We start from the raw sequence: 115,343 nt of genomic DNA, 5'->3' as shown, positions 1-115,343 counted from the left end.
GGTTCTCGGCACGGTTTTCTGTGCAACATGTGTGTGGACACCTCGCCCGCACGGGCTCCAGATGACGATCTCAAAGGTCTGCGAATGTGCACTGAACCCGAGATGGCGGGCCGACCCAGCTTGGTGGTCTCCGGCAATCGCGCAGGCGTCACGGCTGCCGCCGGGCTGAGTAGCTTCGGAAAGTCTTCTGCCCGCCAACTGCAGCGACGTGTGCAGGGAAGGGCAGGGGCGACTCGAGCCGTCTATCCGGCGAGACGAGGATTTGTCCCAGTCGGATGGCGACGCGAGCCGCAAGCGAGCCCTATCGTGAATAGTCCGGCGATGACAAATTACGAAATGTAAAGGCCTTCGTCAGAAAGTGATCCGAAGGAACCAACCCGCCGGTCCTGCCCGGTGACACGGGCCCGGCCGACCACGGCCTGGCAGTTTCCCCGCTTTGCCGCCTAATGCCGGACTAATCCGAGTGGCAATAACAGCCGTCCATCCGAAGGTGAGCTCTTGGTTTTGCTAGCCAATCTCACTCGACGGGAATCGCTTGGCTGGTTAAGACAGCCACGCAGCAATCATTATGAAAGGAACGAAAAAGATGGCGACTGGAACCGTGAAGTGGTTCAACGGTACCAAGGGGTTCGGATTTATCCAACCTGATGGCGGCGGCCATGACGTGTTTGTCCACATTTCCGCTGTCGAACGCGCCGGCCTAAAGAGCCTCGTTGATGGCCAGAAGATCAACTTTGAGATCGAGCAGGACCGCCGCACTGGCAAATCTTGTGCTGGCAGTCTCAGGACAGCAGGCTGACCTTTGTGAGTGTCAAGCCAGGAGTAGCTGGGCAAGAAAGGCGGGAACCATGACGCGGCGCAAGAACGGGACAAAATCGCTGCGGTTTGAAGCGCGCTGAGCAGCCCAGACTTTTGCGCTGAAGGGGGGCTTTCCTTTATTGCAGACACGCCCTCAAACTCACCGTCCACGACATTCCTTAGTCGGAGCAGGACTGCGGTAGTAGGGCCGACCCAACACGGAAACCGGCGCGAGATCCTGCCGGAAACCCGCCGGAAATGTGCCAGGTCCGAAGCGGACAGAAAACGGGCGAGATGCCGAGAACCCGCATGGGATAGCGGCGCTCGCTGGGCGAATATACTTTCGACTTTTTTGTGGGAGTGACGGGACGCTGCTGGCGGTTCCTCAATGGACCTATGTCTCCACTGGCTCGGTCTGAGGGTCGCCGAACTGGACCCTGGTGGCAGGTGTGGCCCTGCAGGCGGGCTATTTCGTGGTCGTGTTGTGGCTCCGGCACGCTGAAACCCCGACGGCCGGGGAAGTACCTGTCGATCCGACACTCGCAGCGTTCATCTACGATGGCGATAAGTCCGTTAGGCGGAGAGCCGACAACGGCGGAAGGGTCATTCGTCCTATAGATTTCCAGTATCCCGAAACCAGCAAACCCATCAGTCTTGATCAAGCCGTCGCAAAAACGCCTGCGTCGTCACGCCAGCGGGAATAGCCGCGAAATGAGCGGGGTTGGCGCGCCGTCGCGCCGAATAGGCATGGCAGTTTGGCGCGTTGCATCCTTGCACTTGCTGGTCTCATTCGACGCTCTTGCACTGGCGGCGGACGACCTTTGTCTGTGGTTTTTATGAAGATAGGTGGTGAGAACCAGTGAAGAGGCACAGGCTGCGTCATTCATGGAGATCGAAGATGATGAATGCGCCGAGGAATATCGCCTCGAAGACAATGACTTCGGTTAACTGGTCGTCCGTATCGCGTAGGTGACCGGCAAGTTCGCGAACAGCCGTGATCGTAGCCTTAATGGAGATCGTCTCGCCCGGCTGCGCGGTCCGGAGCGCAAGCTGGACGAGTTCTCTGGCGGTTCCAATGCCCTTGCGGTCCAACTCCAACAGTTCCACTTCCAGGCCAGAATCGAAGCAACCAAGCTTCAGCAGTGTCAAAAAAAACGGGGTCAATCCAACTGCGTAGGCCGTGGAATGGACCCGAAAACCGCGCCGATGACAGGTATGCAGTTAACTAAGCCGGAAACGGATGCAGCTGACCAGATTCTCCAGCACACTAAGCTCAGACCTAACCCCGGCGATGCGTCCCCGCGAAAGCGACCGCCTGGACTTAGGCCGCGGAGCTTCCCCCGTTAGCTTTCGCTACATTCGCCAAATCCTGCCACCTCAAGCGTTTCATCGGCTGCAACGAACAGCCGCAACCAGCCTCTCGGCAAGTCTTGTCTGGCGAGCGATTATCTCTGATCCTCCATAGGAAAGGTGGCTGCTGCCCGGTAAAGGAATTTGCCGCGATCTCCGATAGACGGCGAGGCGATTGACCGGCTGCGTGAAAATAAGCGCGCTGAACTTGTTCCGCACGGCGTGCGGTAGTTCCGACCGAGCGAGGCGCTCAGCCCGAGTCACCTTCTCAAAAAGCTGAATTCTATTCTTCGCGGAATGCGCGATTGATCTGGTCAGACAGGGGCTTGAGAAAATAGGAAAGCGCTGTCCGCTGGCCCGCCTGGATCATCGCTTCGGCCGGCATGCCTGGGATCAGTGTCAGATCCTTGATCTTCTCCCGTTCAACACGCGGAACCGATAGGCGCACAAGGTAGTTGGAAGTGCCGTTTTTTTCATTCGTCGTACGATCGGCCGCTATCCAGCTTACATATCCGTTCAACTCCGGTGTGGTTCTCAAGTTGAAGGCCGACATCCGCAGCACGGCTTCTTGACCAAGCCGTATCTGGTCGATGTCCTTCGGAGAGATCTGGACTTCCAGCAGAAGATCGTCGCCATCAGGCACAATCAGCATGATCGGGTCGGCGGGTCTGATCACACCACCAACCGTATGAACAGCAAGCTCTTGGATGATTCCTGAGTGCGGCGCGACGATATCGATTCGCCGAAGCTCATCCTCAGCAGCTACCTTGCGTTCTAGGAGTTCCTCCACTTGGGCCTGGACGTCTGCGAGTTCCTTGCCGACTTCCGTCTTGAGATCTTGGTCAACCTGCAGGATTTGCAGACGAGTTTCGGCAATGCGGCCAGCCGTCTGTGCCTGGTTCGCGACCGTTTCACCGCGTTGACCGTTTAAGGTTGCAACCTGTGACTTGAGGCTGTTTAAGCGTTGGTCCGAGACAATGCCTTGTTCGCGCAGCCTGCTCAAAGCAGCAATTTCATGTCCGAGAATGTCAATAGTCTTCTCAGATGCAATCTGCCGCGCCTTGAGGCCCTCGAGCTCATGCTTGTACTGCGTGATCCGCTCGGCCAGCTGCGCCTTTTTTCCTTCGCGGGATTGTCTACGAAATTCGAATAACTTCCTCTCACCGAGTATTGCGGAGGCCGCCGACGGAATATCTCGGCGCTTGAGCAGCCATTCCGGCAAGACGATCTCTGCCAGATCGTCACGCTCGGCTTCGAGCCGTGTCAGTCGGGACGCCAACTCATCGAGGCGCCCAATGATGATGGCTAGATTGGCACGTGGCTGAGTGGCATCAAGTCGCATGATAATGTCGCCGGTCTTGACCCTATCGCCCTCACGCACGAGGATCTCTTTCACCACCCCACCGGTCGGGTGCTGCACTTTTTTAACGTATGAATCGACGACAAAGTGCCCGGGCGCGACAACCGCACCAGACAGATTCGTCACCGAAGCCCAGGCTCCCGCCCCTCCCAGAATGGCCACGCTCAAAAAAAGTGCGGTCAGTAAGTTTCGGCGAATAGAACGGGAAGCGTCGGCTTTCGTATCAATTTCGGACATCGCAATCCTCGGAACAGGGCAGCCCTAGGTCTTTTATGTGGACACAGCGCCCTTGGACGCAGACTGGGCAATCCCCCGAGCAGACGTCTTCCCAAGATCGATCGCAGACACATCCTTGGATCCAGCTCCTGACGTCGTCGCAGCTCTCTGCAAGACAGTGGAAAGCACTTCATCACGCGGACCGAAGGCTCTCTGTCGCCCACCTTCGAGCATCAATATGCAATCGACAGCCGCGATGGCGCTGGGGCGATGTGCGACGACAACGGCAATGCCGTTGCGCTCACGAACGGAATTGATCGCCTTGGCCACGGCGACCTCGCCTTCCGCATCAAGGTTGGCATTGGGTTCATCAAACACGACTAGGAAGGGATCGCGATAAAGAGCACGGGCAAGTCCGATACGCTGACGCTGCCCGGCGGAAAGTGCCGAGCCAGCTTCACCGATCTGAGTTTCATAGCCACGTTCAAATCTGAGAATCAGTTCGTGTGCGCCCGCTGCTTTTGCCGCAGCCACAATAGCCTCAGAATCAGGATTGTCGTCAAAACGAGAGATGTTTTCGCCGATGGTTCCGTCAAACAATTCAACGTCCTGAGGCAAATAACCGAGATGGCGGCCCAGTGCTTCTCGGTTCCATTGATCGAGGCTCGCGCCGTCGATGCAAACCTTTCCGGCGGACGGCACCCAGGTGCCGACAATGGCGCGCGCGAGGGTTGACTTGCCAGAACCCGATGGACCGATGACACCGAGAGCGCTTCCCGCTCGAACGGCAAAAGCAAGGCCTGCCACAGTGGGTTTCTTCTCGCCGGGTGGAACGATCATCACGCCTTCGATGCGCAGTTCGCGTTCAGGTGCGGGCAATGGCATGACTGGAGCGGTTTGAGGCATCTTGGCTATGAGATCCTTGAGCCGCGCCCAACTCTGGTGCGCCAGAAGCAAGGGTTTCCAGCTTGAAATCGCCAAATCGACCGGAGCCAAGGCACGACCCATCATAATAGAGCTGGCAATCATCACCCCAGCGGTAGCTTCACGTGTGATCACGAGGTAGGCGGCAACGGCGAGGATCGCCGATTGCAGTATCATGCGTAGCGACTTTGAAATTCCGCCGAGCCCAGCTGCCACATCTCCGGCTTTACGATTGGCAGCAAGATAGTTGGCATTCACCTTATGCCATCGGGCAGCGATCTGGCTCCTGAGCCCGAGAGCCTCTATGATTTCGGCATTGCGGCGCGCTGCTTCCAGGAGGCCGTTGCGGACCATGTTGTGCTTGACTGCATCGCGTATGGCCCGTCGGGAGCATGCGTTGGTTAGAGCCGTTAGCGAAACAAGAACGACCGCCCCGACAAGCGCCGTCATGCCAATCCAAAAGTGAAAAAGGAAGCAAATGCCGAGATAAAGTGGCATCCATGGGAGATCGAAGAACGCCGTGGGACCGTTTCCGGCCAGAAACCCGCGAATATTGTCGAGGTCGCGAAGCGGCTGCAAGCCGTCGCCAAGTCTGCGTGTTAAAAGGGGCAGGCGAACAATTGCCTCATGAACGCGTCCGGAAAACTCCCCGTCGAAACGCTCGCCGATCCGCAGCAATACGCGCGCGCGCAGAATGTCGAGAAGGGATTGGAACGCGTAAAGTCCCACAGTAAGCACGACAAGCCCTAGCAGCGTCGGTACGCTGCCGCTCGCCAGAACGCGGTCATATACCTGCAGCATGAACAGTGGCGAAGTCAGCGCAAGCAAGTTGATCACGCCGCTGATTGAGAAAATTGCCCAAATGGTTGCCGCTAGGGCGAAAGGCTTCGAGGGGGACTGCTCTTGGTTTGCTGAAATTTTCAAGAAGGGACCACTAGGAAAGGCCTTCGTTCATAGGCAGCGCCGGGGCTGGGATCTGCCACTTTATGGGCCCGCAGAACCGGCCTACGACACCGGCGACACTAACTCCTGACACACGGGGACTGCTCAGCGCGGGAATGCTAGTCAGATGCAGCGCCTCAATGTCTGCAACACTGTTAACAGCGCTCAGTCGTCACCCTCCATGTGAGGTTTATTTCGATCGTTGCCGGAAAGATAATTAAGCCCTCTCCGCGGATGATTTTGTCGTTGTCCGCGCCGCCCAAGGCTCGGTCGGCGCCCCCGCCGGCCGAGATGGAGTCGTTGCCAGCACGGCCGTCGATCCGAGCATTACCTTGGAGAAATCCAGGATTAAATCGTCACCGCTACTGCCGTACGGGGTATTGGCTGCGGGCCCAGCTTCGATCGGCTTTGCCACCGCAAAGGCTCCTCATGATTGATTTCATAGCATTCTTGTGTCGCTGGTCGAATTTGTAAAATCGATTGATTGGATAGAATGCATTCACTCGCTGGATGTCTTACCGGAAGCGTGCCGCGGCTGCCAGGCATGCAGGCGCGCGGCGATGGGGCGATCGTGATCGTCGGGGGTCTTACAGCGGCAATGCCGATGCCGGGGCTGAGCGGCGTTGGGCCGGCGATGGCCGCAGCACGCAACTATATCTTCTCGGTGAACGCCGAGGTGATGCCGAAGGGCATCTATGCGGGCACGATCAACATCGGCGGCATCATCGACCGCTCGACCGGACTTCGAGCCATGACATCGGCTGGCGCCGAACTCGACTCGAGATATCCCATCCTTGATCCCGATCACATCGCCGAGGAGCTCTGGTCGCTCGTCACCAAGCGTGACTGGGTTGAAGCGTTCCTCCCGAAGATGCCGAAGAGCTGATCGGGAGGGCGTTGTGCTGCAAATTGACCTACACCGAGATCACTTGCCCTTGGTGCCTGATCGGGCAACATCGGCTCGACAAGGTGCTGACCGAACGTTTGTCGATCTTTCCGTGGACATTCTCCATCACCCGGTAGTCCTGCAACCCGACGCGCTTCCCCGCGGGACTCTATATTCCGGACCTGCTTCGCTTGCGCTACGGCGTAACTGACCCGAAGGCGATGTTCGCGCGGCCCGAAGCCGAGGCCCGGGCTTCTGGACTGGACCTTGATCTCGGACGGCAGCTATGGGCCTATCCCACTCAGGCTGCCCATGCCCTGATCCTGGCTGCGCGCGAACGCGGCACGCAACATCGGCTCGCCGTCGCAATCAGCAAGGCCTATTTTCCTCGATGTGCCGACGTCGACGTGCTGACCGAGATCGCGACATACCGCGGATTCGATCAAGCCGAGGCCCGCGCGATCGCTCTTGATCCCGCGCAACACAAGGGGTCGCGCAGGAGGCGGCCCGCTCCGCACAGGCGGACGTACGCTCTGTTCCCCACTTCGTGTTCGATGGGCGCATTGCCATCAACGGCGGGCGGAGCGAAGACGAGATCGCTTTGTCCATACGAGAAACTATGCGTAACGCAGCGTAAGCTGAACGGCGAAGCGGCAGGAAATTACGCCCGATATAGAAGTAGGAAAAGAACAAGAGAGCCGGGCGGCGGCTTTTGGGACGCTACGGAATGGCAGCTTCTGATGAGCTTGCCCCGAAAGCAGCCCGCCCGCTTTCAGACCTATAGAGGCCGCTAACCGCGATTGTGCGATGCGCCGACGAAGGGCCGCGGCAAAATGGCTACGCTCGTTTATCGATACCGCGCAAGAAATCGGCCGGGCATCCATGCGGACACCCGACCGAGTTGCCTGAGCTGATAAGCCCATTCGCAAACCAGGAAGCGCGAAGCAAGTTTCCGGATCTGCTCTCAAGGGCTATTTCTTGACCGCTGCCGCGAGTTCGTACTTTGCTCCAAGATCATGGGCGGGGTCGACCCACTTCACGATTGACCGCAACCCATATCGTCACGGATCCAAACAATCACGCTGCCTTGATGGCCAACACCGCATTGGTGCCACCGAAAGCAAAACTATTGGAAAGCGTCACCTTGACTTTCCGCTCCCGCGCCACGTTGGGGGTAACGTCTAGATCGCAATCTGGATCTGGTTCCGCATAGTTGGCTGTAGGCGGTACGATTCCATGTCGAATTGCCATCACGCAGGCGATCAGCTCCAATGCACCCGAGGCCCCGAGGCAGTGGGCATGCATCGATTTGGTCGAGGATACCGACAATCGATAGGCGTGATCGCCGAATGCTCGTTTGATTGCTGCGGTCTCGATTCGATCGTTCGACTTAGTGCCGGTGCCGTGAGCGTTCAGGTAATCGACCTCCTCTGGGGCCAGACCCGCGTCGGCGAGACAAGCCCGGATTGCCGCCTCGGGACCCTCAATGGTCTGTGCAGCGATGTCGAAAGAGTCGGCCGAAAGGCCTGCACCGGCGAATTCCGCCAATATTTCAGCGCCTCTGGCGCTGGCATGGTCGTAACTTTCCAGGACTGCCATGCCTGCGCCTTCGCCGAGAACAGCGCCTTGCCTGTTCGCGGAAAAAGGCCGGCAAGTGTCAGGCGACAGCACTCGCATGGCCTCCCACGATTTCACTACTCCCCAAACCAATGGCGCATCGGCGCCACCTGCCACCATCACATCGGCGCGTCCCCATCTGATCTGGTCGACGGCGGAAGCAATGGCATGGTTAGAGGACGAACAAGCCGAAGTGACGCCGTAGACGGGACCGCGCAGTCCAAGATCCATGCTGACATGTCCAGCAGCTGCGCCCGGCATGACCTTGGGCGCGGTGAAGGCCCCAGTCCTCTTTCTGCTGTGGAGCAGCATAGCCCGGTAATCTTGCTCAATCGCCTCCCATCCGCAGACGCCCACGCCGATCGTCGCGCCTAGGCGATAGCGGTTTTTTTCAGTCGCGGTCAGTCCTGCCTGCTGGACTGCTTCGCGAGCGGCAAGCACTGCAAGCACGCTGAACCGATCCATCGAAAGAATTTGCTTACGCTCGATCTCATGCTGAGGAAGATTTCGAATCGCGCACCCGGTGCGCGCGGTGATGTCGTGCAGCGAGGGACTGCTCAACATGCCGATTGCTGAACGGCCTTCGCACATGGCGGCCCAAATGTCGGCAGCACAGTTGCCGAGCCCACAAATCCCGCCTATGCCGGTGATAACAACGCGCTTGTTCATCGTCAGTGCTCAACAAGCGCACGGACGGCTTCGACCACGCTGCCCACGTTCTGCAAATTGCTCCAGGCGTCGGTAGTGTCCGTTTCGATCTGAATCCCGTATTTCGTCTCAAGATCAAACAGGATGTCTGCCATTTCCAGCGAATGGATGCCCAAATCAGTCAGCTTCGTCTCAAGAGTGACCGGATTCGCATCCGGTTGAGCGTGCTTGCAGATCTCCGCGAGGATTTCGAACGTAAGCTGGTCAGTCATTCAATTCTTTACCTCCCGTCTGGCGGCCGACCATGAATCTCTCGGTGACGCGGAAGATTCACCGATCAGCATTGTTCTGATGCAAAATTTCGCGCCATTGGGGAAATTGATAGTTTGGATAAAAATCATCCAAGCAATGGATGGAGGCGGTGAGCCGCCTTCTTTCAAGATGTTGAATCTAGGGCTATTCGAGCACGTCTACATTGCCTCGTGAACGGCAATCGCTCGAAGGGCAGTGTTCGTAAGATCTCCGGCAATGCCAGACTTGTGACAAAGCAGGAGCAGCGCATGCCAGTGGATTCGGGAGGTGCCACCAGACAAGAACGCAAGGCGTGACAACGTCGTTGAGCGTCCCAGTGCCCCCTTGCAACGCAAACTCCGAAGGGGTCTAAGACGCGATTGCCATTCAACGTCTTTCGACGAGCTAATCCGGCCGACGTTGCGCAATTGGCTAGCTCCGGGTGCCGCATAGCGTATCGCGACAAGTTCCGCATTATTCACTCGCGACATGAACAGGGAGCGGCCTGTGGCTCGGCCACGCGCTGGCGAGCGACTTGCCGACTGTCTTCAACGTTGTCCTGGCCCAGGCCTCCTCAAAGCCACGGCAGCAAATGCCGACGGCGTATGCCACTCGCCGCAAAGCACACCGCCGAAACGGTGAACAGATCCAAAGTTGCGCAAGTCATGCGGTAGCCTTCGTCGATGGCGCCAGGCGAGATGCCTCCTCCAGCAAAATCTTCCGCATCCAGATGCTTGCCGGGTCGCCATTGTGAAGCGCAGGCCACTGCATCGCCAGGGTGAACGCTGGCAACGAGAGCGGAAGTTCGACGACGCGCAGCGGTAGCGTTTTTGCGAAATGCTCAACCAGTCTGAAGGGCATGGTCCCAATGCGACTGGTGCCCGGTAGCATCGGGGGGATTAGGCTGAACCCCTGCACGACCACCTCGGCACGCCTCTTGAGGCCATGCTCAAGCAAAAACCACTCATCAATGGATGGCCTGAGCGAACGTCCGAATCTGGCCATTACGTGGCCCATCGACATATATTTCTCGAATGAGAGCTTTCTCGACAGTTCCTTGTTTGTCCGACAGCCTGCACAGGCGAGTGTATCTTCGAAAAGCTTCGCTTTTGGATGATCGTTAGACAAGAACAATTCGGGGAGTATTAGAAAATCGGCGCCGTCGCGTCGGAAAAGCTCTTGCACATCGTCAGATAGAGGCAGGAGTTCGAAGCTCACGAACGGAGCTTCGCGCGCAACACGATCAATGATCTTCTGAAAGAAAATGATCGTCATGTAATCCGAAAGCATAACCCTGAAACAGCGTTCGGATTTTCTTGGATCAAATTCGTCCCAGGAAATAACCGAAACCTGAATGTGCAGCAGTGCATCGCGAACCGGCGAGGCGAGCGCCTCGGCTCGCGGTGTCGGGACGAGTTCACGGCCTCTCATTGTAAAAAGCTCATCGCCAAAATAGCCGCGTAGCCGGGCCACAGCCGCGCTCATGGCTGGTTGGCTGAGGTTGATACTGCGAGCCGCCGCTGTCAGGTTACGCTCAGTCATCAGAGCGTCGAGAGCGACGAGGAGATTCAGATCGAGACCCTTAAACCGCATTCCTATTCCAATTTAGCGCATGGATGCACACCGCCCAACCAATAGATTTTACCAATGTCACGAGACGCTGGATTTGCAAATCAAATAGGGGCGGCAAAAAGAAGCAGGCGACGGCCCGGAGCTCATTAGCTCCGGCCCGAGATCCGCTCCGAGGTCCCGCGTACGAGCGACCAGCATCATATAGGGATGACACGTCTTTGAGGGCCATTGCCTCGACTACAATGCGGGCTTCGGCAAACTGCGACGGAGGGAAGTCTTTGCGGCGCTCTCAGGTTGGAGGAGGCCGAGCATCGAGTGGGCCTGCGTCGTTTCACCAAACTTGGCATGGTCGATCTCCTGGTGGCGCCGCCAGCGCTGTATGGGGCGTGCCCAGGGTTTGAGGTCTCGGGGGAGGCTATTCGATACGTACCTAGGACGATTGTGTGCCATTGCCTTCGGTTCGGTTCGGCATGCGATGCACAGACCGTTGCGAGGTTCACTCGCCAGTTCCTGGCGACCTCTCTGTCGCGCACTCGCCTGCGCTCCCCCTTTCCTCAGCGCCGGCGACGCAACAGGCGCGCCGCGGAAGGCGGCCCGAACGCCCCGACTAAGGTGTATGACGAAAGTCATCGCTGCGTGAAAACCCCGTCGCGAATGCTCTGGCGTAGATCGCAGCGGTCAAAGCGCGGAGTCAGCCAGCGGTACGTTTCAATCAAAATGAGGAAGCGAGCGGATTTGATATCCGCGCTCAAGTAAAGCAGGGATGAGACGGGAGACCGCCGTGACCGTCTGATCGCGCAGACCTGCACCGGATACGCCTATCAACTCGTCGGGAGGACACCCGTCGTGCAAGCGTACGATTGCGCCGGGCTTCGCCGATTCCAGGACCGCATCGACGATCGTGTCCACCCCGGGGCGAGACCAGTCGCTCGGATCAACCGACCATTTGATGGCCGCCAGTTCAGCGATGGCCGACGCGGCAAAGACCTCTTCGGTCCAGCTCCCGTATGGCGCGCGCACGTGCCGAACTGACGCTTGAGGGCAAGCCATCATAATAGCCGCATTTGCGTCAAATATTTCACGCTGCACTTCATCAAACCCGCATCTAGACAGGTCCGGATGAGTCATCGTGTGGTTGCCTACCTCGTGCCCTTCCTCGACCATTCTTTGAATTAGCTCCGGCTGGCCAAAGGCATAGGCGCCAATGACGAAGAACGTCGCCGGTACCCGATGTTCGGCGAGCAGATCCAAGATCTGCGGTGTACAAAGCGGGTGAGGACCGTCGTCAAAAGTCAAATAAATACTGCGGTGGCCGATGCAGTCGTCGCACTCCCTGCGCACGTCCCATAACCAGTCAGAATGCATCATTGGTTCTGGTCCGTTCCGATCGATTGCTGCTCCGGCCGGCCAATCGGACGTTGAACATTCAACCGGTGTAACGGCGACAGTGCGGCTTCGCTGCGCTTTGGGGCAAATCGGGTCGCGCATTTTGAAGGGTCGACCCGACTCGAATTGGGCGCCACGTTGTTCCAGGTCTACCAGCATTGGGTACAATTATACTTCGGTCATGGGTGGGTCGACGGCGCCTAGCTTAGTAAAACGGTAAAGGAATATCGTGTGCGTAAGATGTTGGCACGATTGTTGGCAATAACTCTTCAGAGCCGATTCTCAACGGCAGCCGATTGTGCATCACTCTCAATTTGCCGTGGACGTCCGATCACCTGAATGCAGGATTCAGAGAAATCAGTAAAATGAATTGATTGGATAAATCCCATACGCGCTGTGGATCGATATTGCGACGCGTGGGTACACCTTACCTTGCACGACCGTCGGCAGTTACCCGAGAAGCATTCCGGCGCTACGGCGGCTCACCACTCGTACGCGCTCCCGGGCTTGCGCGATAGGGTCGACGCGATGCCTCTCACAGCAGAGTCCGCACCGGTAGAGAAGTCTAGTTTCCGCCCATAAATCACACAGTGCTCGGCCACCCCGGCAAGACGCCGGTCACGGCGCGTCACGGAGAGCAGGAACTCATGTTCTGCCTGCTGATGGGACCGCGATGGGCGCTGCTGAAGCCCCGGCAGTGCAAGCCTCCTTTTGACGGCGCGGCATGAATTCGCACAACGTCCGGCCTCTGCACCGTGGCCACGCCCTCAGTGGCGGGAATGAGCGTGTCGGTTTCCATCGCCGGTTCAGGGCGGTCGCGATCAAATCCGCTCGTCGCGCACAATGCTCCGTTGGCCGCGCAGAACCTCACGGCGGCGGCGTCAGGACCCTTGAATCGCACGGACGCACATATCCACGAGATGAATATTTGCCATCCAAACAATCGATTTTACCAATCGACGGCGATGCTGCATTAGGAACTCGAAATGAAGGGTAGGGCTCAGGAAGGACGGCGAGTTTTGAGAGAGCCCATCAGCGCTGGAATCCCGTCGTGCGAGGTTCTGCCAGTCCAATTGGCTGGTATCGCGATCGCCGACGACAGCATCTGAACTCGCACCAAATCACGCGGCTTCGAACGCGTAATGCGTGCCCTCGGGAAGCATCAGAAATGGAGTCTTTGTATGCGCTCTCAGGTGCGGTGGAAGCTGTGCTGGGAAAACGAGTTGACACTTTCCGATCATGTCGAACTCGCCAAGTTCTTTCGAACGACCTACGGACCGACCGGGGTCTTCAATGCCAAGCCGTTCGAAGGCAGCCAAAGCTGGGCCGGAGCTAGACCTGAGTTCCGTGCGATCGCTTATGACTCGAGCGGTATTGCGGCACACATGGGCTTGCTGCGCCGTTTCATTAAAATCGATGGGGCCGATCTGTTAGTGGCTGAACTCGGATTGTACGGGATACGTCGGGATCTCGAAGGCCTCGGTATCAGCAGTTCATTTCGCGCCGTGCTCCCCGTGCTGCAGGAACTCGGGGTTCCATTCGGCTTCGGCACGGTTCGGCCAGCGTTGCAAAAGCACGTTGCAAGATTGGGGCGAGGCGGTCTGCTGGTCGTCAAGTCGGGCATTCGCGTGCGCTCCACCCTTCGAACCGCGCTTCTCGACAAACCGCCCACTCGCATAGACGACGCACTCGTCATCGTCGTGCCGGTAGGACGTCCGATTTCCGATTGGCCGGCCGGCGCGATGATCGATCGGAACGGAGCAGAGCTTTGAGCCACCTCGACTGCTTGTCCGAAGTGAACAGCGAGTGCGCTAACGGTGCCGGCCAACCTAGCGTTTATTTAACGTTTGACGACGGCCCTCATCCGTTTTGCACACCGAAGGTGCTCGACGTGCTGGCGCAACATCGTGTGTCGGCGACGTTCTTCGTCATTGGCGCGCACGCGGCAGACCAGCCAGCACTAATCCAACGAATGATTACGGAAGGGCACGAGGTAGCTAACCATACGATGACCCATCCTGATCTTTCCGAATGCGAACCCGGCGCGGTGCAGCGTGAGATCTTCGACGCGAACAGAGCCATCAAAGCGGCCTGCCCTCGAGCCTCAGTGCGGTACATGCGCGCTCCTTATGGCATCTGGACCGAACAAGTGATCGCCTCTGCGGCCAGCATTGGGTTGTCGGCTGTCCACTGGTCGGCAGATCCGCGAGACTGGTTTAGACCCGGTGTCGATGCAATCGTCGATGCAGTGCTGGCCTCCGTCCGGCCTGGCGCGATCGTGCTCTTGCACGACGGGTGTCCTCCTAGTGAGATGAAGCCGGGCACTGACGCCGGCTTGCGAAGCCAAACCATCATGGCGCTGTCGCGTATAATTCCAGCACTGCACGACCGCGGCTTCGCAGTGCGCTCGCTTCCCCAACAACACTGAACGAACCAAAGATCTCATGGACCTTCTTGGCACAGCCAGCACTGTCACCATCTCGTGTTATGCGCTGCTCTCGACCACATACAAGGGCATGCAGGCCACTTATGCCCGGCCGGCAAACGGATCATCGGTCTCGGACAACCTAGCCAGTCCCGACCTTTGGCCGAGCGTGGACGTCATCATTCCTTGCTACAACGAGGACCCGCGCACACTCTTCGAGTGCCTCACGTCGATTGCAAACCAGGACTACGCCGGAAGACTGCAAATCTATGTAGTTGATGACGGTTCTGGAAATCGGGAAGCTGTTACGCCCGTTCACCAGAGCTTCGCGCGCGACCCGAATTTCAACTTCATTCTGCTTCACAAAAATGCCGGGAAGCGTAAGGCACAGATCGCCGCGATACGCCGCTCATCAGGGGATTTGGTGCTCAATGTCGACTCGGACACAACGCTAGCGCCCAATGTCGTCACAAAGCTTGCGCTGAAGATGCAAGATCCAGGGATCGGCGCAGCCATGGGTCAGTTGACAGCCAGCAACCGAAGCGACAGCTGGCTGACCCGATTGATCGATATGGAGTACTGGCTGGCTTGCAACGAGGAACGCGCAGCGCAGGCTCGCTTCGGCGCCGTAATGTGCTGCTGCGGCCCGTGTGCCATGTACCGTCGATCCGCACTCCTTTTGCTGCTGGATCAGTATGAGACCCAAACATTTCGAGGGAAGCCGAGCGACTTTGGTGAAGATCGCCATCTTACGATTCTCATGCTGAAAGCAGGCCTTCGAACTGAGTACGTCCCGGACGCCATCGCGGCAACAGTCGTTCCAGATAGCCTGGGGCCATATCTGCGCCAACAACTCCGCTGGGCACGCAGCACTTTCCGGGACACTTGGCTGGCACTGAATCTACTACCGGGCCTCGACCGCTTTCTAACATTGGACGTCGTGGGACAGAATCTCGGGCCGCTACTACTCGCCCTATCGGTGCTAACAGGCCTCGCTCAGTTCGCACTGATGGGCACAGCGCCATGGGGGACAGTCCTGATGATTGTATTCATGACCATCGTTCGCTGCGGCGTGGTGGCGCTTCGTGCTCGCCAACTTCGATTTTTAGGTTTCTCTGTCCACACATTCATCAACGTCTTTCTCTTACTCCCCCTGAAAGCCTATGCGTTGTGTACGTTGAGCAACAGCGATTGGCTGTCGCGCAACTTCGCTGCCACCGTGGCAGTTAAAGATGGCAAACAGGGCCCTGTCCCAAACCTTACCACTGAATCAAGCACTACAATATTGTCGGGAGATGCGGTGCAGAATCGTATGCGCCATCTTGCACGGGATTGTTCGGTGCTGGTGACTTCCGACGAATGATGGTTGCGTTATCGAGGTAGACGAATCTTGAAGCTGGACAATAATCATCGATTGTTGGATCGGGAATTGGCCGCAGACGATCCGTGGCTGCTCGATGCCAATCCGTTCGAGCGGGAGCGTCACACGCAAATGCTCCGGCTGTCGCTTTTGCAAGGATCCATCACAAATGCACTTGAAGTCGGGTGTGCGGCAGGCGCGTTCACGGAAAGACTAGCGCCCCATTGCCAACGACTCACAGTAATCGATATCGTGCCGCGCGCGATTGATCGAACGCGCAGCAGGATGAAGGAGCTACCGCACATCAGCTGGGTAGTCTCCGATGTCCAACAGTTCTCGACTGAGGAACCGTTCGATCTGATCGTCGTGGCGGAGGTTTTGTATTACCTCAACGGTATAGCCGAGATGCGCGCTGCCATCCGCAACCTTGCGCGGATGCTTGCGCCAGGGGGGCACCTGGTATTCGGATCGGCTCGTGATGCCGCTTGTCGGCGCTGGGGTCACGCCGCTGGTGCCGAGACTGTCATGGCAATGCTGAACGAGACGTTGATCGCTGTCGATCATCTGCAGTGCCAGGGCGATACCCCCAACCAAGACTGCTTGCTCGCCCGTTTTCGGAGTCCGGTTCGGCCTCCGGATCTGTCGAATTGCCTCCGTTAGACGAGGAAGTATTATGCGCATTTGTGGTATCAAGCTGACGCATGACGGGGCGGTTGCACTTGTCGAGGACGGAAAACTCGTCTTTTGCATTGAACAGGAGAAGCGGGACAATAACCGACGATATCAAGCCATCGACCATCTGGAGTCAGTTGTCTCCGCCTTGGCGGAGCACGGTCTGGATCCGCGGGACGTAGATCAGTTCGTTATCGACGGCTGGGACGGCGACGTGGAGTCGCAGTTCCAGGTCCTTAGCGGGATGGGTCCCATCACTCTCAAAGGGGCGCCCTACGTCGAACGCCATGCCGAGGGCCTCCTCACGTCGCTCGACGGCTCCGGCCTGATGCTCGATGGCCGGCTTTTCTCTTATAGAAGCTACCCGCATGTTACCGGCCATGTGACTTCGGCATACTGCACCAGCCCTTTCGCCAAAACCGGACAACCCGCATTCTGCTTGGTCTGGGACGGGTGCATCTTTCCACGCCTCTATTATGTAGAACGCCGCGGCGCCCGGTTCCTGGAATGCCTGTTCCCGGTAATAGGCCATCTTTACGCAGCTGCTGGCCATCACTTCGGCCCTTATAAGCGGGCGGGTCGCGACTGGGACCTAGGTATTGCCGGCAAGCTGATGGCCTACATTGCACTCGGGTCGGTCCATGAGGACATCATGGCAGTGTTTCAGGAACTGTACCAGAAGCGCTTTGCGGGCGACACAGAGTTAGCCAGTCGTTACAGCGCGGATATCAACGGCGCGGAGCTTTCGCTTGCGGCCGTGCATGACTTCTTCGAAGCCAGTGCGCTCCGATTGCTGGATCAGGCACCCGAAGATGTGCTTGCATCCTTTCATGTTTTTCTCGAGCGTCTCCTTGTCAGCGAAATGGCGGCCGCTGTGGAGCGGCACGCACATCTTTCGGGTGCGCGAAATTTGTGTATCGCCGGCGGCTGCGGTCTCAATATTAAATGGAACAGTGCCCTACGCGAGACGGGGTTGTTCGATGCTGTCTGGGTGCCCCCCTTTCCGAATGACAGCGGCTCGGCAATCGGTGCCGCTTGCAGCGCAATGGTTGCGCAAGATGGCTTCGTTCCTCTGGAATGGTCGGTTTACAGCGGCCCGGCCCTGCTAGATGGCCAACTCCCTTCCGGATGGGACTCCGCACCGTGCAGCATGCGAGAACTCGCTTCCATTCTCGCCAGCAACAAACCCGTTATTTTCCTCACCGGGCGCGCTGAGCTCGGACCGCGGGCACTGGGTGGCAGAAGCATTCTCGCGGCCGCGACTTCGCCGGAAATGAAGGACTATCTCAACGACGTCAAACTTCGCGAACACTTCCGCCCCGTGGCACCGATCTGCCTTGAGGACCGCGCGCCGGAAATATTCAGCCCCGGAACGCCGGATCCTTACATGTTGTTCGACCACCAGACACGGGCGGAATGGCGGGACCAAGTCCCCGCTGTCGTGCATCTCGACGGTTCTGCGCGATTGCAGACAGTTTCCAGAACCTCTGAGCACAAGGTGGCCGAGCTACTCATCGAATATGAAAAACTCACGGGCATTCCGCTGCTTTGCAATACGAGTGCCAACCACCATGGACGTGGGTTCTTTCCGGATGCCGCCGCAGCCTGCCACTGGGGACGAATTGAACACATATGGTCCGACGGTGTGCTATTGACCAAAACTCCCGCAACTGAACCCTCGCCAGTCGACGGCGCCCTTACGCTGGTTTGAGTGCGCGACCATGGTAGCAATCGACTTTGTCGGCGTGACAAAATCATATGGCAAAAGGGTCGTTGTCGACGGCATGTCGTTCACCGTTGCACCGGGAGAGTGCTTGGGGTTGCTGGGACCGAACGGCGCGGGCAAAAGCACGATCACACGGCTGCTCCTCGGCATTGCAACGCCTGACGCAGGCAAGATCACGGTGTTCGGCGTGCCAGTGCCGGCACGCGCCCGTTTGGCACGTGGACGCATCGGCGTGGTCCCGCAGTTCGACAACCTTGATCACAGGTTCACGGTACGTGAAAACTTGCTGGTGTTCGGGCGATACTTTGGCATGAGCAAACGCGAGGTCGAAGCGGCGACCCCATCGCTGCTCGAGTTCGCCCGCCTCGAACACAAGGCGGATGCGCGCGTCGCCGAACTGTCCGGTGGCATGAAGCGACGCCTGACGCTGGCCCGTGCGCTGATTAATGACCCGCAGCTCCTGGTCATGGACGAGCCGACCACTGGCCTCGATCCACAGGCGCGCCACCTGATCTGGGAACGCCTGCGTTCGTTGTTGGCGCAGGGCAAAACGATACTTTTGACTACTCACTTCATGGAGGAGGCTGAGCGGTTGTGCGACCGGCTGTGCGTACTCGAGCAGGGGCGCAAGATCGCCGAAGGGCGACCACACACGTTGATCGACGAGCAGATCGGCTGCCAGGTGGTCGAGGTCTATGGCGGCAATCCGCATGAACTGAGATCGTTGGTTAATCCATACGCGAGGCGCATCGAGCTGAGCGGCGAAACCCTCTTTTGCTATGCGCCCGATCCCGAGCAGGTGCTCATGCAGCTGCGTGGGGTTGCTGGTCTGCGCCTTTTGCAGCGTCCGCCGAATCTCGAGGATGTCTTCTTGCGGCTCACCGGGCGCGAGATGAAGGACTGAACGATGACCGAAGGTTATATGGCCGCGATGCCCGCCAACGCGTGGAATTGGGTTGCAGTATGGCGCCGCAATTATTTGGCTTGGAAGAAGATTGCACTTGCGGCGATTCTCGGGAACCTCGCCGAGCCGATGATCTCGTTGTTCGCTCTCGGCTTTGGTCTAGGGATAATGATAGGTCGTGTTGAAGGCACTTCGTACGTGGCTTTTCTGGCGGCTGGCATGGCCGCGGTAAGCGCGATGACTTCTGCGACCTACGAAACGATCTACTCGACTTTCGCTCGCATGAGAGGCGAACACACGTGGGAAGCGATGCTGTGCACTCAGCTCACGCTCGGCGATATCGTACTCGGTGAATTAGCTTGGGCTGGGACCAAGTCCCTTCTGGCCGGTACGGCAATTACGCTGGTTGCGGTCACGCTCGGCTATGCAGAGTGGTCATCCATTCTCTATTCACTGCCAATCATCGCCCTGACTGGCCTTGCTTTCGCAAGTCTAGCTATGATCGTTACGGCGCTTGCGCCCAATTACGACTTTCTCGTGTTTTACCAGACGCTTGTTCTCACGCCGATGTTGTTCCTGTCCGGAGCCGTCTTTCCGGTTAGCCAGATGCCAGGCGCTTTTCAGCGGATAGCGTCCTTCCTGCCTCTGGCTCACTCGGTCGACCTGATCCGCTCAGTGATGCTTGGCCGCCCTGCTGAAAGCCTCGGCCTGCATACTGTGACACTTTGCGTCTACGCGGTTTTGCCGTTCTTTTTATCGGCGGCGCTGCTTCGCCGGCGTCTGATGAGCTGACGCTACTGCGTCGGTGCCGTAGTTTTGAGTATCGGTCTTTTGGCAAAGATTATCTCGCTGTCCCAGGAACGGATTTGAATGCTGCCGCATCCTCAACCCGGCTCGAGGCGTTGCACTCGCCCCCGTCAGCGCAGCCCGCAGCGCTATCCCTCCTTCGATTGCAAGGCTTGCTTAAATGCGAACCGATCGGTCGCGAACATCCTCGAGCGAAGCGGTGCCGAGGACGGCGCTCAAGCATCTCGTCCTAAGCGCCATTCGAACCGCCGCGACTAATGATGGTTAGGAACACACGCAATGACTGACAGCCACATACCGTCGCCTGCGCCATTTGTGATCCTAGCCATGCCGAGAACTGGGACGCACTACCTGGAAGAATTGCTGAACGCGCATCCGAATGTGTTGAGCAACGGTGAGCTGCTCAATCCATATGCCACGACTTGGCCTGATAAACATCGTCTGCTTCGCAGCGATCGAGAGCTTCTTGAGCTTGCCTACTTGCGCTATCCCACGCAGAGCGACAAAAAGGTGACGCACGTCGGCTGCAAGGTCAATGAACCTCAATTCCATGATCGTCCGGGTTTTTTCGCCGAACTGACACGCTGGCCGGCCCTCAAAGTCATTCTCGTGGTTCGGGAAAACACGTTGCAATCGCTCCGGTCGCTGGTACAGGCGAGGCAAACGCGCCAATGGCTGAAGTTCAGGTCGGACAATGATGCTCCGCCGCCGCGAGTTAGATTATCGACCGCCGACTGCGAGGCATACTTCAAGGCTGCTGACGATTTCCACGCTCGGGTCGCACACTCCTTCGCGAAGAGCAATATGCTTGAAATCGAGTACGAGTGCCTTCTGGGCGAACCTGACACATGCTTGGCAGCGATTTGGGATTTCCTGGGCGTTCCGGCGCTTCCACTTTCCGGTACGGCGGCCCTTCAGCGTCAGGAAACGCGACCGCTAGAGCAAACGATCGAGAATTTTCATGAGTTGCGCCGCCACTTCGCGCACGGACCTTACGCGAGATTCTTTGACGTCGGCGAGGGGGAAGGGCAGTGGGCGATCAGCTGACAACCGAGATTATCGAAAAGACAAAAGCTCGCGCGGACACCGAGAACGAAATTACTGTCGCGACCCAGCTCGGAGATCTTGGCATCTATTCGCTCGAATTATCCGAGATCATGTTAGATATCGAGGAGGCCTACGATAGCGAAATCGTGCTGGACACAGCCGAGGCTCGGAACAAGCCCAGCAATGTCGACGACATCGTCGAGGCGACGCGCCCGTTGATCGCAGCTAACGAGTAATGATCTCTCAAGCACGCCCGGTTGCGCATCGTTATCACCATGGGCGATATCTGCCCGTGCCTTCATTCATGACCGGGCTGGCGAAAGCCTATGCCATCGAGGCTTCCCTTCAGTACTGCGCCTGTCTCCTAGTCGTTCCTTTTCAGTGAAGCGAGAGACCTGAATCAATGTGTGGGATCGTTGGAATAATTGGGCAAGCTCCAGTTGCGCCGCTTATCGCAGATGCTTTGAAGAGACTGGAATACCGCGGCTATGACTCGGCCGGCCTGGCCACGATCGAATCTGGCGTGCTGGTGCGCCGCCGAGCGGAAGGCAAGCTCGTTAATCTGGAGAGGCGCCTCCAGGCGGAGCCGTTGGACGGCAAGATAGGAATCGGCCACACACGCTGGGCAACGCATGGAGCGCCGAACGAAACCAACGCCCATCCGCATTTTTCAGACGATGTCGCCATCGTCCACAACGGCATCATCGAGAATTTCGCCGAACTGCGTAACGAACTCATTCGCGACGGCTACGAATTTTGCTCGGAAACCGATACGGAGGTGGTCGCACATTTGGTGTCGCGTGAGATAAAGCGCGGTGCTGCCCCACCCGAGGCGGCCCACAGGGCGATCAAGCGGCTCGAAGGCGCCTTCGCACTCGCCATTATGTTCCGCTGTGACGAGGACCTCATCGTTGGCGCGCGCAGCGGTCCGCCGCTCGCCGTCGGCCATGGTCAAGGGGAAATGTTCCTCGGGTCGGACGCGATCGCCCTGGCAACATTCACCGATTCGATTACCTATCTCGAGGATGGCGATTGGGCCATCCTGCGCCGGAATCAGGCGCAGATCTTCGATCTCGATGGCAACCCGGTCGAACGGCAACGGCAGGAGTCGATCGGCACGAGTCTTCTCGTCGATAAGGGTAACCATCGGCACTTCATGGAGAAGGAGATCCATGAGCAACCGGAGGTCATCTCCCATACACTCGCGCACTATCTTGACTTTGCCGGTGGGAGTTGGCGGCCGCTCGACATGCCGTTCGACTTCGCCAAGCTCGACCGCTTGACTATTTCCGCTTGTGGCACTGCCTATCTCGCAGGCTTGATTGGCAAATACTGGTTCGAGCGGCTCGCGCGGCTACCGGTCGACATCGATATCGCTTCCGAATTCCGCTACCGCGACATCCCCCTCGCGAAGGGCGCCGCCGCACTCTTCGTTTCGCAGTCCGGCGAAACGGCCGACACGCTCGCTTCCCTACGCTACTGCCGCAAGGCGGGCATTTCGGTCGCCTCCGTCGTCAATGTGCGGGAATCGACGATGGCACGAGAGTCGGACGTCGTCTTTCCAACGTTTGCCGGCCCGGAGATCGGCGTTGCCTCGACCAAAGCTTTTACCTGCCAGCTCGCGGTTATCGCTTCGCTCGCCGCTCGTGCTGCTGCCGCTCGCGGCACCATCACGCGCGAGGAAGAAAAAGCACTGATAAGGCAGCTGTGCGATGCGCCGCGCCTCGCAGGCCAGGCGTTGGAGCTTCAGCGCCACATCGAAAAAGTGGCGCACGAGCTCGCCCAGGTCCGCCATGTCCTTTATCTCGGGCGCGACACCAACTATCCGCTCGCAATGGAAGGTGCGCTGAAGCTGAAGGAAGTTTCCTATATCCACGCTGAGGGTTATGCGGCGGGTGAATTGAAGCACGGTCCGATCGCGCTAATCGACGAGACAATGCCAGTAATCGTAGTCGCCCCGCATAACCGGGTGTTCGAGAAGACGGTGTCGAATATGCAGGAAGTCGCGGCCCGTGGCGGCAAGATTATCCTGATCACAGACGGAAAGGGTGCAGCACAGGCTTCTGTGAAGGCTTTCGAAACGATTGTGCTACCCGACACGCCCGACCTCATCGCGCCAATAGTTTACGCGCTGCCACTTCAAATGCTCGCTTACTTCACGGCCGTCTTCATGGGTACCGACGTCGATCAACCGCGCAATCTCGCGAAGTCCGTGACCGTAGAGTGAGCGTCGGTTGTCCGCTTGCTTGCCCTCAGCAAGACCCTGGCGGAACTTGGACGGCACCGTGCGCTTCGGCTTCCAGCCCGGCTGGGGAACGTGCAAGGTGCAATGGCGCGCGCTCGCCGTGCTCGACGATGGGCTCATGGAGCGCTCCCCTTTGAGGAGATCTATGGCTTTGCACAACAACCGGGGCTGCCCGGCGGGCGCTTCAGACTGCGCCGGGGTGGCTACGCCGCCAAATGACAACTTTGGGGTCTTCCCTAAAAGGTATGTCGCCCCCTGCGCGACAGGGCCCGACCGACATCGGCGTCCGTTTCGGACGAGTCCTCGACGCACTTCCTCGCTTGCCGCCTTCCCGGCGCTGATCCTCGAAAAGTGGCTGCGGTGTGCGCCCGAAATCTTTTGATCCGCTATTGACCGCCTCTGGCGTCATTGCTTACAGGCAGACGCACTGGCTCGGCCATCCAGTCGCGGTCCAACCAGCTGAGCTTGGGAACCCCTAGCCCAAGACTTCCTGCGATGCTGACGGCGAAATCAGGTATGAGCGGGTAGGCCGCGACACAGAGTCCGACAAGCGCGAAGGTCACCGCGCGGGCCGCGGTCCGGTCAAGCGCCTCGTTTTCCTTCGCCGCGGCTGGAACGTGCAGCACTGAACATGAATAGCGGTCGATTGCGTCGACGAACGCCTCGATTGCACGTGTCAGCTGGCGTACGTCCGGGTAATCCGTTTCAAAACGCGCTCGCACTTCTGCGTTGAAGCGTCTGCACTCCGCCAGGAACGCAATGTCGGTGGCTGACCACTGGCCAGGACACGGGAGCTCGTCAGTTGCGACCCGCCCGATGACCTGGTTAGCCTTCCAGGTCGATCTTAACAGCCGTCCGTCCCAGAAATTCCGTTTCCAGCTTTCATAAGAACTCAGGGAGAAGTCCTCGACAGAACCGTCCGGGCGTCGGCGACACAAGTAGAAGCGAAGCGGCTCGCCGGCTTCTTTTGCAGTGATATCGTTCACCCAGATTGCGTGATTTCGTGATGTTGAGAACTTCTTCCCATCGAGCGTGAGCATCTGATTTACGAAGATCCGTCGAGGGAGCATCTCATGCAGGTCGAGCGCCGAAAGTACACCGGGAATGACCAACAGACGTCCGAAGGCGTTGTCCGCCCCGAAAAGAATGTTCACCTCCGGCATCTCGTCCCGCGGAATTTGGTACCACAACGCAGGGCATCCGCTCTTTTCCCTTATCATTTCTAAGGCAAGCAAGTGCCGAGGCACGTGTTCGATGGTGATGTTGAACCGCTGACACTCAAATCCCGGGATTGGAATCCGGATTCCCTCTCGGTTGGGATTGGAGATGCAGACTTCCGGAAGCCCCCGGCTCAGCCAGGATTCGATGTAGTGCTTGGCGTAAATGGGCAGGAAGGACCGCGAGGCGAAGGATTCGAGCGCGCCATGCATTGGAGCGAGGTTCAGGAAAAGGCGCTTCAGGGGGCGACGTTCCAGGGAACGCCCGTCGAGATCAACCGCATCCTGAAGTTCGGCATCGAGGACCAGCGCGCCGCAATCCTCGCATTCGTGGCCGGAGGCATAGCCGCCGCAATAGGGACATTTGCCGTGGACGCAGGCGTCGACCCTGAAGCGCCCGCTTTCGACGTCATATGGGACCAAATGCTCTCTTTCAGCGATCAGGCCCTTGCTACAAAGTCGCTTGAAGACCTCGAGAACGACAGCCTTGCCGCGGCGGTCTGGCTCTGTCCCAAGGAAAATATCCGGGACTGCATTGAGCCGTTCCAGAGCCTCCTGGAAAGAAGCCGTATTTTTCTCGGCGAGCTGGTAGTATTCCAATCCTGCAGCGTCGGCCGCAATTGCAATGTGCTCAAGATGACCGTGCGTGCCCTGCAGCACGAAGACCTCTCGGCCGCCTGACTCAGCAATTCGGCGCAACACATCCGCGTGGAGGAACGGTCCTGAGGCATGACCTATGTGCATGTGCCCATTCGGAGTAAGCATCGCGGGGACCAGCAACAACGGTCTGTCTTTTGCTGTCGCTTCTTTCGTGGAAATCGCCTCTTCGAACGACGCGCGGCTGTGCCACCACACCGTCTGCATGACGGCACCGCTGTCCAAAGCCTCAATCCTGTGCCTGCGCAGCGGATCAATCCTAATGCTCTCTCCGCCAAGCAGCAGGAAGGTCTTCTCGTCCAGGTGAATTCGAACGCCGCCAGAGATCACTGTCCAAAATTCGACTTCCCCGTGGTTGTGACGGCAAGTGGTCGCGCCTGGACTGAACTTCAACAGACGTACAGAAACGTTACCCCCTTCTGGGAAGGGATCATGCCTGACGATGCCGCCATCAATCGAGATAGGGACCGCACGTGCTTCATTTTTGAGATCTATTATTTGCGGATAGATCATTTCGTTCCACTCTCGAATTTCGGGGGGCATTCAGCTGGCAACATATCTGGGCGGTCCGGAGGGGTTGAAAGCAAGCGCCCGTTTTGCAGCGCCTTCGCCACGACCGCCGCCCGCTCGGCCAGACCGCCGAGCGTGTGCTCCGTTAGGCCCCGAAGGCCAAAAGAGTGGTTCATGAGGAAAATGCGAGGTCTCGGACCGGAGCGCCGCAACTCTGCCGTCTGACCGAGTCCCACTTCGAAGGATTCGTCGATAACGAGGCCGGCGTCTTCGGTTCGCGGTTGCAGCGGTTGGAGGAAGGATAAATGGCGACGGTTTGAAAAGCCCGTCGCGCAAACCAGAAGATCGACCTCAAGCGTTGTCAGGTCTTGCCGACTTCCGATTCCGCGAAGGTGAAGACGAAGGCTATTCTCAACGCGCTTGGCCGCCGTGATTTCCGTATACGGGAACAGCCTGAGCCTATCGCGTCCACACACTTGGTCTTCGAAGCGAAGGTCATAGATGCTTTTGAGGACGTCCTTGGTGACGGTGGAGAAGTTCGTGTTCCTCGTGTCGGTAAGGAACCTATTGCGATCTTCGGGTGGCAGCTTCGCGAACTTTAGCGAGTGCGGATAGGTGTAGAAGTCATTTACAAACGGGTTGTCATCGGTCTGTTCAAAGAGGTGCCGCCGGCACACGACGACAACTTCCGATACTTCCCGATGCTGAAGCAGGAATCTGACTATCTCGCCGGCGCTTTGCCCGGACCCGACGACTGCAACGCGAGCGTTCGCGTTGATCATTCCCTCGTTCGCATGGGACAGGAAGAAGTTTGAATGCACCACGCGGCCGGGATCGACGGCCAGTTCTTCGGGAAGGTACGGTTCATGCCCAAGGCTCACGACCACGTCGTCAGCTTCGGTTTCCGAAACGTCTCCGCTCGACACATCCCGGACCGTGATGACAAGGGTTTGGGTTCCCGACGGCTTCTCGCGGAACCTGATCTCCACTGCCTCCTTGCCGAAACGAATCTTGTTCGCAAAAAACCGGCTTACCCAGACCAGATAGTCGGAGAACAGCTTCCTTGAAGGATATAGATCCTTCGTATGAATAAAGTGATAGAGAAGCTGCCTGTCATGCAAGAACGAGAAAAAAGTGAATGGGCTTGCGGGATTCCTCAGGAACGCTAGGTCCTTGAACAGGGACACTTGGAGCTTTGAATCCTCGAAAGCAATGCCTGGGTGCCATTCTGCACTGTCGCGGCGCTCAAGGACTTCCAGCGAACCCAGAACTGATGAACCCCATTCTTTCAGGCACGTCAGCAGTGCAAGGTTTGCTGGTCCGCTGCCCACGAGCAGTGTTTTCCGCCTTTGCATGATCGGCTCCAAAAATCGTGCTTGTTTCCAACAGCCCAGTTGCGCGCTCGGCTAAGACAGCCATCCGGCTTCCCCTCATCTGCTCGAGGGCCGTCGAGGCGACTTCTGCGAGAGGGGCTTCACCGGGGTGTATGGCGCCCCGCAACTGTTTGCGCGTGACGCATTCCACGGCTGCGGCCACTGGAACCGCGGTCGCGATAGCCATGCTTGAGAAGCCTCGTTCCTGAAGTGCGGAACGAAGGATGCACGTCCAGCGGCCAAGTTTGCGATGGCGATCCTCAATGGCCACATCAAGGATGACCTGGTCGCCATGTTCGCTTGGGTCCCGGCGAGTTAAAAGCGCTTCCGTAACGTCCTTGACCCGCAGGCGCGCGCTCCCGATCTCGATTTCCTCGTCGGACAGCAGCCCGAGCCGATGCAACATCCGAACGCCATCCGCAAAGCCCGGCCATCGCACAGTCAATTGTCGGAGGGTCGGAATGCTGAGATGAGTGCTTGCGGCAGTCGACGAAACCATTGCGTCATCGTATGCCTCAAGAAGTCCGACACCCTCCACGAACAGCGAAGACACGCTTTCGAATCGATTTCGTGTTACGGCTCGGCCATTGAGCCGTGCCAACGCAGGTCTCTGCTCTATGGGCAGCCTGCGTCCAAAAGCGAGAGCATAGTTCGGCGGAGGTTCCGGAATTCTGGGAATCCCTCCGCAATGAGTTACGATGCTCTCTAGGCCGTCTAGTTCAGCTGCTGTCAGTGAGATTAACGATTCAACCAGTCCTGGTTCGAGCCCCGCTCCTAAGACCACCGGCGGACCGTTAGGCGGCACCCGGGCAATGTCTGGATCCTCGGGGCCCGGCCTGCCGACGCAAATAATAGGGGTATGTAGACCTGCCTCGTGCATTTGGTGCACAAGTGTGCCGACCAGATTTCGGCAGTCATTCCAAGACGTTGCCATGATCAGCGATCGTGCTGAGAGCGCGCATGGAGCCAATGAAACGCCGAAGCGGACGTTTTTGATCTCGCCCAGAAGCCCCTGCGCCGCGGAAAGCACAGAATGGCTCCTGTCAATCACCACAACCAACGAGTCCGGCTGGCCCGCAAGTTGCAGGGCCACCGCTCGGCCGACTGGCCCGGCTCCGATGACGACGTGGGACCTCCCGCACATCGTGCTTCAGCCTTTGTTGCCGGCCACCGTCGAAGCCGGCTTGCGCCGGGTCGCGCGATAGCCAAGCAGAGCAATAGCCGTTTGCAGTAGGGCTAGGCCGGCAATTAACAACGTCAGTGTATTGTATCCTAGGTGAACTGAGACGATGCCGGCGGCGAAAGGGAAGAGATACAGGCCAAGGAAATAGGAAAGACTGAAGATGATCTGCACCAAAGTTCGTGACTGCGGCGCAGTCACGCGGACAGCTTCTGCCTGCATCAGGGGATACGATAGCCCATAGGTTATGCCGGTCGCCAGTGATCCCACCGCGTAAATAACAGGATGGCCCGGAGAGTAGTGGAAACCGAGAAGCGAAATGACCATCCCGCCCAGGAGTAGCGGCAAGATCCGGTCGGCCGCACCACGGCTCACGCGCGGACCAATTGCAAACCTGGAGCTGACTACTCCTATCGCCCAAGAGCCAAAGAATATTTCATACCGGAGACCGAATTTGTTCGCAAATGGCGCTTGGAAGTTTATCAACGTGGTGTAAATGCTTGCCGACAGCAGTACGAGTACAAAAAACATTGCAGAATTGCTGAAGAGGAGAGTGAAGAGATCGCGTGCGAGCGAGGCGTTATCGGGGATATCGGCGTCGCGGATATTTGCCGCACGCTGCGCTGCCCACGATGAAAATGCGGAGCCAGCCGTCGCCGCAAGCATCGCCAGAATGAACATGTCCAGCGTGTCCAAACCGGCGAAGCGGGTAAGGACGCTGCTTAGCAGAGGTCCGCAGGTTACCCCTAGGGTTGAGAATGCAGAGTAGGCCATGAAGCTCGATGACCGGTCTGCATCGGTTGAGAGGGCGGCAATGCAGATCGAGCCCACGGTGAAGTGCAGCGCCCATCCGCCCGATTGCAGCATGTAGCTCAGGAAGTAGGGGAGTGTCGCGCGCACGCCCGAAAACTCGTTTACGAGGATGGTCGCGCAGCCTGCTGCATAGAGAAGCCCGCCGATAGGTGCAAGCCTACGCACGCTAAATTGCCGGGCGAGCGAGGGACTGATCAAGACTATTAAGATGGCGGTCGCCATGCCTGCTGCTGAGATCGAGCCAAAAAAGATCTCGTCTCGTCCAATCGACAACAGGTAAACTGGAAGCAGTGCAAAGATGCCCATTGCGAAGGAAATCAGGCATCTCTCAGCGACGAACATGCGCCTATATCGCGCAAGACGTGTACCGACGACTGAAATAGTGGAAGCGTCCATTTCTCATCCCATGAAGTTTGTACGCTGCTTCCGCGTGGGCGATGTTGCATTTCGAAGACTATTCGGCCGTTCCGTGCGCACACACCTTGCTAGGAGGAGCGCGTGCGCGACCGCAGAGCATCGCTTTGCTTCAATCTATCGTGGCTACCCGCGACATGAATCACGACCGTCTGCTGCTGCCCGCTTGGCAACGGAGATGCTCAAGATTCGTGCCAATTTGAACGATCGAGCCGAAGAACGAATTTTGTCGGTTCTTTTCAGTCGATTAGCCTGAGGCAAAGCAAGAGATCGGCTGAAAGTGGCTTCTATCGTGAACTCGACAAACCCGACAGAAGATTGTTGGGGGGCAACGTTGAGACCGCTATGCCCTGGCTTCGCCGGTGAGTCACAACTGTCGTACAGGAGTGAGGGGGTAGCGCCTCTGGCTGGCCTGGCCGCAAGATGCGGGACCGCATGATGCCGTTGCTGCAGCGCGGAACGTGCCTGTGAACACGCCTCTATGCCGGTGAGGGCGCAACAGCGGTAGTACCTCCAAAGGCTATAAGCGGTCGGACGACACGCACGCCTCGACTGCCGATCCGGAAGCGGGTCTCCACCGCAAAGCCGCTAACGCGCCGAGACTAAGGGATGCCGCATTTGGGATGAGTGGTGGGCTCGATGCCGACCCGGATCTGGCCGGGGCTCCTGTCGCCCAGTGGCGATGCCTTATATTACCCAATAGAGCAGCGCCCTATGTATTGGCAGGCGATCACGCCCGGGCCCGAAGAGTCATGGATGAAACGCACTCCGGTGCATATGACACATCGCTGACCCGCTAACGAAATCGCCCTGCATTGCGGTTATCTCGGCCGCGATGTTCGGCCGTTTCATCTTCATCGGGATCGGCAACAAAGGCGGCCGTCGCATTCTGCGGCCGCCTCCGCTGCGGGCCAACGTTCGTTACTGCCTCAGTCGAAGCCTAGGATGAAGCGCCGATTAGGGGAACGGATCGGCCGTGCGTTCTGGGGGTAGAGCGAGACAAATCGGGCAATATCCGCAGCGTCGACCTCTACCGGTTCTTTTACCAACATCCATTGGACGTTCTCGGTGCAGGGCGGCGTCGTCAATGATCCCTCATAGGTCCAGTAGCTCAGCGAGGCCGGGAGAAGCCCGGTGGGATCGATATCGACGGCCATTGACGCGCCTGGCCACGCAGGCAAGACCGCTGCCACGCTTGCGAAGCTAGCATTTGTCGCGCCTGGTATCAGAAAGACGCCCATGACACCAAAGCTGTCGCTCTTTGTGTCCTTGTGGACGAAATGCGTTTCCATCGGGAAACTCTTGCCGGCTACGCGATGCTCGCTTGGCGCATGAAAATGGAATTGGATCAGTTCGAAAGTGCGATCCCCACGGGTCAGCGTGCTGCCTTCCGGCATATTGATTTGAATGGTATGGCCGTTATTCACCATCTTGCGCCGGCCCTTCTGCCAATCTACGGCGATACGCGGCATGTCGGCCTTGACGGCGTCGGTAATATCGATGGGTGATTGCTGCGTACCCGCCGAACAAGCGAAATTCTTCCTGTCCAGATCGGCCCAGTGCTCGGGCCCCTCCTGACCCGTATATCCCCAATGGGCCCCATCCGCGCGCGCGGCCGCGGCACAGATGAGGCAAGCGCCCTTTGCAACGACCCCTTTGATCAGGTGACGACGATGCATATTGCTTTTCCTTCCTTACGCAGACTGATGCTCTTCCAATTGAAAAAAGGGGGCCGTGCATTATCTCTGATCCTTCATAGGAAAGGTGGCTGCTGTCCCGGTAAAGGAATTTGTCGCCGATCTCGGTTTTGCATATCGTGCCGTCGCACAGAAAGTCGTGATAAGAAACGACCTCTCCGCCAGCCTTCAAGGCCACCTGATTCAAGAGATCGAAAGTTGCGAATGGCTTCGGCGGTATTGGCCGACTGTCATTTCCACGCATTCGAGGACCATTTGCTTACGTGTGCTCGATGTGCTTTGAACCAGTCAGATCGAGATTTGCCCCATTTCGAAAATTTCGAAAAATCAATTGTTTCGATAAAACTCATCCACACGGTGGATTGTATGGCGGCTGCATAACGATTGAACGGCGACTTTCTGTGTCACCTATTGCAGAAGCGATCGCTGGCAGTTCGAAGGCTGTTGCACATCCAATCGTCATTCTTCCAGGCATTCGATCTCGCCCGCCGAACCGCGCCTTGAGTGCGGCTTTCTGATTTCGCGACGATCAAATGGCCGCGGTGCGGCTTTGTGGGCAAGCTCCTCACATCAGCCTTGGTGATGGTTTGGTTGCGCAGTTATGCGGCTCTCCGGTTTCATCTCGCGGAGAGGGCCGAACGAGAGGAATACGGGAGCAGGGTCGATGAACGTTCGATGAGGATATGGCGGAGTTCTGTCGTTATGCTCTGTCGTAGCGAGGCGCTCAAAAGAGCGAGTTTGCCTCAAATGTTTTCCGGCAGATAAATCTCGAACGGCAAGAACGTCTGCCATGGCGTCTCTGCGGTGCCTGTCTCGATTGCCTTGGCCATCAGCGTTATCAACTCCTGGCAAAGTAGGCGCAGGGGGGTGGAAACCGCCATCGTAATGATGTCGTCCGCGAGTGCTGCCCGCGACTCTGGCGTGATCTCGTTGACGATTGCGAGGAGATTCCGACCTTCGCCCTCTTCCCGGAGCGCAGCGATGGCGCCCTCCGTGCCCCCGCCGGCGACATACAAGCCGACAAGTTCGGATTCGCGCTGTATGACATCGAGTGTGGCCTCGTAGGTGGTTTGCCGTGTATCGAGGTTCACGCGCGTGTCCAGCACCTCGAACATCGGCGCTTTCTCACGAAAGTATGAGCGAAAGCCGGTTTCTCGCAATTCGGGGCCCTGAAAACGATGGCTGACGACCAAGACCGCCACCTTGCCCGGCCTTGTTGCAACTTTGGAAAACATCCAGGCGGCCGTCCGTCCAACCTTGCGATTGTTGAGGCCCAGGTAGCCCTCGCGCACGCCGGCGGCAAAATCGGAAAGTAGCGAAAAAACCGGGGTTCCGTTCGACTTGAGTTCTTCGACAGCTGCCGTGACGGTTGGATGATCCGGTGCCATCATTGCGATCGCGTGGCAGCGAGCACCCATGTCCTCGAGCAACTCGACCAGCTCGCCAGGCCTATGCGATGGCGCGAATTCAACGACTGGAATGCCCCGGAAGGACTGTGCCGCGCTGACAGCAGCTTTGATCTCTCGCGCGAAATCCTGATAGAAATGCTCGGCCGGCATTCTGAGAATAAAGCCTAATCGGTACTCCGGCAAAATCCGCTGCGTGCGCTGCTGGATCAGACCAGCTGCGTTGTAGCCGATGGCCCGGGCCGCCTCGCAGACCCGTCGTGCGGTCTGTTCCCTCACCAATCGACGACCGTTCAAAACCCGATCGACGGTCGCTACGCTAACCCCGGCTTCGCGGGCGAGATCTGCAATTGTGGGGCGCTTAGTCATGATTCGAGTCTAGCAGGAAGTCATGAGGAACATAGAGGACGGGTCACGGAATTTGACAGATTGTGTCAGTCTGCGTTGATGGCGCCGATGTCGCAGCAGATCCTTTTTTTGCCGAATTCGGCGACTACAGCGCGTGCTCGTTGGCAGTTCGCCGCAACTGCATGAGCACGCATCGACCGAAAAAGCAGATATGCGGCCAAGACCGCGCCCCTCACTTATCCGCACGGATCAAGTGTATATTGGGCGCAAGCAGCTTTCATTTTCCCGGTCCCCATGAGCCCACTGCAGCCTTTCCGCGACGGGCCAGTTCAAGAAGATTTCGAACAATCGGGGCTGCTTCGATACACGCCTGGAATTATTCCGTGGCGTTTCAGCTTGTCGTAGAAGGTTTTGCGGGGCACCTGCAGAAACGCGGTCGTCCGCCTCACGTCGCCATCGCATTCCCGCAATGCGTTGCGGATGACGGTCGCCTCATAAAGACTAACCTTTTCGGAAAGAGAGAGGCTTAATTCGGCGTCTCTTTTTCCAGGCAGCGAATTCGGCACCCCTTCAAGTCCCAATGCAACCCGATCCGCGAAATGCGCAAGTTCGCGGACATTGCCGGGCCAATCATGGCCCAGGAGATGATTACGCACGGCCGCGGTTATCTCCCACACTGGCTTGCCGAAGCGTTTGCACGCGCGTTCCAAAAAATGCGCAAAGAGGATCGGGATGTCTTCGCGTCGCTCGCGAAGAGGCGGGATATGGACCGTCACGACGTTCAGGCGGAAATATAGATCTTCCCTGAAGTCACCGCGGGCGGCTGGATCGCTCAGATCGACCTTCGTCGCCGCCACGACACGAACATTGATGCTGCGGATTTCGTTGGTTCCGAGTGGCGTGACCTGACGGGTCTCGAGTACCCTTAGCAGTTTAATCTGGAGCGCAGGCGGCATGGACTCGATTTCGTCGAGGAATAGCGTGCCGCCATTCGCGTATTCGAGGCGACCGATCCTGCGCCTGTGCGCGCCGGTAAACGCGCCTGCTTCATGGCCGAAAAGTTCGCTTTCGATAACACTTTCGGGCAGCGCGCCGCAATTCAAGGCCACGAACGGCTTCGTGCTTCGTCTGCTCCAGCGGTGAAGCAGATCCGCGACCACCTCCTTACCCGTGCCGGTTTCACCCTCTACAAGGACGTCCACATCCGTATCGGCGATCTGGCGGATCGTTTCTCGCAGCCAGGTCATACTCGGCGCGTTCCCTAGGAGAGGCATCTCGCCCGCCGATCGGACGACCGCATCCCTGAGGCGCCTATTTTCCAGGACTAAGTGCCGGGTTTCGGAAGCGCGGTCTAGCGTCACCAAAAGCCGGTCGGTCTCATATGGCTTGGAGATGAAATCGTAAGCGCCGTCCTTGATGGCGGCAACGGCGAGCTCGATGTCGCCGTGCCCAGTGATAAGAACAACAGGGATGTCCGGATCGATTGCTTTCACCCGGTCAAAGAGCTGAAGCCCGTTCATTTTGGGCATGCGGATGTCGCTGACGACGGGACCATTGAAGTTCTCGTCGATTCTGGCGAGTGCGGCTTCGGCGGAATTGACGACGATAGGGCTAAAGCCGGCAAGTTCCAGCATCTGCCCTGCAGCGGGCAGCAGATCCTCGTCGTCGTCAACGAAGATGACAGGCCCTTTTTCGCCACTCATTCGGCACGCCTCAATTCGATGGTGAAGGAAGTCATCCCTTGCTCGTGGCTGGCATCGAGTCGCAGCGAGCCGCCGAGCTCGCGGGCGATTTCCTCTGAAATAAGCAGGCCAAGACCGAGCCCCTTTTCCTTGCTTGTGCTAAATGGCATAAAGAGGCTCTCGCGAATTTCAGGGGCGAGGCCGGCACCGTTGTCTCGAACCGAAATGCTGACTGTTTCCTTGTTCTGAGCAAGTGCAATCTCAATCCGCGGCTCCGGCAGGCCCTTCAGGGCATCTAGCGAGTTCTGCAGGAGATTGACCAGAATTTGCTCCAGCCGAACGCAACTTGCCATCACCATCGGAGGCGGATCTGTCCGTTGCCGTTCGATCGTCACGCCAGATTCGCGGATTCGGCCCGAAAGGAGCGAAAGCGCCCCGTCGATCGCCTCCTCCACCGATATTGGCCCTATGGAACCGGTTGCGCGGCGGGAGAACGACCGCAAGGTTTCGGTGATCGCGCCGATACGTCTCGTTATAGCGATGATCGATTTCAAATTCCCAGCGGTTTCGTGCGGCCTGTCGCCTTGGAGAAGACGTGAAGCATTTTCGGCATAGGTGCGAATTGCTGTGACCGGCTGGTTAATCTCGTGAGCAACTCCGGCTGCGATCTGTCCGAGAATTGAGAGGCGATTCGCTTGGGAGAGTTCATCACGTAATCGGCGCACCCTTGCCTCGGCATTCTCGCGCTCGGCTATCTGAGCTGCGAGCGCTTCGTTCGAGCGGCGGAGCTCTGCCGTACGCAAGTTGACGCGATGTTCCAGTTCCGCGTTCATACGCGCAAGCGCGTCCTGCCGTTGTCGGATCGCTCGGCGCCGTCGCACAATAACGGAAACGGCAAATGCAACGAGCACGACGGCAAGCAGTGCTGTCGCGCGGGCTGTCATCATCGCCGCGGAAATCTCTGCATCGGCAGGAATAAGCAGTGACAGCCGCCAACCTGGGATCACTTTGCCGAGATCCTGCGAAACCGTGACAAAGCCGGCTGCCTTGTCGGCGGTACTTGCGGTGACCAGGTTGCCGCCGCGGTGCGAAAGCGGAACGGGCTCGAACGTTGCGCCAGGCAGCTGCAGATGATCGCGGGCGATTTTTGCCTCTTTCTCGGAAAGAGAGGAAAGAGCGCCAAAACGCCATTGAGGCACGCTGGTCGAAAGGACGACGCCGCGCTCATCGCTCGTGAAGACCACGAAACCGCTCTCGCGCCAGCTCGACTCCACACGGTCGAGCTCGACCTTCACCACGACGACGCCGAGTGGCCCCTCCGGTCCATCGATCCGGCTCGACAAGAAGAGGCCGGGGCGCTTGCTGACGGTACCAAGCGCGTATTGCGTGGCCATGCCACTCGCCATCGCTTCAACGAAGTAGTGACGGAAACGGTAATCGCGGCCGACAAAACTGGTGGGCTCGCCGGCGTTGCTCGCAGCAACCGTCGTTCCCTTACTGTTGATGACGTAGATGACTGAAGAGGCGGCGTCACGCGCGATGGCTCGAAGCTTGTCATCCAGCGCAGCTTCCCCACCGGTGCCCGGACTGCGAAGCATCTCCTGGACCGCACCATCACGAGCCAAGACGCGAGGAATCAGTCGCTGCTTCTCGACGTCTCCTTTCAACGTGTCGGCTGCAAGCGGGCGCGCGGCAAGAGCACGGTCGCGCAGGTCTGACTCAGCTTTGGTGCCGGCAATACGGCCGGCTGCAAAAACAAATAAACTGAGGCCCGGACCGAGGAGTGCAAACAAAACCGCAAGCCAGAGAAATCTGCCGGTGCCCGATCTGCCAAGGAAACTGAACGGGGCCTTATGCAAGCCACCCTCGCTGATGCCGTCGTCTGCTAGCGCGTTCTCCAGACCCTAGTGCTGGATTTCGCCAGATGAAACTACAAAGTGCGGAAATTCACACACAGCGTGGTCGAAAAGATCCGAAATTGCGCGATCCGCTCGGCCTCTCGGTTTGGCACAGGGCTTGCGGCGAATAGCACAGCAGCGTTCGACCGGAGCGCAGCGATCGGGAAAAACCCGGAAGGAGAGGCGGTGCCGAGATCCGGTCTGGGAGAGAGATTGATGTTGAACCCACAGGTCCCCAACGCGAATGTCGCGCCCCGCAAGCCCTTCTATGCACGGCTTTACGTGCAGGTGATTGCCGCCATCGCCCTGGGAGTCGCGCTCGGCCATTTCTACCCCGAAGCCGGCGAAAACATGAAGCCGCTTGGCGACGCCTTCATCAAACTCGTCAAGATGATCATAGCACCGGTGATCTTTTTGACAGTCGCGACCGGCATCTCCGGCATGCACAACCTTCAAAAGGTCGGCCGGGTTGCCAGCAAGGCGATGGTCTATTTCCTCACCTTCTCGACGCTGGCACTGATCGTCGGCCTCATCGTGTCCAATGTCGTTCAACCGGGCGCCGGCCTCAACATTGATCCGGCCTCTCTCGATATCCAAGCCGTCAATCCCTATGCCGCAAAGGCCCACGAGCAATCCGTGACGGGCTTTCTGATGAACATCATTCCGACCACGATTTTGGCCGCCTTCGCTGATGGCGACATCCTTCAGGTCCTTTTCTTCTCGGTCCTGTTTGGCATTGCCCTTGCGATGGTCGGAGAACTGGGTAAGCCGATCAGTTCCTTCCTCCAGGCACTAACCGTGCCGGTCTTTGCGCTCGTTGGCATCCTGATGAAGGCGGCCCCGATCGGCGCGTTCGGCGCCATGGCCTTCACAATCGGCAAGTACGGCATCGGCTCCGTCGTCAATCTCGCAATGCTGGTCGGGACGTTCTACGTCACGGCCTTTCTCTTCGTGTTCATCGTTCTCGGCGCGGTCTGCCGTTACAATGGCTTCTCGATCGTTTCTCTCATCCGATACATCAAGGAAGAGCTGCTATTGGTGCTTGGAACGTCCTCCTCGGAGGCCGCGCTGCCCACTCTCATGGAGAAGATGGAGAAGGCTGGCGCCAAGCGTTCAGTCGTGGGCCTCGTCATTCCGACCGGATATTCCTTCAATCTGGACGGCACCAACATCTATATGACGCTTGCGGCCCTCTTTATCGCCCAGGCAACGAATACGGATCTCTCGATCGGCGATCAGATCCTATTGCTGCTCGTTGCGATGCTTTCCTCCAAGGGAGCGGCGGGGGTGACCGGCGCCGGCTTCGTCACATTGGCCGCTACGCTATCTGTGGTGCCGTCCGTTCCCGTGGCTGGTATGGCTTTGATCCTCGGTATTGACCGTTTCATGTCCGAGTGCCGGGCCCTGACGAACATCATCGGCAATGCCGTGGCAACGCTCGTGGTCGCCCGTTGGGAAGGCGAATTGGACCAGGCGCAGCTGAAAGCCGCGTTTGCAGGGCATCATCTTACCGAGACACTGGCCGGCCAGCCACCCGTCGCGCAGCCGCCGGGTGAGGTCGCCTCGCTGCGAATCGTCTCTTCGCCTGATCGGTCACCAGCACAGCACGGGCGAGCCGCAGACAATAAGCGAGGACTCGCGGATTGATAAAAACAAAGGCGCTAAAAGCAGCCCAATCGCGCTTGACCAAACAACGTACATTAATATGCGCCGGGTTTTCACCTGAAGCCCTGTTCACCGGCACAGTGTCGACCATGGAGATTCAAACGAGTCGACCCCGGGAAAACCAGCACGGGGACCGGGAGGTCCTGGCCGGCTATCGACGCGAGGGGTAGCAATACAGTGGCGCCTCATTAGCCGTGGCCGAAAAGCAATCTGGCACAGATCAACGCCGGTTCGCAACCAATCTCCAATACGTCTATGAACAAACGGCCAGCGGCTGCCGTGAGAGAAGTATAGCTCGAGAAATATATAGTATACTCGCGTGCCACTCAAAAAAATCGCAAGATGGGTTATTCGTACAAATACGTTTAGTGCAGCGAAATTGGCGGGCGGGGTGAATTCGAGCAAGTTGAGGGTCGATAATTGCGCCCTCAAGTCAACTGGAGAGGATATGTCGGGAACAAAACTAAAAAGCGTGCTTTCGTCGTTTTCGCAGGTGCCAAGGGAACTGGAGCCTTTGCCGTCCGATCGCCATTCGCTGGACGATAGCTGCGTCAGGCTAAATACGAACGAGAATCCATTTCCGATGCCGGAAGTCGTAATGCAAAGTGCAATTGCTGCCCTTGAGCAGCAGTATCTATATCCAGAGCACGACAACATCAGCTTGAGGGAAGCGGCGGCTGATGCCTATGGCCTCACCAAAGATCAGGTGATTGCCGGAAACGGATCCTCCGAACTCCTGGGACTCATCTACAGAGCCTTCCTAGCCCCTGGCGACAGCGTGGCGATGCTATCGCCAGGCTTTTCGTTCAATCGCAAACTCGCCATGTTGCAGGGAGCTCAATTTCTTGAAATCGAATGCGGTCAATCTGATGTTCTGCCGGTAGAAGAATTGCTCTCTGGTCCCGCAGAAGGCGCCAAATTCATTCTTCTAGCTAATCCGAACAATCCAAGTGGAACATTCGTTCCTGTGGCCGAGATCGAACGCCTAGCGGCCCAATCGGATCGCCTGATCGTTCTGGATGAGGCCTATGTCGACTTCGCCCCGGATAATGGCCTGCGCCTTATCCATCATTATCCCAATATTCTGCTCCTACGGACATTTTCAAAAAGCTACGCCGCCGCCGGTATTCGTATCGGTTTTGGATTGGGTCATCCCGAAATCATTGGAAGGCTGCGCAACATCCAAAATGTTTTCAACATGAACGTGATCGGCCATGCGGTTGGCGTCAGCATCCTTGCGCATCGCGACGCCTATGAAGAGAACCATAGACACATCAAGCGGGAGCGGGAGCGTGTGTCCTTCGCGCTCTCCCAACTGGGATTTTGCGTAACGCCTTCGCATGCGAATTTCTTGCTAGCCCGCGTGCCGGCAGGACGAAACGGTAGATGGTGGCAGCAAGCTTTGGAACGGCGTAAGGTACTCGTCGCCGTCTTTTCCGAGCCATGCTTGAATGAACACATAAGAATAAGCATAGGCACAAGCGCGCAAATGGACATACTGCTGTCTGAGATCTTTAAAGTAGTAAATGATCCAGAGCAGTAGGTAGGATTCCAGCCACCTGTATAACCAATAATTACAGTTCCGCGGAAAGCGGTTGCTTGGCAAAAATCTGTCCGGCTCTGATCGCGTCGGTCTTCGTCCGAAGCAAGTACCTTCCGCGCCAAAATCCGGAGACAATAGAGTGAAAGACGTCTTTCCTTCGAAGCCAACATTCGGAATCTTCGATCACTTGGATGAGGACGGTCGCGACATCGGCCTACAATACGCCGATCGCCTGCAGCTGGCGGAGGCGTGCGATGACCTCGGCTTTTATGCATATCATCTCGCGGAGCACCACTGCACCCCGCATGGGAGAGGTGCGTCGCCAAATCTCTTCCTATCGAGCGTTGCGCAGCGCACCCAGCAGCTGCGTGTGGGTCCGCTGGTGATGCTCCTTACGCTTTACCATCCGCTTCGGGCTTTCGAAGAGATCTGTATGCTCGACCAGTTGAGTGGTGGGAGAGTGGAGCTCGGTATGGGGCGAGGCTCTCTCCCAGCCGAATTGAGTTATTTTGGGATTGGCGCGGACGCGGTGCCAGGCCGTTATTCGGAAGCCAGCGAAATCGTAATCGCCGCCATGAAAGGCGGGAAGTTATCCTATCGAGGCCGCCACTTTGAGCTGAATAGCGTTCCTTTGACGCTTAGACCCCATCAGCGCCCATATCCGCCGATATGGGTCGCCACCAATCGACCCGAATCGGCAAGTTGGGCCGCCGCGAACGGCGCAAACCTCGCGTGCGTAGGACATAGCTCCTCCGTCCGCAAAGTCACCGACGCCTTCCGCGCCAAGCGGAAGGAAAGCACTGACAAAGCTAATCCATCGTCGTTACTGGGATTGCTGCGCATGATCGTGATTGGGCGTTCTGACACGCATGCTTATTCGATCGCGGTACCTGCTTATGAAACATGGCTCAAGAGCTTCAAGTTTCTTTACGACCTCAATGGCATCCCGACTCCACCAAACCTGCCGCTGACCTTCGAAGCGGCGGTAGATAGTGAACTGTGTGTAGCGGGAACGGCAGCTTTTGTGCGGGACGCTCTTCTTGGTCAGTTGGAGATGGCTGGGGCCAACTATCTTCTTTGCCAGCTCGCCTTTGGGGATTTGCCACTGGAAGCGTCTCTTTACACGGCAATGACGATTCATTCTGAAATCATGACCCGATTTGGCTGAGGATGAATCCGTGGCGTAGGGCGGCTCGAAGGAGTCGCCCACGGCGTCTACCAGCGACCACCCCGCTGGCAGACCATAGCCTGGCAGCGCGTGGCCGCATGGCGACCCCATCATCGCTACGCCTGCCTATTTAGCTCGGACGCCGTTTACAGACGACGATGAGAACTGGTTTCTGGTGCGCGATACTTCACGGGACCACATTGTCCCAGGTTCCCCAGCCAGCCCTCGCTCAACTGTCGCTGTTCACACCACTGCCCGTCTTGCAGGCAGCAATCCATTGCATCGCTGAGGTTGGATCTTCCAATATGGCGGCCCGCTTCGCAAAGCCGTAAAAGGCAGCGCGGGCCGCACTTAAGGGCTTGTGACCATCATAGGCATCACAACACGCTTTAAGGGCAGTCTCGTGGATCAGGTCCCTGCGATCATCGGGCCAGTCATCGAGAAAATCGATGGCGTCCTCGAGGTTCGCAATCTCTTGCACGACATAAGCGGCACGCTTCACGAAAATAGGGCTGCCAAAGGCCTGCGCCTTCATTTCGTTTCCTCCCGACATGCTGAACAGCCGACTTGTGAGGCGGGCCTCATCGATACGTGCCGACCATTGCAGAATGTGTTGTCAGCCCGATGACGTTTCAAGAGGAAAAACCATCATCCTCGGGAGGAACCATATCGGTCACCAGTTTGCTGCCGCAAATGGCCACGTCGGTGACAATGTTCAACGTTCTAGTCGCCGCCTATGAAGGGTAATGCCCAACCGGTCGGTCGCCGCAGAGCAGCAAGGACGGAACGGCTTAGCCTGGCAGCGTGCCGATATACGAAGCCTCGAGCTCAGGCTGGACTAATTCAGCCCAAGCCTTTTCTTCAGTTCCGCGTTTTCCTTGCGCAGACGATCCGCAAGCAGGCTCCTCAGCCGCTTGTTTTCTTCCTCGAGCGCAACGAGATCCTTCAGCTCGTCGCTGTCCGCTGCAGGCGCCGTCGCTTTCTTCCAAAGATAATAAGTCTGTTCCGAGATGCCGGCCTGCTTCACCGCGCTCTTGAGAGTGGCGCCGCCGCCGATCAACGTCTCGATTTGAGCGAGCTTCTGGCCGCGCTCCTTTGCAGAGTAGACCTTGCGGCCTGTCCGTGCCGATGGCGCTGCTTCAGTGGTCGCGGATATCTGTCTTGCGCCGTTCTTCCGGTTAGGCGCGCTCGGCTCGGCCTTTGGCTTCCTCGATCGCGGCGTTCTCACCTTCGGTTTCGGTGTCTCAGCTTCGGCTGCGGGTTCCCTATGAATTGCTGCTGTTTCGGTTTCCAGGCGATTTGCCACGAAATTCTCCATTTGCGGTTTATGCAAAGGTTCAGCATCAAGGACCACGACAGTAGAGTCAACAAGCTGACGAGTTGGCAATTGGATCTTCTGGAGTTCCTCTGTTGTTTCGGCCATCGCCGCGGCGATGTCGAAATCGCCCCAGATGGAACGGGCAGTTTTTTGATAACGGCGCTTCTGTTTGACTTCCACGGTGAATGGTCGCGTTTGCCGCCTCATAGTTCCTTCCCGATAAGAACGAATAGAAGAATGAAGTCGCCGCTCGGAGCTCGTGGCGCTTGCTGATTCGCGCGGAGCTTTATCGTAAAACTCCCTCGATGAGCAAGTGACACCGATCATGCCAGTGCTCGCAAGTAGGCTGAGCGCAGGCCACCGCGCGAGGAAAATGGCTGCAACGTGAGCGAAACTGCAAACCCTAACTTGGCTCAAGATAAGGCGGCGTCGACCGGAAGCCCCGTTTGCAAAACGATAGGTCTTGGGCCAGCTATGCGCCAAGCGCGTAGCGTTTGCGACTTCGTCCATGAGGCTAATGCCACGTCAGATTTCGGCGATCTACGCCAGGAACAACCTACCCTCGTCGGGCTTGTCAGTCAGTGCATGACGCGTGCTCTGGGAGACGCCGCGAGGCATGACCAAAAAGTCACGGGTCCGATCGCCAAGCCTTTTTCGGGAAAACCAAATGCCCGTCATGGGTGGTGCCCATCGCGGGGCATCGCGCAGGCGCTGGATCTGCTTGTGCAAAGCCGGCGACGCGTCGACTATCACCGCTCGGCAAAGCGCTTGCACGAATGCGCAGTCTCCCCGGAGCTTCGCGCCTCAGATCTGTAGCCGGCCGCTTCGGAGGTGTTGAGTTGCTCATCGGGCGTGTCGTCGAACGACGCGTGGTTGAGCCTGTAAAGTCTGGAATAGAGACCACCCATTTCGATCAACTGTTCGTGCTTGCCGGATTCGGCGACTTTGCCATTCTGGAGAACGACAATACGGTCGGCGCCTCGAACCGTGGCAAGCCGATGGGCGATGACGAGGCCAGTGCGGCCTTCAAGGAGCCTGACCAGCGCCTTCTGGATCAGCATTTCCGTATAGCTATCGATATTGGCGGTTGCCTCGTCGAGTACCAGGATCTTGGTGTTTGCGACAAGCGCACGCGCAAAGCTGATAAGCTGGCGCTGGCCGAGCGAGAGATTGCTGCCGCCTTCACATAGAGCGGCATCGTATCCACCAGGAAGGCGCACGATGAAGCTGTGCGCGCCGACCGCCATGGCGGCCTCGATAACCTCTTCCCGCGTGGCTTCAGCCTTGTGGTAGCGGATGTTCTCGAAAACCGTGCCGGTAAAAAGGAACGGCTCTTGGAGCACCATGGCGATCTGACGGCCAAGCGATTTTTGGGTGAGATCACGCACATCATAGCCGCCGACCAGCACCTGGCCCTTCTGGACATCATAGAAGCGGTGGACGAGTGCCATTGCACTGGATTTACCTGAACCGGTCGGCCCGACCAGGGCGACGGTTTCGCCGGGATTGACCCGGAACGACACGTTCTTCAATACCGGATGTTGGGGATCATAGCCGAAAGTAACGTTCCTGAACTCGATCGAGCCGTCCATCTCGGGCGTAAGCACCGTGGCATTCGCTTTGTCCTGGACCTCAAGCTTGACGTCAAGCACGTCGGTCAGTCGCTTTCCCGACGCCATCGCCCTTTGCATGATCGAATATTGCAAGGTGAGGGAGCGGATCGGATCGAAGAAGCGCTGGATGTAGAAGAGGAACGCGACCATCACTCCCACATCGATGCGGTCGCTCATGACCATTGAGCCGCCGACCACAATGACGACAGCCATGGCAACGCCCGTCAGGCTATCGACGATCGGGACCATCATCTGGGCGTATTTGGCGGCGGTCAGATGTGTCTTGAGATTGGCGCGGGCTTTGTCGTCATAAAGCATTAAGTTGACCTGCTGCCGATCCATTGACTGCACTGCCCTTACGCCATGAATGGCTTCGGCCAGCGCGCCGTTGGAAAGCGAATTGGTCTCATTGGCAGCCATGAAGGCGCCGCGGGCGCGCGGCAGCCAGAAGAGGCGCACGATGAGGAGAACAGGCAGCACTGAGAACGTAAGGAGCCCCAAGCGAACATCGAGCCACAGCATGACGAAGACGATGCCAAAGAGAAGGGTTATGTCGCCCAGACAAAACACCGAGGTTTCGAGGAGTTCCTGCATGGAATTGACGTCGCCTTGCAGACGCGACATCAATCGTCCCACCTCTGTCTTGTCCATAAAGGAAAGCGCCACGTCCTGCAGATGGCCGAACGTGGCGCGGCGAATATCGAACAGAACTTTCTCCGCCATTTTGTAAATCACGATCTCTTGCGTATAGCTGGCGCCAAAATTGACCGATATGGCGAACAGGAAGGCGCAGGCGGCTGCGAGCAGGGCCGAACGATCGCCACTTCCCGGCTGCATGCCGTGGTCGATAGCAAAGCGGATGATCAGGGGGACGAGAAGCTGCGTGCCGGTGAGGATCAACATCGCGGCAACCGAGACTATCAAGTTGGTGCGGTAGGGCCGCACGAACGCCCAAATGCGTCGGACAATATTCTTGTCAAACGCCTGCCCGAATATCGCCTCTTCGATGCGATGCGAACCGACGACCGCATGGGGCGGACGCCGGTCGTCGTGGGCATCGTCGCGCTCCGTCTCGACTTCGCCACCCTGGAGCATCAGCCCACCCCCTCTTGGTTAGGCAGCATGTCATCAAATGCGCGCACTTGGAGATCGTAGAGGGCCTTGTAGCGTCCGCCCTTCGCCAGAAGGTCTTCATGAGTGCCATGCTCGACAATCTCGCCGTTCTCGATAAACAGGATTGCGTTGGCGTGCATGAGCGAACTCAGCCGGTGGCCGATGATGATGGTCACGCGGTCCTTGGCAAAGAGTTGCATCGCCGAGCGAATGCGCCGTTCTGTGGCGGCATCGATCGCGGCAGTCGAGTCGTCGAATATGATAACCGACGGGCGCAGCATCATCGTGCGAGCGATCGCCAGGCGCTGACGCTGGCCGCCCGACAGGGATAGGCCGCGCTCACGCACCACCGTTTTGTAACCGGCCGGCAGCCGGAGAATGTAGTCGTGAAGCTGAGCCGACTCGCTCGCGCGCTCGATGCGCTGTGCGTTGGCCCAGGGATCGCCATAGGCGATGTTGTTTTCGATCGTCGTGGTGAAAACGAATGCATCCTGCTGCACGACCGCGACGGCTCTGCGAAGCGTGGCCAGGGTGACCTCGCGGATATCCTGGCCGTCAAGCGTAATGACGCCGCTGGCGACGTCGTAAAAACGAGGGATCAGATGAGCTATCGTCGACTTGCCCGAGCCGGGTGGGCCGACAATTGCGATCGTTTCGCTCTTGCGGACCTCAAAACTGATATTCTTCAGAATTGGGCGGTTCTCGGCGGCCGGATAGGCGAATGAAACATCGTCGAAGCGCAAGGTGCCGTCGCTGATTTCGAGCGGTTTGGCGTCTGCTGCGTCCTTGATCGCAATATCCAGGTCGAGTAACCCGAACAGGCGCGAACCGCATGTCGAGGCTCGGGCAAAGCCATCGACTATCAAGCCTATTTGGCGAACCGGCATCTGGAGGATGGTCATAAAGGTGAGGAACGTGGCAAGTTTCCCGACGCTGATTTCGCCTGCGATGACTTTGTTGCCGCCGATCGACAGAACTAGGCCCATGGCGAAAAGGAACGAGAAATTCATCGCGGAAATATTGCGCACGTAAATCTCGGCTCGTTCGTGCATGAGGCCAAGCGCACTCTTCGATGCGCGGTCAAACTTCAGCATCTCGTAGGCCTGCGCTGCAAACGCGCGGACAACCCGGATGCCGGTGAGATTTTCTTCCATTACACGGCTAAGGACGCAAAGCCGCTCCTGCAGGTCAAGCCAGGTGGCGCGCAGCTTGAGCTGCGTGATTGATGAGCGCAGCGCGACAAAGGGCACGAAGCTCAGTGCGAGGAGACCAAGGACCAGATTCATGGAAATCAGCATGTGGGCACCGACCCCGACAAGCATGACGAGCAGCACCGTGCGAACCAGAGCTGCAGAGAAGTACATACGCACGCCTTCTAGATCGAGCATGCCAATGGTGATCAGGTCGGCTGAATGCGCCTGGTCATGAAAAGAAAAGCTGAGGCTCTGGATTTTCTCATAGAACGCGACCCGCAGTTCATATGCGACGTGATGGCCGACCGCTTCGGCAAGATAGTTCTGAGCCAGTGTGAAGAGGCCGCGCAGCACACTGACGGCAAGCAGAACGAGGGCCGAGTTCCGCAGCCCCTCTTGCGTTGCCGCTGCGCTGACACCTGCGCCCATGGCCAACTGGGTCTGGTCGATGGCCTTGCCGAGCAGCGCCGGGATAAGCAGTTGGAGCGATGCCGCAACCAGTGTCGATCCGATAGCCATGGTGACCAGCCACGGCTGCCGCAAATTCATCCGGGTAATGCGCGCTATCGTGCTGAACCCTCGCGGCGAACCGGCCACTTCTCCATTCGCGAACGAATTGCCAGGTTTCGTCATGCCGCGAATGACCTGGCTGTTCGAGGGCACAGGCCAGTGATCGTGCGCCGTTGGGGGGGCCAAGAGCCGCATGACGCCCTCGCCAAATCCACCTGACATGCAAAACTGGCAACCATCTTCTAAACGCCTGTCCCAACCAGTTGAGCTGCGGCGTCGGCTGCCGGCATGTCTATGACCGCGATTGCGCTTGCTGCAAGGAAGCGGCGTTCGTTCTTGGTAAGCTTTGCCGAATCCATAACCGCGAAGTGCGGGCCGCTTGAGCGCTTGATGACTTGGCGGGCGTAGGTTCGCAGCATCTGATCGTCGAACCGGCAGCCGAAGAAGAAGAAACCACGCTTGGTGCGCCGTTCCTTCACGGCTGGAGGGATCGGCGTCTGGATATCGATTTCGGTCAGGGCTTCGACGTAATCCGAATCCGCGATGAGGAAGTTTGCCGCCGGCTTGATGCTGCCGTGGGGCGTATAAAGGACCGTTGTCGCCGTCGAGCCTGGCTGGAGTTCCGCTCCAGACAAGTCGTAGGTTTTCGTCCATATGTCGCCCATTGTGTCCACCCGCGCGACGCCTTGAACCTCGACGACGTCCGTTCGGCCGGTCTCTGCAAGGGCCGCGCGCATGGCGCCATCGTACCAGCTATCGACAATCAAGGAGAGCGGAAGCGTCGCGAGCCAGGCATGGAAGACGGTCGGCGCAGCCGGTCCTGCGAATATCTCGGCCATCCAGGCTTGGAGCGTCCGTCGATGCCGGCGTTGCTCGATGTATTGAGCAACCGACCACATATTCTTACGGATCTTGGAAGGAGCTGGCGCCCGCGCGTTGAATGCCGCAGCAACGGCGTGCGGCGTGTGCGGTACCGGCGGTTGCCCAGGCTTGAGCCGAAGCAGGTCTGGACCGAGATACGGGACTATTTCATCGGCGCATAATGCCTTCTTCAGCAGTCTAAGCTGCTTTGCGGCATGACTGTCGCGATTGATCATGAGATGGCCAGAGGCCGGGATCGTGTACATGCTCGTTTCCCATCGAGGCTCTCGGGCGACCGACCCGCGGCATCACTCCTCGTCGGAGATCTTCCTTGCCTCGACGGTGATCGGCAAAGATGTATCTCGCGGAAGGTCGGGCAGGGCGAGCCGCCAGCCATTCCTGAGCGTTATGGATCCGCCCCATAGCGCTTCATTCTCGATACTGATGATCGGCTCTTCGAGATCCTTTTTGGCCACATATGCGGACAGGCCGGCCTCGGTCCTGCGGATCATTACCTTCATTGGGCTGTCCCCTTGTTAGTGACCACCAGCGGCTTCGGCACTGCAAGGATCGCCGGATCTGTCGAGGCTGGTCAGTTCATGGGCGCGCATGCCAACGACGGTCCCGCGATCGAGCCATTCGACCGCATAGATGTAGAACTGCTGGAGAAAGGTGCCGATGTCGCGGACATACCCTTCATCGCCCTTCCGCACGAGATTTGCGCCTATCTCGCTACCGGGATGGGTGCCGTCATTTTTTACGCAGCGTGTGGCGCGGACCCGCTCGCCCGGCATAAATCGTGGGGGCTTGCGGATCTCGACCTCCCGTTCGCGTCCAAGGCCCATTTCCTTCCTTTCTCGCGGCTGCAGTTCGTCGACAAGGCAGGTCATGGCGTCCTTCGCAAGCGGCCCCACCGTGCCGTTAACCTAAACAGGCTAGGCGGGAACGCAGGTCTTCGGCACCGGGCATACCGATGCGCACTGCTGGGTCTCGAAGGCCCCCTCGCATTCGGTGCAGTGCGCCGGATCGATCACGTAGTTCTCACCCTTGAACTTGATCGCACTCGAGGGACATTCGAACTCGCAAGCACCGCATTGCGTGCATTGGGAGACGACGATCTTGAAGGCCATTCCTCAACTCCTGATTAGGTTACGACGAGACGATTAGGCTTTCGCCGCCACTGGTTCGCTCCCAAACTCGGCAGCGTAAAGCGCGCTGATAGCGGCCTCAATGTAGTCGTAGCCATAAACATCCATCGCCCGGATTCCGGCTCCGGCGAGCTGATCCTTGGGGCAGTCTCCGATTTTGGCGCACAGAACGATGTCGACGCCTTTGAGCGCAGCGATGACCTCGTCGAGGGCGGCGTCCGCGGCTCGGCCGCCGAGGCAGTATTGCTCGACCTTGCGGTGCCCAATGAAGCTGATACCCGTCTGAGAGGCTTCATAAACCTGGAATTCCTTCGAATGGCCGAAATGTTCGTTGATCCGGCCGCCGCCCTTGGTCGCCACCGCGACGAGGAGCGATTTTGTGGAACCCGCTGCCTTGACTGTCGCGACCGCTTGGCTCTTGGCCCTCACGTGATCGCCGCGCTCGCGCGCAACCACTTCCCGATAGGCCTTGCGTCTGCTGGCGTCATAGGAGACATCGTGCGAAATCTGGTCTTTCATGAACTCCTGGCCACGATCCTCGCCAAGCAGGCCGACAGCGTCGGCCCGGCACTGTCGGCAATGTCGCATGAGCTTGGCGCCACCTGCTAGACGATCCTGAAGCGTCTTCAGTTCCAAGGCCGTCGGGCCGCGCTGGCCGCTCAGGCCGAAATGCGTGCCATGCGCCGGGTCGGAAATCAGCGGCACGACATTGTGCAGGAACGCTCCGCGTTCCTTGACCCATTTATTGACCTCGATGAGATGCTCGTCGTTGACGCCGGGGATCATCACCGAATTGATCTTGGTCAGGATGCCGCGCGCGGTCAGCATCTCCAGGCCCAACATCTGGCGCTTGTGCAATATCCTGGCAGCGTCGATGCCGGTGTGGCGGCGATGTTTGTAGAAAATCCAGGGATAGATCTTTGCGCCGACTTCAGGGTCCACCATGTTTATGGTGATTGTCACATGGTCGACATTCATGTCAGCAAGCTCGGCAACACGATCTGGTAGCGCGAGCCCGTTGGTGGAAATGCACAGCTTGATGTCGCGGATTTCCTTGGCGACGCGTTCCAAAGTCGCCTTTGTCTTGTCCCAGTCGTAGCAGGCGTCACCCGGCCCGGCGATGCCGAGGACGGAAAGCTGGGGCACTTCGTTGGCGACGGCGATCGCCTTGCGTAGTGCCTGGTCTGGGGTCAGCTTTTCCGAGACGACTCCGGGCCGGCTTTCATTGGCGCAGTCATATTTGCGATTGCAGTAGTTGCACTGTACGTTGCAGGCCGGCGCGACCGCCACATGCATGCGCGCGAAATAATGGTGTGCCTCTTCGGAATAGCATGGATGGTCATTGATCTTTTGCCAGACGGCGGAGTCCATCTCATCCGGCTTTGCAGACGAGCCGCAGGATGAAGATGCGCAGCCGGCTGTTTTCGCGGTCGCCAGTAACTGGTCGAAGGAGTTGTTACTGACCAAGCTCTCAAGCGAAATCGCCGGTGCGGACATTGAACGTGGCTCCGTTCGTAACGTGGACGTCGCAGTTCAGTTCGCAAAAACTGTGCCGGCTTGAAAAAGCCAGCCTCAGTTCAACAAGTCGGATTTCATGTGCGGTTTCGTCTGTTCGCTACGCCACAATCTTTGTCGGGCTTGCGACTTGAACCGACAATCGCCGTCCGAAAGGCATCACAAAGCGAGGAGGCCTCGTCGTGTGATGTTGCAGCCGTTCAGAACTTCTTCACTTCGATGCCATGCCGACGCAAGGCATAGCCAACCTGGCGGGGCGTGAGGCCGAGGATGCGAGCAGCTTTTGCCTGAACCCAGCCGGCCTTCTGCATCGCCTCGATCAGCCGGGCGCGATCGATCACACGCATGCCTGCAGCCCAAGCGGGATCGTTCGGGTCACGGGGATTCTCGGGCACCAAGTCGCCCTCGCTGGGGCCGCCGTGTCCCTCACCCAGTGGCGATTCAACCGGCGTCCTGCTGCGGCCACACAAGGCGCTGCCAGTGCAGCAATTTGAACCGTCGCGTCCTTTCCAGAGCAGGGAAGAGAAGCACTGGCCTTTCTGGCAGGCGAAATCCGAGGGCGCAATCATGTTTGAGCGCGCTAGCGTGGCAGTCCTTCGCACGCAGTTTTCCAGCTCGCGGACGTTACCTGGGAAGCGGCATTGCGAAATCAGCTCAAGCGCTGACTGCGCGAAGGCGAGCTCGCGGTGGTTCTCGCGGTTGAACCGATCGAGGAAGGCCTTCGCAAGACGCGCAATATCGCCGGGCCGCTCTCTAAGCGGTGGCAGCATTATAGGCACCACATTGATGCGGTAGTAAAGGTCGGCCCTGAATTCTCCATTCACGACAGCCGTCTCGAGATCCTTGTTGGTGGCGCATATGAGCCGGACGTCGACCGTTAGCGTTCTGGTTCCGCCGACGCGCTCCAACTCGCCTTCTTGCAAGACGCGCAACAGCTTGGCCTGGAAGGCGGGCGAAATCTCGCCGATTTCGTCGAGCAGCAGCGTTCCGCCATTTGCTAGTTCGAAACGGCCGGCGCGCTGCGAGACAGCCCCGGTGAAGGCGCCCTTTTCATGCCCAAACAACTCCGATTCCAGAACGCTTTCAGGCAGTGCGGCGCAGTTTAGCTTGACAAACGCCTTCTTGCTGCGGGGTGAAAGCTTATGGATTGCCTGCGCAAAGAATTCCTTGCCGGTGCCGCTTTCACCCCGCAAAAGCACTGTGGAGTTGGTCTTTGCTACGATCGCGACGGTTTCCAGCACCTGCTTGAGTGCGGCACTTTCCCCGATGATCCCGTCGATCCTGGCAGGCGAATGCCGGGTAGGGCGGCTCTCCTTCTCTCCCAGCGATTTCTCCGCTCTCGCTTCCTCTTCAAGCTGCTGACGATCTGTACCCAGCATGCGATGGAGGCGGATGGTTCGGCCGACAAGCTTGGCGACCATCGTCAGGAAGCGTACGTCTTCGTCGCAACGTATATTGGCGGCGCCGTCCCGGTCGATCGACAGTGTGCCGAGGATCTTGTCCTCCGCCTCTATTGGAACGCCGATGAAGGTTACCGGCACGGCGGTGCCGCTCCAAGCCGTCTGGAGGTCGGGCCGGAACATTGCGGACTTGCTGACGTCGTGTACGACGAGCGGCTGTTTCGTAACGAAGATTTGATCTGCCACGGCCTGCGGTATGACGCGGCGCCAATCTAATTCAGGTGCCTCATCACCGGCAGTTAGGGCAATCTCCAGCTTTCCGTCCGCGTCTTGGACAACCATTGCGCCGTGACGCATTTGCACAAACGAGGAGAGAATGTTCATGACGTTGCCAAGCGTGATCTCCAGCCGCGTGGGAGCGGTCAGGATCTGGGAAACCTCGTAGATTCCCCTTGGCGGGATGCTTGCCCCGTGCATGGATTTGATAGGTGGCAGGGCGTTGCGAAACCCTCCCCCGTCGCCCCGATCGCGCATTATTTGACCCATGGAAACACCTCAGGGGTTGCAAGGTGCTCCTGCCAAAGCGCCTTTCTTCCGACTCAGAACCCACTTTAACGAGCCCCTGTTCAATTGCAAATTGTCGGGTATGACCGCAGCAATTCCAGGTATAAGCAAGTTCTAAAAAGGCGCGGGCGTGCGCGGGTCATCCGAACTTGAAAAGGACACCGAAGCCGCCGCGCGGATAATTCCACTCGATCTCACCACTGGCCTCGCACAGCAGCCGACAGGTGCCGCACTCCATGCAGCCGTCCGCGGTGATCTCCACTTGGCCATTATCGTTCAATTCATAGCACTGGGCCGGGCAGACGCGGGTCAAGGCGAGCAGGTTAGTGCTTGGCTTGCTGTGCGCTCGTACCTTTATATGCGGACGCCCGGAGTCGACCAGATAGCGGTTCTGGTAGAGTTTCTCCTCGATGCGTGACACTGCAATTGTCATCTCGTCCTCCTAGCGCCAAGCCAATGCCAAGCGAACCAGGTCGCTCACAAGTCCCAGACGCGAACGTGCCTTGACGAAGGCAGCAGTGGTCGCCTTTTCCTTGTCGAGTTTCGGGGTGCCGTCGACCCGGACAAAACTCTGAGCCGCGTGAGACATCAACCGCGGGTAGGTTGTGAAGAAATTTTGGGAACTGGTATGGAGCAGGGCCGGCATATCCTTGTATTTTTTCAGGTCTTTCATCACGAAGGATTTCTCCAGCATAGTCTTATAGAGGACAAGGTTCTGTTTGGTCATCGGGCGCTTGCGGCTCTTGACCTGCATGATTGCTTCAGCGGCGATGCGACCGGAGGTCATCGCGAGGTTCGAACCTTCGCGATGGACGGCGTTATTCAACTGCGCCGCATCGCCGACCACCACCCAACCGTCGCCAAACAGCTGCGGAATTGCCTTGTAGCCGCCCTCGGGAATGAGGTGCGCGGCATATTCCTTCACCTCCGAGCCGGCGATCAGCGGGCGGACCGAAGGGTGGTTTTTCAACGCGTCGAGCACGACATGTGGGCTCTCCATCATCGCAGCAAAATCCGAAACGAGGCAGCCGATGCCGAGTGAGATCGATTCCTTGTTGGTATAAAGAAAGCCGAGCCCGGCCATGTTGCGGGAGATCGTACCCACTGCCTCGATCACGCAGCCTTCACCTGCCTTGAGGCCGAACCGCTGCTCTATGACCTCTTCAGGCAGGAAATGCATTTCCTTGACGGCGAGCGCCACGGATTTGGGCTTCGGCATCTCGCGAAGCCCGGCGCGCGTGCCAAGCAGTCCGCAGACACCTTCTGCGAGAATGACAACGTCCGCGAAAATCTCCCCGCCGGCCCGATCGGTGCGAACACCCACTACCTTGCCCTTGGCATCGCGCACCAGTTCCGTCACCGTCGTCTCGCACAGGACCGTCGCTCCGGCCTCGCGCACCTTGCGCGAGAACCATTTGTCGAACTGGGCGCGGATGATCGTATAGCGATTGGGCTTGGCCTCGTTGAAGTCCTCCGACCGATAGTGGAGCCCGGTATGGGAGGTGTCGTCCATGACCCAAAGCCGCTGTTCAACCAAATGCCTCTCGAGAGGCGCATCGTCGCGGAAGTCCGGGATGATCTTCTCCAGCATGTTCGCGTACAGGATTGCACCCTGAACATTCTTGGAGCCCGGATATTCGCCCCGCTCCAGCTGCAGGACCTTCATGCCCTGGCTTGCCATCGTATAAGCAGCGGCGTTTCCGGACATGCCGGCCCCAACAACAATGGCGTCGAACCTTTCCGTGATCATGTCCAGCTCCTAGCTTGCAAGCTTGTCGCGACTGTGAGGCGACAGCCGCCTGGTGAAGGCCTCCGTCAGTGCAGGCAGGAAGCGGACTGCGTCGGTGACGATCCCTAGGTGGGCGAAATCGAAGATCGGCGCATTCGGGTCGGTGTTGATCGCCACGATGAGATCGGCCCCTTCGACCCCCACCCGGTGCTGGATGGCGCCGGAAATGCCGGCCGCTATGTAAAGCTTCGGCCGGATGGTCTTGCCTGTCTGGCCGATCTGCCGATCAGCCGACAGCCAGCCCTTCTGTACCAACGGGCGCGAACAGCCATGCTCGGCGCCAATTGCTCGCGCGAGATCCTTTACAAGCTGCAGGTTCTCCGCCCCGCCAAGCCCGAGGCCTCCCGCAACGACGACGTCGGCATAGGCAAGATTGGCCTTCGCCGACTGGTTATCCGGCAGGAAGCCAAGAACCTTTGTGACGATGTCATCCTCGGCGATCGATAGCTGATGCCGGATGACACGCCCAACCGGCCTATCCGCCCGCTGCGGCATGGGCATCACCCTCGGTCGCACCGTCGCCATCTGCGGCCGATAATTGAGGGTATAGATCGTGCACAACAAGGAACCGCCGAAAGTCGGACGTGTCGCGGCGAGCGAACCGTCGGCATCGACATCGAGTTCGGTGCAGTCGGCAGTGAGCCCAGTGCGCAGGGTCGTCGCCACCGAGCCTGCAAGATCCCTGCCGAGAGTGGTCGCCCCGAGAAGCAGGATCTCGGGTTTGTGGCTATTGACCAGATCCGTCATCGCCTTGGTGAAAGGCTCGTTGCGGTAGTCGGCAAGCAGCGGCGCCTCAACGTTGTAGACAAGATCGGCGCCATAAGCGAAAGCCTCGGCTATCGCAGACTGGTTGGTCTCTCCCGGCGGTCCGAGCACAATCCCTGCGAGCTCGACGCCGAGCTTGTCGGCGAGCTTGCGGCCTTCACCGAGCAGTTCGAACGATACGGGATGGACCTGACCGCGTTCGAGCTCGATGAAAACCCAGACGTGGCGATAGTCCTTGAAATGATCCGGCAGCTCCTTTTTTGTGCCGGCACGGCCTGAGGCGGGACGAGGGGCTTCTCGATTCGCAGTCGACATCGTCTCTCCTTGCCCTTACTCGCCGCCGTTGAAGGCGAGTTCCTGTTCCAGCGCTGGCTGGCGCATTAAGATTGCGGCGATAAGTTCGTCTGCGAGATCGCGCAGATTCATCTCGGGGACGTCGATCAGCGCTGCTTTTTCCGCCCGCGCAGCAGGCGCGAAAACGCGCTTGACGACCGTTGGCGAGCCGCGCAGGCCGCATCTGGTGAGGTCGTCAATGCCGGCGTCGGCCGCACTCCATTTCAAAACCTGGCTGCGCGCGGCGTACAGAGCGTCCTGCAGCGAGCCCCGGCGGATCTCGTTTGTGCCTTCCAGCATGGTCACGAGACAAGGGAGCCTGCTCTTGAGCATCTGCATGCCACCTTCACAGCGGCGCTCGACCTTGATCTCGCGCGCTGAGAGGTCAACGGAAGGAATCTTCGCCACATAGGTCAGTTGCATCAGATCGAGGCGCTTGGCGATGCCGGGCCCGACCTGGGCGGTGTCGCCATCGATCGTCTGCTTGCCAGTGAAGACGATGTCTGGAGTGCCGAACGTCTGGCCAACCTTCGCGATTGCCTGCGAAAGGGCGAAGGAGGTCGCCAGCGTGTCGGATCCGGCAAAATAGCGGTCGGTCAACAGCACCGCCCGGTCGGCGCCGTACCCCAGCGCCTTGCGCAAGGCATCCTCTGCCATGGGCGGCCCCATAGTGAGCACGGTGACCTCGCCGCCGTAAGTGTCACGCAGCCTGAGCGCTTCTTCGAGAGCGAACAGGTCGTAGGGATTGATGATGGTGGGCACACCCTGCCGCATGATCGTGTTCGTGACAGGATGGACCCGTATCTGCGCCGAGTCCGGCACCTGCTTGAGGCAGACTACGATATGCATTGGCGGTCTCTTTGGGCTTTTGTCCGGATGCGGATATGATCCCGCTAACCGCACTATTCGTGCCAAGTCGTTTTGCGGGCTTGTGTTCATGCAGGCTTGTTTGGGCTCTTAACGAGTGGCGTGTTCGCGTTGCCGGAGGTGTCGGCTTCTCGACATTTGTCGCTGCGCGACCGTGTCACGCTCATTCCTTTGGGAACCGCTTCAGCACAGACTCGAACGGGACAAAGGCGCGGCCGGGCGTGGCAGGCTTGTTCGGATCGTGGTCTTTAAGCACCTTGAAGACCCGGTGCGTCAGTGGCGAGGAAGTCGCAAACTCCTCATAGGCGCGTTGCAGCGTGGCTCGCGCCCGCGCCGCTACCACCTGGTCGGGCAGATCGGATAGATCCTCTTCGGCAAGGTATTGGCCCACGCGCTTCATAATATGAAGCCGGGAGACATCTAGCACCTTCGGGTCATGGGAGACCCCAAGAAGCGCGAAAAACTCCTCAGCGGCCGACAGGCCCTTCAGCCGCGAAAGGATGCCGGTAACGTCGATGGGGCGGCCATCTGCGGAACAATTCATTGATGTCTCCCTGCTCGCACAACTGTGCAGTTGCTGGGTGCGTCGCACAGCTGGCCTAGATCGGTGAGATCCGCGCGGCGTGCCTCGCTGCACATTCCATCGTAGAGCTCGACCAGTTGAGCTGCAGTAATGGTCGACTTTGTCTCGGCCGCCTTGCGGCGGACGCGGGCTACCACCACGGCTGCCAGATCCGGGTCGAGATCGCGACCGTTTTCGTTCAGCATGCGGGTAATCGAAGTGGCACCGGAATGCTTACCGATGACAATGCGAGGACAGCGACCCACAAGTGCCGGATCGAGCCCCTGATAGCTACGCGAGTCCTTCAGAATCCCTGCGACGTGAGTGCCGGATTCGTGGGTGAAAACATCGGCCCCGACGACCGGTTTGATGGCCGAGATCTGCCGGCGGGCGGCGCAGGCCACCCGGACGGCGAGGTCCGGCAATGCGGACAGCTCGATACCGGTCTCCGCGCCGTCGATGACAGCCAACGCGGCGGCCACTTCTTCCAGCGCGGCATTGCCCGCACGTTCTCCGAGCCCGAGGACGGTGACGGAGGCATGGCGCGCGCCCGCGCGGATCGCGGCCAGCGTGTTGGCCGCAAGGCCGAGATCGTTGTGCGCATGAAATTCGAGATCGATCTCAGACTTAGCCGTGAGCTGGGCAACAAGTTCGAAAGTCGAAAAGGGGTCGAGAACACCGACCGTGTCGGCCAGCCTGATGCGGCTTGCCCCGGCGCGCGCTGCCGTTTCGATCACGCGGGCAAGGTGATCCCCATCAGCCCGCGAGGCATCCTCGCACCCCACAGCGACGAACAAACCCTGAGCGGCTCCGCGCCCGACCATATCCTCGATGACCTGGAGCGCTTCCGCCCGGTCGAGGCCGAGCTTGGCGGCAAGTTGGATGTCGGATGCAGGCAGTGACAGATTTACGGCGCCGACGCCGCTCTCGATTGCTGCATCGAGATCCCGCGCCTTCATCCGGCACCAGGCCAGGAGCCGAGCCGGGAGACGCCGCGCGACGGCGGCTCGAATTGTTTCGATCTCGTCGGCGCCCATGATCGGCGTGCCGATCTCGATCTCTGGCACGCCCGCGGCCGCGAGTGCCTCGGCCAACTCCAGCTTTTCCGCCGTCGTGAATGCGACGCCAGGCGCCTGCTCGCCGTCGCGCAATGTCGTGTCATTGAGCAAGACGTCACGGTTCATGAATTGCACCCCGTTCTGCTGCCGCTCAGGCATGGACCGGATCGAACATCTTCGCGACTTCGCTCACGCGGCCCGGGACTGGGAGAGCCACGCAGCTTCCCTACGATTGTGGGCATGACCTCTAGGACCCGATCGACGTCCGCTTCGCTGTTGTCGCGCGCTAGCGAGAAACGGACCGCCCCGTGTGGCGTCTTCATCGCGCTCAGCACGTGGCTCGGTTCCATTGAGCCGGAGGTGCAGGCGGAGCCAGAGGAACAGGCGATGCCCACGCGACCGAGCAGATGGGGGATTCCGTCGCTTTCGGTATTTTCAAAGGAGATGTTTGCGGTGTTCGGCAGCCGCTCCATCCGATCGCCAGTGACAGAAGTGTTTGGGATGCGCTGCAGGATTCCATCCTCCAAGCGGTCGCGCAGCGACTTTACCCGCGTGGCGGTATCGTCCAAGAATTTCAGAGCTAGTTCGGCTGCCATCCCGAGCCCGACTATGCCGGGCGTATTCTCGGTGCCGGCACGCCGGCCGTATTGTTGGTGTCCGCCCTTGATCAGCGAGTGGAATTGCACGCCACGCCTTATCCACAGTGCGCCGACCCCCTTGGGGCCGTGAAGCTTGTGGCCGGAGAGCGACAGCATGTCGATTGCAGTCGATTTCAGGTCTATTGGAACCTTGCCGACCGCCTGCACAGCATCGGTATGGAAGAGGGCACCGACTTCCTTGGCCAACTCGGCAAGCATGGTCACGGGAAAGATCATTCCCGTCTCGTTGTTCGCCCACATTATCGAGACGATTGCCACACGTGGGCTGAGGACGGCCTTATACGCGTCGAGGTCAAGCCGGCCACGACGATCGACCGGGATCCTGTGGATCTTGATGCGGCGCACCTGTTCAAGGTGCCCGCACAGCGTCAGCACGGCGGGATGCTCCACCGCCGATGTCACGATCTCGGTCCGGTCGGGCGTGACCTCGAGCGCTGAAAGGATCGCTGCATTGTCACTTTCTGTCCCGCCCGAGGTGAAGGTGATCTCATCGTCGAACTGGGCGCCGATCAGCACCTGGAGCTGCCGCCGCGCTTTCTTCATCGCCGCGCCGACCGAGGCGCCATAAGCGTGCGCTGACGAAGGGTTGCCGAACTGATCCGTGAAGAACGGCAACATCGCCTGCACGACTTCAGGGTCGACACGTGTCGTTGCGTTGTTGTCGAGGTAGACGGGCCTCATACTCGTTGTCCTCAGCTAACGGAAGGACTTGCCGCAGCCGCACTTGTCCCTCGCGTTGGGATTGTCGAAGACAAAGCCGGAAGTTTCGAGCCCGGTGACAAAGTCGATGGTCATGCCGGCCACGTGGCGTTGGGAGTCTGCGTCCACAAACAGCTTGAGCCCATCTGTCTCGGTGACCACGTCGCCCTCGCGCGAGACACTTTCCAGGCCCATTGCGTATTTGAAGCCGGCGCAGCCGCCGGTCTGGACCATAATCCGAAAGCCCTCCGCCGGCTCGCTGGCGCGGGAAAGAGCGGCCTTCACGGCGGCAACAGCGCTGTCGGTGAGCGTGATCATGGCGAGCTTTCTCCTCAATCCGGGACGTCTTTGCGGATACGCTGCAGGGACCGTGCCAAAGGGAAAGACCGGTTCAACGTAGCGCCGTTCTCCAGAGCCGCTATCGGCCTTGTGCACCATTGCTGGACCATGTCGGGCAACCGGCATCCCTGTCGGGTTTGTCGAGGACGTGACACAGAGTGTCCGGCTTCGACCTTAGCGGAGCTCTCGCGAAAATCATTGGTGGATAGGGACGGCATTGTGGCCTGCTTGTTCAGGCCAATTGGCACAATTTTTGAGCGCCATGTTGGTCATGCAACAAGAACCGCCGAGGCGAGCCTCATGCCGCGACCGCCCTTGCGATCAACGAAACCACGCAAGCAAAGCCAGCTGTCAAGTCTGGTTCAGAGCCGCTCTGCGCTGGTGGGATCGGCTTGTTTCGCTCAGAACGCTGCCTGGGTTCAAATGACGATCACGCGCTCTCGCCAGCAACGCCGGTGTTCCTCGACTAATTGGGGTGGGCATTGCGCATTACGGTGCTCTCCGCCGACTAACCCGGCGCTGAGGCTGATCCTCAACAAGCAGATGAAGCAGGCTTAACACATGGACCAGCGCAAGCGACTATCGCCGCAGGAAATCCGGCGGGTGCGGGCAGACAATCGTCAGATCCGTGAGCACGAGCTCGCCGCGCGACTGGGCATTTCAGAAGCGGAACTGGTCGCAGCGCATTGCAGTTTCGGCGTGGTTCGTATCGAGCCACGCGTCAACGATCTGCTGCGCGGCCTCGAGGCGGTTGGCCAGGTGATGGCACTTACCCGCAATGAAAGTGCCGCGCACGAAAAGATTGGCGTCTACGACAAGGTGGTCACTGGCAATAAGCATGCTCTGGTACTCGGCGACGACATCGACTTGCGTATCTTCCCCGAAGTCTGGGCGCATGGCTTTGCCGTCGAGAAGCGCAATGGCAACGACATCAGCCGCAGCCTTCAGTTCTTTGATGACGCCGGCAAAGCAACGCACAAGGTGCAACTCGGGCCAGCCTCAGATCTCGGTCCGTATCAAAAGCTGGTGACTGAGCTGAAATCCTCGAACCAGGAGCCAATTGTAGCGATCAAGCCGAGCAAAACGGAATACGACCCAGAGGTTCCCGACCAAACCGCCAAAACGGAAGAGCTACGCGAGTGCTGGAGCGAGCTCACCGACGTGCATCAATTCTTCAACTTGTTGAAGGCACTGAAGCTCAGCCGCCGCCAGGCGGTACGTATGGTCGGCGAGGATTACGCTTGGCCGCTCGATAAGCATTCCATTGGCGCCATGTTACAACAGGCGGCCGAAGACGAAATGCCGATTATGTGCTTTGTCGGCAATCGGGGCTGTATCCAGATACATTCAGGTCCAATCAAGTCGGTCAAAACGATCGGGCTGTGGACCAATGTGCTCGACGAGACCTTCCAACTGCATCTCGCGACCCACCATCTCCGGGAGGTCTGGGCTGTTCGCAAGCCGACCAAGGACGGTCACGTCACCTCGCTCGAAGCCTACGGCGCTGACGGCAAGATGATCATCCAGTTCTTTGGCAAGCGCCACGAGGGCGAGGGCGAGCGCAAAGACTGGCGGTGCCTGGCCGAGTCGCTGCCACGCATACGCGGTTCGACCGCTGCCTGAGGGCGAGACCGCTGGATGTTGCTTTACGTTCTCGCCCGGCGCTCGCGCCGGGCTCAGCATTGCGCTTGCCGTCGCTTGGCGCGAGGGCGAGCGAGCGCGTACAGCTATTGCTCCCTTGTCGTCACGCATCGCTTGTCCGTCGACCCAGACATCGCAATCGACCACGGTTGTCCCATCATCCTTGCGGGCACCAAGCTTATCACCAGCGATGTATTGGGCGCACAGTGGCGGGAAACGCCCCCACGCGTGCCGAGTGGATTTTTCGGCATGCGCTAGCGCCTGGGCCTGCGTGCATCGCCGCGTCGCACCCACCGAGCTGAAAGGCGAAAGGCACACATCCATTATCTAAATGGTTTCAATCGTAGCAATCGATTGTACCAGCTGAGGCGGATATGAAAGATTCAGGTGGCGTTGGGGGGTGCATCATAAGGAATATCTTGATGGCTATCTATGGCGGCCCGGGTGACAATGCCCTCTTCGGCACCGAAGGTGACGATTTGGTCGGAGACCCCAACGGTAATGACTGGATCGACGCTCGTGCGGGTAACGACACCATCTCTGCGGGCCCCGGCAATGACCGAGTCTTCGGTGGCGCAGGCAATGATCAGGTCTTTGGAGATGAGGGCAACGACTATCTCTACGGCGACAACGGCCGAGACAAACCGCGGATCACCAATGGCCCGGATAATGACAAGCTCTATGGAGGTCCGGGTGACGACGTCCTTTTTGCTGGTGACGGCAGGGATATCCTGACAGGGGACGGTGGTAACGACACGTTCGTTTTCCAATTCCACAACACGGTTCCGGGATATGACCCGCTTTACGGGCCCAACCCAGACAATATCTCCATCTTGGATTTCGACCCGGCGCAAGACACTTTGGCCTTCGACGCGGTGGGCCTCGGCAGCGATGGTTTCGGCGCCAACTTCGTCAACCACGCCAGCTCTCGGGCAGGCCATTCTGTTGACACGTTTTACAGCGGCGAGGCCACGGGTGCGAACGGCGAGCATGTCGTAGTGCTCACCAACTCCTTCGCCAATGGCTCCCAGGCTGCGGGCGCGATCTCCAATGAGCATACCGGCGACATTATCGTGTACTTTAACCCGCTAACCCAAACAGCGAATCTGGCCTACGTCACCTCCGAGAACAATGCCGAAGATTTTGCTCATCTCAGCAACGTCCAAAGCGTCGCGGATCTCGCCGGCCTGGGGTTGGGCGCGTCGGATTTTACCTTCGTCTGATCCGCGGGAACCGTTTGGAAACCGTGCCGCGCCATCTCCGCGGAGGCACGGTTCCCATGGGCGAGTTGCCGCAGTCACAAGAGGGAGAGCCACAGTGTGACCGGACAGTTCCCGGTCCACGATCACGATCCCGCCCTGAAGGACGTCGCGATCAAACAAATCCGCCCTGTGCGCCTGCGTATGTCTTTGCCCCAAGCCGGTCCACATTCGGGGGCTGTGCCCTTATTGGGTGCGCGCAGGCGCGTCTCTGCGGTTTTTGGAGCTTCGCACAGGCTTGGCGAGTATCGCTGACGGTTCTGGATCAGCCGCTTTGTAAGAGGGCGGGCGAGGGTCCGACCTTGCGTCCATCTGTGAAGGCGAAAGCGGAGTGGCCAGGCTGCTCGACGACGACGCCCGGTGCGTCGGCGGCCAAAGAGTCTCACATTACGCCGACTTGGCAGAAAGAGCTCGGACAGAGCGTTCCGCACACTCTCCACTTGTCTGACCTAGCTTGAGCAGGAGCCAAGCCGACCCCTCCCATGTCGCGGAGTTGACAAAACTGAGGGCAAGAGTTGGTTTTCTGACATTCTCCTGGGACATTCGGTCATCAAATGAGTGGCGATCCGGTGCTGGCCGGGCATAGCTCGGTACAGCGCCATCGACACTCCAATCAGGCACGCAACTTGCAAAGACGATTGCCGACGCCAGCAGCGGTGCGTCGCCGGGTTCGGTGTCGTTGACCTCGTCCTCAACTTCAAGGGGGTAACACTGGTTAAGATTTACGATAGCAGCACAGAGTAGATGACCTGTGCTGCTTCAACTCGCGACCGGATCTCTTGCGTGCTGGTGCGCGGTTCGGCTGCACCGCGCAACACAATCGCGATGCGCCTGAGCTGCGGCTTTGCCGGGCGATGGCCAATCGACCTTCAGAGCGGCCGCGCACCGTAACGAGCGCATGAACGGCCTGACCTTCAGGAGAAGAGGCCAAATGGCGAAAAATCCAATTCCGGAGCATGTCCCGCCCGAAATGGTGAGGGATTTCAGCCTGTTCACTTCGCCAGGCATGTCACCGACTCCCAACGGGGATCCCCACGCAGCAGTCGCTTGCGCCCATTCCGGCCCGCCGATCTTTTATTCGCCTTTCAACACGCGTGACGGCCGGGGTACGTGGGTGATCACCCGCGCCAGCGATCAGCGCCGGGTGCTGCAGGACACCGAAACCTTCTCCAGTCATCGCAGTATCTTCGCCTCCGCGCTAGGCGAAAGCTGGCCCATGATCCCCCTTGAACTCGATCCGCCCGCCCATGGCGCCTTTCGCGCCTTGCTCAATCCGCTGTTTTCGCCAAAGCGGGTGGCGACATTGGAACCGTCTATCCGCGAGCGGGCAATCAGGCTCATAGATCGGATCGCCGCATCGGGCACAAGCTGCGACGTCATGAAAGATTTCGCGTTTCCATTCACGGTACACATCTTCCTTCATCTCCTAGGGCTGCCGGAGGATCGAGCTGACACATTTGTCGGATGGGCGAGAGATCTTCTCCACGGCGACGATGTGAAACGACCGGCCGCGGCCAAGGTGATCGTTTCGTTCATTGACGGACTTGCAGCCGCGCGCCGCGAGGACTTGGCTGACGATTTCATGACTTTCGTCGTGCAGGCACAGGTAGAGGGCCGCCGGCTTACCAAACAGGAAGTGCGCGGGGTCGGCGTGCTTGTTTTCGTCGCCGGGCTAGACACCGTCGCAGCAGCCATTGGCTTTGACCTGGCCTATCTCGCACGCAACCTCAGGGACCAGGCATTGCTGCGCTGCGAACCAGATCGGATCGTGCTCGCGGCCGAAGAATTGCTGCGTGCATTTCCGACCGTTCAGTTGATTCGAGTGGCAATGAAAGATATCGATTTCGAAGGCGCGCCGATCCGCAAAGGAGATTATGTTTCCTGTGCCACGATGATCGCCAATCGCGATCCAGCGGAATTCGAATGCCCCAACACGGTTGATCTGACGCGACAGGACAACCGCCACGCCAGCTTTGGCTTCGGTCCCCACCGTTGTCTTGGCTCACATCTTGCCCGGCGCGAGATCATTATTGGGCTGGAGGAGTGGCTGGCGCGCATCCCGGCCTTCCGGATCAAGAAAGGTACGGCACCCATCACCTTTGGGGGCCATGTGTTCGGGATCGAAAATCTGATCCTGGACTGGTCCTGAGCAGCCTCGGCCAGAGCCGAGGCAAAGCAACGAAGGTAAGCTCCATGCGCATCATCGTCCAAAGTTCCAAATGCCAGGGTCACGCGCGATGCGCGGCGCACGCACCACACATCTTCAAGCTTGATGACGCCGGTTACATCCTGCCCGGTCACATCGAAGTCGCAGAAGGGGAGGAAGTGATTGCATCGCGAGGCGCGCGATCCTGTCCCGAACGTGCCCTTGAACTCGATCTCAACTCCTGCAGCACTGTTCGAAACAGACCTCATTGCACCAAGCGTCCGCAAGCATGAAAGCGACTATGTGCGCGAAACGGCGGGCGACCGGCTTCAGCCCCCCGCTCGACGCCGCAGGGCCTTTGCGGCATCAAAGTATCTGCGCTGATGCCGCAAACGCCAAGACCGGCTCGCGAAACAAATTCTTCCAATCACAGAAGCTGCTGCAGACCCGATGGATCAGACAAAAATTACCGAAATACTGAACCGCGAGGCGATCCGCGACTGCCTCTATCGGTACTGTCGCGGGATCGACCGGGCCGATGAGGCGGCGCTTCGCAGCGCATACTGGCCGGACGCGCATGACAACCACGGCTCCTACTGTGGTCCGGCAGAGGGCTTCATCCGGTTTGCTCTCGGCTTGTTCGAGGCCGGACCGCGAAACATTCACCAGATCACCAATATCCTGATTGAATTCATCAGTTCGTCGGAGGCTGCGGTCGAGAGCTATTTCACTGCGTTGCAACGCGCACCAGACAAAGACGGAGACCTACGCCAGACGCTGCTGTGCGGCCGCTACTGCGATCTGCTTCACAAGAGGCAAGGAGAGTGGCGGATTGCCGAAAGGACGGTGGTCTACGACTGGGTCGAGGAGCAGGTCCCACCAGCGGTCGTTGAGGCAGAACGGTTCGGCCCGAGACAGCCGATTGGAACGCTGTATCCGAACGACCCGGTCTACACGCTCGCAAAGCATGACATTCCTTCTCGCCATGGCTTTTCGTGGGCTTCAGGCAAGGAAGAAGCATCGGCTGTGGAGGCCGAAGACCGTGACAATCTTGCCGTGCCGCGGCGATCCCGGCGAAAGACTGCCCGGTGACGGCGCAGCAATTGGGACGGCCTGTCTGCCCCGGCGACGGCGGTGACCGGCCGGCTCTGTCCCACAATCCTGCGAACATAGCTGGTGTGCACGAAGTTGCGGGGCCGGCCAGCCCCGATTGTCGAGGCAAGGGCCTGTCTTGGCTGGTCGCTGAGCAGCTTCGGCCGAGCCAGAACCTGGACCGTCGCATCGTCAATTCGGGTCTGCAGCTGGCGACACAGCCCCGGCGCGCTGCTTTAGCGCGGTGCACCATTTTGCCGGTCAATATCGACGAGCTGAATCCGCTGAAGGGAGCGCGAGAGACGTTCTCATGAGCCAGCCAGGGCGCATCGTCATCATCACCGGTGCGGTGGGCGGGATCGGACGTGCCCTGGTTGAAGTTCTCGCCATGGATGGCGACACCGTGGTTGCGGTAGACCTTCCTGGCAGCGGCGTCGTTGAGCTGGCGCGTGATCTCGGCCACCCGCATGTGGGCTTCGAGTGCGACGTCTCGCATGAGGAAGAGGTCCTCAGGCTTTACGATCGCATCGAGGCGCAGTTCGCCCAAATCAGTGTCCTCATCAATAACGCCGCGATTGGGCCCACCATGGCTGCGAGCGTCGACACTGCTGTCGACGCCTTCCGCCTCGCCCTGGCAGTGAACGTTATCGGACCGTTTTTCATGGCCCGTGAAGCGGCGAGACGCATGCGGCCGGGCGGCGCCATCGTCAACGTTGCTTCGATAGCGGGCATCCTCGGCAATCCCAAGCGCAATGCCTATGCCGCCTCGAAGGCGGGACTGATCTCGCTGACAAAGTCGCTCGCATGCGAGTGGGCCGCTCGCGGTATCCGCGTGACGGCGGTAGCGCCGGGCTACGTGCGCACGCCAATGGTCGCAGAACTGGAATGCGCCGGCAAAGTGGACCTTCAGGCGGTGCGCCGCCGCGTGCCGCTGGGTCGCCTGGCGCGCCCAGATGAGATCGCCCTCACGGTGCGTTTTCTGAGCAGCACCCAGGCGCGATATATCACCGGTGCGGTGCTGGCGGTCGACGGCGGCTGGACTTCATTCAACCAACCGGGGCATGCGCACCCGCCGGTGGATGGGGTACCCCAAGCTGAACTCTGTTGTCCGGCCGAACGCACCAAGGCGCGAGTCGTGCTCGTCACCGGTGCCGCAAACGGCATTGGCCCGGCCATCGTTCGCCGCTTTGCCGCAAACGGCGACACCGTTGTGATTGCGGACAAAGATGGCGCAGCAGCGGCAGAGCTCGCCGCGCGGCTCCGCGGCAACAACCCAGCCAAATGCGTGGACGTGGCCGTCGAAAGCGAGGTGGTGGCGCTATTGGAGGAGCTGCGGGCTCGCTTCGGATGTATCGATGTGCTCGTCAACGGTGCCGGTGCCGCCGGCACTTTGGCGTTGGGAACTGAACAGACACCGGAACACATCCAACGTGTCTTGGACGTCAACCTTACCGCTGCCTTCACCTGCGCGCGCGAGGCCATCAAGGCGATGCGCCCTGGCGGCGTGATCCTCAACGTCGGTTCGGTCAGCAGCTTTCTGCCGTTCGCGCCGGCCCATGCCTACGGTGCCTCCCAGGCTGGGCTGGACATTTTGACCCGATGCCTGGCGGCCGAGCTCGGGCCGGTAGACATTCGAACGGCTACGCTGGCTCCTGGTTATATCTGCACGGCTGACGTTGCCCAGTCGGCGGAGGTCGGATGCATTGACATGACGACGATCACACAACGCATCCCGATGGGCGGGATGGGACAGCCGGAAGACGTTGCTGACGCGGCGTTCTACCTGGCTTCGTCCGCCGCTTCCTACGTCAGCGGCTCGATCCTTTACGTGGACGGCGGCTGGACTTCGTTCGGTGATGCGGGAAACGCCTTCGACCTCGACAGCGTGCATTTTGCGGAGGCCGCGTGCTAAGTGTCGCCTTTTTGCCGGGAGCCCGGCTGCGGCTCACCGAAGGCCAGGAAAGTCCAAAGGTCAAAGGTCGGATTGCACTACCCCTCGCGATACTACGGCCGAACACGTCATCCTCGACGACAGTGAAAGCCTCCATTCTCCTCATCTCGGCCGAAAATAAGTTCCAACCGCTCCATGCGCCTGCGAACGCCAAATGGCGAGCGGTTCTAAGGCAGAGACTAGATCGAGACGCGGCTAGATCCTTTTGTGCGTACCCAGCGCATCTCTTGGCCGGCCAACTCACTCTGTAAACTAGGGAACCCCATGGAATTCGCGACCTTCATCCTGGCCGCCCAGCGTGGCTATCACCAATCCTGCGAGGAGATTATCCGCAACTCCATCGAACAGGTGATCGTTTCTGAGCAGGCCGGCTTCGCTACCGCGTGGTTCGCGGAGCACCACTTCAACAATTACAGCCTCATTCCCTCGCCCTTGATGATGGTGGCGCATTGCGCTGGCGTGACCAGCACCATTCGCCTCGGCACCGCCGTGTGCGTGCTGCCCCTCTACCAGCCACAGCGCCTGCTTTCCGAGATCGGCTTGGCCGATATCCTCGCGAATGGCCGTCTCGAGCTCGGCGTCGGCCCGGGGTACCAGCACTTCGAATTCGAGCGCTTCGGGATCAATATCGATGAGGCACCAGCGGTCTTTTCGGAATGCTTGGACATCCTTGTGAAGGGACTCAATCAAGACATTTTCGAGCATGACGGCCAGTATCAGAACATACCACCAACGTCGGTTTCGGTGCGCACCGTCCAGAAGCCGACCCCGCCGATCTGGATCGCCGGCGGCACAGCGCGAATGGCCCGGGCCTACCGTGAGGGGCACAATCTCTTTGCCACTGCATTCCATAACGGCTTGGAGGCTTTGGGCGCATTGCGGGAAGCAATCGAGAAGGCTGCGGCTGCCGAAGGCAAGAACGTCACGGACGCCAAGATATCTCTGCTACGCTGCTGCTATGCCAGCGGCGACGAGGCAGAAATCGATAGCTATCTTGACAACGCCCGCTTCCAGCGCCGGCTCTCTGAAGCACTGCATCAGCGTCGCCAGCAAAGCGTGGACGGCTATCTGCTTAAAGAAACGGCGACGCAGCAGGATCTTTCATTGGAGACGATGCGCCACAATCTGCCGGTTGGCAGCGTCAATCGCGTGATCGATCGCCTGCTGGAAGAGATGGAGACCTTGAAGCCAGACCAGATCGCAATTCAGACCCAACTGGGAGATTTCGACCAAAAAACGATGCTGCGCCAGATCGAACTCTGGGGAGACAAGATCATCCCGGCAATCAGCAAATCGTTAGCCCATGGGGGCGCTTGATGGCACAAGCCAGGAGAATGGCGCGCACCTTCGCTCACTTCCATAGTTGCCTCGGCACTGACCGGCCGGCGCGGATTAAGCTTGAGCTTGACCGGCATGTGCTTGCCTGCGTGCTGTCATGTGCGCTTGAGGAACTCGAAGCCGGCGAGGCTACGGTGACGGAAGCAACCGGTCTTATGCGCGCCGAGCTACACCAGGTTCTAGCCGAAAGCTTCCCTGCTGCTCCCGTCGACGGGTTCGCCCTGGAAGAGGCGGCCGAGCCCGAGTTGGACGCGGAGGAAGACCTTCTGCGCGAGTTGCTCCTGTCGCATGCGCTACCGGGCGACCCGACAAGCGCCCGGTTTGCCAAGATCATCGCCAGGCGCGCCATGCGAAAGCATCATCTATGGCAGGACCTTGGCCTGTTTGATCGAACCGAGCTCAACCGCCTGCTTGCCACGCATTTCCCGGCGCTGGCGGCCGGCAACACCCATAACATGAAATGGAAGAAGTACTTTTACCGCAAGCTCTGTGAGGCCGAAGGCTTCTCGCTATGTGCCGCGCCGAGTTGCCACGAATGCAATGATTTCCAAAGCTGCTTCGGCCCGGAGGAAGGAGAAAGTCGCCTCGCACGGATCAACAACCGGATCGCTTTTGATTAGCAGTTTTCGTGGAGGTCCGAGCCGGACATCCATGACCGCCATCGGCCCTCCCGGCCGCTTTGCCTGGCGTCGTTGCGCCTGAGGAGGGAATGTGTATCGCCTAATCCTGGTCGGCGCTCGATGTCGGCCGGCTCGAGGCTCTTTTTAGAGGCAGGATTCGAATCTTGAGCGAACAGCAGGCCACCAGGACCGGGGCTCTCGCGCAAGAGGACCCTGCGCCTTGTCACTGCTGACAAAGGCGTCCGAACCGGCGAAGCGGTTGGGAAGGGCTCCTGCGATAGGATTTCTCGTCACCGAGCCGATCAGCGCGACAGAGACCCTGCTGCTCTGGGTGATGCATCAACGAAGCGCTCGGAACAAGTCAGATGATAAGTCGGAGCAAACGATCAGGCGAAGAAGCAGTGCTTCAGAAGAACAATGACGCGCCTGGCCGCAGACAGGCTTGACTGGGGTGAGGGAGGACTGTGGCAACGATGCGGTCGCACGAAGAGCGGCAACTCCCAAAAACCGAGCGGATCGTATCTCAACTATGGCGGACGGGTCCCGGAACAGAAGCGCCGTGACGACGCGTCTGCGATATTGCAAAGAGGGACATGCAGTGGTTAGAAAGCGAGGCCAGAAACAAATGAGAGCCCTTTGCCGAGCATGGTTGATTGAACTGCGTCCTGCTGCAACACGGCTGACAATTCTAATACTTGCCGCTGATCAAAAAGGGATGGCGCTTTTGAAGAGCTGACACTTGCGACTGAAGCCTGACTGAAGCGAGCGCCCATCCGTGCCAACCTTTTGGTGACCAGCACCGTTCCCTTACCTTGAGATGACATGAGCAGATATAAGGATCACCGCAAGCCACGTCGGCGTCGAGATGACGACGGCCCGTTTCCTTTTCCAGAAGAGGCCTTGGTGCCGAGCTTCTTCCAGCAGACACCAGCTGCGATCGCAAAGCCGGTAGAGGCAGAGGTCAAGTGGTTCGATGCAAGCAAGGGGTTTGGCTTTGTCAAAATCTCGGACGGAAGGGACGCCTACCTGCATATTCGGGCGTTGGAAGCGGCTGGAAGGCGCAGTGTCCCAGAGGGAGCGCGGCTCAAGGTCACCTTGGAAGAGACGCGAAAAGGTCATCAGGTCGCTCAAGTCCTGGAGATCGCGCAGGAGACGGCCCACACTTTGACGTCCGCGCCGGAGAGCGCCGGCACCGTCAAATGGTACAATGCCGAGAAAGGCTTTGGCTTCGTTGCTCCTGAAACCGGCGGAAAGGACGTATTCGTCCATGCCTCAACGTTGGCCCGCTGTGGAGTGAGCGAGCTCGTGGAGGGCCAAAAGGTTGTTATCGAGTGCGCGCAGGGCAAGAAAGGGCTGGAGGTCCAAAACATTCGCGTAGTTGCCTGACGACCAGCCTTTTCTTTCAATGCGCAATGGTGAGCCATTCGCTGCGCATAAGCACATCAACAAGGCCTGCTCGAATCTAATCTTTCGACGAGGGGCTATGGGCACACCGCGCTCACGGTCCATTGCCATCGCTCACATTGAGGTTACATCTGGGATGACGGCGCAACTGCACAGAGCAAGTCAACCGAGCCTAACCTGAGCAAACAGTGCCTTGACAGAGATCGACATGTCGCCGCTTGCCGAAAGGTCTCGGTCCGGCAGGAATCATGAAACTGCTCGGCTGCCGCAGAATGCACGTTTATCAGACCATTCAAGCCTCCGTGGATCTTCTGGTTGCGATAGCGGAAATGGTGGACTGAGTCCGGTACAGGCAGATCATGCTGGTCTTCCTCGACAAAGCCGGTAAAAGAGACACCGGCATTGTCACGCAATAGGAGTAATTGAATGCCCGAGAACAACGCAGATAGCCGAGGCCTGTTGATTGAACTTACGGCAGATATTGTATCTGCCTATGTCAGCAAGAATGCGGTTCCCCCCGCGTCACTGCCAGAGCTGATCGCAAGCGTGAATTCGTCATTGTCGAATATTGGGCAGCCAGTCGAGCCAGAGACGCCAGCGCAAGCGCCTGCTGTCAATCCGAAGCGATCGGTGTTTCCCGAGTACATCATCTGCCTAGAGGACGGTAAGAAATTCAAGTCGCTCAAGCGGCATCTCAACGTCCACTATGGGCTGTCGCCCAATGAATACCGCGAGAAATGGGGGTTGAAGCCCGACTACCCCATGGTTGCGCCGAACTATGCGGCCCAACGGTCGGCGCTGGCGAAGTCGAGCGGCCTCGGCCACAAGACTGCCGAAAGAAAGTCAGGACCGCGCAGATCTCGCTAGTGGGTGCAATGCCTTACGCAGGTCGACGCGCCATACGGTGGAATTGACCTGCCAATCTGCGGGGCGCTCAATAGCCCCTGCGCACATCCGAAGCGAACTCGCTCAGCAATAAGACCACCGGCGATCCTTGGTAGCAGTTGTGCTACGGCTGCAGTGATTGCCGGCTGGTCTTGTGCAATCACGGGCGGTCGCGTCACAGCGGCTGACCAGCTTCCTGCGCTGCGGGGCCAGATCCACTGGGGCCCGCTTGGCCGTGCATTCTATCGCCAGGACTCCTGGAAGGTCTGCGCCGCTTCGAAGACCACTTCGGTCTTGTGGACGGATCTCACGATAAAATCGTCCCGGGAGGACTTCTCCAAAGCCGGAGGCGGTAGCCGCGGCTCCCGTCCCCCGCCGCACGTCAATGTACTCCGCAGGCCCAGCCGGCTTGGAGTTTCGACGAGCCTCACCGATCGACACCCGTCCCGCCGTGACCAGGAATGCTTGCGAAGATACCAAGCACGGGATTTTCCGCTGTTGATTTTGTGGGAGTGGCGACAACTGTAGCTCGATCCAGACTTGCTCGTCGAGCGTAACCGCCGAAAATTGGTAGAAGATCTCTGCCTGCCTGGATTGGCATGATCTTTGTTGCTCTCCATTCGATGAGATCGCCGCCAACACGCGACGGTCCGCTCGCAAATCACGATGGAGGAAAAATGATGTTACGACTGGCACGAGGCTCAATCTTTGGTCAGCCTGAGATTCGCCTTAAGAGGCCCGAGGGCTCAACCGGGATAGCCCCAGTGTGCTTTTCATCTGGTTCGATGTTCTCGGTCAAGCGACGCAGGCGCCTGACCCGCTTCGACCAGCATGCGCTTTCCTGCATCCTCCTACGAGCGCTCGACGAGATCGACGCAGGCACGGGAACTGCAACCGAAGCAACGGGCCTTTCGCGCGCCGAGCTGAGGGAAATGCTGACCTACGGTTTCCCCCACATCAACATCTCCGCTTTTGCCTTGGCAAGGGCGGCCGACCCGGAGCCGAACGTGGAGGAACAACAGCTTCGCGACCTGCTCTTGGCCCATGCCCGGCCGTGCGACCCCGTGAGCGCTTCGTTCGCCAAAATCATTGCGCATCGCGCCATGCGCACCCACTGTCTCTGGCAAGATCTCGGCCTCTTCGACCGTGACGAACTCAGCCGTTTGCTGGCAATTCATTTTCCGACGTTGGTCTCGAGCGCCGAGAACATTGGATTGAAAAAATCATGTTTATCGAAGGGTCTGCAAGGCCCGAGATGTTTCAACTCCAGAGCGCCTGGCGGCCCTACAGCGACCTCGCCTGCCGGGAAGAGGTGATGGGACCTCATGCGCATTGTGAACGGCCCTGATGTGAACTGATAGCAGTTCTCATCAGGGCAAAGCTGGTCTTCAGATCCTTAAACACGCTCGTCTCGGGGCATGCCCGTAAGTCAGGCATGGCTTTCAACTCCGGCCTCGAGTGCGCGGTGCCGGCGCCGCGGTATTTCGTCGTGAGTCCCTTGAAAGTTGCGCAGAACAGGGGGGCGCCGATCGCCATCGTGAATACATTTCCTGCCCCCTTGTTCAGCTTGGCGGCGGGAGCGGCGTCTCCATGTGCTGCATTCACATGCTGTCGCCGCCTCCACAGCCATGGACAGGCAATCTGCTGGATGTTGCGGGATCGCTGTTCAGCCAGTTCTCAAACGCACTGCTGACCTGAACGGCAACCCGGCGGCCTCAGAGAAGCTCGAGTTGGGCAAGATGCTCTATTTTGAGCCGCGGCTCTCGCAAGCTCGCAAAATCAGCTGCAACCCTGCCGTCAAATCGGCCGCGCTGGCGCCGATGGCAGCTTCACCTCCATCGGGCATAATTGTCAGCACGACGGTCGCAATGCGCCGACCTTGTCCAACGCAAGCGTTCAATGTCGCTCAGTTTTGGGATGGCCGGGCAGCGGATCTGAGCAAGCAGGCCGGCAGCCGATTTCTGACTCTATGGAGATGGTGACCACTCCTGGGCACGCCGTCGAAGAGCTCAAAGGCATTCCCGGGTACGTTGATGCCTTCGGCAAAGCCTTCCTGATGAAATCGATCCCATCAGATATGACAACCTCGCCAGAGCTATCGCAGCGTTCGACGCCACGGTGATTACGCCTAGCTCCCTTCGACAGGTGTCTCCAGGGTGACGGAAACGCGCTCGCCATCGAACAGAAGGAGGGGCTCAGGCTTGCGCGACAGCGGATGCTCGTCTTGGCACAAGCATCAATGGCAGTGCGGGCGTGTACGCTCCTTCTTGGGGTGATCGAAAGGTCCGGCTGGGAGTTGCTGCCGCGTGACGACGGGACCATCGAGGTACACGGAAGCTGGATGACCCCGGCCGAAGCCGTGACCGTAAAGTCTGCGGGCGCGGTTGCTGGATTCAGCGTTCAAGCCGGCCCGATCGAGCACATTCGACATTGTCTTATATCAAACAACTGTCGAATACCTGACATCCTACAAATTGCGCCATCGCCTTTTTTCGAACGGTTCTGCTCGTTGGCACGGAACATGCTGAGTTAGACGCAAACGCGCCAAGGCGGAGGAAGACACCTATCATGGCCACGCTTGCCGGACTTGCCAGCACCGCCGGCCTAACGTCGCCAAACTACTTCTGCAAGTCGAGGCCCGTTTCCATGCCTGTGATGGCGCAGGGTGATCGGCGGCTGGCGCCGGGTGCTTGCCAGCGCCGAGGCGTGAGCGCCTCCCCCCGCTGGCGTCCGGCGTAGCGCGCGGTGCAATGGTCCCAGCTGACATCGGCAACTGACCAACTTCAGTTGACCGCCTCTCCTTTAAAGCATGAAAACCGGAGCTGTTGATGATACTTCAAGCCCTGCGCATAGGCTTGCTCGCGACCGCGGCTGCCTTAGCTGGACCGGCGCTGGCCGCCCTCGAGTCAGCTCCTGATTTTTCGGCGGCCAACTTCCTGCTCGACAACGGCATGGAAGTGGTGGTCATTCCCGACCACCGCGCCCCGATCGTCACGCATATGGTCTGGTACAAGATCGGCAGCGCCGACGAGCCGCCCGGCAAATCCGGCATCGCGCATTTCTTCGAGCATCTGATGTTCAAGGCGACCGCCAACCACGCCGCCGGCGAGTTCGACCGTGCGGTGTCCGAGATCGGCGGCTCCAACAACGCCTTCACCTCCTACGACTACACCGCCTTCCATGAGACGGTGCCGCCCTCGGCTCTCGAACAGATGATGGGCTTCGAGGCCGATCGCATGCGCAACCTGATCCTGACCGATGATGTCATCAAGACCGAGCGCGACGTGATCCTTGAGGAGCGCCGCTCGCGCATCGACAGCAATCCGCAGGCGGTGCTCGACGAGGAGGTTGACGCCACGCTCTGGCAAAACCAGCCCTACCGCATTCCGGTGATCGGCTGGATTCAGGAGATGGAACAGCTCAACCGAACCGACGCCGAGGCTTTCTACGACAGCTACTACCGGCCGAACAACGCGGTGCTCGTGGTGGCGGGCGACGTGGATCCCGATGCCGTCAAGGCGATGGCCGAGCGCACCTACGGCAAGGTCGCGCGCGGTCCGGATCTGCGGCCGCGCATCCGACCGGTCGAGCCGCAGCAGAACACCAAGCGCACCGTGACGCTGACCGACGCGCGCGTATCGGTGCCGAGCTTTTCGACGCAATGGGTCGTGCCCTCCTATCACACCGCCAAGCCCGGCGAGGCCGAGGCGCTTGATCTGCTGGCCGAGATCCTGGGCGGGGGAAACCGCAGCCGCCTCTATCAGCAACTGGTGGTGAAGCAGGGCATCGCCTCCGAGGCCAGCGCGTTTTTCCAGAGCACCATGCTCGATGCCACCAACTTCACCGTCTATGGCTCGCCGCGTGGCGATGCCAAGCTTGCCGATGTCGAGGCGGCGGTCGATGCCGAGATCGGCCGCATCGTCAAGGACGGCGTGACCGAAAACGAACTGGAGCGGGCCAAGACCCGCTATGTCCGCTCAATGATCTTCCTCCGTGACAAGCAGGACGACATGGCCAGCATGTATGGCTCCACGCTCGCCACCGGCGGCAACGTGAAGGACATCGAGGAACGGCCCGATCGCATTCGCAAGGTCACGGCGGAAGAGGTCAAGGCGGCCGCCGCCCGCTACCTCGCGCTCGACCGTTCAACGACCGGCTATCTCCTGCCGCAGCAACAGGTGGAGCAATGAAGATGACCCTGGTTCCCAAACAGATCAGCACTTTTTCTTCTCGCAAAGGGCAAGAAGGGATGCTCTCCCGAGCCTTCGCCATCCTTTGTTTCGTCCTGTTTTTCCTGCTCTTGCCGGCGCACGCCGGGCATGCCGAGATGAACATTCAAGAAGTGAAGTCCAAGAAAGGTGTCACCGCCTGGCTGGTGGAGGACCATTCGATCCCGCTGGTCGCGATCCGATTCGTCTTCGGTGGCGGTACCGCACAGGACCCGGCCGGCAAGGAAGGTCTGGTCAACCTGATGACCGGCCTGTTCGATGAGGGCGCCGGCGGCCTCGACAGCGAAGCCTTCCAGCTCAAGCTCGACGATGCGGGCGCCGAGATGAATTTCGAGGCGGCGCGCGACGGCACCTATGGCTCGATGCGCATGCTGTCCGAGCAAAAGGACGAGGCGTTCGGCCTGCTGAAGCTGGCGGTGAACAGCCCGCGTTTCGACCAGGCGCCGATCGACCGTATCCGCGCGCAGATAGTCTCGGGCATTCTCGCCAATGAGCGCGACCCCAACACGGTCGCCCGGCAGCACTGGCTTCGCGCTGTCTATGGGAGGCATCCCTATGCTCGGCCGGATGAGGGCACGAAGGAGACCCTGGCCACCATAACGGCCGCGGATATCAACGCCTTCCACGGGGCGAATTTCGCCCGCGGCGGCCTGCATGTCGCCGTGGTAGGCGATATCGACGCCGCGACACTGAGCGACAAGCTGGACGAGGTGTTCGGCGATCTGCCGGACGAGCAGAGACTGGCTCCAGTGTCCGACGTCGTTCCCAAGGTCGGGCGGCGGCTCGAAGTAGTCTACGATCTGCCCCAGACCTCGCTGCTTCTCGCCTGGCCGGGCGTGAAAAGGAGCGACCCGGATCGATTTGCCGCCGTGCTGATTAACGAGATCCTCGGTGGCTCGACCGCCAACTCGCGCCTCTTCCAGGAGGTGCGTGAGAAGCGTGGCCTTGCCTATGGCGTCAGCTCCCTGCTCCTCGATCACGAGCATTCCAATGCGTTGCTGGTGACGACCGCGACGCGCTTTGACCGCGCTCATGAGACGCTCTCGATCATGCGGCAGGTGGTGAAGGAGATGGCGGAGACTGGACCTACCGAGAAAGAGCTCGCCGCAAGCAAGAAATATATTGTCGGCGCCTATCCCATCAACCATCTGGCATCCTCCCGCTCAGTCGCAGCCACTCTCTTGGAAGTTCAGTTTGAAGGGCTCGGCATCGACTACATTAAGCGCCGTTGCGACCTTATAAACGCGGTGACGCTGGACCAGGTGAGGGTGGCGGCAAGGAAGCTGCTTTCGGCCGATCCGACCACCATGGTGGTCGGGCCACTGCTACACCAAGGCGACAAACTGTGAGCCAGCCCCGCACCTCGACTGAAGGAAGGGCGGACTGAGACATCGCTCTCTATTCTTGGTCGTGCCTTTTGCAGCGTCGACTGGGTGCCCTCGATCTGAGATGAGAGCACCGCTTCCTTCCGGACGTACATGTGTAGGAACAGCTCCTGGCGGGGCAGGAGCATGGTGATCCCGTCGAGTCGGCCGAGCGCTCGCTCGGCGACACTCAGGCGCTCAAGGAGGGACAGTACATCGATCGGCGGATCAGGAGGGAGTGGCGGCGGCACGAAAGCGCGGACGACCTCGCCGGCCACAGGCAATTTCGCGAATGAGCCGGAGCGAAAGCGGCAGGATCGCGAGACGCTCGAGGCCGAACATCATCGCGTCGACGTGGTTGGAAATCTCCCGGCTGTGGTGGTCTATTGGTGCTCGCGCTGGGAGGTGCTGTCGATCACCTGAATGCCCGGTTGTATGCGGCGGTGATAGAGTCCATCAACCCGTCGCAGACGCGATTCAATCTTGATCGCCAATGAGCTGTAGGCGCTTTTCCCGGCGCCGTTGAACGGAGGAGGGGATGTTCATCGCCTCGCGATATTTGGTGACAGTGCGGCGCGCAACATTGATGCCGATTTCCTTCAGCCTCACGGCGATGTCGTCGTCGGAAAGCACGTCGCTGGGCGATTCTTGAGCAATTATTGCTTTGATCCGATGGCGGACAGCTTCGGCGGAATGCGCGTCACCGCCCTCGCACGAGGCAATCGCTACAGTGAAAAAATACTTCAGTTCAAACACCCCGCGTGGGGTAAGCATATACTTGTTCGAGGTCACCCGGCTCACCGTCGACTCGTGCACATTGATCGCTTCAGCGACAGTCCTGAGATTGAGCGGCCGCAGATGGGCGACGCCGTGCCGAAGGAACGCATCCTGTTGGCGCACGACTTCGGTCGCAACCTTGAGAATGGTCTGGGCACGCTGATCGAGGCTGCGGATTAGCCAGTTCGCGTTTTGCAGGCATTCGTTCAGAAATGCCTGATCTTTCGAATTGTGAACGGTATGCCGCGCGACTTCAGCGACATAGGTCTGATTGATCAAAACCTTGGGCAGCGCGTCCGGATCAAGTTCAATGTGCCATCCACCTCCGGGCGAGGGCGTGACCAGGACGTCGGGTATGATGGATTCCGGCGCTCCGGATTGGAAGCGGTTGCCAGGCTTTGGATCGAGCGCACGGATTTCGTGCAACATCTCGAGCAGGTCGTCTTCATCAACGCGGCAATGCTGCTTCAAAGCCTGAAAGTCGCGTCTCGCAACCAGCTCAAGGTTCGCAACCAAAGCGGCCATCGCCGGGTCGAACCGGTCTCGCTGGCGCAATTGGATCTCAAGACATTCGCCGAGAGAGCGAGCAAAAATTCCCGGTGGGTCAAAGCGCTGCAAGTTTGCGAGAACCCGTTCCACATCATGCTCGCAGGCATTTAGGATGCCGGCCACTTCCAAAAGGTCCGACCGAAGATAACCGGTGTCTTCCAGATGGGCTGCAAGCTCGCTGGCAATCAGCCGCTCCTGCGGTGTGAATGCAGTGAGCGCGATCTGACTAGCGATGTGGCCGTGCAATGTTTCGGGGCAGGCGGTAAACTCATCCAGGGCAGGGCGATTATCCGCAGAGCTGTTCGTCGTATTGGGCGGCGATTTCCATTCCCCTAATCGCTCGGGGGACGCCGCGCTCGTCGGTGCATCAATGTGGTTTTCGGGTGCGCCGGCAGATTGCTGTGCCGAAATCGGCACGCCGCCAAGAGCCTCACCGTCGCTTGAAGCGGGTTCCAAAAGCGGATTTTTCTCGAGTTCCTGCTCCACGAACTGATGCAGTTCGGCGCGTGCCAGTTGGAGCAGGCGAATCGACTCAATGAGCTGAGGCGATGCCACCATAGATTGCTTCTGCCGCTGAAGCAGCCTTGCCGAGGACAGCATGTTGAGCGCGAAACTCCGATCTAGGAGGCTCTTGGCCTTGCGTTAAGGGAATTGCCTGACGTTCACTCGCTCATGCGGCGGCCTTGAGGGTTTCGAGAATGTTCTGCGGGGATGAGACACCATAGGGATCGCTGTCGCAGTTATCGGACAAACCTTCCTCTTCGAACCACTGAGCCACCTGGCCGTCGTTGATCAGGGCGGCGTAGCGCCAGGAACGCATTCCGAAGCCGAGATTGTCCTTGGCAACCAGCATGCCCATTTTGCGCGTGAACTCGCCTGAGCCGTCCGGGATAAGCTCGACCTTCTGCACTCCCAGGGATTTGCTCCATGCATTCATGACGAAGGCATCGTTGACGGAGATGCAGTAGATCGCGTCAATTCCTTCCTTCTTGAACTCGTCGTAGAGTTTTTCGAAATCGGGCAGTTGGAAGGTCGAGCAGGTCGGGGTGAAAGCGCCAGGAAGCGAGAACAGGATGACGCGCCTGCCAGCAAAATAGTCGTCGGATGTCTTGTCTTCCCAGCGGTATGGATTGGGCTCCTCAATGGAATCATCGCGAACACGCGTGCGAAAGGTAACGAAGGGAACCTTCTTCGTGACGGTCATCAAGTAGCTCCTTTTAAAAGAAACCTGGCATGGCTTCTCGGTTTGGCCGACGCAGCGTCGACTCGGCGGGCATGCCGGATATGAGATGAAGGCCGTCGCGGCTTCCAAATCGCTCTTCCATCCGGTGGTATGGGAAGGCCTTGGCCCATCCTCTTCATCACCCGAATGGCCGGATCGATATGTGTGATTTGGGCGGATCGAGCAACCCCTTCCAAGGCAAGTGGCGATGGAAGGGATGTCGATGACCGCTGCCCGTTCTCTAGGAGGGAGAAGTGGTGATGAACAGTGTCGGTGCCGGAATAGGCGTGCGCTGTCGCAGCTTTGACGTCGCGCAAGCGTCTCACCTCACTAAGGTCGGTCTGCGTACCGTAGATGATTGCCAGTGGTGCGCCGACGTCGCTAGGGGTGATTGTTCGAGGCAGTGCTTCGCCATTCACTTTGCGATGAGGACCGACACGCAACAATTGGGCAAATGCAGCGGATTTGGATGTCGGCCTTTGACCACACCTGCGCAGAAAAGCTAGCGAGCACCGACGTCTGGAGGGGACGCCCTCCCGATGTTTATCAGCAATGGTCATCGTCGCCTCAAGTGCTCGTCTGGAGTCGCCAATGGTTCGCTCGTCGCTTTGTTTGTGCTTCGATGGCTCCGATGAGCTGCGCAAATGCCGTGCCATCTAACTTGAAGCAGGGATGGAAGCGATTTTTGCCGTGAGTAGAAGGACCATGCTTTCGGGGTCGCCATGGAGGAAAGCCTTCCGTCTAAGACGGCGATCTCATCGGGCTGAACTTGTGACACGTCGGGCTGCTGATGCTCGGGAAACATGCAAGGCGTTTCCGCGTACCGACACTCGACGAACCTTCTTTGTCAGAAGGTGGACGAAAATGTCGGAAGCTCTACCAAGGGCAGGGGCCGGGCCGCGAGAAGGGAGAAGTGGTGGAACGGGGCATCCTGAACGTGAGGCGGGCTCTCGGTGGATCTCGTTAAAGGGACAGGTGCGGCTCTTCCAGTTGTGGCGGCTGAGCCTTCCGGTGATAACAAAGCGCGGTTGACGGTGTCTCTCTTGGATTTTAGAACAAAGTATGAACGCATGATTCACCCAACCGCGATCTCATCGCGGGGGCTATTTTAGGAGCGGCGTAACGCTCTTGAGCGAGATTGAAATCTGCTGAGGGTGCATGACGATGATAGTGAGAACCCCGATGCATCTAGCACGCAAGGAAGAAGTCGGCCCGGCGGCGTCGCCGATTTCGCCACGCTTGGAATTGGGCGCCTACGAGGCCCTGTGGCTGCAGAAAGGTGCAACCTTCAAGACGATTGCCGAGAAGTTCAGCAAGGATCCATCGGCGTTGCCATCCGATTTTGTCAGTCCTTCAGAAGCGAATGAATGCGCCCGCCAAGTGCTTGCAGAAACCGTGAGGAAAGGCGTAACGCGCTTTGGCGTACGAATCCATCACGCTGGCGACTATCCGCAAAAGCTGCGTGACGCCAAGCATCCAATCGAGTTGCTGTATTTCCAAGGCATCTGGGAACTGACGGAGACGCGCTGCATAGCCATTGTCGGCGCACGCGAAGCGACCGATGAAGGAAAGCAGCGCGCAAAACAGCTGGCGCGCGATCTTACTGCCCGCAAGCGCGCGGATAGGAAGGACGATTTCACGATCGTTTCGGGCCTGGCCGCCGGGATCGATCGTGTCGCTCACGAAACGGCCATCGCCAACGGCGGGCGCACGATTGCAGTAATCGGTACGCCCCTCGGTAGCTACTATCCGAAGGAAAACAGAGACCTCCAGGATCGCATCGCCAAAGAGTTTCTGCTGATTTCGCAAGTTCCGTTTCTGCGCTATGCCGCTCAGGCTGTTCCGCAAAATCGGCTCTTCTTTCCTGAACGAAACGTGACGATGAGCGCTCTCACCGAGGCCACGATAATCGTCGAGGCAAGCGATACGTCAGGTACGCTCACACAGGCGCGAGCTGCTTTGTATCAAAAACGCAAACTGTTTATCCTCGACTCCTGCTTCCGAAAAGACCTGAAATGGCCGCACACCTTTGAAGCGCAAGGCGCCGTCAGGGTGCGTTCGATGGACGATATCTGGGCGCACCTTGACTAAGGTTCACTTCCGTCAGATCGACGACAGCAACCGCGGCGATCATTCTCGACTGACGCCAGAAGACAGCTGCTTCTTCCTCTACGAGTTTACGGCGTTTGAGCACACCAATGGTTTGGGCTTCCGTTTCAGCGATACCAACCAGCTTATTCACAATCTAAAAAAGAAACCTTCCGAACGCCTCATCAAGGGTGGTTGGTAGTACAAGGGAGCTGCCATCTGGCAGTGCGCTGCTGCATTGCGCCAGGCACTCAATCCTGTTTAGCTCGAGACGGGGACAATCGTTCCGGTTCCATCTTCCAAGGCGCCAGGTCACCCCGACTATGACGACCGTTTGTCGCAAATCGCCAAGCTGCTCAGTACGCCACCGCCGGACGTCCTAGAGATCGTCAGGCACAATCATTCTCACGCGGCCGCGCACGAGTCCGCCGACCGGCCAACCGTCGACGATCTGCTCGCGATCTACGAGATCGATGAGGATGTGGCAGCCAGCAAGCCGCTTACCTCAATTGCCATCTTTGATGATGTCCTGACCGCTGGCACGCACTATCGGGCTATGCAGATCAAGCTTGCTGGGCAGTTCCCCGGCGTCCCGATCTTCGGCATGTTCATCGCGCGACGGGCAATTCCGCCGTCTGATGCAGAGGAATTTGCAAAGCAAATAAAGGCTATGTTTGGCGATGTCGAGAACGAGTAGCCGAGCCGCATCGTTGGTCGGCTGACAACGAATTGCCAGGCTCATATGGCGATGCTCGGGTCTACAAGCGGCAATCATATTAGCATCAATTGGTGGCGGATCCATAGCTGGCCCGATCGTGTGAGAAGGTAGGCAATCGAGCTTGGCCAAATTCACATTCGACGGCCGTCAGAACGGCCGCACCGCTATCCCGCTTGCGGCGATGGTCTCGCCCTGTTCTTCGCGGATGGGATGCGCATGGGAGGGCGCGCGAGGTGGTTCTTCTGGCGCGGCTGGCCCACGCAGAGCGGCTTCGCATTGATCCAGGATTGAGGTTCTGGTCGCGATTGTTCTTTCGTCGGGGAGGCGTGCCACTCACGAGGAGTGGACGACAACTTTGGGGCTTTTCGCCGGCGTGACGTATGGCTGTCATATTTAACGCTGTCCGACACACTTCCGTTAGTCTTGTCAGGTCCGTGACACAGGTTGAGTTGGCCGTGCCCTTATTTTGCTTGAGGCCAAATGTCTGAAAAGGAAGAACAAAAAAACCTTCTTCGATCCGTCACTAAAATTGGCATGAGTTTTGAGCCCTACGTTTACGAGGCGGCGAAAGCTGCCGACCGGCATTCGTATCGCGGGCAGCTGCGATGAATGGAACGAAGGAAGGAAAGCTACATGTCAGGTCTGCGTCAGATCGCCTTTTACGGCAAGGGCGGCATCGGCAAGTCCACCACCTCCCAAAACACGCTCGCCGCCCTTGTCGATCTGGGGCAGAGGATACTCATCGTCGGCTGCGATCCCAAGGCCGACTCCACCCGCCTGATCTTGAACTCGAAGGCGCAGGATACCGTGCTGCACCTTGCGGCAAAGGAGGGTTCGGTGGAAGACCTCGAACTCGAAGACGTGCTCAAGATCGGCTACAAAGGCATCAAATGCGTGGAGTCGGGCGGCCCCGAGCCGGGCGTGGGCTGCGCTGGCCGCGGCGTCATCACCTCGATCAACTTCCTCGAGGAGAACGGCGCCTACGACGATGTCGACTATGTTTCCTACGACGTGCTCGGAGACGTGGTGTGCGGCGGCTTTGCAATGCCGATCCGCGAGAACAAGGCCCAGGAAATCTACATCGTCATGTCCGGCGAGATGATGGCGCTTTATGCCGCCAACAACATCGCAAAGGGCATTTTGAAATACGCCCATTCGGGTGGCGTGCGGTTAGGCGGGCTGATCTGCAACGAGCGCCAAACTGACCGCGAGCTCGACCTCGCCGAAGCGCTGGCTTCCAAGCTCAATTCCAAGCTCATCCATTTCGTGCCGCGCGACAATATCGTCCAGCACGCCGAACTCAGGAAGATGTCGGTGATCCAGTACGCGCCCGACTCAAAGCAGGCCGGGGAATACCGCGCGCTGGCCGAAAAGATCCATGGCAATTCGGGCCAGGGCACCATCCCGACCCCAATCACCATGGAGGAGCTCGAAGACATGCTGCTCGACTTCGGCATCATGAAGACAGACGAGCAGATGCTTGCCGAGCTTCAGGCCAAGGAAACGGCAAAGGCGGCCGCACAGTAACGAGCGTTGTCGACCTGAGGTGCAGCCTTGACCTGGCGCGCCTTTGGCATAGCGGCGCCTCGCCGGTGAGGCGTCAACGCGAACCTTGAAAGGGGTCCCATGAGCCTGGAATACGAAAACGACGGTGCTCTCCATGCGAAGCTAATCGAGGAGGTGTTGTCCCAATATCCCGACAAGGCGGCGAAGCGCCGCAAAAAGCATCTCAACGTTGCAAAGAGCGGGGACGAGGCCAGCCGGGAAGGCGAGGTCCTTTCCGAATGTGACGTCAAATCGAACATCAAGTCCATTCCCGGCGTAATGACCATTCGCGGCTGCGCCTATGCCGGCTCAAAAGGCGTGGTATGGGGCCCGGTCAAGGACATGGTCCATATCTCGCACGGCCCGGTCGGCTGCGGACAGTACTCCTGGTCGCAGCGCCGCAATTACTACGTCGGCACGACGGGGATCGACACCTTCGGGACAATGCAGTTCACCTCCGATTTCCAGGAGAAGGACATTGTTTTCGGCGGCGACAAGAAGCTGGAACAGATCATCGATGAGATTGAAGAGCTGTTTCCGCTGAACAAGGGCATCACCGTGCAGTCCGAGTGCCCGATCGGTCTCATAGGCGACGACACCGAGGCGGTTTCGCGCAAGAAGGCCAAGGAGATCGAGAAGACGATCGTGCCGGTGCGCTGCGAAGGCTTCCGCGGCGTCTCGCAATCGCTCGGCCACCACATCGCCAATGATGCGATCCGCGACTGGGTGTTCGAAAAGAAGGACGTGGCATTCGAGGACGGCCCGTACGACGTGAACGTGGTCGGTGACTACAACATCGGCGGAGACGCCTGGGCGTCGCGAATCCTGCTTGAGGAAATTGGCTTGCGCGTGGTTGGCAATTGGTCGGGCGATGCCACGCTAGCCGAGATAGAGCGCGCGCCGAAGGCCAAGCTCAATCTGATCCATTGCTACAGATCCATGAACTACATCTGCCGGCACATGGAGGAAAAGTACGGCATTGCCTGGATGGAGTACAATTTCTTCGGTCCCTCCCAGATCGAAGCCTCGCTGCGCAAGATTGCCAAGCATTTCGGGCCGGAAATCCAGGAGAAGACCGAGCAGGTCGTCGCCAAGTACCGCCCCCTGGTCGACGCGGTAATCGCCAAATACCGGCCGCGTCTCGAAGGCAACACGGTCATGCTCTATGTCGGCGGCCTGCGCCCCCGCCATGTCATCACAGCCTACGAGGACCTCGGCATGGTGATCGTCGGTACAGGTTACGAGTTTGCCCATAACGACGATTACCAACGGACCGCGCATTACGTGAAGAACGGCACTCTGATTTATGACGACGTGACCGGTTATGAGTTGGAGAAGTTCATCGAGGGCGTTCGCCCCAATCTTGTAGGCTCGGGGATCAAGGAAAAATACCCGGTGCAAAAGATGGGCATCCCTTTCCGTCAGATGCACTCGTGGGACTATTCGGGGCCCTATCACGGCTATGACGGCTTTGCCGTTTTCGCCCGTGATGTGGATCTTGCCATCAACAACCCGGTCTGGGGCCTGTTTGAGGCGCCTTGGAAAAGACGTCCCAGCCAGGGGCGCGCGATGGCTGCCGAATAGATACCTGGTCCGAGCCTGATCTCCTCAGGGAGATGATAAACCGCCGCGATCCGCGGAAGACCTGAAATGTTCAATGTCCCTGGCCAGCCCTAAGGCGCGGTCGGATCCAAAAGAGGTGATCACTCATGCCGCAGTCGGCCGAAAAAGTTCTCGACCATGCGCCCCTCTTCCGCGAGCCGGAATACAGGAAGATGCTTGCGGAGAAGAAACTGAATTTCGAATGTCCGCACCAGGATCAGGTTGTTGCCGATCAAGGCGAATTCACCAAGACCTGGCAATACCGCGAGAAGAACTTTGCGCGCGAAGCCCTCGTCATCAACCCGGCCAAGGCCTGCCAGCCGCTGGGTGCGGTCTTCGCGGCCGCGGGCTTTGAGCGAACCATGCCCTTCGTTCACGGAAGCCAGGGCTGCGTGGCCTATTACCGCTCGCACCTGTCGCGTCATTTCAAGGAGCCTGCTTCGGCGGTTTCTTCCTCAATGACCGAGGACGCGGCCGTGTTCGGCGGCCTGAAGAACATGATAGACGGGCTCGCCAACACGTACCAGCTCTATGACCCGAAGATGATCGCCGTATCGACTACTTGCATGGCCGAGGTCATTGGCGACGACCTGCACAGCTTCATCGAGAACGCCAAGGAAGAAGGATCGGTCCCACGCGACTTTGACGTGCCGTTCGCTCACACGCCGGCCTTCGTCGGCAGCCACGTTGATGGCTATGACGGCGCAGTCAAGGGCATTTTAGAGCACTTCTGGAAAGGCCAGGAGCGCACCGAAGCCCTGGGGACGATCAACATCATTCCGGGCTTCGATGGTTTTTGCGTCGGCAACAACCGGGAGCTCAGACGCCTGCTCGACCTGATGGGGGTATCCTATACGTTTATCCAAGATGCCTCTGACCAGTTCGACACGCCATCCGACGGCGAATACCGCATGTATGACGGCGGCACGAAAATCCAGGACGTGAGGAATGCCCTCAACGCCGAGGCGACACTTTCGCTCCAGCGCTACAATACCCGAAAAACGCTGGAATTTTGCGAGGAGGCCGGTCAGGTCACAGCCTCATTCCATTACCCGCTTGGCGTCCAGGCGACCGACGAGTTCCTACTGGAGGTCTCCGCGATCTCCGGGAAGGAAATCCCCGAGGCAATCCGACTGGAGCGCGGTCGGCTTGTTGACGCCATGGCGGACAGCCAATCCTGGCTACATGGCAAGAAATACGCAATTTACGGCGACCCGGACTTTGTCTACGCCATGGCCCGCTTCATCATGGAGACGGGCGGCGAGCCGACCCACTGCCTCGCCACCAACGGCACGCAGGCCTGGGAAGGCGAGATGAAGGAGCTGCTCGCGTCCTCGCCCTTCGGCAAGGAGGCTCAAGTGTGGGCGGGCAAGGACCTTTGGGCGATGCGTTCGCTGCTCTTCACCGAGCCCGTGGACCTGTTGATCGGCAATTCCTACGGCAAGTATCTGGAGCGCGACACCGGCACGCCGCTGATCCGGCTGACGTTTCCGATCTTCGACCGGCATCATCACCATCGTTTTGCGCTCATGGGCTACCAGGGCGGATTGCGGGTGCTGACGTCAATCCTCGACAAGATATTCGACAAGCTCGACCGCGACACAGGCGAGACGGGGGTGACCGACTATTCTTATGACCTAACCCGCTAAAACAGTGCTTCCCGAAGTCGAAGCAGTTTGCGCGCAAAGCAATTCGAAACCCTAAAGCGCGCGGAGCGAATCTGAAGCATCGCGCCGCTTTAGGAACGTGGCGGCCGGCTTTTCTGGGAGCCGGTCGCTTCCCGACGGATTTTGGAGACCGGCGTAATGTCCTCGCTTAATGCTAAAATCCAGGATCTCTTCAACGAGCCTGCCTGCGAGAAGAACCGCGGCAAGGATGCCAAGGCGCGCAAGAGAGGCTGCACCAAGCCGCTGACCCCGGGGGCGGCAGCCGGCGGCTGCGCCTTCGACGGGGCAAAGATCGTGCTGCAGCCGGTCACCGATGTCGCGCATCTGGTCCATGCACCGCTCGCCTGCGAGGGCAATTCCTGGGACAACCGCGGGACGGCTTCGTCAGGGCCAACCCTATGGCGTACGAGCTTCACGACCGACCTCACCGAACTCGACGTGGTGATGGGGCAGGGCGAGCGCAAACTTTTCAAGGCGATCCGCGAGATCAAGGAAGCCTACGCGCCGCCGGCGATCTTCGTCTACTCGACCTGTGTTCCGGCGCTGATCGGCGACGACATCGAAGCGGTCTGCAAACGCGCGGCCGAAAAATTCGGGCTGCCGGTCGTGCCTGTCAATGCACCAGGCTTTGCCGGATCCAAGAATCTCGGCAACAAGCTCGCCGGTGAGGCACTGCTCGATCATGTCATCGGCACGGCAGAGCCCGACGATGCCGGCCCTTACGACATCAACATCCTTGGCGAATTCAACCTCTCTGGCGAGTTTTGGCTGGTGAAGCCGCTCCTGGATCGGCTAGGCATCCGGGTGCGCGCCTCAATACCGGGCGATGCGCGCTACCTCGACATTGCGTCGGCGCACCGCGCCCGGGCAACTATGGTGGTGTGCTCGACCGCACTCATCAATCTGGCGCGCAAGATGGAGCAGCGCTGGGACATCCCGTTTTTCGAGGGCTCCTTCTACGGCATCAGCGGGACCTCTGGAGCGCTCCGGCAGATTGCCAGACTGCTCGTCAAGAAGGGCGCCGATTCGGAAATCCTCGGCCGCACTGACGCATTGATTGCCGAAGAGGAAACGATTGCCTGGCAGAAGCTCGCGGCCTATCGCCCGAGGCTCGAAGGCAAGCGTGTGCTTCTCAACACCGGCGGTGTGAAATCTTGGTCCGTGGTCCATGCGCTGATGGAGATCGGCATCGAGATCGTCGGCACCTCGGTCAAGAAATCGACGATCGAAGACAAGCAGCGCATCAAAAAGATTCTCAAGCATGAGAACCACATGTTTGAGACCATGGCACCGCGCGATCTTTACGCAATGCTGTCAAGAGACGAGGCCGACATCATGCTGTCGGGCGGGCGCACGCAATTCATCGCGCTGAAGGCCAAGCTACCCTGGCTCGACATCAACCAAGAGCGTCACCATCCCTATGCCGGTTATGACGGCATGGTCGAACTCGTGCGCCAGATCGACCTCGCCATCCACAACCCGGTCTGGCGCCAGGTGCGGGAGGCACCACCGTGGGAGTGCCAGCCCGTCCTGGCGGACGAGTCGCCGAGCACGAACAATGAGACCACGGCGGTCCAGGCCATCAACTTCGCCGGCACCTCGGCCGACGATCTGGGCGAGTGTTGAGAAAGCCGATGGTCCGGATCCTTCCCAAGACAAAAGCCGCGGCGGTCAATCCGCTGAAGTCGTCGCAGCCGCTGGGTGCGGCCTTGGCCTTTCTTGGCATCGAGGGTGCGATACCGTTGTTCCACGGCAGCCAGGGATGCACCAGCTTCGCGCTCGTGCTCTTCGTGCGCCATTTCAAGGAGGCTATCCCCCTGCAGACCACCGCGATGGACGAAGTGGCGACGATCCTCGGCGGGGCGGACCACCTGGAAGAGGCGATCGTCAATCTTAAGGGCCGCACAAATCCTAAGCTGATCGGGGTCTGCACGACGGCGCTAGCGGAAACCCGCGGCGAAGATTTCGCGGCCGACATCGCCAATATCCGGATCAAACGAGCTGAAGAACTCGCAGGCACGGAGGTCGTGCTGGCCAACACCCCGGATTTCGGCGGGGCGATCGAGGAGGGCTGGGCCAAGGCTGTCACGTCGCTGATCGGAAGCATTACGCGCCGCGGCGAGCTGCCGCGGCAATCGAACAAGATCGCGATCCTGCCCGGCTGGAACCTCACTGTGGCCGATCTGGAACATTTGCGTGAGACGGTTGAAAGCTTCGAACTCGAGCCGGTGATTGTGCCAGACGTCTCCGGCTCGCTCGACGGCACGGTGCCCGACCGCTGGGTTGCGACCACCTACGGCGGTGCCAAAGTCGACGACATCCGCGAGCTTGGCACGGCGGTGCAATGCATAGCGATCGGCGAGCATATGCGTTGCCCGGCCGAGCTGCTGCACATGCTGACCGACGTGCCTTACGCGCTATTCCAGTCGTTGACGGGACTGAAGGACGCCGACCGCTTCATCTCACTTCTGTCTGCGATCTCGGGGAAGCCGGTGCCGGCCGGTGTACGCCGTCGCCGGGCGCAATTGCAGGACGCGTTGCTCGACGGACATTTCCATTTCGGAGACAAGAAAATTGCGATCGCTGCCGAACCAGACCAGCTCTACCAGCTCGCGACGTTCTTCGTCGGCATGGGCTGCGAAATCGCGGCGGCGGTCACCACGACCGATATGTCGGAAGTTCTGGAGAAAGTTCCGGCCGACCAGGTTCAGATCGGCGATCTTGGCGATCTGGAGGCTCTTGGCGCCGGCGCTGATCTCCTCGTCACCCATTCCCACGGCCGCCAGGCGGCGCAGCGCCTCGGCATCCCACTCATGCGCGTCGGGTTCCCAGTCTTCGACCGGCTCGGCAGCCAGCACAAGCTCACAGTCCTCTATCAGGGGACCCGCGACCTGATCTTCGAGGTTGCCAACATCTTCCAGGCCAAGCGGCATGCGCCGACGCCTGAGACGCTTGATCCATTCCGCCACCGAGAAATGCCAGATGAGCTCAGTTCGTCGCCTCTCGCTCGTGTCTGACGAGGTTAACGCATCGATGCCGCTACGGCAGGCCGCCGCGCTGCGCGTGGCGATCGCCACGCAAGACATGAAGAACCTCAACGCTCATTTCGGGTCGGCCAAGCGATTTGCCGTCTACGACGTGACGCAGGAGGAGTGGCAGCTTGTGGAAGCCGTGGGCTTCGACGACGTTTCCGACGAGAGCGGAAAGCATCGCGGCGAGGGCGATGATCGCATCTCCGCAAAGGTGGAGGCGCTTAAGGGCTGTCACCTTTTGTTTTGTCTTGCCATCGGCGGACCTTCGGCAGCCAAGGTCATTTCGGCGAAAATCCTTCCGATCAAGGTGCCGCAGCCCCAAAGCATGCAAGAAGTGCTGCTGCGCACGCAGACGATGCTCAGGACGGCTCCTCCGCCCTGGCTGCGCAAGGTGCTGTCGCAGGCAGGCATTTCCAGGAAGAAGCCATCCTTCGAGGACGAGGACTTCAAATGAGGAGCAGGCGAAATGTTCGACGCCGTGCATAACCGCGAGGGAGGCGAGGATGAAGCGGCACTTGCCACGCCGTTCGTGAAGTGCCTCGTGCGGCTGATCCGAGCCCAGGATTCCTTCGGAGCATGGGAAGGCAAATCGGACGCCGAGCTTTTGGGAGACTTCATCCTCACAAAGGAAAAGCGCCGTGCGATCCCGATCATCGGCGATCCCGACCCTGACGTGCTGTGGAGGCTCAACATGTTTTACACCGCTGTCGGGCTTGCGATCGAGGAGCGCTCCGGCCTGATAGCATCGCCGATGATGGAGATCAGCCATGAGGGCTTCGGGCGCGTGCTTTTGACGACCGGGCGTTTGGTGCTCCTGTCGAAGACTCTGCGCGACGTCCACCGCTTCGGCTTCGAGACGTTCTGGAAACTCACTGCTGCGGGCTCGAAACTGGCCGGCGATGCAATTGCAGTAATTGATGCCCATCCCGAGGTGGCGAGGGGGTTATGAAAACGATGTTCGACCAAAGGAACCATGCCAGGCCTTGAAAACATGGCACGGCCTGCCGACCCGATCCGGGCGGTCGAGGCCGATCTGCTTCTTGGGGTGACGCCGATGAAGCCAGTGGTCCTGATCTGCTCGCAGGATGCGGAGTTGTATCTGTTCCTCAGCCATATTTTGGGCGTGGACGGCTTCACGAGTGAGCCGGCAGGCGGCGTCAAGGAAGCACTGGCAGCGGCCGATGAACGAGAGCTCCAGGCGGTGGTGCTGGATTGCAGGCCAGCAAGTGCGACAGGCTCCACAATCTGCGCAACATTCAAAAGCGAGCCCCGCACCGGCGGCCTTCCCGTCATTGCTCTGATTGCGCCGGGTGCTGAGAACCAGCATCTGGATCTTCTGAAGGCGGGCATTGACGAGAGCTTTGTGCGGCCGATCGCGCCGGCCACGCTGCTTGACTGCCTGCGAGCGAAGCTGGCGCTACCGAAGCCAGGTTCAAACGGGATCGAAAACGGCAGTTGGCTCTGCTGCGGCAGCCTTGAGATGAAGCTCGATGCCCACCGCGTTCGGGGTAACGGCCACGACATTCATCTGGGACCGCTCGAGTTCAACCTGCTGCGGCATCTGCTTGGGGCTCCAGGCAAGGTCTTCAGCCGAGACGAGCTGATCGAAGCGGCCTGGCCCGACAACATCCATATCGGTGCGCGCACCGTGGACGTGCATATCAGCCGGATCAGAAAGGCGCTGAAGGCGGCCTCGCCCGACAGCGTGATCCGCACCGTCAGATCGGCGGGCTACTCGCTCGAGAACTCGGACGACTGAAATGACAAACCAATCTGGCTCCGTCCCCATGCTCCTCGCAGGACCAGGTCTAAACGCTCCGAACATGCCGGCAGGTTCGATGACATACTCCGAAATGAGCAGCCCCATGGCCTTCAGGAGCGTACTCAGCGTGACGGGAGCTGGTCATTCCGATGAGGACGTCAAGATAGCCGCCGATTTGTGCGCCGGGGCCGGCGCCTATCTTTCGGTGCTGATCATGTCGCGCCCGCCGCTGGCTGGTTGCATTCCTGAGTGGCCTAGACGGCCCGCAGAGGCAATCGCCAGACTGGAAGAACGTTATCGGCAAATCGAGAAGTTCTCATGCGAGATGGCCATGCTGGAAAAGACGTCCAGGAACATTGAACGACTGCTGAGAGCCATGTGGCTTTGCTACGACGTCGATACAGACTATTGCGACCAGGCCGGTGTCGGTGACGCGGTGCGACGGCGGGCGCTCTGCAGCGACCTGACCGTGGTCGGCCCGGCACTTCTCAACGACATCAATCTCGGACCTTTTGTTATCAACGGCAGCTTGTTCGATACCGGAAAGCCCGTGCTCGTCGTGCCGAAAGGGGCAGAGCCAACTCTGTCGCCGCGGCGCGTCCTGGTCGGCTGGGATTCGCGTGTCGAGGCGTCTCGTGCGGTTCGGGAAGCGCTCCCTTTTCTACGTCGTGCCGAACAAGTTCGCGTCGCATTGGTCGATCCGGAAGTGACCTGCAGAGGAAACGGCACCGAGCCTGGAGCCGACGTCGCTGCCTATCTCACCCGCCACGGTGTTCGGGTGTCGGTCGATCGGCTTCCAAGTGGCGGCAAACCGGCGGCAATGGTGCTCGCGCAGCACGCGATAGACACGTGCGCCAACATGATGGTGATGGGCGCTTATGGCAGCCGGCGCCTGCGCGAGCGCCTCTTCGGCGGCGTGACGAGATGGGTAGAGGGCAAGCCGCGATTGCCGCTGTTTCTGGCTCGCTAAGTTTGTGAATGTGCGTCGATGCGGCTAGACGTTCTGGTCCTGGATTCCCTATCCTGATCGTCCAAACGACGCGAAGGATCGCGCCGACGCTTCGCCGAGCGCCTCGAGGCAGTTTACAGGCGCACCGCCCGGAAGAACATTGCGATCGCTGCAGCGCGCGGTCTGGGCGGCTTCTGCTCGCACGAGACGGTCCGCAAAAGCGAAGACCGACGTCGGCCTGGACGGACAGGCGCCAAAGAAACGCAGCAGGCGGTCCGCTAACGTGCTTAGATTCCCCGGCCTTGTCTCACACTCTCGCACGACCAGCACCTGCCACCCCTCTGCCGTCAGCGCGGCTTGGCTTTTCCTGTCCCGTTCCAGTTTCCGGGAAACTTGCTCTCCCAGCACGCAGTCCGGTTCTTTGGCTCTGAGGCAAGCGTGCAGCCATGCCTGCGCCAGAAGCATCCGTGCACGAAGACCAGCTTGCGGCGCCTTGGAAACACGAGGTCCGGACTTCCTGGCAGGTCCCGACGGTGAAGCCGGAAGCGGAAGCCAAGCGGGGGCACCAGCTGACGATCTTCGGGCATTGTGTGCTTTGCCTCGGATTTGAGACATAAGCGCCGCCGCTTCCCGCATCGAAGCGGTCTGCCATCGGGCCAGGTTGGCATTCATGCCGCGCCTAGGCTACTGGATTGTATCCCCGGCAGCTCCGCCGAGGGCGGCGTGAGCCTCCCCTGGGGTAGGGCGGACGGCCGCCGGACGACGAGCCTCACGATAGGCGTCGCAGTCATGACGTCCATCGGCCCATTCCGCCCAATACACAGTGGTCCCGTGGCCGCGCTCCTTTCCTTGGGAAGCGCTCAGCGCCTAGCTTATGTCTGAAACCTGACAACTTCACCAGCATGTCGGCTTAAGCGCAACCAGCTATCGTCGCCGGACAATCGGGTTTTTTAAGTGAAATCAACGCGCTGAACGCGCTGGCACGGCCTTTGCTTTGTGGACGTGCGGCAACACTGAATGCGGCATCACCGGACAAGTGCCGGCTGCATGCAGATGGAGGAGGCGAGTGACGGTCTCGTGCCATGAAGCCGCGTACCCTCGCTGAGGGGGAGAAAAACTCGCGCGTAAGGTCAGCCGGCGTTTGGCAATAGCCTTGGAGAGCAACATGGCGTTGCAGATGGACTCACCCGCTCCCCCGATGAAGGTCGAGACCTGGCTGCGCGGCGAGCCGCTCGCGACCTTCCAGCCCGGCAAAGTGTACGTCGTGGAGTTTTGGGCAACTTGGTGCGGGCCATGTTCGGAGGCGATGCTCAACCTGATAGAGCTACAGGACAAATACAAGGACCGTGGACTTGAGGTTGTCGCAGTCGCTGCCGATGAAGACGCTTCCTCGGCCTTTGAGGCCCGCCCCAAGCTGGACGCATGGCTCGCCGAAAACTGCTCGGATCTGAACTGTCGGATCGCCTTCGACACCACCGGCGGAATGAACAAGCTTTGGAGGGAGCCCAGCTTCTCGGTCGGCATTCCAACCTCCTTCGTCGTCGACCGAGACGGGCACATTGCCTTTATAGGTCATCCGAAGCAGCTCAACGATGTTTTGCCGAAGGTGCTTAGCGGCAGCTGGCGCAGCAGCGACGAAGCGAAAGCCGCCGACACGGCGCGGATCGCCAGGAACGGCGCGATAGCGCGCGAACAGGCCTTGAAGAAGCCAATCTGCGACAGATTCTGCGCCGCGGTAAAGAAAGAGGACTGGAACATGGCGCTCTCCGCGATCGAAGAGCGCATCGCCTTGTCGCCTGACGATCTCAATTTCCGCCTGGCCCGTGTGCATCTGGTGCTCCACAAGATGCAGGACATGTGGACCGGCGTGCCTCTCATGGGCGAATTGGTTCGCGACGCGATCGACAGAAACTGCGAGAACTGGATGGTGGCGGCGCTGGGCCAACTCTTCGGCCCGGGGCATGACCATTCGCGCTTTCCGCCTGCGGAACGCTTCGCGATGGGCAAAAAGCTATCGGAACAGATCCTCGCCCTCAATCCTCCGCACAGCAGCGGCTCCAAGTTCCGGTCCTATCCGGCGGTCGCCAGCTACTATTACGAAAGTGGCGACAAGGATCGCGCGATCGAGTTGCTCCAGCTGGCAATAAAGTCGCTTGACGGTCCGCAGCCTCTCCCGGACGGGCTGAGAGAACATCTCCTGCCGGATCTGCGGCAGGCCTTGGCCAGCTATAAGGCGGGCAGGGGTGCTGCAGCGCTCTTTGCGCGGCTGCGCAAGACAATGTCCCCGCCTGACCAGGGCGGATCCGGCTGGAGAAAATACATCAAAAGGGGCGTCAACTTGAATGCTTGCTGGCCATTTCATCTGTTCCGCTGGCGCCGTCACGGCAAATAGGCCCGATGCGGTGCTGGGTGGATCGTTTACGGCAGGTCCGAACCTCGAAGGCTGCGATGACCTGCGGTCGCGCCGCGGTGAAAGTGACGTTGGACGCCAAGTACCGCCGAGGCAAGATCGAGCGGTTCAAGACGCGTCAACCGGTCACCAGGACATTCGGATTGAATTGCCAGCTCCGGGCTGGGCATCGGCCAGTCCGGTGTGCCCGAGCCAGACGTTGCCGGAAAAAGAAATCGCCTTTGAAGGAAGAGGAATGGCGAAAAGATGAACTGTGTGACGCCGATCAGTCCGACAGTCGACGAGGACGAGCTAGCCCTTGCCGCACCGTTCGTGAAATGCCTGGTGCGGCTGATCCGTGCTCAGGAGCCCTGCCACTTGTGGGAGGACAAATCGGACGCGATGCTCTTGGCCGACTTCATCGTCACAACACAAAAGCGCCGCGCGATCCCAGGTGAGGGCTATCCCGATCCTCACGCGCTGTGGAAAATCGACATGTTCTACAGTGCCGTCGGGCTCGCGATCGCGGAGCATTTCGGCAAGGTGAAATCGCCAATCATGGGTGCCAAGCCCTCGACGCCTTTGGGGGCGGGCTTCTCGGTGCCAAGCGTTGGGCCGTTTTTTCCAGAGATCCATCGTTTCGGCTTCGAGTCACTCCGGCAGCTCGCGGAAGCGGGCACCAGACTGGTCGACGTTGCGACAACAGATATTGAAGCCCCTGAGGAGACGATGGCCAAATGAAATCGAAGGAAGGATCGCTGTCGGATTTTGAGGCGTTGCGGAAGAAAGTCCGCAAGCTGCAATCGCGCGCAGCAGCCGCGAAGATGGAACTGCACGATCTTGCCGAGGACCTCCCGGTCAACTGGACCGAGATCAAGGCGACTGCCGAAAAAGCCTTCGGCGCATTTGCCGAGCTGGATTCCGCCAGGACAGAGCTCGCCGCGCTGGAGAATGGACTATGACGAACGCTTTCGTCACCCGCGACGGCTCCGAATGGATGCCGCAGTATCTCACCGCGATCGACAGCACCACCTGCATCGGCTGCGGTCGCTGCTTCAAGGTCTGCTCGCGCGAGGTCATGCATCTTTACGGCGTCGACGACGCAGGCGAAATCCTCGGCCCTTGCGACGGCGAAGAGGACGACTTCGACGGCGAACTCAATCGCATGATCATGGTCGTCGACCATGCCGGCCGCTGCGTAGGCTGTGGAGCCTGCACTCGCGTCTGCCCGAAGAACTGTCAGACCCATGTCGCAGCCGACAAGGTCTCTGCATGAACAAGCGGACCAAAAAAGGAGAAACGGCGATGCGCTTTAGAAACTTTTGTCGCGCTCTATGGATGATCCTGTGCAGCAACGCTGTGATTGTCTATTTCGGGTCTCATTCAATCCGCATAGCGCTCGTCACGACGCTGGCTTGTTCACTACTCCTCCAGCTGGGTTATTTCGCAAACGTCCTTTTCCTGATCTGGCGCGCTGGCCACGACAGCAGAGCCAGCCGAACGGCCGAGACCCACAAGTTGCGACAGGTTGGACACCAGCTGTCAGACGATCATGAGGTGCGAAGGATCGAACCTTTAGAGGTGCTCCAGTTCGTTCCAATCGGCGGATTGTCGCCGTTCCGCTGAGGCATGGTGAAAAGACCGGAGCTTGGATCCGAGCCTTTTTGGATCAACCACGAAGATTGGGCGGATCGAGCCTTGCAGATCATCCTTAATATCGTCAGGGACGACCGCGATCCGGTCATTCCGATGTCGGGAGAGGCAGTTCTCGGCGCGAAAATCACTAGCAGCCCATCGCGGCAGGCCGGCGCGTCAATTGGTGGTCTCCATGGCGAATAGCGCGCTGGAACTATGCCGAAGCTCTCCTGAGAAGTTGTGCAGGCACAGCTGACATCAGGCCAAACACGCTCCCCTGAAAATGATGTGGATGACGGGTTTCAGCTCATTCGCGCATCGCTGGAAAGAACATGCTGAAAAAATTCGAACGCTATCCGCTCACCTTTGGGCCGACCCCCATCGAGAAGCTCGACCGGCTCAGCGCGCATCTGGGGGGAAAGGTGGAAATCTTCGCCAAACGCGAGGACTGCAACTCCGGACTCGCCTTTGGCGGAAACAAGCTGCGCAAGCTCGAATACATTATCCCTGACGCCATCGCGTCGGATGCCGACACCCTGGTAACGGTCGGCGGCGTGCAGTCCAACCACACGCGGATGGTTGCCGCGGTCGCCGCCAAGATCGGCATGAAATGCCTGCTGGTTCAGGAGAGCTGGGTTCCGCACGACGATGTCGTCTACGACCGGGTCGGCAACATCTTGCTGAGCCGCATCATGGGAGCCGAGGTGCGCCTGGTTGAGGAAGACTTCGACATAGGGATCCGCCGCAGTTGGGAAAAGGCGCTCTACGACGTCAAGGCAAGGGGCGGCATTCCTTACGCAATACCAGCCGGCGCGTCCGTTCATCCCTATGGCGGTTTCGGATATGTCGGGTTCGCCGAGGAGGTGCACGCGCAGGAGAAGCAGCTTGGGTTTAAATTTGACTTCATCGTCGTGTGCACTGTCACAGGCTCAACGCATGCCGGCATGCTCGTCGGATTTGCAATTGATGGCCGGCATCGCAACGTCATCGGCATCGATGCCTCCGCCACTCCCTCGCAAACCAGGGCGCAGGTCCTGGATATTGCCCAGTATACAGCCGAGCTCGTCGACCTCGGAATGGAAGTGGCCGACGATGACGTGGTGCTGCTCGAGGAATACGCCGGCCCGCGTTACGGCATTCCGTCGGAGGAAACCAAGGAAGCGATCCGACTGTGCGCACGGCTCGAGGGTATGATCACCGATCCCGTGTACGAGGGTAAATCGATGCATGGGATGATCGACCTCGTCCAGAAAGGCTTTTTTCCAAAGGGCTCGAGGGTTCTTTTCGCGCATCTCGGCGGTGCCCCGGCGATCAACGGCTATGGTTACACCTTTCGCAACGGCTGACCCGTGCGCGACGCTTCAGCAGCGACCCGCTTGGGAGCCGCCGCGCCGGCTGCCGGCTGGGGAGCCGATGCATCTAGAGCGGCCGGCGCAGTCGCCCGTGGATATCGCCATGAATTTATAAAGCTGACGAAGTCGGTGGGGCGCCGCCAAAATTCCGGGCTCGTGTTGGCCTGCATCACGTGCGGTTCCCAGATGCATCACTTGGCCTGGCGGGCTGGGTTGCCAGCGCATTCCGCCCGCGTCTGCCGGGCCGGGTTTGACGATGAGATCATGAAGACAATCACGAGCGCATTGTCCTTGACAGGACGTCCGTGATCTCTTCTCCGGGTTTCACCGCCCGGGTGCGGAGCTGAGGATCGAGCGACTCAATGCCATGTGCAAACCCACGGTGTCGCGCATCCGACTATGGGACCTCGTCCGCGATAGCTTTGTCGACACTGGGTGCGGAGGACGTTTCAACTCTAGTCGCGCTCCTCATCTGAAACTGGGATTTTTCCATGAACGGATTCGTCCTGGTGTCCGCTCCCCTCACGTGAAATCGCGTCGATCGCCTCATCAGCGCCTGTCTATGAAGGAGTTGGTTGCACCGCACAGGAACAAAGGCCTGACCCGGCGAAGTCCCGGACATGCTCGGGCGCCAATTCATTCGCAGCTAAAGTGTGAGCGCTGTGACCGCCGGCTGACATTGTTGAGTTTCTGGACCTGACTGAAGTGCTTGAGGTCGACGTCTGCCAGCTGCTGGCGCAAGTACGTCGCCACCGCGACCGCTATCGGGCACCCATATTGGTTGAGGTCGAGTCCTGTCGCCTCAATCGGCCGAGGCTGGGACCCGTGGACTTTGGCTTTGTTCACTCTGCTCAAGCCACGATACGCGAAACGATCCGCTCGGGACGGTTCTGCCGTCGCGTAGGAAATGGACATCCAGGTCGCGGTATAAGCTCACGAATCAGGCGGCGTGCTGGGTACAACAGGGGTTTGTACTTCGAGCGCGAGAGCTCGCAGCCTCTTTGGTTCTTCATCATGCCTGTTGCCAATGCCGCTTCCAAAACGGCGCCAGCAACGTAGGTGTCCGATGTCCTGAGGCTGACCCGCGGCGAATTCACCATGACCGGGCTTTCGCCTCAGTCTAAATGCCCGGTCTGGCCAGGCATGCATGGATGCGCAACCCGGGCTCTCGCTCAGATCAAGGGGGATGCGGCAGACATCATGACCGAATGTGAGTCTTCTGGTTCGACAGCGGCGACAGTGTTGTCATGCGTAAGCTCGGCGCAAGGGCTTTGCTCGCCTTCATATTGGCGGTCGGCGCGAAGCTCAGCGCAGGCACGACCGACACGCCGGTCTAGGCTTGTGTCCAGCTGTCGCAAAAGCGTGTTTGGATCTTGTGCGCCCAGCGCACCGAGGCCCTGTTTCCAAACGAGATAAACCACTGCCAGGGAGTATGCGACCTGCATGAGCAAAACACAAAGGCCAGCTTGCACAAACACGGCGGTGAACGACCCGGTCAGGCAATAAGTGGCGATCGCGAAAACAGCCAAAGTGCCGACTATGCCGCTGACAAATCGGACTGCGGCCATTTGCTCAATCCGGTCTTTCGCTTGCCGAACCCTCGGCTGGTTGAGCGGCGTTTTTGAAGAGTACGACCAAATAGTCTTCGCAGGAGCCATTCCCCTGGGCTTCGCACGCACGGCAGCTGAGACCGCTTCAGGTTCAATGAGGCTATCTCAGGCCCAGCACTCGCGAAATGACCCCAACGCCGGTGAATTGAACCGCGTCGGGATCCGAAAACAAGGTGACCGCCCGGAGCAAGCACGCGAACCACATTTTCGAGCGCCGTTCGCAGTTCCGCTATGCCTGGGGGATGGCAAAGCACGTCGGTCCCAACGATAAGGTCGAACAACTCCCTGACTGCGCTGGGTTCGTCCTCGCAGACCACCCAATCGATGTGCGAGAAATCCTGGATGCGCAGGCGCGTCAGACAAGGCGCTTTCGGCTCGACATCCAAGACAGTGAGCCGTTCGCAATGCGGCGCTAGCTGTTCCGTGAAAGCCCTGGTCCCGCATCCGACCTGAAGCCCCTGCGTTACGGGGCCCCCGCAAAGTGCGAGCCGCAATAACTGCCTGTTCCAGTGGCGCTCAAAGGTGCTCGCGTTGGTTGGCCCAGGATTGCTCTCGGCCAATTCCAAACATAAGGCATGATGATCGTCATGCGCCAATGATGTGCCCTCCATCATCTTTGCGCGCATTAGGCCAAGGCTGCATCAGCGGGATCTGTCCCCAGCGGGCAACCTGGGGCAGCATGCGGCATGCGAAGTGGCTTTATATTCCCGGTAAACGCCGAACCTAACGGCATCGGAGTCAGAGCGTTGTTCTCCACATTATCTTTTGCACCGAAGAAGAGGCGGGATGGCCAATAGATGGTCTGCGGGCCATGGGTTTTGTCGGGCAGTGCGACCCGGAGGCGGAGTGCGTATTGTCCAATGGCGACAGGAGGAGGGGCGAGATCTTGCCTTGCCACAAAGAGCGTCCTAATCCACCGCACCTCAGAGCGCACCAACGGACCTCCTACGGCCACTTCCTGAAGCACGGGACAGGCTCTTTCGCTTGCCATCGACTTATCGGCAGATATTGGAGCCTTTTTTAATTTATACCTGTCGATCAGAACAATGGATTGTTTGGATATAAAACATCGACGCAGTGGATGTCTGAATGGACTTGTAATGCACAGCTCGCGACCCTTCGTGAGGTGTTATCTCGTTGAGCGAGCACTTCGGGAGTTCACGCAGAGCCACGTAGCATCGCAATTCAGAGCTCTCCGGTCTCGGCTCCCACGGCCCAACGTTCGGTTCCGCCGAGCTATGCCATAAGGCCCGCGTCGCCATGCGGCCAAGCCCGACGGTTGCTGGCATCGTGGAGGCTTGACCCGCGCAAAATCTTGCGGATCCCGCTGATGAGCTGCTCCGGGACCGCCATCGACAACGCTGCATACCTCGGACGAGGAATCGATAGCACGATACCGCCATGGCCTTCACGTGCTCCGGGTTGAACCTTCTGGGCAATCTTTAGGGTAAAACCTGGCGAGTCCATGCGCGCCTTGAGTATGTTCATAGCGGGCCGCGTCTATCTATTGAGTACGGCTCGGTGCCTCATCACACCAGTGTCATCCCGAGCGACGTCTTGTTCGGCTTCTTGCCTGCGGCTTTAACGGCTCCAGTTCCGCGGCCATCGATTTGCCTGGTGGTCAAATCGCACGCTCTCTTTCGCCGGTTCGGCAAGTCGGCGCTTTGTCAACGCCATCTCAGCACCTGCCGCACGCTATCACTCACGCCTGCCCCAGCAGATGCGGGCGATGACGAGAAGGCCGTTGGAGCACCGCCAAGCCATCTCCAGGAGGACCTCGACGATGGCGCCCACCAATCGGCACCACGCTTTGCAGATGACCGGTTTGATACCGCGCAAGCCTCCGCCCTTCAGCAGTGACCAAGCGTCAAGCTCTGCGGTGCGGCGGCCGACCTGACGACGGCGAGAACTTCGTCGCCGCACAACCCGGCGATGCGGATCGCACCCATCTACTGAAACAGGGCAGGGCTCGCTCGCGTGCACGCGGTCGCCAGGCCCTTTGTGAGAAACACGACAGTTTCAGGTCGAAACACTCGGTTTGGCTCCGATACGAGAGTGCGTCGGAAGCGAAAGATACCGTTTCCCAATGCTTCTTCTCGTTGGCACGACAAATGCAATGCTTTTGGCAGAGCGTTCCGGAGAGCCAGGGATGAGCAGTCATCTCAGGCACCGACGGAGCCCACGGTCTGTTAGATACTTGGAGAAAACATGATGACAAACGTGCGGTTGGTTGCGGCACAAGGCGCCTCAGCGCTTATGGTCCTCATGGGAGTGAGCCCAGAGGCCTTGGCGGCAGACCCTGTGCAACCCTTCATCGCACAGGACCAAAGGACGGTGGAGACGCCGTCCCCATGGCAGATTCGCATACGCGCGTTGGGAGTGAAAACCAACGATTCAGGTTACGTCGGCGGGATCGCCGGTTCCAATCTCTCCTATTCAGACACCGTAACCCCGGAATTCGACATCTCCTATTTCTTCACAGAAACCATCGCTGCCGAACTCATACTTGCCACCACCTCCGCCAAAGTCGACGGCACCGGAGCGATTGGACCATTGGGCAACGTCGGAAAGGTATGGGTGCTGCCACCCACTCTCACGCTGCAATATCATGTTAGCCGGTTCGGAGCCTTCCGACCCTATGTCGGAGCAGGCCTGAACTACACCGTCTTCTACAATCAGAGTGTCGGAAGTGCCGATGCTCTCCATGTGAAGAACACCTTTGGCGCCGCGCTGCAGGTCGGTTTCGATTACATGCTGGACCGGCACTGGGGGGTCAACTTCGACGTCAAGAAGCTTTTCCTGCAGCCAGATTTCACCGTCAAAGTGGCTGGCACCGATCTAAGGGGCAAGGCCAAGCTTGACCCTTGGCTAATTGGTGCGGGCCTCGCATACCGCTTCTAGTGGTTGGCCATGTGAAACCTTCGCCACCGACTGGCGAAACGCCCCGATGTAGCTGCGACGCCGACATTCTGGCTTGGGTGATATGTCGCCAGCAAACGAGCCTATGTGCAACTTTGTTCAATGAGGCACCACGTGCAGAGCCCTACGATGAATACTGACGTTTTCGCGGCTTATGAATCTAACGTCCGTCGCTACGGCCGGTCCTTTCCCACAGTCTTCAATAGGGCCCTTGGAGCGACAATCTGGGACGAGGCCGGCAATCCATATATCGATTTCCTCGTAGGGTCGGGCGCCCTCAATTACGGTCACAACAACCCGAAAATTATTGCGCCTGCGGTTGAATATCTCGTCGGCGAGAACATTCTGCTATCGCTCGATATGTATACGTCCGCAAAACGTGAATTCATCGAAGTGTTTGTGGACTCGATTCTTAAGCCCAGGGGCCTTTCCTACAAGATACAGTTTCCTGGGCCCACCGGCACAAACGCTAATGAAGCAGCGCTGGCGCTGGCGCGAAAATATACCGGGCGCTCGAGCGTCATGGCATTCACGAATGCCTTCCATGGCATGTCGCTTGGGTCTCTGGCGGTTTCGGGTTCGGCGTCGACCAGGGAATTGGGCGGTGTTGCTCGCCACGATGTGATCCGCGTCCCCTACGATGGATATCCGAACCAGGATTTCGATTCCGCCAGCTACATAGACTTCGTATTGGGCGATCCAGGTAGCGGCATTGAGAAGCCAGCCGCTATCATTCTGGAGACCATTCAGGCGGAGGGCGGAATGAACACCGCGTCAGCTGCTTGGCTTGCAGAAATTCAGCGCATTTGCCGCAAGCACGGTGTTGTTTTGATCGTCGACGACATTCAGGCGGGTGCAGGACGAACGGGCGAGTTCTTCTCATTCGAGTTCGCGGGTATTGATCCCGACCTCGTCTGCCTTTCAAAGTCCTTGAGCGCATCAGGTAGTCCGTTCTCAATCGTTCTGATTCGCCCCGAACTGGACATTTGGAATCCCGGAGAACATAGCGGGACATTCAGAGGCAACAATCTCGCCTTCGTGACTGCAGGGGCGATGTGCAAACTGTGGTCCGACACGCAGTTCACTGCAGGCGTCGAGCGAACAGCCGCCAAACTGCAGAGACACTTGGATGGCCTGGTTGCGAAATTTCCCACTTGCATCGAACAAAAGCGCGGTCGCGGTCTGATGATCGGTCTCAAATGCCGCTCACAGGCTGTTGTCAGCCGTGTGCACGATGTCGCATTCGAAAACGGCCTGCTGATCGAATCCTCAGGACCAGATCGCGACGTCATCAAAGTCCTGCCACCTATAACCATCACCGACGACGAACTCGATCATGGCATCGACATTCTGGACCACGCACTGAAGGAGCAAGCCAATGGGCACTAACCAAGCATCTCAGAAGCCTGCTATCTCACCTCCTACAATCAGGGAACGAACCGGCTCGATCGCTATCGCAGACATCATCTCAGTGCTGAAAGGGGAGATCACCGCTCTGCACATCAAGGAAGCTTTCAGTACGGAAATAGCTGAAGAAATCACCGCGAACTTTGTTGGCAGCCCTGGCCTCAGGCAGCGCAAAGATGGCGTCCCCGGACAATATGTCGGCGCATCTCACTACAGGAAGGATGCAGCCACCTATTTCGCAGAGGCGGAAACTGCGCGACCGTACGTCGATGCCCTTTTCGGCGATTTGCTTGATCCGGTTCGAGCACTATTCGACGCGTTGAAGCGCGAGCTTCAAAAACAGGGCATTGAATTGCGGCTGGCCCGTTCGGAGCACGGTCAGGCTAATGTTTGTCGCGCTCTCAGTTGGTGTGGCAGCGGCACATTCTCCTTGGACCCCCACGACGATGTCGCTCAAGTCCTATGTGCGGGGGAGGGTTACGAGATCTCTGCGGTGGCGCACAACACCGTCGCAGCGCTCAACTTCTATCCTAGCATGGCCGAGAAGGGTGGCAATCTGCGGCTATGGTATCACAAGCCGACAGTCAGTGACCGAAAGTCGCAAGGTGTGGAGACCACGGGATACCCGTATTCGGCAGCCTATCTTCAAGACATTCCTTGCCGGGAATTCCAGCTCAAGCCCGGGGACATCGCCCTAATCGACGGCGGTTTTGTCCATGGAGTCACCGGTCAATTAGGCAACCAAAAGCGTCGCCTGGTGTTGAACAGTTTTTTCGGGTTTGCGCGGCGGGATCTTGTACTCTGGTGGACCTGAATCTGAAGGATAGGCTGGCCCGTAGTCAAGTTTGACGGAACTGGAGAGTGGGAATGCAAAAATGAAAGCTCAGCCGCGAGTTTCTAGCCCGTCTTATTCGAGAGCGATTTGGTTGCGTAGCGGCGGCTCGTGTGGCCATGAGGGGGTGAGGCGTTTGTTTCACCGCGACACAGCTGAACTTGAGGAATGCGCTGGAGGTTGAGACGGTCTTGTCAAGCGGGGCTTTGCTGCCCCGCCTCTCAAGGTGCGGCCGGCTGCAGGTTGGTTGCGACGAGGCGGAACAGGCCGGCCTCTGGACAGGCTGCGGCGAAGCCCAGGCGAATGCGCAAGACGGTTTCGATGACGCAGGCGCCGAGCTTAAGGAGCCTGAGGCGCAGCGTTGCGAACTCGGCTTTGGCGAGATGATGGGCGAGGCATCGCGCAGCGTCAGCATCAGCCAGTATGCAGCGGTGTGCAAAACGGGGCGGACCTGGTTGGCGAGCTGCAGCTGGTGCGGTCGGAGGCAAGCTGCCTCTTGTGCATCTTGATCAGGTTTTCGGCCTGGGCGCGGGCGCAGTAGATCAGGTCATAGAGATGCTCGGCCGAGCCGCTGTCGAGATTGGTGACGACGAAGCGGATGTCGAGGCCCATCGCGGTTGCCTCGATGCGAGCGCAGACGAGACGCTTAAGCTTCCAGGACTTCGCCTTGCAGTGGGGCTCGGCATAGCCGCGCAGCACAAACTTGCGCTCGAGCGCGCGGCGCGTGCGGATGGCGTCGGCGCTCTCGTCGAGGAGCCGCTGCAGAACCTTGTTGCCGGGTAGGCCGAAGAAGTAGTCGATGCCGTTGTTCTCGCACCAGGCCATGACTTGTGCCCGGCCATAGTGGCCATCGGCGCGGATCAGGATACGGGTGGTCGGCCAGCGGAGGCGGTGCGGCGCACGAGGCGAGGGAGATGGCCGCGGATCTCCTTGCCTGTCGGGATCTTGCCGGGGCGCAGGATCATGGCGACTGGGGGGCCGGTGGCGGCGTCATAGACATGGATCGGCAGGAAGCAACGCTCGTCACGTTGAAGAGCGACAGCTGCTGATGGCCATGAACGACATCGAGCGTCGACGTCGAGCGTGACGCTTGTCAATGGGCGCCGAAGTTTCCGCGAATGTGGGCATCCAATTTTCCCTAGCTGACAGGCGAATGGGCTCGGTGATCAGCCGGCATCTTGATCGTCGGATCTCGCTCCTGGCGGCCGGCCGCGTTTTTTCGGCGGCGGAGGCGGGTTGATGTGCGCTTTTGATCGAACGTGCTCGGGGACGAGATCGGCGTGCTGTCGAAGGCGGTAGCTTGATCCCTCGATCTGGATAACGACGGCGTGGTGAAGCAGGCGATCAAGAAGCGCGGTTGCGACAACCGGGTCACCAAAAACCTCGCCCCATTCTGCAAATCCGCGGTTGGAGGTGACGATCATGGCGCCCTTCTCGTAGCGGGCGTTGACGAGCTGGAAGAACAGATTGCCGCCGCCAGGCACGACCGGGAGATAGCCGATCTCGTCGACGACGAGCAGCGAGGCGCGGCATAGATAGCGGATACGCTCGCGCAGTTGACCCTCGCGCTCGGCCTTGGCGAGCGAGGCGATGATGTCGGCGAGCGTTGAGAAGTAGACGCTCTTTGCGGCCTTGACGGCCTCGACGGCAAGCGCGGTCGCCAAGTGGCTTTTGCCAGTGCCGGGCGGGCCGAGAAGATGGACCACCTCGGCGCGCTCGATGAACTTCAGTTCGGCCAGCGCCATGATGCGGTTGCGATCGAGCGATGGCTGGAAAGCGAAGTCGAAGCCGGCGAGAGTCTTGACGGTGGTCAGGCGCGCCATCATCAGAGCAGCCTTGATGCGCCGACTTTCGCGCAGGGTTAGTTCTTCCACCAGAAGTTCGTCGAAGGCCTGGATGCCGTCGATCTCGCCCTGCTCAATGCGCCGCAGGGTCGCGTCGAGTGCTTCGAGCGCCCGCGGCATGCGCAGCCCGACCAGGCTCTTCCTGATGCTGTCGATCGTGGATGCGCGCATGCTCATGACCGGCTCCCCTCGATCGCCAGTCGCTCGGCGACGGCCTGATAGAAGTCGAGCGAGCGCCGGACGACATGGTCGCCGAGACGGCCCACGACGATATCCGGGGCCCTCTTCCTGGCCGCGTGGCGAGCTGCCCCCTGACGATGAGCCGGATCGATCCGATATTGGCGGCGTCCCTCGAGCCTGCGGGCCAGGAAGAAGTCCTCGCGGATGTAGCGGAATGGTCGCTCGACTTTGCCCTTGGTTTTGGCGCGATACGGCCGGCAAGCTCTGGGCTGGAAGCCAAAGTGCTTGGCCAGCGCCAGCAGCGAACGATTGTAGATGATGTGGCCTTCGTTATCTTCGCCGGTAACCGCCGTCTTCATCCTGTCGTAGAGGATCTCGATCGGCACTCCTCCAATGGCGTCGAGAGCCTGCATATGACAGCGCAGCAGCGTCTGCAGGTCCTGGTGCATGACGTAGCGGGCGAAGATGTAACGCGAGTGGCCAAGCACGAGCGAGAACAGCCAGACGATGCGCATCACGCCCGGCGCGTCGGTGAATTCCGTGACGAAGCGCGCGAAGTCGACCTGTGCTTGATATCCGGCCGGAGTCTCGAACCGCACCTCAAAGGGACGGACCTGCTCCTGCGGCCGGATCGCGGCCACGAAGCGCTTCACGGCGGTATAGGCGCCATCATAGCCGCGCTCACGAATCTCGCGCGTCAGGCGCACGGCGCTCAGATCGGGAAAGGTCGAGACCCGTTCGCGCAGATAGTCGACAAACGGCGCGATCTTGTTTGGCCGCCCCGCCTGCCGCGGGCCATAGGCGCGGAGTTCGAGCCCACGCTCGATGTATTTGCGGACTGTCTTGGGATCGCGCCCGGTTCGCCGGGCGATCGCGGTCACGGACAGGCCCTGACGGTGTAGATCCAATATCATCAGAAGTTCTCCAAGTTGGACCACCAGCGCCGCTCCCGTCCCGCAAAGGCTGCTGGAACGGACTATCGACACCGGGGCGAAAGCCGCCAGTTCCGGGACGCGTCCCGGAACTGGCGGCAGCAGCGCCAACTAGGGAATTTTCGATGCCCACAATCAGGGAATATTCATCGCCCGATGACAACGCTTTTCGGCGGCGCGGCGCAGCTCGACAGCCAAAGGTCGACTAGCACGCGGCCGAGCCGGATGACCGTCCTGATGTCGGCCAGGTTCTCCAGCCGCGAACGGAGCGGCTGCGAGCACAGGTCGATGCCGCTGTCGGGCAGTCGCCCGCGGTTGAGCTTAAGGCCGGGTCGCTGCGCAGCCGGTCGAGATCGTGGCATCCTCGTAGCCGCAGGGGACGAAGATGCGGGCCCGCACAATGTCGGCCAGGGCATGCCGCACCCGCCGCGCATCACGTGGATGGTGTATCGCAGTGGCAAGTCGGTCGGCCAGTCGCAGGCGCCGTTCCGCCGCCGCAGCAGCATCACGCCGCCATCCGAGGTGATGCGGCCGCCATCGAACAGCTGTGACCTTCTTGTGTCCGATGGCTGGAAAACAGAAAGGCAGCACCGTATCGTCGGTCATGGCGGGTGTGGCTCTCGAGATGTCGGTCGCAGGGTAGGTTTTACCAACCAAATCATACGTTAAATCAAGTGCTTAAGATACATCCGCCAGCCGCTTCGAGCCCAGTGCTATGCATAAGACGAGTTAGCTTGACGCGGTGTGGACGACGCACTTGCTGAATCAGCATTGGAACCCCACCACCGGAATGGCGTTATCCGGGTTATGCGGCTGCAGCATTCGAATTAAAGAGCTCGCCAGTATTGAGCAGAATGCCGGCGCCGGGTCCTACACACTACCAGGTTCAACGGTTCAACAGGTCGTCCGTGAAGAATGCGACCTCCCGGCATCAGCAGCGGAAGGGCGCACCTTCGGGGGCTGTACCGGCTCTACTGCGGCGTCAGGCTAATCGCTGCCGGAGGGGTGACGTTGCTTTGGTTGCGAGTATCGCCAGGATCTAGGCGCAGAGAAGGCCCAGCCGGTTGAGCAGAAGGCTGAAGGGTTTTTGCCGCTCTTGATCGCTCTGCTTCAAACCCGGCTCAAGCCGGTCGCCGCTTAGAGACCAAATTGCTCACGTCGACAAATCAGCTCTTGCTATTTCTGGGCGGGAAACAAGCTAGACTCCGGTAGGGGACACGAGGAGATCAGTTCTTCGTCAGGGGTTAGCTCTCATCTCGTCCGACAAACTTGAAACGCGCAACGCTATGTCGGCCGTCGATACTGACGGGCACCTCGCCCTCTATAGTCGCGCGACGGACGACGCGACGCTGGTCGCCGTAGTCCTTGGTCGCACAATGCATCGTAGCTCGGTTGTCCCAGATAGCGACATCACCCTGCCTCCACTTCCAGCGCACCGTGTTTTCCTGCGCGGTGATATGAGCCTCAAACAGATCGAATAGCCTCCGGCTGTCATATATCGAGAAATCAACGAACCGTGCTACGTAAGAGCCGAGCACCAGTGTGCGCTCGCCGGTCTCGGGGTGGACGCGTACGACGGGATGCTCGGTCTCGATCCTCTGTCCGGCAAGAGCGTCGGCATGCGGCCTCTTATAATGATCGCCTGGGAAGCTATGAACAGCCCAGAGGTCGTCGGCAAGCCGTTGTAGCGGCAGCGGCAAGTCGAGATATGCGGCCGCCGTGTTTGACCACACCGTGTCGCCGCCGACTGGTGGGATCACAACGCCTCGCAACACCGAAATCTTAGGATAGGCGTCCATGCAGGACCAATCGATGTGCCAAACGTCGGCCTGGATATCTCCGCCCGCGGAATCAATGTCGAAGATTGGCATCGATCCCTCCGGATATGGCGAAAGCTTCCCGAAACGAAGAGCAAAGCGCTCCTGCTCGGCGTCGTCGAGATGACCCTGGTCACGGAAGAAGACGACCTTGTGCTCTAGCACCAGCTCGTTTATCGCAGCGATGGTCCGATCCGGCAAATCGGCCGAGAGCTTAATGTCACTAATTTCAGCGCCGATGCGCATTGTGCATTTAGCTACGTCCGCACGTCGACCGACACCGTCGTTAAAGTAAACTTCATTCATGAAGAGCTTCTCCATCTTAGGTTTCCTTGACAAGCAAATCTATTCAGAACGACCTTTGATCTTAAACAAATAATACTTCCTCCTCTCCGGTGGTCGAGATTGGTACCACGCCTCTACATCCATCGCACCTCCCACATTCAGTAGGTTGATCCTACCCGAGCGAGAGCGGCGCTACGGTCTCGCCTGAAGGATAAAACTTGCCGCTGCAGATGAATGCGACTTCCGCTGCGTGCGCAGGCGAGACTGGCGTCCAAGGCTCTCGTTCAAGATCGTTCGCGCAATGCGACCGTTTAAGGATTCGGCATTGTTCGGCATGCTGTACTGGGAAACGGGACTCTGCACAGCGGACTGCTGCGGCGGCCAAAGAGAACAACCAAAGGGTGAGGCCGCCGGCGCTGGCCCGCAAAAGATTAATATAAGTTATTTCCATTTATAGTTATGACGGATACATGAAACAAGTTTATTGTAATTTAATTGGACAATAATCAATCTATCCAAACAGATGTTATAACTTTGTAGATGCACGTTGCACGCGGCGGTGGGCAAGGTCCGCACGTTACGGCGGCGGCTTTGCGCAACCGCCGCCATGATCCAGTGCAAAAGCTGAGGGGCAGAGATTATGACAGGCCGGAGCATGGTTACTAGTATATCTGACGTTCTGGACCAGAAGGCGGACTGCCCTGAAGCCGACATGAAGGGGTTTGCGCTCGAACTCGGCCGATTTCTCGACCAGGCCGATGGCATTGGTCAATCCGATGGGTTGTTCGACCAGTTATCAACGTTTGCTCTAAAGTTCGATTGCCCGTGGGTCGCCTATAGCTCTCTTGCCCTTCGAGGAGATCAAAAGTTTACCCCACGTGACCGGCAGGTCATACTCAATTTCCCAAGTGAATGGCAGAAGCGCTATGTCGAAATGGGTCACGACAGAATAGACCCAATCCTGAAGGTAAGTCGAAAGCGCGCAGACGCTTTTCGATGGAGTGAGATATACAACGACGCAAGCACGACTGATGACGAACGTCGAGTTTTTGATGAAGCTGCTGCATTCGGCCTGAAGTCAGGAATGAGTGTACCATTGCATGAACCGAATGGCACCTTCGCTGTAACTAGCTTTGCTCGGTCTAAGCGCTTAGAATTTGAGAGTAGAACGGTTACATTCCTAGAATTAGCCGCTTTTCACTTCCACCGTAGAATATCGAGCATAATGAATCCTCGCTACATCGTTGAACCTCCCGGCCTTTCGCAGCGAGAAAAAGAGTGTATTCTGTGGGCCGCGAGAGGGAAATCGTCCTGGGAGATTGGAAAAATTTTAGGAATTTCAGCAAACACCGTGAATTTCCATATTAAAAATGTGGCGCGGAAATTGGATGCTGCTAGCAGAACGGTCGCCGCTATAAAGGCCTTGGAGTTCGGGATTATTAAATTGTAAGAACTGAACATCGCGCCTTTTCAGGGGGGCCGATGTGGTGCGCTGCGGCTTGAAGTCGTTCATTCTTCCTGCTCACCATCGGTTGGAAATGACAACATCGACCAATTAATCAACCTAAGAGCACGTTGAAGTATCGCCTCGGTCTCAGCAAGATTGGGTGACACGGCCACAATATGTCCAATCCAATCTCGGTAATCACCATTCCTGACGATCGGCGTCTTTGATTCAGCATACAATTTGACCTCTACGACGCCTGGTACAGCAGCCGCCTGACTGTCGCCGCCGATCCAATCGAGGATGCCATCACGATCAGGTACCAGGAATCGCGCGGCCGCTGTCTGCGAATGTGCCCTGCCCAAATCCCATTCGTCACCGATAACAAGCTTGACGTGTTCGGTGATGAGGTCAATCCCATAAGCTAGTTGGACCAGTTGAGGCTCAAGTGCGCCGGCAAGTCGCGGATTGACTTCGATGACAACCGGGCCGCGCTTCGTCCAACGGAGTTCTACATTTGTGGGCCCCCAGCCAAGACCGAGAGCTTGCAAACAGGTCAGCGAAATATTGGTGATGGACTCTTTCGCGTCATCCCCCAGCGGGGCTGGAAAGGTTGTATTATGGAAGACGAAATGAGGTGGGGGCCCGAAATCAGCGGCGACAATCCCTACAACCTCGTTCCCCATTATTTCGACGCTGTAAAAGGGGCCTTGTGCGAATTCTTCGATCAGTATCCTCGGCGGAGTTTGCAAGAAGCACCTCCCGCCCCACAGATAGCTCGTGTGTTCGGCTATCTCATCGGCGTTTCGGCACAATCGGACACCGCTGCTGCCGCTGCCCACAGTTGGCTTGACAATCACCGGCAGTCCGATCTCCGCAACGGAGCCAGCGAATTCTATCGGATTCGTGGCCAAGCGACAAGCAGGTACCGGAACGCCGGATTGCGCAAGGAGCTGACGTTGGGTGAATTTATCGCAGCATCGCTCAAGGGACGCGGGATTCGGCCCTGGTAGATCGAAATGTCGGCAGAGTTTGGCAACTGTAGCACTGACCGACTCATCGTCGCCCGAGAAGCCAGTAATGCCGACAATGTCATAGATAGCACGTAGCCGAGAACATTCGCCGATCAGGGCATCGAGATCGTCTGTAGCGACGCGGATAGCTTCAACCTGTTCCGCCGCAAGATAATCGTAGCAGCTTGGATCAGACGCCAAGCTAATTGGATAAAGTCCAAGACGCTTGACCGCTTGGACGTACAGCAGACCACTAGTTCTGTGACCTTCAACCAGAATGAGCGCCTGCCTTGCCATTGACATTGTCCTCTTTTGCGTTCTGCATGGCGGCCCTCAGCCAAAATTGGCATCATTTCCTGTAACTTAAACCCGACAGTGCTCATATGCCAACGATTTGCGACATTCGAGCAGCTTCATGTGGTTTCTCTGCGGAGATGGCGACCGCTTCCGGCGTAATGTATCTTCACCATGTCATGCAATTGCCGTGCCATTGAAACCATTGTTGTGCGAGAGTGTAGCATCTGTACTCCGCGTCCCGCCGGCGGAATACTCATACTCAATCTGTCGGTTTCAAAACAATGAATGTGTTCAACCGGACACTTTTAGAATCGGCAACACGGATCTCGAATAGACTGTCACTTGCTGGATAGTTGGCTTACCGTTGGTCGAGCTCCGCGCCCATGCCATTCGCCCGTTGGCCCGGGAAAGATGGCGATTGAGTACCGAAGTCGGACGGAGCTGTAGTCGCCATTCATTTTCACGCGGCTCTCTTGCGCAGGGTCGGCCTGCCAGACCGCTTCCGCCGGTCGGGGGATGTGGATGCGCATCTGGGTTTGCAGCAGCCTCCCAGTCCCGATGAGACCGATATCCGGGGCAAAGTCAGCCGCTGCGGGGGCGAACTCGCCTGCACAGCGCTTTACGAAGCGCTCATGCACTGCTCGCTGCAAGAAATGGTCTCGCCTGCGCGCGGGGCATGAACATCGCCAAGCGGCGCCTATGGCGCGAGCCGGTGTCGCTACTGCCCGGAAGCTCGCCGTTATCCTTCATCTCATGTGGAGCGACGCGATCAAGTTCCGCCTCGGCAAGGAACCAGACCGTATCGGCATGAAATGAACAACTGACAAACGGAGAAAGAGTTTTCCCACATAAAGGGTTGATCGTCCCCATGGGGATTATGGGTAAGGCGATCTCGTTATCAGGCAAGATCCTGGGGCGAACTCTCCCACGGTCGTTCAACAGATTGAGACGCCTCGTTCTCCTGACCTCGCCATGCAGCGGCCCAGCGCCGACGCGAAGAGAAGCGAGCGACCCGCGGGGCGACTCGGTGCGAAAAAACGCAACAGGAGCTTGACCTTAACAACCCTGATAGAGAACGCTGTTAGCTCTTATGACCGTGGTCAAGGGTGATGGATGAACTTTTCCGTCCCATGTCCTTGCCACAGGTTTGTTTCCGTTGACTGGAGGACAGCACGGGGATGGGATGGGCCTTCAGCCGACGGTCGATCAAGCTCTTATCTGCGGGTTGGTTACCGCACTTCCGCAATTCGTCTTGGGGCTTTTCCCTGCCTGATGACGGGCTTTGGAGCGATGCTCAAGCCGCATAGGAGTTTCCCCACCGGTCGCCACGTCCCGACTCCGTGCTGCCCGGGGTGTGGCAGCCGGCTTGAAAGCGGTCAAATGGGGCTTCGATCCGGCGGCCCCGTGCGAGCGGAAGCGTTGCCGCTCAAGCGCGATCTTCAAGGCACAAGCGAACCGCATCGTCAGCGCGCCGGTTCGATCTGGTGACCGATGGCCTACAGGAAGGCTGCTATCTCGCGCGCGATCGCGGCAACGACGATGGGTTTGCCGCCCGCCGTCATCCGGCGGTAGCGGGTGCAAAGCGGGGTCTGCCCCTTCTAGGCGATCTCGCGTACCGCCTTCGGCAGGCCCTCGAGCCGGACGCGAATGGGTTCGGTCACCCGGGCGGGATAGCGGTAACTCCAGGTGCCCTCGACCAGCACGCGACGCGCACGGCAATTGCCGGTAAGCGCTTGGCCGCCGCGCTTGACCGTCTCGGCGGCGGGCGCTCCGAGGGCACCAGGCCGAGAAAGCCCTTCAACTGGCGCGGGTTGTCGAAGCAAGCTGCGCACATCGCCGACTTCGCTGACGAAGGTGACGGCAACCATGAAGGACACACCGCGCAGTGCCTGATAGGCCACCACCACCGACGCGCCATCGACCAGCTAGGCACCAGCTCGGCTAGCTGTCGTCCAATCGCTCCAGCCGAGCTTGCGCATCGGTGATGACATCGAGCTGGTCCTGGAACACGATCTGCTGGGCCGGATGGTCGAACTTTTGCGCCGCCAGCCAGCGGGCATGGGTCTGACTCCAGTGCTTATGGCCGCTAAACACCCGGCCATGGCGCAGCAGAACGAAAGCAGCATCTGGTGCTTCTTGCTAGGTCCTCGCCCGCCGCGGCCCGCACCCGCGCCAGATCGCGCACCGCCTCGTGCACGTGTCGGGAACCCAAATGCCGTTCAGTTCGCCAACTCGCAACTGCGGTGCCAAGCTGACCGCATCGCGTCGGTTCGTCTTGACGCGCTCGCCCGCCCGCTTGGGGATCAGCGAGGGCGCAACGGCATCGCAGCGGCGCGCGCGCCTACCCCAACGATCTGCCGGCACGGCCCTAGCCGGTCGGGCCGGCTTCGTAGCAAAAATGCAGTCGCGGATACTTTTGCGCCAGCTAGCGCACGAAGCGCGCGACCGCCGCCTCTGTCGCTTCGATCTCGCCAAAAGCGGATCTCTCCCTCCC

General features: G+C 59.0%; 98 protein-coding genes and 6 pseudogenes. 54 read left to right on the top strand and 50 right to left on the bottom strand.

Annotation, left to right across the window (positions count from 1 at the left end):
- Positions 1-586 precede the first annotated feature (586 nt).
- Positions 587-799 (top strand): cold-shock protein, encoded by a 213-nt coding sequence (locus tag DPM35_RS30025; protein WP_112131163.1) that lies wholly within the window; start codon positions 587-589, stop codon positions 797-799.
- Between the two features lie 878 nt (positions 800-1,677).
- Here DPM35_RS30025 and DPM35_RS30020 read toward each other — a convergent pair.
- The 4 genes from DPM35_RS30020 to DPM35_RS32680 all read right to left on the bottom strand — a co-directional run bounded on the left by DPM35_RS30020 (position 1,678) and on the right by DPM35_RS32680 (position 5,910).
- Positions 1,678-1,947, bottom strand: a complete 270-nt coding sequence (locus DPM35_RS30020) for a hypothetical protein (protein ID WP_245431710.1) — start codon at positions 1,945-1,947, stop codon at positions 1,678-1,680.
- Between the two features lie 484 nt (positions 1,948-2,431).
- Positions 2,432-3,745: an HlyD family type I secretion periplasmic adaptor subunit gene (locus DPM35_RS30015; protein WP_112131104.1), complete on the bottom strand. Its 1,314-nt coding sequence runs from the start codon at positions 3,743-3,745 to the stop codon at positions 2,432-2,434.
- Between the two features lie 33 nt (positions 3,746-3,778).
- Positions 3,779-5,512: a type I secretion system permease/ATPase gene (locus tag DPM35_RS30010; RefSeq protein ID WP_245431717.1), complete on the bottom strand. Its 1,734-nt coding sequence runs from the start codon at positions 5,510-5,512 to the stop codon at positions 3,779-3,781.
- A gap of 233 nt (positions 5,513-5,745) precedes the next feature.
- A complete protein-coding gene (locus tag DPM35_RS32680; protein ID WP_181592230.1) occupies positions 5,746-5,910 on the bottom strand; it encodes a hypothetical protein in 165 nt (54 codons plus the stop codon).
- Between the two features lie 173 nt (positions 5,911-6,083).
- Between DPM35_RS32680 and DPM35_RS30005 the strand changes: the two genes are divergently transcribed.
- Positions 6,084-6,476, top strand: coding sequence for an SDR family oxidoreductase (locus DPM35_RS30005; RefSeq protein ID WP_181592227.1), 393 nt, complete (start codon positions 6,084-6,086; stop codon positions 6,474-6,476).
- A 1,077-nt stretch (positions 6,477-7,553) separates the two neighbouring features.
- Here the strand turns inward: DPM35_RS30005 and DPM35_RS29990 are convergent.
- The 4 genes from DPM35_RS29990 to nodB (DPM35_RS29975) form a co-directional block, all read right to left on the bottom strand.
- Complete coding sequence (locus DPM35_RS29990; protein WP_112131102.1) at positions 7,554-8,762, bottom strand: beta-ketoacyl-[acyl-carrier-protein] synthase family protein; 1,209 nt, start codon at positions 8,760-8,762, stop codon at positions 7,554-7,556.
- 2 nt (positions 8,763-8,764) lie between these two features.
- Positions 8,765-9,013 (bottom strand): acyl carrier protein, encoded by a 249-nt coding sequence (locus DPM35_RS29985; protein WP_112131101.1) that lies wholly within the window; start codon positions 9,011-9,013, stop codon positions 8,765-8,767.
- A 682-nt stretch (positions 9,014-9,695) separates the two neighbouring features.
- Positions 9,696-10,625: a LysR family transcriptional regulator gene (locus tag DPM35_RS29980; protein ID WP_112131100.1), complete on the bottom strand. Its 930-nt coding sequence runs from the start codon at positions 10,623-10,625 to the stop codon at positions 9,696-9,698.
- A 687-nt stretch (positions 10,626-11,312) separates the two neighbouring features.
- Entirely contained in the window at positions 11,313-11,972 is a 660-nt protein-coding gene (gene nodB / locus DPM35_RS29975; protein WP_245431709.1) for a chitooligosaccharide deacetylase NodB, read from the bottom strand.
- A gap of 1,199 nt (positions 11,973-13,171) precedes the next feature.
- Between nodB (DPM35_RS29975) and DPM35_RS29970 the strand changes: the two genes are divergently transcribed.
- The 10 genes from DPM35_RS29970 (at position 13,172) to glmS (ending at position 23,158) form a co-directional block, all read left to right on the top strand.
- Entirely contained in the window at positions 13,172-13,762 is a 591-nt protein-coding gene (locus DPM35_RS29970; protein ID WP_112131098.1) for a NodA family N-acyltransferase, read from the top strand.
- Complete coding sequence (gene nodB / locus DPM35_RS29965) at positions 13,759-14,418, top strand: chitooligosaccharide deacetylase NodB (protein ID WP_112131097.1); 660 nt, start codon at positions 13,759-13,761, stop codon at positions 14,416-14,418. The genes DPM35_RS29970 and nodB (DPM35_RS29965) overlap by 4 nt, the downstream gene beginning before the upstream one ends.
- Before the next feature lie 16 nt (positions 14,419-14,434).
- On the top strand, positions 14,435-15,778 hold the full coding sequence (gene nodC, locus DPM35_RS29960; protein WP_112131096.1) for a chitooligosaccharide synthase NodC: 1,344 nt from the start codon (positions 14,435-14,437) through the stop codon (positions 15,776-15,778).
- Positions 15,779-15,805: 27 nt separating this feature from the next.
- The gene (gene nodS, locus DPM35_RS29955) at positions 15,806-16,435 is read left to right on the top strand and encodes a nodulation methyltransferase NodS (protein WP_146768012.1); all 630 of its coding nucleotides are present in this window, start codon (positions 15,806-15,808) and stop codon (positions 16,433-16,435) included.
- Positions 16,436-16,448: 13 nt separating this feature from the next.
- Entirely contained in the window at positions 16,449-18,158 is a 1,710-nt protein-coding gene (gene nodU / locus DPM35_RS29950) for a nodulation protein NodU (RefSeq protein WP_112131094.1), read from the top strand.
- Between the two features lie 10 nt (positions 18,159-18,168).
- Positions 18,169-19,077: a nodulation factor ABC transporter ATP-binding protein NodI gene (nodI, locus tag DPM35_RS29945; RefSeq protein WP_112131093.1), complete on the top strand. Its 909-nt coding sequence runs from the start codon at positions 18,169-18,171 to the stop codon at positions 19,075-19,077.
- A 3-nt stretch (positions 19,078-19,080) separates the two neighbouring features.
- Complete coding sequence (locus DPM35_RS29940) at positions 19,081-19,869, top strand: ABC transporter permease (RefSeq protein WP_112131092.1); 789 nt, start codon at positions 19,081-19,083, stop codon at positions 19,867-19,869.
- A gap of 294 nt (positions 19,870-20,163) precedes the next feature.
- Positions 20,164-20,931, top strand: coding sequence for a sulfotransferase (locus DPM35_RS29935; protein ID WP_112131091.1), 768 nt, complete (start codon positions 20,164-20,166; stop codon positions 20,929-20,931).
- Positions 20,916-21,167 carry an acyl carrier protein gene (locus DPM35_RS29930; protein ID WP_112131090.1) on the top strand — a complete coding sequence of 84 codons (252 nt, stop codon included), beginning with the start codon at positions 20,916-20,918 and terminating at the stop codon, positions 21,165-21,167. Before DPM35_RS29935 ends, DPM35_RS29930 begins: the two co-directional genes overlap by 16 nt.
- A gap of 167 nt (positions 21,168-21,334) precedes the next feature.
- Complete coding sequence (gene glmS, locus DPM35_RS29925; protein WP_112131089.1) at positions 21,335-23,158, top strand: glutamine--fructose-6-phosphate transaminase (isomerizing); 1,824 nt, start codon at positions 21,335-21,337, stop codon at positions 23,156-23,158.
- A gap of 404 nt (positions 23,159-23,562) precedes the next feature.
- On the opposite strand, the gene DPM35_RS29915 is transcribed toward glmS, so the two are convergent.
- From DPM35_RS29915 to DPM35_RS29875, 9 genes and pseudogenes are all read right to left on the bottom strand, one after another.
- Positions 23,563-25,563, bottom strand: a complete 2,001-nt coding sequence (locus tag DPM35_RS29915) for a class I tRNA ligase family protein (RefSeq protein ID WP_181592225.1) — start codon at positions 25,561-25,563, stop codon at positions 23,563-23,565.
- Entirely contained in the window at positions 25,560-26,915 is a 1,356-nt protein-coding gene (locus DPM35_RS29910; protein ID WP_112131086.1) for a SidA/IucD/PvdA family monooxygenase, read from the bottom strand. Before DPM35_RS29910 ends, DPM35_RS29915 begins: the two co-directional genes overlap by 4 nt.
- Entirely contained in the window at positions 26,806-27,813 is a 1,008-nt protein-coding gene (locus tag DPM35_RS33400; RefSeq protein ID WP_425373433.1) for a saccharopine dehydrogenase C-terminal domain-containing protein, read from the bottom strand. Before DPM35_RS33400 ends, DPM35_RS29910 begins: the two co-directional genes overlap by 110 nt.
- A 270-nt stretch (positions 27,814-28,083) precedes the next feature.
- Positions 28,084-29,268 carry an MFS transporter gene (locus tag DPM35_RS29900; RefSeq protein WP_181592223.1) on the bottom strand — a complete coding sequence of 395 codons (1,185 nt, stop codon included), beginning with the start codon at positions 29,266-29,268 and terminating at the stop codon, positions 28,084-28,086.
- 1,001 nt (positions 29,269-30,269) lie between these two features.
- Positions 30,270-31,019, bottom strand: coding sequence for a carbonic anhydrase (locus DPM35_RS29895; RefSeq protein ID WP_112131083.1), 750 nt, complete (start codon positions 31,017-31,019; stop codon positions 30,270-30,272).
- 118 nt (positions 31,020-31,137) lie between these two features.
- Positions 31,138-31,281, bottom strand: a pseudogene (locus DPM35_RS33195) (hypothetical protein); the annotation flags it as partial.
- A 499-nt stretch (positions 31,282-31,780) separates the two neighbouring features.
- Positions 31,781-32,812, bottom strand: coding sequence for a LacI family DNA-binding transcriptional regulator (locus DPM35_RS29885; protein ID WP_112131082.1), 1,032 nt, complete (start codon positions 32,810-32,812; stop codon positions 31,781-31,783).
- Positions 32,813-33,120: 308 nt separating this feature from the next.
- Complete coding sequence (locus DPM35_RS29880) at positions 33,121-34,494, bottom strand: sigma-54-dependent transcriptional regulator (protein ID WP_112131081.1); 1,374 nt, start codon at positions 34,492-34,494, stop codon at positions 33,121-33,123.
- Positions 34,491-36,332, bottom strand: a complete 1,842-nt coding sequence (locus DPM35_RS29875) for a sensor histidine kinase (RefSeq protein ID WP_245431707.1) — start codon at positions 36,330-36,332, stop codon at positions 34,491-34,493. Before DPM35_RS29875 ends, DPM35_RS29880 begins: the two co-directional genes overlap by 4 nt.
- A gap of 255 nt (positions 36,333-36,587) precedes the next feature.
- Between DPM35_RS29875 and DPM35_RS29870 the strand changes: the two genes are divergently transcribed.
- From DPM35_RS29870 to DPM35_RS29860, 3 genes are all read left to right on the top strand, one after another.
- Positions 36,588-38,018, top strand: coding sequence for a dicarboxylate/amino acid:cation symporter (locus DPM35_RS29870; protein WP_112131079.1), 1,431 nt, complete (start codon positions 36,588-36,590; stop codon positions 38,016-38,018).
- A gap of 466 nt (positions 38,019-38,484) precedes the next feature.
- The gene (gene hisC / locus DPM35_RS29865) at positions 38,485-39,579 is read left to right on the top strand and encodes a histidinol-phosphate transaminase (RefSeq protein ID WP_112131161.1); all 1,095 of its coding nucleotides are present in this window, start codon (positions 38,485-38,487) and stop codon (positions 39,577-39,579) included.
- 139 nt (positions 39,580-39,718) lie between these two features.
- A complete protein-coding gene (locus DPM35_RS29860) occupies positions 39,719-40,747 on the top strand; it encodes an LLM class flavin-dependent oxidoreductase (protein ID WP_112131078.1) in 1,029 nt (342 codons plus the stop codon).
- 229 nt (positions 40,748-40,976) lie between these two features.
- On the opposite strand, the gene DPM35_RS29855 is transcribed toward DPM35_RS29860, so the two are convergent.
- The 18 genes from DPM35_RS29855 to DPM35_RS29760 form a co-directional block, all read right to left on the bottom strand.
- Positions 40,977-41,282 (bottom strand): DUF982 domain-containing protein, encoded by a 306-nt coding sequence (locus DPM35_RS29855; RefSeq protein WP_112131077.1) that lies wholly within the window; start codon positions 41,280-41,282, stop codon positions 40,977-40,979.
- Positions 41,283-41,585: 303 nt separating this feature from the next.
- Positions 41,586-42,272, bottom strand: coding sequence for a transposase (locus DPM35_RS32675; protein WP_181592222.1), 687 nt, complete (start codon positions 42,270-42,272; stop codon positions 41,586-41,588).
- A gap of 542 nt (positions 42,273-42,814) precedes the next feature.
- The gene (locus tag DPM35_RS29835; protein WP_112131074.1) at positions 42,815-44,773 is read right to left on the bottom strand and encodes an ABC transporter ATP-binding protein; all 1,959 of its coding nucleotides are present in this window, start codon (positions 44,771-44,773) and stop codon (positions 42,815-42,817) included.
- Positions 44,773-46,689: an ABC transporter ATP-binding protein gene (locus DPM35_RS29830; protein ID WP_425373429.1), complete on the bottom strand. Its 1,917-nt coding sequence runs from the start codon at positions 46,687-46,689 to the stop codon at positions 44,773-44,775. The genes DPM35_RS29835 and DPM35_RS29830 overlap by 1 nt, the downstream gene beginning before the upstream one ends.
- A gap of 47 nt (positions 46,690-46,736) precedes the next feature.
- On the bottom strand, positions 46,737-47,621 hold the full coding sequence (locus DPM35_RS29825; protein ID WP_112131072.1) for an SIR2 family protein: 885 nt from the start codon (positions 47,619-47,621) through the stop codon (positions 46,737-46,739).
- 42 nt (positions 47,622-47,663) lie between these two features.
- Entirely contained in the window at positions 47,664-47,876 is a 213-nt protein-coding gene (gene nifT, locus DPM35_RS29820; RefSeq protein ID WP_112131071.1) for a putative nitrogen fixation protein NifT, read from the bottom strand.
- A 15-nt stretch (positions 47,877-47,891) separates the two neighbouring features.
- The gene (locus tag DPM35_RS29815; protein ID WP_112131159.1) at positions 47,892-48,200 is read right to left on the bottom strand and encodes a nitrogen fixation protein NifZ; all 309 of its coding nucleotides are present in this window, start codon (positions 48,198-48,200) and stop codon (positions 47,892-47,894) included.
- Positions 48,201-48,290: 90 nt separating this feature from the next.
- Positions 48,291-48,485, bottom strand: a complete 195-nt coding sequence (locus DPM35_RS29810; protein ID WP_112131070.1) for a 4Fe-4S dicluster domain-containing protein — start codon at positions 48,483-48,485, stop codon at positions 48,291-48,293.
- Positions 48,486-48,518: 33 nt separating this feature from the next.
- Entirely contained in the window at positions 48,519-50,000 is a 1,482-nt protein-coding gene (gene nifB, locus DPM35_RS29805) for a nitrogenase cofactor biosynthesis protein NifB (protein ID WP_112131069.1), read from the bottom strand.
- Positions 50,001-50,218: 218 nt separating this feature from the next.
- On the bottom strand, positions 50,219-51,895 hold the full coding sequence (gene nifA, locus DPM35_RS29800; RefSeq protein ID WP_181592229.1) for a nif-specific transcriptional activator NifA: 1,677 nt from the start codon (positions 51,893-51,895) through the stop codon (positions 50,219-50,221).
- 226 nt (positions 51,896-52,121) lie between these two features.
- Positions 52,122-52,415, bottom strand: coding sequence for a ferredoxin family protein (locus DPM35_RS29795; RefSeq protein ID WP_112131068.1), 294 nt, complete (start codon positions 52,413-52,415; stop codon positions 52,122-52,124).
- A gap of 9 nt (positions 52,416-52,424) precedes the next feature.
- Complete coding sequence (locus tag DPM35_RS29790; RefSeq protein WP_112131067.1) at positions 52,425-53,732, bottom strand: FAD-dependent oxidoreductase; 1,308 nt, start codon at positions 53,730-53,732, stop codon at positions 52,425-52,427.
- 9 nt (positions 53,733-53,741) lie between these two features.
- The gene (locus DPM35_RS29785; RefSeq protein ID WP_112131066.1) at positions 53,742-54,851 is read right to left on the bottom strand and encodes an electron transfer flavoprotein subunit alpha/FixB family protein; all 1,110 of its coding nucleotides are present in this window, start codon (positions 54,849-54,851) and stop codon (positions 53,742-53,744) included.
- 15 nt (positions 54,852-54,866) lie between these two features.
- Positions 54,867-55,718 (bottom strand): electron transfer flavoprotein subunit beta/FixA family protein, encoded by an 852-nt coding sequence (locus tag DPM35_RS29780; RefSeq protein WP_112131065.1) that lies wholly within the window; start codon positions 55,716-55,718, stop codon positions 54,867-54,869.
- Positions 55,719-55,899: 181 nt separating this feature from the next.
- Positions 55,900-56,280, bottom strand: a complete 381-nt coding sequence (nifW, locus tag DPM35_RS29775) for a nitrogenase stabilizing/protective protein NifW (protein ID WP_112131064.1) — start codon at positions 56,278-56,280, stop codon at positions 55,900-55,902.
- Positions 56,277-57,482: a homocitrate synthase gene (gene nifV, locus DPM35_RS29770; protein WP_112131063.1), complete on the bottom strand. Its 1,206-nt coding sequence runs from the start codon at positions 57,480-57,482 to the stop codon at positions 56,277-56,279. The genes nifW and nifV overlap by 4 nt, the downstream gene beginning before the upstream one ends.
- Positions 57,479-58,696, bottom strand: coding sequence for a cysteine desulfurase NifS (nifS, locus tag DPM35_RS29765; RefSeq protein WP_112131062.1), 1,218 nt, complete (start codon positions 58,694-58,696; stop codon positions 57,479-57,481). Before nifS ends, nifV begins: the two co-directional genes overlap by 4 nt.
- Before the next feature lie 15 nt (positions 58,697-58,711).
- Complete coding sequence (locus DPM35_RS29760) at positions 58,712-59,032, bottom strand: HesB/IscA family protein (protein WP_112131061.1); 321 nt, start codon at positions 59,030-59,032, stop codon at positions 58,712-58,714.
- Positions 59,033-59,614: 582 nt separating this feature from the next.
- Here DPM35_RS29760 and DPM35_RS29755 point away from each other — a divergent pair.
- From DPM35_RS29755 to DPM35_RS29685, 15 genes are all read left to right on the top strand, one after another.
- The gene (locus DPM35_RS29755) at positions 59,615-60,676 is read left to right on the top strand and encodes a hemin-degrading factor (RefSeq protein ID WP_112131060.1); all 1,062 of its coding nucleotides are present in this window, start codon (positions 59,615-59,617) and stop codon (positions 60,674-60,676) included.
- A gap of 440 nt (positions 60,677-61,116) precedes the next feature.
- On the top strand, positions 61,117-61,917 hold the full coding sequence (locus DPM35_RS29750; protein WP_112131157.1) for a calcium-binding protein: 801 nt from the start codon (positions 61,117-61,119) through the stop codon (positions 61,915-61,917).
- A gap of 967 nt (positions 61,918-62,884) precedes the next feature.
- Positions 62,885-64,102: a cytochrome P450 gene (locus DPM35_RS29745; protein ID WP_112131059.1), complete on the top strand. Its 1,218-nt coding sequence runs from the start codon at positions 62,885-62,887 to the stop codon at positions 64,100-64,102.
- Positions 64,103-64,146: 44 nt separating this feature from the next.
- Positions 64,147-64,392: a ferredoxin gene (locus DPM35_RS29740; protein WP_112131058.1), complete on the top strand. Its 246-nt coding sequence runs from the start codon at positions 64,147-64,149 to the stop codon at positions 64,390-64,392.
- A gap of 157 nt (positions 64,393-64,549) precedes the next feature.
- Positions 64,550-65,191 (top strand): nuclear transport factor 2 family protein, encoded by a 642-nt coding sequence (locus tag DPM35_RS29735; protein ID WP_112131057.1) that lies wholly within the window; start codon positions 64,550-64,552, stop codon positions 65,189-65,191.
- Between the two features lie 310 nt (positions 65,192-65,501).
- The gene (locus DPM35_RS29730) at positions 65,502-67,103 is read left to right on the top strand and encodes an SDR family oxidoreductase (RefSeq protein ID WP_112131056.1); all 1,602 of its coding nucleotides are present in this window, start codon (positions 65,502-65,504) and stop codon (positions 67,101-67,103) included.
- Between the two features lie 303 nt (positions 67,104-67,406).
- Positions 67,407-68,459 carry an LLM class flavin-dependent oxidoreductase gene (locus DPM35_RS29725; RefSeq protein ID WP_112131055.1) on the top strand — a complete coding sequence of 351 codons (1,053 nt, stop codon included), beginning with the start codon at positions 67,407-67,409 and terminating at the stop codon, positions 68,457-68,459.
- Positions 68,459-69,100, top strand: coding sequence for a nitrogen fixation protein NifQ (locus DPM35_RS29720; RefSeq protein ID WP_112131054.1), 642 nt, complete (start codon positions 68,459-68,461; stop codon positions 69,098-69,100). The genes DPM35_RS29725 and DPM35_RS29720 overlap by 1 nt, the downstream gene beginning before the upstream one ends.
- An 822-nt stretch (positions 69,101-69,922) precedes the next feature.
- A complete protein-coding gene (locus tag DPM35_RS33190; protein WP_112131053.1) occupies positions 69,923-70,486 on the top strand; it encodes a cold-shock protein in 564 nt (187 codons plus the stop codon).
- Positions 70,487-70,930: 444 nt separating this feature from the next.
- On the top strand, positions 70,931-71,371 hold the full coding sequence (locus DPM35_RS29710; RefSeq protein ID WP_112131052.1) for a Ros/MucR family transcriptional regulator: 441 nt from the start codon (positions 70,931-70,933) through the stop codon (positions 71,369-71,371).
- A gap of 782 nt (positions 71,372-72,153) precedes the next feature.
- Complete coding sequence (locus DPM35_RS29705; RefSeq protein ID WP_245431706.1) at positions 72,154-72,705, top strand: nitrogen fixation protein NifQ; 552 nt, start codon at positions 72,154-72,156, stop codon at positions 72,703-72,705.
- A gap of 312 nt (positions 72,706-73,017) precedes the next feature.
- Complete coding sequence (locus tag DPM35_RS33395) at positions 73,018-73,371, top strand: cytochrome c peroxidase (protein ID WP_425373432.1); 354 nt, start codon at positions 73,018-73,020, stop codon at positions 73,369-73,371.
- Positions 73,269-73,511, top strand: coding sequence for a hypothetical protein (locus tag DPM35_RS33390; protein WP_425373428.1), 243 nt, complete (start codon positions 73,269-73,271; stop codon positions 73,509-73,511). The genes DPM35_RS33395 and DPM35_RS33390 overlap by 103 nt, the downstream gene beginning before the upstream one ends.
- Positions 73,512-74,217: 706 nt before the next feature.
- Positions 74,218-75,579 carry a M16 family metallopeptidase gene (locus tag DPM35_RS29690; protein ID WP_181592221.1) on the top strand — a complete coding sequence of 454 codons (1,362 nt, stop codon included), beginning with the start codon at positions 74,218-74,220 and terminating at the stop codon, positions 75,577-75,579.
- Between the two features lie 59 nt (positions 75,580-75,638).
- Positions 75,639-76,967, top strand: a complete 1,329-nt coding sequence (locus DPM35_RS29685; RefSeq protein ID WP_245431713.1) for a M16 family metallopeptidase — start codon at positions 75,639-75,641, stop codon at positions 76,965-76,967.
- A 71-nt stretch (positions 76,968-77,038) separates the two neighbouring features.
- Here the strand turns inward: DPM35_RS29685 and DPM35_RS29680 are convergent.
- The 3 genes and pseudogenes from DPM35_RS29680 to DPM35_RS29670 all read right to left on the bottom strand — a co-directional run.
- Positions 77,039-77,266, bottom strand: a pseudogene (locus tag DPM35_RS29680) (Fic/DOC family N-terminal domain-containing protein); the annotation flags it as partial.
- 193 nt (positions 77,267-77,459) lie between these two features.
- Complete coding sequence (gene rpoN, locus DPM35_RS29675; protein ID WP_112131047.1) at positions 77,460-78,908, bottom strand: RNA polymerase factor sigma-54; 1,449 nt, start codon at positions 78,906-78,908, stop codon at positions 77,460-77,462.
- Between the two features lie 70 nt (positions 78,909-78,978).
- Positions 78,979-79,512: a peroxiredoxin gene (locus DPM35_RS29670; protein ID WP_112131046.1), complete on the bottom strand. Its 534-nt coding sequence runs from the start codon at positions 79,510-79,512 to the stop codon at positions 78,979-78,981.
- Positions 79,513-80,712: 1,200 nt separating this feature from the next.
- Here DPM35_RS29670 and DPM35_RS29665 point away from each other — a divergent pair.
- The 12 genes from DPM35_RS29665 to DPM35_RS29610 all read left to right on the top strand — a co-directional run bounded on the left by DPM35_RS29665 (position 80,713) and on the right by DPM35_RS29610 (position 92,914).
- Positions 80,713-81,621, top strand: a complete 909-nt coding sequence (locus DPM35_RS29665; protein WP_112131155.1) for a DNA-processing protein DprA — start codon at positions 80,713-80,715, stop codon at positions 81,619-81,621.
- Positions 81,614-81,820, top strand: a complete 207-nt coding sequence (locus tag DPM35_RS29660) for a hypothetical protein (protein ID WP_112131045.1) — start codon at positions 81,614-81,616, stop codon at positions 81,818-81,820. The genes DPM35_RS29665 and DPM35_RS29660 overlap by 8 nt, the downstream gene beginning before the upstream one ends.
- A 132-nt stretch (positions 81,821-81,952) precedes the next feature.
- Positions 81,953-82,315 (top strand): hypothetical protein, encoded by a 363-nt coding sequence (locus DPM35_RS29655; protein ID WP_112131044.1) that lies wholly within the window; start codon positions 81,953-81,955, stop codon positions 82,313-82,315.
- A 654-nt stretch (positions 82,316-82,969) separates the two neighbouring features.
- Complete coding sequence (gene nifH, locus DPM35_RS29650; RefSeq protein WP_112131154.1) at positions 82,970-83,863, top strand: nitrogenase iron protein; 894 nt, start codon at positions 82,970-82,972, stop codon at positions 83,861-83,863.
- A gap of 99 nt (positions 83,864-83,962) precedes the next feature.
- Complete coding sequence (nifD, locus tag DPM35_RS29645) at positions 83,963-85,465, top strand: nitrogenase molybdenum-iron protein alpha chain (protein WP_112131043.1); 1,503 nt, start codon at positions 83,963-83,965, stop codon at positions 85,463-85,465.
- Positions 85,466-85,590: 125 nt separating this feature from the next.
- Positions 85,591-87,132 (top strand): nitrogenase molybdenum-iron protein subunit beta, encoded by a 1,542-nt coding sequence (gene nifK, locus DPM35_RS29640; protein WP_112131042.1) that lies wholly within the window; start codon positions 85,591-85,593, stop codon positions 87,130-87,132.
- Positions 87,133-87,288: 156 nt separating this feature from the next.
- Positions 87,289-88,776, top strand: a complete 1,488-nt coding sequence (gene nifE, locus DPM35_RS29635) for a nitrogenase iron-molybdenum cofactor biosynthesis protein NifE (RefSeq protein WP_112131041.1) — start codon at positions 87,289-87,291, stop codon at positions 88,774-88,776.
- Between the two features lie 8 nt (positions 88,777-88,784).
- Positions 88,785-90,167: a nitrogenase iron-molybdenum cofactor biosynthesis protein NifN gene (gene nifN / locus DPM35_RS29630; protein ID WP_112131040.1), complete on the top strand. Its 1,383-nt coding sequence runs from the start codon at positions 88,785-88,787 to the stop codon at positions 90,165-90,167.
- Entirely contained in the window at positions 90,133-90,636 is a 504-nt protein-coding gene (gene nifX / locus DPM35_RS29625) for a nitrogen fixation protein NifX (protein ID WP_112131039.1), read from the top strand. Before nifN ends, nifX begins: the two co-directional genes overlap by 35 nt.
- A 12-nt stretch (positions 90,637-90,648) precedes the next feature.
- Entirely contained in the window at positions 90,649-91,131 is a 483-nt protein-coding gene (locus DPM35_RS29620) for a NifX-associated nitrogen fixation protein (RefSeq protein ID WP_112131038.1), read from the top strand.
- 24 nt (positions 91,132-91,155) lie between these two features.
- Positions 91,156-91,941 carry a winged helix-turn-helix transcriptional regulator gene (locus DPM35_RS29615; RefSeq protein WP_112131037.1) on the top strand — a complete coding sequence of 262 codons (786 nt, stop codon included), beginning with the start codon at positions 91,156-91,158 and terminating at the stop codon, positions 91,939-91,941.
- 106 nt (positions 91,942-92,047) lie between these two features.
- Complete coding sequence (locus DPM35_RS29610; protein ID WP_112131035.1) at positions 92,048-92,914, top strand: universal stress protein; 867 nt, start codon at positions 92,048-92,050, stop codon at positions 92,912-92,914.
- Between the two features lie 326 nt (positions 92,915-93,240).
- Here DPM35_RS29610 and DPM35_RS33025 read toward each other — a convergent pair whose 3' ends face one another.
- The gene (locus DPM35_RS33025) at positions 93,241-93,480 is read right to left on the bottom strand and encodes a hypothetical protein (protein WP_245431705.1); all 240 of its coding nucleotides are present in this window, start codon (positions 93,478-93,480) and stop codon (positions 93,241-93,243) included.
- A 578-nt stretch (positions 93,481-94,058) separates the two neighbouring features.
- Here DPM35_RS33025 and DPM35_RS29600 point away from each other — a divergent pair.
- From DPM35_RS29600 to DPM35_RS29570, 7 genes are all read left to right on the top strand, one after another.
- Positions 94,059-95,285, top strand: a complete 1,227-nt coding sequence (locus tag DPM35_RS29600; RefSeq protein WP_245431704.1) for a TlpA disulfide reductase family protein — start codon at positions 94,059-94,061, stop codon at positions 95,283-95,285.
- A 264-nt stretch (positions 95,286-95,549) separates the two neighbouring features.
- Positions 95,550-96,023 (top strand): DUF269 domain-containing protein, encoded by a 474-nt coding sequence (locus DPM35_RS29595; RefSeq protein WP_112131033.1) that lies wholly within the window; start codon positions 95,550-95,552, stop codon positions 96,021-96,023.
- A gap of 17 nt (positions 96,024-96,040) precedes the next feature.
- Positions 96,041-96,244, top strand: coding sequence for a CCE_0567 family metalloprotein (locus tag DPM35_RS29590; RefSeq protein ID WP_112131153.1), 204 nt, complete (start codon positions 96,041-96,043; stop codon positions 96,242-96,244).
- On the top strand, positions 96,241-96,558 hold the full coding sequence (gene fdxB / locus DPM35_RS29585; protein WP_112131031.1) for a ferredoxin III, nif-specific: 318 nt from the start codon (positions 96,241-96,243) through the stop codon (positions 96,556-96,558). The genes DPM35_RS29590 and fdxB overlap by 4 nt, the downstream gene beginning before the upstream one ends.
- On the top strand, positions 96,555-96,908 hold the full coding sequence (locus DPM35_RS29580) for an exopolysaccharide production repressor protein (protein ID WP_245431703.1): 354 nt from the start codon (positions 96,555-96,557) through the stop codon (positions 96,906-96,908). The genes fdxB and DPM35_RS29580 overlap by 4 nt, the downstream gene beginning before the upstream one ends.
- A gap of 72 nt (positions 96,909-96,980) precedes the next feature.
- Positions 96,981-97,121, top strand: a complete 141-nt coding sequence (locus DPM35_RS32670) for a hypothetical protein (protein ID WP_181592220.1) — start codon at positions 96,981-96,983, stop codon at positions 97,119-97,121.
- 128 nt (positions 97,122-97,249) lie between these two features.
- Complete coding sequence (locus DPM35_RS29570; protein WP_112131027.1) at positions 97,250-98,263, top strand: 1-aminocyclopropane-1-carboxylate deaminase; 1,014 nt, start codon at positions 97,250-97,252, stop codon at positions 98,261-98,263.
- A 1,178-nt stretch (positions 98,264-99,441) separates the two neighbouring features.
- Here the strand turns inward: DPM35_RS29570 and DPM35_RS29560 are convergent.
- Both DPM35_RS29560 and DPM35_RS33385 read right to left on the bottom strand, forming a co-directional pair.
- Positions 99,442-99,837 (bottom strand): exopolysaccharide production repressor protein, encoded by a 396-nt coding sequence (locus DPM35_RS29560; protein WP_181592219.1) that lies wholly within the window; start codon positions 99,835-99,837, stop codon positions 99,442-99,444.
- Entirely contained in the window at positions 99,807-100,490 is a 684-nt protein-coding gene (locus DPM35_RS33385; protein WP_425373431.1) for an SAM-dependent methyltransferase, read from the bottom strand. Before DPM35_RS33385 ends, DPM35_RS29560 begins: the two co-directional genes overlap by 31 nt.
- Before the next feature lie 1,600 nt (positions 100,491-102,090).
- Here DPM35_RS33385 and DPM35_RS29550 point away from each other — a divergent pair.
- The 3 genes from DPM35_RS29550 to DPM35_RS29540 all read left to right on the top strand — a co-directional run bounded on the left by DPM35_RS29550 (position 102,091) and on the right by DPM35_RS29540 (position 105,019).
- Positions 102,091-102,780, top strand: a complete 690-nt coding sequence (locus DPM35_RS29550; RefSeq protein WP_112131151.1) for an OmpW/AlkL family protein — start codon at positions 102,091-102,093, stop codon at positions 102,778-102,780.
- 147 nt (positions 102,781-102,927) lie between these two features.
- On the top strand, positions 102,928-104,187 hold the full coding sequence (gene ectB / locus DPM35_RS29545) for a diaminobutyrate--2-oxoglutarate transaminase (protein WP_112131150.1): 1,260 nt from the start codon (positions 102,928-102,930) through the stop codon (positions 104,185-104,187).
- Complete coding sequence (locus DPM35_RS29540; protein ID WP_112131019.1) at positions 104,177-105,019, top strand: 2OG-Fe(II)-dependent halogenase WelO5 family protein; 843 nt, start codon at positions 104,177-104,179, stop codon at positions 105,017-105,019. Before ectB ends, DPM35_RS29540 begins: the two co-directional genes overlap by 11 nt.
- Before the next feature lie 239 nt (positions 105,020-105,258).
- Here the strand turns inward: DPM35_RS29540 and DPM35_RS33185 are convergent, their stop codons facing one another.
- The 6 genes and pseudogenes from DPM35_RS33185 to DPM35_RS29515 form a co-directional block, all read right to left on the bottom strand.
- Positions 105,259-105,525 carry a transposase gene (locus DPM35_RS33185; protein WP_281004654.1) on the bottom strand — a complete coding sequence of 89 codons (267 nt, stop codon included), beginning with the start codon at positions 105,523-105,525 and terminating at the stop codon, positions 105,259-105,261.
- Positions 105,452-106,134: pseudogene (locus tag DPM35_RS29535) on the bottom strand (transposase). The gene DPM35_RS33185 and the pseudogene DPM35_RS29535 overlap by 74 nt, the downstream one beginning before the upstream one ends.
- A 69-nt stretch (positions 106,135-106,203) precedes the next feature.
- Positions 106,204-107,058 carry an IS21-like element helper ATPase IstB gene (istB, locus tag DPM35_RS29530; RefSeq protein WP_112131017.1) on the bottom strand — a complete coding sequence of 285 codons (855 nt, stop codon included), beginning with the start codon at positions 107,056-107,058 and terminating at the stop codon, positions 106,204-106,206.
- A 104-nt stretch (positions 107,059-107,162) separates the two neighbouring features.
- Positions 107,163-107,999, bottom strand: a pseudogene (istA, locus tag DPM35_RS29525) (IS21 family transposase); the annotation flags it as partial.
- 149 nt (positions 108,000-108,148) lie between these two features.
- A pseudogene (locus DPM35_RS29520) lies at positions 108,149-108,599 on the bottom strand (transposase); the annotation flags it as partial.
- Between the two features lie 638 nt (positions 108,600-109,237).
- On the bottom strand, positions 109,238-110,116 hold the full coding sequence (locus DPM35_RS29515; protein ID WP_112131149.1) for a TauD/TfdA dioxygenase family protein: 879 nt from the start codon (positions 110,114-110,116) through the stop codon (positions 109,238-109,240).
- A gap of 691 nt (positions 110,117-110,807) precedes the next feature.
- Between DPM35_RS29515 and DPM35_RS29510 the strand changes: the two genes are divergently transcribed.
- Positions 110,808-111,545 carry a LuxR family transcriptional regulator gene (locus DPM35_RS29510; RefSeq protein WP_112131148.1) on the top strand — a complete coding sequence of 246 codons (738 nt, stop codon included), beginning with the start codon at positions 110,808-110,810 and terminating at the stop codon, positions 111,543-111,545.
- Positions 111,546-111,604: 59 nt separating this feature from the next.
- Here DPM35_RS29510 and DPM35_RS29505 read toward each other — a convergent pair whose 3' ends face one another.
- A complete protein-coding gene (locus DPM35_RS29505; protein ID WP_112131013.1) occupies positions 111,605-112,849 on the bottom strand; it encodes an ATP-grasp domain-containing protein in 1,245 nt (414 codons plus the stop codon).
- Between the two features lie 437 nt (positions 112,850-113,286).
- On the opposite strand from DPM35_RS29505, the pseudogene DPM35_RS33020 reads away from it, so the two are divergent.
- A pseudogene (locus tag DPM35_RS33020) lies at positions 113,287-113,665 on the top strand (IS110 family transposase); the annotation flags it as partial.
- 782 nt (positions 113,666-114,447) lie between these two features.
- Here DPM35_RS33020 and DPM35_RS32665 read toward each other — a convergent pair.
- On the bottom strand, positions 114,448-114,756 hold the full coding sequence (locus DPM35_RS32665; protein WP_181592217.1) for a hypothetical protein: 309 nt from the start codon (positions 114,754-114,756) through the stop codon (positions 114,448-114,450).
- A 34-nt stretch (positions 114,757-114,790) separates the two neighbouring features.
- A complete protein-coding gene (locus DPM35_RS32660) occupies positions 114,791-114,943 on the bottom strand; it encodes a hypothetical protein (RefSeq protein WP_181592216.1) in 153 nt (50 codons plus the stop codon).
- Between the last annotated feature and the right edge of the window lie 400 nt (positions 114,944-115,343).

This window comes from Mesorhizobium atlanticum, assembly GCF_003289965.1.
In the GTDB taxonomy this organism is placed as follows: domain Bacteria; phylum Pseudomonadota; class Alphaproteobacteria; order Rhizobiales; family Rhizobiaceae; genus Mesorhizobium; species Mesorhizobium atlanticum.
Note: the sequence above shows the minus strand (reverse complement) of the source record. Positions and strands in the feature narration are given on the sequence as shown.

Excerpts from the sequence above, each read along its gene's own strand:
- DPM35_RS30025 (WP_112131163.1), top strand. The coding sequence starts at position 587 with ATGGCGACTGGAACCGTGAAGTGGTTCAACGGTACCAAGGGGTTCGGA.
- DPM35_RS30015 (WP_112131104.1), bottom strand. The coding sequence starts at position 3,745 with ATGTCCGAAATTGATACGAAAGCCGACGCTTCCCGTTCTATTCGCCGA.
- DPM35_RS30005 (WP_181592227.1), top strand. The coding sequence starts at position 6,084 with ATGCATTCACTCGCTGGATGTCTTACCGGAAGCGTGCCGCGGCTGCCA.
- DPM35_RS29990 (WP_112131102.1), bottom strand. The coding sequence starts at position 8,762 with ATGAACAAGCGCGTTGTTATCACCGGCATAGGCGGGATTTGTGGGCTC.
- DPM35_RS29985 (WP_112131101.1), bottom strand. The coding sequence starts at position 9,013 with ATGACTGACCAGCTTACGTTCGAAATCCTCGCGGAGATCTGCAAGCAC.
- DPM35_RS29980 (WP_112131100.1), bottom strand. The coding sequence starts at position 10,625 with ATGCGGTTTAAGGGTCTCGATCTGAATCTCCTCGTCGCTCTCGACGCT.
- nodB (WP_245431709.1), bottom strand. The coding sequence starts at position 11,972 with ATGATGCATTCTGACTGGTTATGGGACGTGCGCAGGGAGTGCGACGAC.
- DPM35_RS29970 (WP_112131098.1), top strand. The coding sequence starts at position 13,172 with ATGCGCTCTCAGGTGCGGTGGAAGCTGTGCTGGGAAAACGAGTTGACA.
- nodC (WP_112131096.1), top strand. The coding sequence starts at position 14,435 with ATGGACCTTCTTGGCACAGCCAGCACTGTCACCATCTCGTGTTATGCG.
- nodU (WP_112131094.1), top strand. The coding sequence starts at position 16,449 with ATGCGCATTTGTGGTATCAAGCTGACGCATGACGGGGCGGTTGCACTT.
- nodI (WP_112131093.1), top strand. The coding sequence starts at position 18,169 with ATGGTAGCAATCGACTTTGTCGGCGTGACAAAATCATATGGCAAAAGG.
- DPM35_RS29940 (WP_112131092.1), top strand. The coding sequence starts at position 19,081 with ATGACCGAAGGTTATATGGCCGCGATGCCCGCCAACGCGTGGAATTGG.
- DPM35_RS29935 (WP_112131091.1), top strand. The coding sequence starts at position 20,164 with ATGACTGACAGCCACATACCGTCGCCTGCGCCATTTGTGATCCTAGCC.
- glmS (WP_112131089.1), top strand. The coding sequence starts at position 21,335 with ATGTGTGGGATCGTTGGAATAATTGGGCAAGCTCCAGTTGCGCCGCTT.
- DPM35_RS29915 (WP_181592225.1), bottom strand. The coding sequence starts at position 25,563 with ATGATCTATCCGCAAATAATAGATCTCAAAAATGAAGCACGTGCGGTC.
- DPM35_RS29910 (WP_112131086.1), bottom strand. The coding sequence starts at position 26,915 with ATGCAAAGGCGGAAAACACTGCTCGTGGGCAGCGGACCAGCAAACCTT.
- DPM35_RS33400 (WP_425373433.1), bottom strand. The coding sequence starts at position 27,813 with ATGCACGAGGCAGGTCTACATACCCCTATTATTTGCGTCGGCAGGCCG.
- DPM35_RS29900 (WP_181592223.1), bottom strand. The coding sequence starts at position 29,268 with ATGTTCGTCGCTGAGAGATGCCTGATTTCCTTCGCAATGGGCATCTTT.
- DPM35_RS29895 (WP_112131083.1), bottom strand. The coding sequence starts at position 31,019 with ATGCATCGTCGTCACCTGATCAAAGGGGTCGTTGCAAAGGGCGCTTGC.
- DPM35_RS29885 (WP_112131082.1), bottom strand. The coding sequence starts at position 32,812 with ATGACTAAGCGCCCCACAATTGCAGATCTCGCCCGCGAAGCCGGGGTT.
- DPM35_RS29880 (WP_112131081.1), bottom strand. The coding sequence starts at position 34,494 with ATGAGTGGCGAAAAAGGGCCTGTCATCTTCGTTGACGACGACGAGGAT.
- DPM35_RS29870 (WP_112131079.1), top strand. The coding sequence starts at position 36,588 with ATGTTGAACCCACAGGTCCCCAACGCGAATGTCGCGCCCCGCAAGCCC.
- hisC (WP_112131161.1), top strand. The coding sequence starts at position 38,485 with ATGTCGGGAACAAAACTAAAAAGCGTGCTTTCGTCGTTTTCGCAGGTG.
- DPM35_RS29855 (WP_112131077.1), bottom strand. The coding sequence starts at position 41,282 with ATGAAGGCGCAGGCCTTTGGCAGCCCTATTTTCGTGAAGCGTGCCGCT.
- DPM35_RS32675 (WP_181592222.1), bottom strand. The coding sequence starts at position 42,272 with ATGAGGCGGCAAACGCGACCATTCACCGTGGAAGTCAAACAGAAGCGC.
- DPM35_RS29835 (WP_112131074.1), bottom strand. The coding sequence starts at position 44,773 with ATGCTCCAGGGTGGCGAAGTCGAGACGGAGCGCGACGATGCCCACGAC.
- DPM35_RS29830 (WP_425373429.1), bottom strand. The coding sequence starts at position 46,689 with ATGCGGCTCTTGGCCCCCCCAACGGCGCACGATCACTGGCCTGTGCCC.
- DPM35_RS29825 (WP_112131072.1), bottom strand. The coding sequence starts at position 47,621 with ATGTACACGATCCCGGCCTCTGGCCATCTCATGATCAATCGCGACAGT.
- nifT (WP_112131071.1), bottom strand. The coding sequence starts at position 47,876 with ATGAAGGTAATGATCCGCAGGACCGAGGCCGGCCTGTCCGCATATGTG.
- DPM35_RS29815 (WP_112131159.1), bottom strand. The coding sequence starts at position 48,200 with ATGGGCCTTGGACGCGAACGGGAGGTCGAGATCCGCAAGCCCCCACGA.
- DPM35_RS29810 (WP_112131070.1), bottom strand. The coding sequence starts at position 48,485 with ATGGCCTTCAAGATCGTCGTCTCCCAATGCACGCAATGCGGTGCTTGC.
- nifB (WP_112131069.1), bottom strand. The coding sequence starts at position 50,000 with ATGTCCGCACCGGCGATTTCGCTTGAGAGCTTGGTCAGTAACAACTCC.
- nifA (WP_181592229.1), bottom strand. The coding sequence starts at position 51,895 with ATGCACGGGGCAAGCATCCCGCCAAGGGGAATCTACGAGGTTTCCCAG.
- DPM35_RS29795 (WP_112131068.1), bottom strand. The coding sequence starts at position 52,415 with ATGACAATTGCAGTGTCACGCATCGAGGAGAAACTCTACCAGAACCGC.
- DPM35_RS29790 (WP_112131067.1), bottom strand. The coding sequence starts at position 53,732 with ATGATCACGGAAAGGTTCGACGCCATTGTTGTTGGGGCCGGCATGTCC.
- DPM35_RS29785 (WP_112131066.1), bottom strand. The coding sequence starts at position 54,851 with ATGTCGACTGCGAATCGAGAAGCCCCTCGTCCCGCCTCAGGCCGTGCC.
- DPM35_RS29780 (WP_112131065.1), bottom strand. The coding sequence starts at position 55,718 with ATGCATATCGTAGTCTGCCTCAAGCAGGTGCCGGACTCGGCGCAGATA.
- nifW (WP_112131064.1), bottom strand. The coding sequence starts at position 56,280 with ATGAATTGTTCCGCAGATGGCCGCCCCATCGACGTTACCGGCATCCTT.
- nifV (WP_112131063.1), bottom strand. The coding sequence starts at position 57,482 with ATGAACCGTGACGTCTTGCTCAATGACACGACATTGCGCGACGGCGAG.
- nifS (WP_112131062.1), bottom strand. The coding sequence starts at position 58,696 with ATGAGGCCCGTCTACCTCGACAACAACGCAACGACACGTGTCGACCCT.
- DPM35_RS29760 (WP_112131061.1), bottom strand. The coding sequence starts at position 59,032 with ATGATCACGCTCACCGACAGCGCTGTTGCCGCCGTGAAGGCCGCTCTT.
- DPM35_RS29755 (WP_112131060.1), top strand. The coding sequence starts at position 59,615 with ATGGACCAGCGCAAGCGACTATCGCCGCAGGAAATCCGGCGGGTGCGG.
- DPM35_RS29750 (WP_112131157.1), top strand. The coding sequence starts at position 61,117 with ATGGCTATCTATGGCGGCCCGGGTGACAATGCCCTCTTCGGCACCGAA.
- DPM35_RS29745 (WP_112131059.1), top strand. The coding sequence starts at position 62,885 with ATGGCGAAAAATCCAATTCCGGAGCATGTCCCGCCCGAAATGGTGAGG.
- DPM35_RS29740 (WP_112131058.1), top strand. The coding sequence starts at position 64,147 with ATGCGCATCATCGTCCAAAGTTCCAAATGCCAGGGTCACGCGCGATGC.
- DPM35_RS29735 (WP_112131057.1), top strand. The coding sequence starts at position 64,550 with ATGGATCAGACAAAAATTACCGAAATACTGAACCGCGAGGCGATCCGC.
- DPM35_RS29730 (WP_112131056.1), top strand. The coding sequence starts at position 65,502 with ATGAGCCAGCCAGGGCGCATCGTCATCATCACCGGTGCGGTGGGCGGG.
- DPM35_RS29725 (WP_112131055.1), top strand. The coding sequence starts at position 67,407 with ATGGAATTCGCGACCTTCATCCTGGCCGCCCAGCGTGGCTATCACCAA.
- DPM35_RS29720 (WP_112131054.1), top strand. The coding sequence starts at position 68,459 with ATGGCACAAGCCAGGAGAATGGCGCGCACCTTCGCTCACTTCCATAGT.
- DPM35_RS33190 (WP_112131053.1), top strand. The coding sequence starts at position 69,923 with ATGAGCAGATATAAGGATCACCGCAAGCCACGTCGGCGTCGAGATGAC.
- DPM35_RS29710 (WP_112131052.1), top strand. The coding sequence starts at position 70,931 with ATGCCCGAGAACAACGCAGATAGCCGAGGCCTGTTGATTGAACTTACG.
- DPM35_RS33395 (WP_425373432.1), top strand. The coding sequence starts at position 73,018 with ATGGACAGGCAATCTGCTGGATGTTGCGGGATCGCTGTTCAGCCAGTT.
- DPM35_RS29690 (WP_181592221.1), top strand. The coding sequence starts at position 74,218 with ATGATACTTCAAGCCCTGCGCATAGGCTTGCTCGCGACCGCGGCTGCC.
- DPM35_RS29685 (WP_245431713.1), top strand. The coding sequence starts at position 75,639 with ATGCTCTCCCGAGCCTTCGCCATCCTTTGTTTCGTCCTGTTTTTCCTG.
- rpoN (WP_112131047.1), bottom strand. The coding sequence starts at position 78,908 with ATGCTGTCCTCGGCAAGGCTGCTTCAGCGGCAGAAGCAATCTATGGTG.
- DPM35_RS29670 (WP_112131046.1), bottom strand. The coding sequence starts at position 79,512 with ATGACCGTCACGAAGAAGGTTCCCTTCGTTACCTTTCGCACGCGTGTT.
- DPM35_RS29665 (WP_112131155.1), top strand. The coding sequence starts at position 80,713 with ATGCATCTAGCACGCAAGGAAGAAGTCGGCCCGGCGGCGTCGCCGATT.
- nifH (WP_112131154.1), top strand. The coding sequence starts at position 82,970 with ATGTCAGGTCTGCGTCAGATCGCCTTTTACGGCAAGGGCGGCATCGGC.
- nifD (WP_112131043.1), top strand. The coding sequence starts at position 83,963 with ATGAGCCTGGAATACGAAAACGACGGTGCTCTCCATGCGAAGCTAATC.
- nifK (WP_112131042.1), top strand. The coding sequence starts at position 85,591 with ATGCCGCAGTCGGCCGAAAAAGTTCTCGACCATGCGCCCCTCTTCCGC.
- nifE (WP_112131041.1), top strand. The coding sequence starts at position 87,289 with ATGTCCTCGCTTAATGCTAAAATCCAGGATCTCTTCAACGAGCCTGCC.
- nifN (WP_112131040.1), top strand. The coding sequence starts at position 88,785 with ATGGTCCGGATCCTTCCCAAGACAAAAGCCGCGGCGGTCAATCCGCTG.
- nifX (WP_112131039.1), top strand. The coding sequence starts at position 90,133 with ATGAGCTCAGTTCGTCGCCTCTCGCTCGTGTCTGACGAGGTTAACGCA.
- DPM35_RS29620 (WP_112131038.1), top strand. The coding sequence starts at position 90,649 with ATGTTCGACGCCGTGCATAACCGCGAGGGAGGCGAGGATGAAGCGGCA.
- DPM35_RS29615 (WP_112131037.1), top strand. The coding sequence starts at position 91,156 with ATGCCAGGCCTTGAAAACATGGCACGGCCTGCCGACCCGATCCGGGCG.
- DPM35_RS29610 (WP_112131035.1), top strand. The coding sequence starts at position 92,048 with ATGGCCTTCAGGAGCGTACTCAGCGTGACGGGAGCTGGTCATTCCGAT.
- DPM35_RS33025 (WP_245431705.1), bottom strand. The coding sequence starts at position 93,480 with ATGCCCGAAGATCGTCAGCTGGTGCCCCCGCTTGGCTTCCGCTTCCGG.
- DPM35_RS29600 (WP_245431704.1), top strand. The coding sequence starts at position 94,059 with ATGGCGTTGCAGATGGACTCACCCGCTCCCCCGATGAAGGTCGAGACC.
- DPM35_RS29595 (WP_112131033.1), top strand. The coding sequence starts at position 95,550 with ATGAACTGTGTGACGCCGATCAGTCCGACAGTCGACGAGGACGAGCTA.
- fdxB (WP_112131031.1), top strand. The coding sequence starts at position 96,241 with ATGACGAACGCTTTCGTCACCCGCGACGGCTCCGAATGGATGCCGCAG.
- DPM35_RS29580 (WP_245431703.1), top strand. The coding sequence starts at position 96,555 with ATGAACAAGCGGACCAAAAAAGGAGAAACGGCGATGCGCTTTAGAAAC.
- DPM35_RS29570 (WP_112131027.1), top strand. The coding sequence starts at position 97,250 with ATGCTGAAAAAATTCGAACGCTATCCGCTCACCTTTGGGCCGACCCCC.
- DPM35_RS29560 (WP_181592219.1), bottom strand. The coding sequence starts at position 99,837 with ATGGCCGCAGTCCGATTTGTCAGCGGCATAGTCGGCACTTTGGCTGTT.
- DPM35_RS33385 (WP_425373431.1), bottom strand. The coding sequence starts at position 100,490 with ATGGAGGGCACATCATTGGCGCATGACGATCATCATGCCTTATGTTTG.
- DPM35_RS29550 (WP_112131151.1), top strand. The coding sequence starts at position 102,091 with ATGACAAACGTGCGGTTGGTTGCGGCACAAGGCGCCTCAGCGCTTATG.
- ectB (WP_112131150.1), top strand. The coding sequence starts at position 102,928 with ATGAATACTGACGTTTTCGCGGCTTATGAATCTAACGTCCGTCGCTAC.
- DPM35_RS29540 (WP_112131019.1), top strand. The coding sequence starts at position 104,177 with ATGGGCACTAACCAAGCATCTCAGAAGCCTGCTATCTCACCTCCTACA.
- istB (WP_112131017.1), bottom strand. The coding sequence starts at position 107,058 with ATGAGCATGCGCGCATCCACGATCGACAGCATCAGGAAGAGCCTGGTC.
- DPM35_RS29515 (WP_112131149.1), bottom strand. The coding sequence starts at position 110,116 with ATGAATGAAGTTTACTTTAACGACGGTGTCGGTCGACGTGCGGACGTA.
- DPM35_RS29510 (WP_112131148.1), top strand. The coding sequence starts at position 110,808 with ATGAAGGGGTTTGCGCTCGAACTCGGCCGATTTCTCGACCAGGCCGAT.
- DPM35_RS29505 (WP_112131013.1), bottom strand. The coding sequence starts at position 112,849 with ATGGCAAGGCAGGCGCTCATTCTGGTTGAAGGTCACAGAACTAGTGGT.